This window comes from Parabacteroides sp. KHUB-01 (assembly GCF_056640935.1).
Genome location: NZ_CM153256.1, coordinates 807,402 through 922,744 on the forward strand (window position 1 = coordinate 807,402; position 115,343 = coordinate 922,744).

114 protein-coding genes, 2 tRNA genes and 2 pseudogenes (2 of these 118 cut by a window edge) are annotated in these 115,343 nt (G+C 46.3%); 47 read left to right on the forward strand and 71 right to left on the reverse strand.

Annotated elements, in window-relative coordinates:
- The 5 genes from ACYIAR_RS03685 to ACYIAR_RS03705 form a co-directional block, all read right to left on the reverse strand.
- Positions 1-523, reverse strand: the 5' portion of a protein-coding gene (locus ACYIAR_RS03685) for a permease (RefSeq protein WP_480332214.1). 446 nt of this gene lie to the left of the window's left edge; only the first 523 of its 969 coding nucleotides appear in the window; the start codon lies at positions 521-523; its stop codon lies beyond the left edge, outside the window.
- A gap of 11 nt (positions 524-534) precedes the next feature.
- On the reverse strand, positions 535-768 hold the full coding sequence (locus ACYIAR_RS03690; RefSeq protein WP_480332215.1) for a thioredoxin family protein: 234 nt from the start codon (positions 766-768) through the stop codon (positions 535-537).
- A 128-nt stretch (positions 769-896) separates the two neighbouring features.
- On the reverse strand, positions 897-1,604 hold the full coding sequence (locus ACYIAR_RS03695) for an aromatic aminobenezylarsenical efflux permease ArsG family transporter (RefSeq protein WP_480332216.1): 708 nt from the start codon (positions 1,602-1,604) through the stop codon (positions 897-899).
- Between the two features lie 10 nt (positions 1,605-1,614).
- Complete coding sequence (locus tag ACYIAR_RS03700) at positions 1,615-2,052, reverse strand: nitrophenyl compound nitroreductase subunit ArsF family protein (protein WP_480332217.1); 438 nt, start codon at positions 2,050-2,052, stop codon at positions 1,615-1,617.
- 130 nt (positions 2,053-2,182) lie between these two features.
- Entirely contained in the window at positions 2,183-2,503 is a 321-nt protein-coding gene (locus tag ACYIAR_RS03705) for an ArsR/SmtB family transcription factor (protein ID WP_480332218.1), read from the reverse strand.
- A gap of 116 nt (positions 2,504-2,619) precedes the next feature.
- On the opposite strand from ACYIAR_RS03705, the gene ACYIAR_RS03710 reads away from it, so the two are divergent.
- On the forward strand, positions 2,620-3,942 hold the full coding sequence (locus ACYIAR_RS03710; RefSeq protein ID WP_480332219.1) for an MATE family efflux transporter: 1,323 nt from the start codon (positions 2,620-2,622) through the stop codon (positions 3,940-3,942).
- Between the two features lie 14 nt (positions 3,943-3,956).
- On the opposite strand, the gene ACYIAR_RS03715 is transcribed toward ACYIAR_RS03710, so the two are convergent.
- From ACYIAR_RS03715 to ACYIAR_RS03820, 22 genes are all read right to left on the reverse strand, one after another.
- Positions 3,957-4,934 (reverse strand): M48 family metallopeptidase, encoded by a 978-nt coding sequence (locus ACYIAR_RS03715; RefSeq protein ID WP_480332220.1) that lies wholly within the window; start codon positions 4,932-4,934, stop codon positions 3,957-3,959.
- Positions 4,934-5,491, reverse strand: coding sequence for a LemA family protein (locus ACYIAR_RS03720; protein WP_480332221.1), 558 nt, complete (start codon positions 5,489-5,491; stop codon positions 4,934-4,936). Before ACYIAR_RS03720 ends, ACYIAR_RS03715 begins: the two co-directional genes overlap by 1 nt.
- A gap of 47 nt (positions 5,492-5,538) precedes the next feature.
- A complete protein-coding gene (locus ACYIAR_RS03725) occupies positions 5,539-6,165 on the reverse strand; it encodes a LysO family transporter (RefSeq protein WP_480332222.1) in 627 nt (208 codons plus the stop codon).
- Complete coding sequence (locus ACYIAR_RS03730; RefSeq protein WP_480332223.1) at positions 6,162-6,440, reverse strand: LysO family transporter; 279 nt, start codon at positions 6,438-6,440, stop codon at positions 6,162-6,164. Before ACYIAR_RS03730 ends, ACYIAR_RS03725 begins: the two co-directional genes overlap by 4 nt.
- A 392-nt stretch (positions 6,441-6,832) precedes the next feature.
- On the reverse strand, positions 6,833-7,507 hold the full coding sequence (locus ACYIAR_RS03735; RefSeq protein WP_480332224.1) for a DUF3810 family protein: 675 nt from the start codon (positions 7,505-7,507) through the stop codon (positions 6,833-6,835).
- Positions 7,508-7,612: 105 nt separating this feature from the next.
- A complete protein-coding gene (locus ACYIAR_RS03740; RefSeq protein WP_480332225.1) occupies positions 7,613-8,260 on the reverse strand; it encodes a thymidylate synthase in 648 nt (215 codons plus the stop codon).
- A gap of 91 nt (positions 8,261-8,351) precedes the next feature.
- Positions 8,352-9,191: a DNA adenine methylase gene (locus tag ACYIAR_RS03745; protein ID WP_480332226.1), complete on the reverse strand. Its 840-nt coding sequence runs from the start codon at positions 9,189-9,191 to the stop codon at positions 8,352-8,354.
- A 69-nt stretch (positions 9,192-9,260) separates the two neighbouring features.
- The gene (locus ACYIAR_RS03750) at positions 9,261-9,503 is read right to left on the reverse strand and encodes a hypothetical protein (protein WP_480332227.1); all 243 of its coding nucleotides are present in this window, start codon (positions 9,501-9,503) and stop codon (positions 9,261-9,263) included.
- Positions 9,504-9,715: 212 nt separating this feature from the next.
- Positions 9,716-11,005 (reverse strand): RNA-directed DNA polymerase, encoded by a 1,290-nt coding sequence (locus tag ACYIAR_RS03755; RefSeq protein ID WP_480332228.1) that lies wholly within the window; start codon positions 11,003-11,005, stop codon positions 9,716-9,718.
- Positions 11,006-11,432: 427 nt separating this feature from the next.
- Positions 11,433-13,532: a hypothetical protein gene (locus ACYIAR_RS03760; RefSeq protein ID WP_480332229.1), complete on the reverse strand. Its 2,100-nt coding sequence runs from the start codon at positions 13,530-13,532 to the stop codon at positions 11,433-11,435.
- Positions 13,529-14,308 (reverse strand): hypothetical protein, encoded by a 780-nt coding sequence (locus ACYIAR_RS03765; RefSeq protein ID WP_480332230.1) that lies wholly within the window; start codon positions 14,306-14,308, stop codon positions 13,529-13,531. Before ACYIAR_RS03765 ends, ACYIAR_RS03760 begins: the two co-directional genes overlap by 4 nt.
- Positions 14,305-14,760: a hypothetical protein gene (locus ACYIAR_RS03770; protein WP_196034364.1), complete on the reverse strand. Its 456-nt coding sequence runs from the start codon at positions 14,758-14,760 to the stop codon at positions 14,305-14,307. Before ACYIAR_RS03770 ends, ACYIAR_RS03765 begins: the two co-directional genes overlap by 4 nt.
- A 3-nt stretch (positions 14,761-14,763) precedes the next feature.
- On the reverse strand, positions 14,764-15,564 hold the full coding sequence (locus tag ACYIAR_RS03775) for a hypothetical protein (protein ID WP_480332231.1): 801 nt from the start codon (positions 15,562-15,564) through the stop codon (positions 14,764-14,766).
- Positions 15,540-15,842 (reverse strand): hypothetical protein, encoded by a 303-nt coding sequence (locus tag ACYIAR_RS03780; RefSeq protein WP_480332232.1) that lies wholly within the window; start codon positions 15,840-15,842, stop codon positions 15,540-15,542. The genes ACYIAR_RS03775 and ACYIAR_RS03780 overlap by 25 nt, the downstream gene beginning before the upstream one ends.
- Positions 15,829-16,125, reverse strand: a complete 297-nt coding sequence (locus ACYIAR_RS03785; RefSeq protein ID WP_480332233.1) for a hypothetical protein — start codon at positions 16,123-16,125, stop codon at positions 15,829-15,831. Before ACYIAR_RS03785 ends, ACYIAR_RS03780 begins: the two co-directional genes overlap by 14 nt.
- 5 nt (positions 16,126-16,130) lie before the next feature.
- A complete protein-coding gene (locus ACYIAR_RS03790) occupies positions 16,131-16,352 on the reverse strand; it encodes a hypothetical protein (protein ID WP_480332234.1) in 222 nt (73 codons plus the stop codon).
- A gap of 3 nt (positions 16,353-16,355) precedes the next feature.
- A complete protein-coding gene (locus tag ACYIAR_RS03795) occupies positions 16,356-17,003 on the reverse strand; it encodes a hypothetical protein (RefSeq protein WP_480332235.1) in 648 nt (215 codons plus the stop codon).
- Complete coding sequence (locus tag ACYIAR_RS03800; RefSeq protein WP_480332236.1) at positions 17,000-17,872, reverse strand: hypothetical protein; 873 nt, start codon at positions 17,870-17,872, stop codon at positions 17,000-17,002. Before ACYIAR_RS03800 ends, ACYIAR_RS03795 begins: the two co-directional genes overlap by 4 nt.
- A gap of 91 nt (positions 17,873-17,963) precedes the next feature.
- Entirely contained in the window at positions 17,964-18,608 is a 645-nt protein-coding gene (locus ACYIAR_RS03805) for a DUF6046 domain-containing protein (protein ID WP_480332237.1), read from the reverse strand.
- A 166-nt stretch (positions 18,609-18,774) separates the two neighbouring features.
- Positions 18,775-19,548 (reverse strand): IS21-like element helper ATPase IstB, encoded by a 774-nt coding sequence (istB, locus tag ACYIAR_RS03810; RefSeq protein WP_480331376.1) that lies wholly within the window; start codon positions 19,546-19,548, stop codon positions 18,775-18,777.
- Positions 19,538-20,980, reverse strand: coding sequence for an IS21 family transposase (gene istA, locus ACYIAR_RS03815; protein ID WP_480331766.1), 1,443 nt, complete (start codon positions 20,978-20,980; stop codon positions 19,538-19,540). Before istA (ACYIAR_RS03815) ends, istB (ACYIAR_RS03810) begins: the two co-directional genes overlap by 11 nt.
- Complete coding sequence (locus tag ACYIAR_RS03820; RefSeq protein ID WP_480331704.1) at positions 20,971-21,102, reverse strand: hypothetical protein; 132 nt, start codon at positions 21,100-21,102, stop codon at positions 20,971-20,973. The genes istA (ACYIAR_RS03815) and ACYIAR_RS03820 overlap by 10 nt, the downstream gene beginning before the upstream one ends.
- A gap of 365 nt (positions 21,103-21,467) precedes the next feature.
- On the opposite strand from ACYIAR_RS03820, the gene ACYIAR_RS03825 reads away from it, so the two are divergent.
- From ACYIAR_RS03825 to ACYIAR_RS03900, 16 genes are all read left to right on the forward strand, one after another.
- Positions 21,468-23,051: a DUF3945 domain-containing protein gene (locus ACYIAR_RS03825; RefSeq protein ID WP_480332238.1), complete on the forward strand. Its 1,584-nt coding sequence runs from the start codon at positions 21,468-21,470 to the stop codon at positions 23,049-23,051.
- Between the two features lie 83 nt (positions 23,052-23,134).
- Entirely contained in the window at positions 23,135-25,222 is a 2,088-nt protein-coding gene (locus tag ACYIAR_RS03830) for a type IA DNA topoisomerase (RefSeq protein ID WP_480332239.1), read from the forward strand.
- 161 nt (positions 25,223-25,383) lie between these two features.
- The gene (locus ACYIAR_RS03835) at positions 25,384-25,830 is read left to right on the forward strand and encodes a DUF1896 domain-containing protein (RefSeq protein WP_480332240.1); all 447 of its coding nucleotides are present in this window, start codon (positions 25,384-25,386) and stop codon (positions 25,828-25,830) included.
- Positions 25,820-31,552 (forward strand): helicase-related protein, encoded by a 5,733-nt coding sequence (locus ACYIAR_RS03840; RefSeq protein WP_480332241.1) that lies wholly within the window; start codon positions 25,820-25,822, stop codon positions 31,550-31,552. The genes ACYIAR_RS03835 and ACYIAR_RS03840 overlap by 11 nt, the downstream gene beginning before the upstream one ends.
- Before the next feature lie 84 nt (positions 31,553-31,636).
- A complete protein-coding gene (locus ACYIAR_RS03845) occupies positions 31,637-32,845 on the forward strand; it encodes a tyrosine-type recombinase/integrase (protein ID WP_413548852.1) in 1,209 nt (402 codons plus the stop codon).
- A 357-nt stretch (positions 32,846-33,202) separates the two neighbouring features.
- Entirely contained in the window at positions 33,203-34,468 is a 1,266-nt protein-coding gene (locus ACYIAR_RS03850; protein ID WP_480332242.1) for a DUF3575 domain-containing protein, read from the forward strand.
- Positions 34,465-35,511 (forward strand): DUF6562 domain-containing protein, encoded by a 1,047-nt coding sequence (locus tag ACYIAR_RS03855; RefSeq protein WP_480332243.1) that lies wholly within the window; start codon positions 34,465-34,467, stop codon positions 35,509-35,511. Before ACYIAR_RS03850 ends, ACYIAR_RS03855 begins: the two co-directional genes overlap by 4 nt.
- 12 nt (positions 35,512-35,523) lie before the next feature.
- Entirely contained in the window at positions 35,524-38,148 is a 2,625-nt protein-coding gene (locus ACYIAR_RS03860) for a hypothetical protein (protein ID WP_480332244.1), read from the forward strand.
- Positions 38,149-38,172: 24 nt separating this feature from the next.
- Positions 38,173-39,060 (forward strand): hypothetical protein, encoded by an 888-nt coding sequence (locus tag ACYIAR_RS03865; protein ID WP_480332245.1) that lies wholly within the window; start codon positions 38,173-38,175, stop codon positions 39,058-39,060.
- Positions 39,061-39,389: 329 nt separating this feature from the next.
- A complete protein-coding gene (locus ACYIAR_RS03870) occupies positions 39,390-41,060 on the forward strand; it encodes a right-handed parallel beta-helix repeat-containing protein (protein ID WP_480332246.1) in 1,671 nt (556 codons plus the stop codon).
- 211 nt (positions 41,061-41,271) lie between these two features.
- A complete protein-coding gene (locus ACYIAR_RS03875) occupies positions 41,272-41,457 on the forward strand; it encodes an MFS transporter (RefSeq protein ID WP_413548858.1) in 186 nt (61 codons plus the stop codon).
- Between the two features lie 158 nt (positions 41,458-41,615).
- On the forward strand, positions 41,616-44,030 hold the full coding sequence (locus tag ACYIAR_RS03880) for an ATP-binding response regulator (RefSeq protein ID WP_480332247.1): 2,415 nt from the start codon (positions 41,616-41,618) through the stop codon (positions 44,028-44,030).
- Positions 44,006-45,316, forward strand: coding sequence for a sigma-54-dependent transcriptional regulator (locus tag ACYIAR_RS03885; RefSeq protein WP_480332248.1), 1,311 nt, complete (start codon positions 44,006-44,008; stop codon positions 45,314-45,316). Before ACYIAR_RS03880 ends, ACYIAR_RS03885 begins: the two co-directional genes overlap by 25 nt.
- Before the next feature lie 226 nt (positions 45,317-45,542).
- The gene (locus ACYIAR_RS03890; RefSeq protein WP_480332249.1) at positions 45,543-46,172 is read left to right on the forward strand and encodes an RteC domain-containing protein; all 630 of its coding nucleotides are present in this window, start codon (positions 45,543-45,545) and stop codon (positions 46,170-46,172) included.
- A gap of 137 nt (positions 46,173-46,309) precedes the next feature.
- Complete coding sequence (locus ACYIAR_RS03895; protein ID WP_413548861.1) at positions 46,310-46,909, forward strand: DUF6088 family protein; 600 nt, start codon at positions 46,310-46,312, stop codon at positions 46,907-46,909.
- 2 nt (positions 46,910-46,911) lie between these two features.
- A complete protein-coding gene (locus tag ACYIAR_RS03900) occupies positions 46,912-47,913 on the forward strand; it encodes a nucleotidyl transferase AbiEii/AbiGii toxin family protein (protein WP_413548862.1) in 1,002 nt (333 codons plus the stop codon).
- Between the two features lie 65 nt (positions 47,914-47,978).
- On the opposite strand, the gene mobC is transcribed toward ACYIAR_RS03900, so the two are convergent.
- From mobC to mobA, 3 genes are read right to left on the reverse strand one after another with little or no spacing between them, the layout of a single operon-like run.
- On the reverse strand, positions 47,979-49,985 hold the full coding sequence (mobC, locus tag ACYIAR_RS03905) for a conjugal transfer protein MobC (RefSeq protein ID WP_480332250.1): 2,007 nt from the start codon (positions 49,983-49,985) through the stop codon (positions 47,979-47,981).
- Positions 49,986-50,021: 36 nt separating this feature from the next.
- Entirely contained in the window at positions 50,022-51,278 is a 1,257-nt protein-coding gene (gene mobB, locus ACYIAR_RS03910) for a conjugal transfer protein MobB (protein ID WP_413548864.1), read from the reverse strand.
- Positions 51,257-51,685, reverse strand: a complete 429-nt coding sequence (gene mobA, locus ACYIAR_RS03915) for a conjugal transfer protein MobA (protein WP_295391992.1) — start codon at positions 51,683-51,685, stop codon at positions 51,257-51,259. Before mobA ends, mobB begins: the two co-directional genes overlap by 22 nt.
- A gap of 670 nt (positions 51,686-52,355) precedes the next feature.
- Between mobA and ACYIAR_RS03920 the strand changes: the two genes are divergently transcribed.
- The 20 genes from ACYIAR_RS03920 (at position 52,356) to ACYIAR_RS04015 (ending at position 66,897) form a co-directional block, all read left to right on the forward strand.
- Positions 52,356-53,111 carry a ParA family protein gene (locus ACYIAR_RS03920; protein ID WP_122342803.1) on the forward strand — a complete coding sequence of 252 codons (756 nt, stop codon included), beginning with the start codon at positions 52,356-52,358 and terminating at the stop codon, positions 53,109-53,111.
- A 5-nt stretch (positions 53,112-53,116) separates the two neighbouring features.
- Positions 53,117-53,542, forward strand: a complete 426-nt coding sequence (locus ACYIAR_RS03925) for a DUF3408 domain-containing protein (RefSeq protein ID WP_122342804.1) — start codon at positions 53,117-53,119, stop codon at positions 53,540-53,542.
- 42 nt (positions 53,543-53,584) lie between these two features.
- Positions 53,585-54,046 (forward strand): DUF3408 domain-containing protein, encoded by a 462-nt coding sequence (locus ACYIAR_RS03930; RefSeq protein ID WP_480333546.1) that lies wholly within the window; start codon positions 53,585-53,587, stop codon positions 54,044-54,046.
- 46 nt (positions 54,047-54,092) lie between these two features.
- Positions 54,093-54,386: a DUF3408 domain-containing protein gene (locus ACYIAR_RS03935; protein WP_181215659.1), complete on the forward strand. Its 294-nt coding sequence runs from the start codon at positions 54,093-54,095 to the stop codon at positions 54,384-54,386.
- 2 nt (positions 54,387-54,388) lie between these two features.
- A complete protein-coding gene (locus tag ACYIAR_RS03940) occupies positions 54,389-55,126 on the forward strand; it encodes a conjugal transfer protein TraD (RefSeq protein ID WP_480332251.1) in 738 nt (245 codons plus the stop codon).
- A 202-nt stretch (positions 55,127-55,328) separates the two neighbouring features.
- Positions 55,329-55,640 (forward strand): DUF4134 domain-containing protein, encoded by a 312-nt coding sequence (locus ACYIAR_RS03945; protein ID WP_021825124.1) that lies wholly within the window; start codon positions 55,329-55,331, stop codon positions 55,638-55,640.
- An 11-nt stretch (positions 55,641-55,651) separates the two neighbouring features.
- Positions 55,652-55,984, forward strand: a complete 333-nt coding sequence (locus ACYIAR_RS03950; RefSeq protein WP_480332252.1) for a DUF4133 domain-containing protein — start codon at positions 55,652-55,654, stop codon at positions 55,982-55,984.
- Positions 55,981-58,488 carry a TraG family conjugative transposon ATPase gene (locus ACYIAR_RS03955; RefSeq protein ID WP_480332253.1) on the forward strand — a complete coding sequence of 836 codons (2,508 nt, stop codon included), beginning with the start codon at positions 55,981-55,983 and terminating at the stop codon, positions 58,486-58,488. The genes ACYIAR_RS03950 and ACYIAR_RS03955 overlap by 4 nt, the downstream gene beginning before the upstream one ends.
- Before the next feature lie 79 nt (positions 58,489-58,567).
- The gene (locus ACYIAR_RS03960; RefSeq protein ID WP_250884452.1) at positions 58,568-58,921 is read left to right on the forward strand and encodes a DUF3876 domain-containing protein; all 354 of its coding nucleotides are present in this window, start codon (positions 58,568-58,570) and stop codon (positions 58,919-58,921) included.
- 6 nt (positions 58,922-58,927) lie between these two features.
- Positions 58,928-59,557 carry a DUF4141 domain-containing protein gene (locus ACYIAR_RS03965; protein ID WP_021825033.1) on the forward strand — a complete coding sequence of 210 codons (630 nt, stop codon included), beginning with the start codon at positions 58,928-58,930 and terminating at the stop codon, positions 59,555-59,557.
- 3 nt (positions 59,558-59,560) lie between these two features.
- Positions 59,561-60,565 carry a conjugative transposon protein TraJ gene (traJ, locus tag ACYIAR_RS03970; protein WP_480332254.1) on the forward strand — a complete coding sequence of 335 codons (1,005 nt, stop codon included), beginning with the start codon at positions 59,561-59,563 and terminating at the stop codon, positions 60,563-60,565.
- 42 nt (positions 60,566-60,607) lie between these two features.
- The gene (traK, locus tag ACYIAR_RS03975) at positions 60,608-61,231 is read left to right on the forward strand and encodes a conjugative transposon protein TraK (protein WP_021824925.1); all 624 of its coding nucleotides are present in this window, start codon (positions 60,608-60,610) and stop codon (positions 61,229-61,231) included.
- Positions 61,232-61,236: 5 nt separating this feature from the next.
- Positions 61,237-61,554, forward strand: a complete 318-nt coding sequence (locus tag ACYIAR_RS03980) for a TraL conjugative transposon family protein (protein ID WP_480332255.1) — start codon at positions 61,237-61,239, stop codon at positions 61,552-61,554.
- Positions 61,535-62,881 (forward strand): conjugative transposon protein TraM, encoded by a 1,347-nt coding sequence (traM, locus tag ACYIAR_RS03985; RefSeq protein WP_480332256.1) that lies wholly within the window; start codon positions 61,535-61,537, stop codon positions 62,879-62,881. The genes ACYIAR_RS03980 and traM overlap by 20 nt, the downstream gene beginning before the upstream one ends.
- 56 nt (positions 62,882-62,937) lie before the next feature.
- The gene (traN, locus tag ACYIAR_RS03990) at positions 62,938-63,927 is read left to right on the forward strand and encodes a conjugative transposon protein TraN (protein WP_480332257.1); all 990 of its coding nucleotides are present in this window, start codon (positions 62,938-62,940) and stop codon (positions 63,925-63,927) included.
- A 2-nt stretch (positions 63,928-63,929) separates the two neighbouring features.
- Positions 63,930-64,505, forward strand: a complete 576-nt coding sequence (locus tag ACYIAR_RS03995) for a conjugal transfer protein TraO (RefSeq protein ID WP_413548621.1) — start codon at positions 63,930-63,932, stop codon at positions 64,503-64,505.
- An 82-nt stretch (positions 64,506-64,587) separates the two neighbouring features.
- A complete protein-coding gene (locus ACYIAR_RS04000; protein ID WP_413548632.1) occupies positions 64,588-65,460 on the forward strand; it encodes a toprim domain-containing protein in 873 nt (290 codons plus the stop codon).
- A 2-nt stretch (positions 65,461-65,462) separates the two neighbouring features.
- Complete coding sequence (locus ACYIAR_RS04005) at positions 65,463-65,963, forward strand: DUF3872 domain-containing protein (RefSeq protein WP_021909740.1); 501 nt, start codon at positions 65,463-65,465, stop codon at positions 65,961-65,963.
- Positions 65,963-66,478, forward strand: coding sequence for a glycoside hydrolase family protein (locus ACYIAR_RS04010; RefSeq protein WP_021909739.1), 516 nt, complete (start codon positions 65,963-65,965; stop codon positions 66,476-66,478). The genes ACYIAR_RS04005 and ACYIAR_RS04010 overlap by 1 nt, the downstream gene beginning before the upstream one ends.
- Positions 66,479-66,567: 89 nt before the next feature.
- A complete protein-coding gene (locus tag ACYIAR_RS04015) occupies positions 66,568-66,897 on the forward strand; it encodes a hypothetical protein (protein WP_480332258.1) in 330 nt (109 codons plus the stop codon).
- Between the two features lie 66 nt (positions 66,898-66,963).
- On the opposite strand, the gene ACYIAR_RS04020 is transcribed toward ACYIAR_RS04015, so the two are convergent.
- Positions 66,964-67,170 (reverse strand): DUF7688 family protein, encoded by a 207-nt coding sequence (locus tag ACYIAR_RS04020; RefSeq protein WP_480333548.1) that lies wholly within the window; start codon positions 67,168-67,170, stop codon positions 66,964-66,966.
- A 176-nt stretch (positions 67,171-67,346) separates the two neighbouring features.
- Between ACYIAR_RS04020 and ACYIAR_RS04025 the strand changes: the two genes are divergently transcribed.
- From ACYIAR_RS04025 to istB (ACYIAR_RS04035), 3 genes are read left to right on the forward strand one after another with little or no spacing between them, the layout of a single operon-like run.
- The gene (locus ACYIAR_RS04025) at positions 67,347-67,478 is read left to right on the forward strand and encodes a hypothetical protein (RefSeq protein WP_480331704.1); all 132 of its coding nucleotides are present in this window, start codon (positions 67,347-67,349) and stop codon (positions 67,476-67,478) included.
- Positions 67,469-68,911 (forward strand): IS21 family transposase, encoded by a 1,443-nt coding sequence (gene istA / locus ACYIAR_RS04030; protein WP_480331766.1) that lies wholly within the window; start codon positions 67,469-67,471, stop codon positions 68,909-68,911. The genes ACYIAR_RS04025 and istA (ACYIAR_RS04030) overlap by 10 nt, the downstream gene beginning before the upstream one ends.
- Complete coding sequence (istB, locus tag ACYIAR_RS04035; RefSeq protein ID WP_480331376.1) at positions 68,901-69,674, forward strand: IS21-like element helper ATPase IstB; 774 nt, start codon at positions 68,901-68,903, stop codon at positions 69,672-69,674. Before istA (ACYIAR_RS04030) ends, istB (ACYIAR_RS04035) begins: the two co-directional genes overlap by 11 nt.
- A 275-nt stretch (positions 69,675-69,949) precedes the next feature.
- Here istB (ACYIAR_RS04035) and ACYIAR_RS04040 read toward each other — a convergent pair whose 3' ends face one another.
- Genes ACYIAR_RS04040 through ACYIAR_RS04085 form a run of 10 tightly spaced genes read right to left on the reverse strand, consistent with a single transcriptional unit; the run spans position 69,950 to position 73,850 of the window.
- Complete coding sequence (locus ACYIAR_RS04040) at positions 69,950-70,264, reverse strand: hypothetical protein (RefSeq protein ID WP_021909736.1); 315 nt, start codon at positions 70,262-70,264, stop codon at positions 69,950-69,952.
- 57 nt (positions 70,265-70,321) lie between these two features.
- Positions 70,322-70,567 (reverse strand): DUF6956 domain-containing protein, encoded by a 246-nt coding sequence (locus tag ACYIAR_RS04045; RefSeq protein ID WP_021909735.1) that lies wholly within the window; start codon positions 70,565-70,567, stop codon positions 70,322-70,324.
- Positions 70,564-70,785 carry a DUF3873 domain-containing protein gene (locus ACYIAR_RS04050; RefSeq protein WP_021909734.1) on the reverse strand — a complete coding sequence of 74 codons (222 nt, stop codon included), beginning with the start codon at positions 70,783-70,785 and terminating at the stop codon, positions 70,564-70,566. Before ACYIAR_RS04050 ends, ACYIAR_RS04045 begins: the two co-directional genes overlap by 4 nt.
- 18 nt (positions 70,786-70,803) lie before the next feature.
- Positions 70,804-71,061 (reverse strand): hypothetical protein, encoded by a 258-nt coding sequence (locus ACYIAR_RS04055; protein WP_021909733.1) that lies wholly within the window; start codon positions 71,059-71,061, stop codon positions 70,804-70,806.
- 27 nt (positions 71,062-71,088) lie between these two features.
- Positions 71,089-72,354: a PcfJ domain-containing protein gene (locus ACYIAR_RS04060; protein ID WP_480332259.1), complete on the reverse strand. Its 1,266-nt coding sequence runs from the start codon at positions 72,352-72,354 to the stop codon at positions 71,089-71,091.
- The gene (locus tag ACYIAR_RS04065) at positions 72,351-72,773 is read right to left on the reverse strand and encodes a PcfK-like family protein (RefSeq protein WP_480332260.1); all 423 of its coding nucleotides are present in this window, start codon (positions 72,771-72,773) and stop codon (positions 72,351-72,353) included. Before ACYIAR_RS04065 ends, ACYIAR_RS04060 begins: the two co-directional genes overlap by 4 nt.
- Positions 72,774-72,786: 13 nt before the next feature.
- The gene (locus tag ACYIAR_RS04070) at positions 72,787-73,035 is read right to left on the reverse strand and encodes a DUF6926 domain-containing protein (protein WP_480332261.1); all 249 of its coding nucleotides are present in this window, start codon (positions 73,033-73,035) and stop codon (positions 72,787-72,789) included.
- A gap of 21 nt (positions 73,036-73,056) precedes the next feature.
- Positions 73,057-73,278, reverse strand: coding sequence for a hypothetical protein (locus tag ACYIAR_RS04075; protein ID WP_117795430.1), 222 nt, complete (start codon positions 73,276-73,278; stop codon positions 73,057-73,059).
- A gap of 12 nt (positions 73,279-73,290) precedes the next feature.
- Entirely contained in the window at positions 73,291-73,506 is a 216-nt protein-coding gene (locus tag ACYIAR_RS04080; protein ID WP_480332262.1) for a hypothetical protein, read from the reverse strand.
- On the reverse strand, positions 73,503-73,850 hold the full coding sequence (locus tag ACYIAR_RS04085; RefSeq protein WP_474057051.1) for a molybdenum ABC transporter ATP-binding protein: 348 nt from the start codon (positions 73,848-73,850) through the stop codon (positions 73,503-73,505). The genes ACYIAR_RS04080 and ACYIAR_RS04085 overlap by 4 nt, the downstream gene beginning before the upstream one ends.
- A gap of 233 nt (positions 73,851-74,083) precedes the next feature.
- Here ACYIAR_RS04085 and ACYIAR_RS04090 point away from each other — a divergent pair, with 233 nt between their 5' ends.
- On the forward strand, positions 74,084-74,227 hold the full coding sequence (locus tag ACYIAR_RS04090; RefSeq protein ID WP_480332263.1) for a hypothetical protein: 144 nt from the start codon (positions 74,084-74,086) through the stop codon (positions 74,225-74,227).
- Between the two features lie 81 nt (positions 74,228-74,308).
- Positions 74,309-74,470, forward strand: coding sequence for a hypothetical protein (locus ACYIAR_RS04095; protein WP_480332264.1), 162 nt, complete (start codon positions 74,309-74,311; stop codon positions 74,468-74,470).
- 422 nt (positions 74,471-74,892) lie between these two features.
- On the opposite strand, the gene istB (ACYIAR_RS04100) is transcribed toward ACYIAR_RS04095, so the two are convergent.
- The 5 genes from istB (ACYIAR_RS04100) to ACYIAR_RS04120 all read right to left on the reverse strand — a co-directional run bounded on the left by istB (ACYIAR_RS04100) (position 74,893) and on the right by ACYIAR_RS04120 (position 80,701).
- Positions 74,893-75,672, reverse strand: a complete 780-nt coding sequence (istB, locus tag ACYIAR_RS04100) for an IS21-like element helper ATPase IstB (protein WP_480332265.1) — start codon at positions 75,670-75,672, stop codon at positions 74,893-74,895.
- Entirely contained in the window at positions 75,669-77,267 is a 1,599-nt protein-coding gene (istA, locus tag ACYIAR_RS04105) for an IS21 family transposase (RefSeq protein ID WP_480332266.1), read from the reverse strand. Before istA (ACYIAR_RS04105) ends, istB (ACYIAR_RS04100) begins: the two co-directional genes overlap by 4 nt.
- A gap of 957 nt (positions 77,268-78,224) precedes the next feature.
- Positions 78,225-78,635 carry a DUF3810 family protein gene (locus tag ACYIAR_RS04110; protein WP_480332267.1) on the reverse strand — a complete coding sequence of 137 codons (411 nt, stop codon included), beginning with the start codon at positions 78,633-78,635 and terminating at the stop codon, positions 78,225-78,227.
- A 243-nt stretch (positions 78,636-78,878) separates the two neighbouring features.
- On the reverse strand, positions 78,879-79,583 hold the full coding sequence (gene tsaB / locus ACYIAR_RS04115; protein ID WP_480332268.1) for a tRNA (adenosine(37)-N6)-threonylcarbamoyltransferase complex dimerization subunit type 1 TsaB: 705 nt from the start codon (positions 79,581-79,583) through the stop codon (positions 78,879-78,881).
- Positions 79,584-79,834: 251 nt separating this feature from the next.
- Positions 79,835-80,701, reverse strand: coding sequence for a hypothetical protein (locus ACYIAR_RS04120; RefSeq protein ID WP_480332269.1), 867 nt, complete (start codon positions 80,699-80,701; stop codon positions 79,835-79,837).
- 153 nt (positions 80,702-80,854) lie between these two features.
- Here ACYIAR_RS04120 and ACYIAR_RS04125 point away from each other — a divergent pair, with 153 nt between their 5' ends.
- From ACYIAR_RS04125 to ACYIAR_RS04135, 3 genes are all read left to right on the forward strand, one after another.
- A complete protein-coding gene (locus ACYIAR_RS04125) occupies positions 80,855-81,751 on the forward strand; it encodes a LysR substrate-binding domain-containing protein (protein WP_480332270.1) in 897 nt (298 codons plus the stop codon).
- A 367-nt stretch (positions 81,752-82,118) separates the two neighbouring features.
- Complete coding sequence (gene nikR / locus ACYIAR_RS04130; RefSeq protein WP_480332271.1) at positions 82,119-82,520, forward strand: nickel-responsive transcriptional regulator NikR; 402 nt, start codon at positions 82,119-82,121, stop codon at positions 82,518-82,520.
- Between the two features lie 129 nt (positions 82,521-82,649).
- Entirely contained in the window at positions 82,650-84,509 is a 1,860-nt protein-coding gene (locus ACYIAR_RS04135; protein WP_480332272.1) for a TonB-dependent receptor plug domain-containing protein, read from the forward strand.
- Between the two features lie 95 nt (positions 84,510-84,604).
- Here ACYIAR_RS04135 and ACYIAR_RS04140 read toward each other — a convergent pair whose 3' ends face one another.
- Positions 84,605-84,979 carry a helix-turn-helix domain-containing protein gene (locus ACYIAR_RS04140; protein WP_480332273.1) on the reverse strand — a complete coding sequence of 125 codons (375 nt, stop codon included), beginning with the start codon at positions 84,977-84,979 and terminating at the stop codon, positions 84,605-84,607.
- A gap of 264 nt (positions 84,980-85,243) precedes the next feature.
- On the opposite strand from ACYIAR_RS04140, the gene ACYIAR_RS04145 reads away from it, so the two are divergent.
- Positions 85,244-86,110, forward strand: a complete 867-nt coding sequence (locus tag ACYIAR_RS04145) for an endonuclease/exonuclease/phosphatase family protein (RefSeq protein ID WP_480332274.1) — start codon at positions 85,244-85,246, stop codon at positions 86,108-86,110.
- A 112-nt stretch (positions 86,111-86,222) separates the two neighbouring features.
- Here the strand turns inward: ACYIAR_RS04145 and thrC are convergent, their stop codons facing one another.
- From thrC to ACYIAR_RS04235, 18 genes and pseudogenes are all read right to left on the reverse strand, one after another.
- Positions 86,223-87,527 carry a threonine synthase gene (gene thrC / locus ACYIAR_RS04150; RefSeq protein WP_480332275.1) on the reverse strand — a complete coding sequence of 435 codons (1,305 nt, stop codon included), beginning with the start codon at positions 87,525-87,527 and terminating at the stop codon, positions 86,223-86,225.
- Positions 87,524-88,729: a cofactor-independent phosphoglycerate mutase gene (locus tag ACYIAR_RS04155; RefSeq protein ID WP_480332276.1), complete on the reverse strand. Its 1,206-nt coding sequence runs from the start codon at positions 88,727-88,729 to the stop codon at positions 87,524-87,526. Before ACYIAR_RS04155 ends, thrC begins: the two co-directional genes overlap by 4 nt.
- A gap of 218 nt (positions 88,730-88,947) precedes the next feature.
- Positions 88,948-91,386, reverse strand: a complete 2,439-nt coding sequence (gene thrA, locus ACYIAR_RS04160; RefSeq protein WP_480332277.1) for a bifunctional aspartate kinase/homoserine dehydrogenase I — start codon at positions 91,384-91,386, stop codon at positions 88,948-88,950.
- Positions 91,387-91,917: 531 nt separating this feature from the next.
- Positions 91,918-93,903, reverse strand: coding sequence for a glucosamine-6-phosphate deaminase (locus tag ACYIAR_RS04165; protein ID WP_480332278.1), 1,986 nt, complete (start codon positions 93,901-93,903; stop codon positions 91,918-91,920).
- Positions 93,904-94,094: 191 nt separating this feature from the next.
- Positions 94,095-94,170 (reverse strand) — tRNA-His (locus ACYIAR_RS04170).
- A 34-nt stretch (positions 94,171-94,204) separates the two neighbouring features.
- Positions 94,205-94,280: transfer RNA gene (locus ACYIAR_RS04175), tRNA-His, on the reverse strand.
- Between the two features lie 85 nt (positions 94,281-94,365).
- Positions 94,366-95,520 carry a DUF3667 domain-containing protein gene (locus ACYIAR_RS04180; RefSeq protein ID WP_480332279.1) on the reverse strand — a complete coding sequence of 385 codons (1,155 nt, stop codon included), beginning with the start codon at positions 95,518-95,520 and terminating at the stop codon, positions 94,366-94,368.
- Positions 95,521-95,538: 18 nt separating this feature from the next.
- A complete protein-coding gene (locus ACYIAR_RS04185; protein WP_480332280.1) occupies positions 95,539-96,777 on the reverse strand; it encodes a DUF3667 domain-containing protein in 1,239 nt (412 codons plus the stop codon).
- Between the two features lie 169 nt (positions 96,778-96,946).
- Positions 96,947-97,837 (reverse strand): bifunctional methylenetetrahydrofolate dehydrogenase/methenyltetrahydrofolate cyclohydrolase FolD, encoded by an 891-nt coding sequence (gene folD / locus ACYIAR_RS04190; protein ID WP_480332281.1) that lies wholly within the window; start codon positions 97,835-97,837, stop codon positions 96,947-96,949.
- Positions 97,838-97,953: 116 nt separating this feature from the next.
- Entirely contained in the window at positions 97,954-99,285 is a 1,332-nt protein-coding gene (ffh, locus tag ACYIAR_RS04195; protein ID WP_480332282.1) for a signal recognition particle protein, read from the reverse strand.
- Between the two features lie 205 nt (positions 99,286-99,490).
- Positions 99,491-100,330 (reverse strand): annotated as a pseudogene (locus tag ACYIAR_RS04200) (virulence RhuM family protein).
- Positions 100,331-100,629: 299 nt separating this feature from the next.
- Positions 100,630-101,460: a virulence RhuM family protein gene (locus tag ACYIAR_RS04205; protein WP_480332283.1), complete on the reverse strand. Its 831-nt coding sequence runs from the start codon at positions 101,458-101,460 to the stop codon at positions 100,630-100,632.
- A 170-nt stretch (positions 101,461-101,630) separates the two neighbouring features.
- Positions 101,631-102,500, reverse strand: a complete 870-nt coding sequence (locus tag ACYIAR_RS04210) for a virulence RhuM family protein (RefSeq protein ID WP_480332284.1) — start codon at positions 102,498-102,500, stop codon at positions 101,631-101,633.
- A 170-nt stretch (positions 102,501-102,670) separates the two neighbouring features.
- Positions 102,671-103,498: a virulence RhuM family protein gene (locus tag ACYIAR_RS04215; RefSeq protein ID WP_480332285.1), complete on the reverse strand. Its 828-nt coding sequence runs from the start codon at positions 103,496-103,498 to the stop codon at positions 102,671-102,673.
- A 43-nt stretch (positions 103,499-103,541) separates the two neighbouring features.
- Positions 103,542-103,682 carry a hypothetical protein gene (locus tag ACYIAR_RS04220; protein ID WP_480332286.1) on the reverse strand — a complete coding sequence of 47 codons (141 nt, stop codon included), beginning with the start codon at positions 103,680-103,682 and terminating at the stop codon, positions 103,542-103,544.
- A 145-nt stretch (positions 103,683-103,827) separates the two neighbouring features.
- The gene (locus ACYIAR_RS04225) at positions 103,828-105,798 is read right to left on the reverse strand and encodes an Ig-like domain-containing protein (protein WP_480332287.1); all 1,971 of its coding nucleotides are present in this window, start codon (positions 105,796-105,798) and stop codon (positions 103,828-103,830) included.
- A gap of 482 nt (positions 105,799-106,280) precedes the next feature.
- On the reverse strand, positions 106,281-107,918 hold the full coding sequence (locus ACYIAR_RS04230) for a DUF3987 domain-containing protein (RefSeq protein ID WP_480333550.1): 1,638 nt from the start codon (positions 107,916-107,918) through the stop codon (positions 106,281-106,283).
- Between the two features lie 252 nt (positions 107,919-108,170).
- A pseudogene (locus tag ACYIAR_RS04235) lies at positions 108,171-108,455 on the reverse strand (BT4734/BF3469 family protein); the annotation flags it as partial.
- On the opposite strand from ACYIAR_RS04235, the gene ACYIAR_RS04240 reads away from it, so the two are divergent.
- Positions 108,360-108,662 carry a hypothetical protein gene (locus ACYIAR_RS04240; RefSeq protein WP_480333693.1) on the forward strand — a complete coding sequence of 101 codons (303 nt, stop codon included), beginning with the start codon at positions 108,360-108,362 and terminating at the stop codon, positions 108,660-108,662. The pseudogene ACYIAR_RS04235 and the gene ACYIAR_RS04240 overlap by 96 nt on opposite strands.
- 326 nt (positions 108,663-108,988) lie before the next feature.
- On the opposite strand, the gene ACYIAR_RS04245 is transcribed toward ACYIAR_RS04240, so the two are convergent.
- The 6 genes from ACYIAR_RS04245 to ACYIAR_RS04270 form a co-directional block, all read right to left on the reverse strand.
- Positions 108,989-109,207: a DUF4248 domain-containing protein gene (locus ACYIAR_RS04245; RefSeq protein ID WP_480332288.1), complete on the reverse strand. Its 219-nt coding sequence runs from the start codon at positions 109,205-109,207 to the stop codon at positions 108,989-108,991.
- Positions 109,208-109,534: 327 nt separating this feature from the next.
- Positions 109,535-110,086: a DUF4143 domain-containing protein gene (locus ACYIAR_RS04250; protein WP_480332289.1), complete on the reverse strand. Its 552-nt coding sequence runs from the start codon at positions 110,084-110,086 to the stop codon at positions 109,535-109,537.
- Positions 110,087-110,196: 110 nt separating this feature from the next.
- Positions 110,197-111,609 (reverse strand): TolB family protein, encoded by a 1,413-nt coding sequence (locus ACYIAR_RS04255; protein ID WP_480332290.1) that lies wholly within the window; start codon positions 111,607-111,609, stop codon positions 110,197-110,199.
- Entirely contained in the window at positions 111,606-113,357 is a 1,752-nt protein-coding gene (locus ACYIAR_RS04260) for a DUF6057 family protein (RefSeq protein WP_480332291.1), read from the reverse strand. The genes ACYIAR_RS04255 and ACYIAR_RS04260 overlap by 4 nt, the downstream gene beginning before the upstream one ends.
- Before the next feature lie 119 nt (positions 113,358-113,476).
- Positions 113,477-115,192, reverse strand: a complete 1,716-nt coding sequence (locus ACYIAR_RS04265; RefSeq protein ID WP_480332292.1) for a RagB/SusD family nutrient uptake outer membrane protein — start codon at positions 115,190-115,192, stop codon at positions 113,477-113,479.
- A 13-nt stretch (positions 115,193-115,205) separates the two neighbouring features.
- A protein-coding gene (locus tag ACYIAR_RS04270) for a SusC/RagA family TonB-linked outer membrane protein (protein WP_480332293.1) crosses the window boundary here: on the reverse strand, positions 115,206-115,343 show its 3' end. It continues 2,883 nt past the right edge of the window; only the last 138 of its 3,021 coding nucleotides appear in the window; its start codon lies beyond the right edge, outside the window — the gene reads right to left on this strand; its stop codon occupies positions 115,206-115,208.

A 115,343-nucleotide genomic window follows, 5' to 3' on the forward strand; every position in this document is an offset into this window, starting at 1 on the left:
GTGATGAAGAATCTGCCTGTATTTGCTTGACCCAGTCGCTAAGGTATGGTGCCAAACGCATACGGCCCAACGCAAATCCGCCTATAACTCCAAGCATAATTCCGCTGATAACATAAATCAGTGTTACCTTCAGTCCGAATGAACCAAGGAACATTGCCACAGCCACCTCATTTACCAAAGGGGAAGTGATTAAGAATGCAAAAGTCACTCCCAAAGGAATACCTCCTTTCACAAATCCGATAAATAAAGGTATGGAAGAACACGAACAAAACGGAGTGATTGCACCGAACACTGAAGCCAGAAGATATTGCAATCCATACATTTTGTGCGTAACCAAATATTGGCGCAAACGTTCTATCGGGAAATATGCATTGACAATTCCCATCAGCACACTGATAAAGAACAATAAAATAAGAATCTTTATAGTGTCATAAAAGAAGAAGTTTACGGCAACTCCAAGCGGAGTGTCGGCGCTAAGTCCAAACACTCCATAAACAAGCCAGTCTGCAAAATCCTGTATCATGTCTTTATATATCAGATTCCCAGGATACTTTTCACTTCGCTCTCTGAAGGAACACGGCCTTTGATTCTCACAACTCCGTCAACTACAACTGCCGGTGTTGTCATGATATTATATTTCATAATTTCCATAATATCATCAACTTTACTAAGTTGCACATCAAGGTTGTTTTCCTTTACTACTTTCTCAATTGCATTGTAGGTTGATTTACATTTGGCACAACCAGGACCTAATACTTTGATTTCCATTTTATTTATATTTATGTTGGTTATTAATTAACGAGTTGACTAGGGAACAAATTGATAAGGATTCAGGTAAAAAGCTGTTTCTCCCTGTAAACTTATCTCTGAAGCCTTGTCAACTTCAAATAAATCATTTACAAATACATAATCCCGCAATAATATATTCCCACCAAAAGGAATATAATCCCAACCACGATATTCATCCATTTCTGGAATATCTGCATTTTACCATAAAAAACTCCAATCTTCTGCATACTGAATGCCAGAATCCAGGCAACAACAAGTACTGGCAAGGCTGTTGCGGTAGCAAATACTACGGGCAATAAATAGCCGGCTGTTGCGGTAGCAGACATCGGTATCAGCATTCCGAAATAAAAAACTCCACTTGTCGGACAAAATGCCAATGCAAAAAGTACGCCTATCAGCAAAGCTCCAAATCCACCTCTTTTTGCAAGTCCTTCGGCATTTCCGTTGAAGCCAAATTTTGGAAGATACAATTTTTCTCCCCAAAGCATAAAAACTGAAATTGCAATAAGTAACGGACCTATTACCAGTTCGCCCCAAGTTCCGATTGTCTTCTGCACTCCGAACATACTTGAACCTTCCTTTAATATCATTATAAGCACAATACCCAACACTGAATATGAGATTATACGTCCAAGTGTATATAGCAAACCGTTTCGGAATATCTTTCTACGATCTTCAATATCCTTTCCGATAAAGCTGATTGCAGCTATATTAGTTGCCAGCGGACAAGGAGAAAGTGCCGTTAGTAAACCCAAAAGGAATGCGGTCAGCAACGGAGTAGAACTGTTATCCAACAATGTTTGTAACCAATCCATAGGAATAAGTCTATTTCAGCATTTCATTGACAACCCTCACCACTCCAGCCTTGAACACTTCAGGAGATTTGCGTGCATTTCCGAATGCAAATTCCGTCATATTCTCAGAAGTTTCCTTTCCTTCTTTATATTTCACAACAAAAAGAGAAGACCACGTAACTTCATATTTCTCAGCAATCTTCCCATTTTCGTCCTTGCTGATGTCTATCACTTTGAACTCGACATCACCATTCTTCGTCTGTTCACCGAAATTTTCCTCTAAAGCAGTTTTTGCATTGTTTTCTATGGCAATGCAAGTGGCACAACGCTGTTTCCCATGGAAATACAACACTTCAACATGGTCTTTGAATGTTTCTTTCTCAGCTGCTTTTGCAGAATCATCTTTAGCATTCATATTGCATGATATGAATGCAAGGCATAAGCCTAATAAAAACAAAATCCTTTTCATATATCTGAATTATTTAGAATTATCGTATTTATTTAATCATCCTTGTCAACTTGTCTCTGAAGCCTTGTCAACTTCCAACAACGTTAGTTATTCGCAAAACAACGAACATATATTCCAAAAAAAGAGCCGTTCAACAGCAGCTCTCTTTTTCAGATAAATTTTGTTTAAGGAAATCACCAAACATTCTACGAGCTATTTCCCAATTTTCCCTGTTTATACAGTATTTAACCTTAGGAGTTTCAATCTCTCCCTGGATAAGTCCGGCATCTTTCAGCTCCTTCAAATGCTGTGACACAGTTGCTTTAGCAATAGGCAATTCTTCGTGAATATCACCAAAAAAGCAACTTTCCTGCGAAGCCAGAAACTGAAGTATGGCTATACGCGCCGGATGTCCCATTGCCTTGGCAAAACGAGCCAGTCTTTCCTGTTCTTCTGTATATTTCTTTTCCATATATTCAATAACCGCCTTGTTTGTTGTTCGCAAAATTACGAATTATATTTTAATATGCAATACAGACTTGAAAAATTAGTAACTTTGCGCTCCTCATAACTTAAAAACAATCAAATATGCAATACAGCAACAAAGAGATTCTGAAAATAACATTTCCAGTTCTGATGAGTTTATTGATGGAACATGCAATAAGTCTCACCGACACAGCATATCTGGGAAGAGTCGGCGAAGTGGAACTTGGAGCTTCGGCACTTGCAGGGGTCTATTATCTTGTCATTTATATGCTCGGTTTCGGATTCAGCGTTGGTGCGCAAGTTCTGATGGCAAGACGAAATGGAGAAAAGGAATACGAACGTATCGGCGAGGTTTTCACTCAAGGTTCAGTTTTCCTGTTGTTTTTCGCAACTCTGCTGTTCTGCTTTTCACGATTCTACTCTCCTGTCCTGCTTCGAGGACTTATAGAATCTGATGCTGTGTATCAGGCAACACTTGATTACATCGACTGGCGTATATATGGATTTTTCTTCTCATTCATAGCCGTAATGTTCCGTGCGTTTTATGTTGGAACGACTAATACAAAAACACTTACGGCGAATTCGCTTGTGATGGTCGGAACGAATATTGTTCTGAATTATATTCTTATTTTTGGTAAATTCGGTTTTCCTCAACTGGGAATAAAGGGAGCTGCAATAGCCTCATCAATTTCTGAAGCCGTATCTGTTATATTCTTCATTATTTATACATACAAGTATGTAGATTACAGGAAATACGGAATGTTCCGCAAAAGCCGCATAGACTGGAAAATGCTGAAACAGATATTGAGCGTATCAATTTGGGTGATGATTCAGAACGGCTTTGCCTTTGTTGCCTGGTTTATTTTCTTTGTGGCAATGGAACATCACGGTGAGCGTCCGCTCGCAATCACCAACGTGGTGCGAAGCATTTCGTCATTCCTTTTCATGTTCGTAAACGCATTTGCATCGACAAACAGCTCATTGGTCAGCAATATTATCGGTGCCGGGAAAGCTGACGATGTGCTTCCTCTTTGCCGGAGAATGATAAAACTTTGCTATGCTTTTGTCCTTCCAATTTCGCTGCTGATAGCTTTGTTCCCAAAAGAAGTGTTGGGAATATATACGGACAATCACGAACTGATTGAAGCCTCGGTTAATTCTCTGTGGGTTATGCTTTCTTCATATATAATAGCTGTTCCGGCTTTTATATTTTTCTTCTGTGTTTCGGGAACAGGAAACACTCAGATTGCATTGCGACTGGAGATTCTGAGTGTAACGACATACGTATTATACACGCTTTTCGTTGTATATCACAAACATGCCGATGTTGCCGTTTGCTGGACAACAGAGCATGTCTATGATATAATGATTATGTTTTCGTTCTTTTATCTCTGGAAAGGAAACTGGAGAAAGAAAAGAATCTGAACAAATCCACACAATCAGAATTGTTCCAAAACACGGATTCTCTCTTCAATAGGCGGATGTGTTGCAAAAAGTCCGCCTAGTTTGCCTATAAAACCGGCAGCCTGTTTTCCCGGATGCTGGATGAAAAGCTGAGCTACATCCTCACGAGTTACAGCCTCAATGTCTGGGTCTGCAGAAATCTTACGCAAAGCAGAAGCCAACGCCAAAGGATTCTTGGTCATCTCTGCTGCGCCTGCATCTGCAAGGAACTCTCTATTTCGGGAAATGGCAAAGCGCATCAATGTTGCAAGGAAATAACCTATGGCAGCAACTACCATTGCAATGAGAATCATCAAAGCAGCTCCACCTTTATTGTTATTATTGTCTGATGAACGCTGACGCGGAGCATACAGAAACGTACGGAAAGCTATCTGGGCAATCATAGAGAATATTCCGACAAATACGATTGAAACAATAAGCAAACGTACATCGTGATTACGGATATGCGACAGCTCATGCGCAATTACAGCCTCCAGTTCTTCATCGTTCAGCTTATCAATTATTCCTTTTGACAGAGTGACTGTATAAGTTTTCTCATTTATTCCACTGGCGAAAGCATTGAGCGAGTCGTCATAGATAATGTTTATCTTAGGCATTTTCATACCCTGGCTCATACAAAGATTTTCCACCAGATTGTATACTCTCTTATTGTCTTTTCTCTCAAGCGAAGTTGCTCCGGTAGCAGCCTTTATCATCTGTGTATTGGCAAAATATGCGATTATAAACCAGACAATAACGCCCAATAGAGCATAAGGCGCCCAACGTACGAAATAATAGTTGGCATAAGGAAACATCTCCGAAAGAGGATAACCTTGTCCCGCAAGACTCACCCACACAAAAAGATAGCAGAACAGATAAACCAGTCCTACAACCAGACAAGGAAACATAAAAAGCAAAAGCAGAGAACGAAAATTGTTCCTGCTTTGCTGCGTCTGTATACCAACGTATTCCATTAGAATTTGATTTCAGGAGCCTGTTCAAGTGTTGAACGCTGCTCGCCAAGGTCAAACATCATTTCTTTCTTGAAACCGAACATTCCGGCAAAAATATTTGACGGGAATGTTTCAACTGCATTGTTAAGCTCTTTCGTAGCAGAGTTGAAATAACGGCGAACAGCCGCAAGCTTGTTCTCAACATCCGAAATTTCTTCCTGCAAATGATTGAAATTCTGGTTTGCTTTCAAATCCGGATAAGCCTCAAGAGTCACACGCAAACCTGCCAAAGCAGATGTAAGTACATTTTCGGCTGCGATTTTATCGTTTATTGAGCTGGCATTTACTGCTCCGTTACGTGCAGCAATAACACGGTCCAGAGTTTCCTTCTCGTGCGCAGCATATCCTTTTACTGTTGCCACCAGCTGCGGAATCAAGTCGTGACGCTGTTTCAATTGAACGTCTATGTCTGCAAAAGCATTTTCACGATTGTTTCTCAGTTTCACCAAACGGTTGTAGATAGACGCTACCCACAAACCCAGCACCACAACTACAGCGATGATAATCAAAATTGTCATATCTCTAAAAAATTTATATTTAACATGCTCCAAAGATATGACAATCTTTACATAGAGCAAAAAAATGACACAAAAAATGGGACAGTCAAGTCAACCAGTATGCCATGTATAACAGATATTGATATCAAATCTTTTCCGGAATATCGGGTAATTACCGGAAGAGAAACATCAATCGAAGTCACTCCCGCCGTACAGATAGGTGCCAGCCTTCCGAAATATTTGACAAGAAGTGGCGCGCCAAGCAAAGTAAACATTTCACGGAACACATTAGTCAGCAATGCTATAGTTCCCAACTCCGTAGCCAACTGAACACCAAGCGTTGCTTCCTTATATTGAGTGATAAGTATGGACGATAATGAGTAATAACCGAAACCACTCCCCACAGCCATGCAATCAAACACACTCCAGCGTGAAAGGAAAAGTCCAATCAGCGCAGAGAAACCTAACGTTCCGCCTATCGTTGCCAAAGGAATAAGCAACATGCGTGGCGAAACTGCTGCCAAAATACTTTTCAGTTTCTTGTCGCTTCCCAGATTCAGACCAACCTGAAACATCAGGAAATATAAAGCATACATTATATAATCTCCGTCGATTGCAGACTGAGACAAAACTCCACTCCAGCCAATCAATGCACCCAAAGCAAAGAATGACACAACTATCAGACTCTCTCTCATTTCCTTCCCTCCTTTCTGAACACTAAATTATAAACTGCCAAAGCCGCCAATGCACTGCCCAATGTTCCGCCTACAGCAAGAAGAAATGCCTGAAGCCCCAATGACGACAGATTTTCAAACACTGATTTGTTGGTTCCTATTGAAGTGCCCAATAAAAACAATAATACAAATATATTGTATGATATTGTCTTGCCGGTTTTCTGCAACCAGCTGAAATTACGCAAAGCATAGCCTATGCCTACGCCTGCGAAAAGAACTGCTATTATCTGAAACATAAATGTGTAAATGATTCTTTTGAAATAGTAATTTATAATAGTTGACAAGGCTTCAGAGACAAGAAAAACAAGGGTATGAAACATACTATTCCCGAAGAAAGAGAATATAGCTCCTTGTCAACTTGTAAACTCGTTAACTTGTAAACTCCAAAAATTATAAGAAAAGAATCTATTATAGGAAGCCACTAAACCAATGGACATGAGCAATTGCGTGGCAACACTGAGATGTGAGCCTCGGAATGAAAATATGATATGTAGTAGGTTGTATGTCCATAGCGCGGCAAAGGTAAGAAAAAATATCGGGACAAAAACAAAATAGTATAATATTTATTTATGTTTCGAATATTGCTTAACTTAAAAGTAGACGAGGCTTCATAGACTGGTTGAGAATATCAATTTCTCCGACTTGAAATAATCATCCTAACCACCTCAGAATAATTCTCCATTCCTCCGCCCACATTGTTTCCTTTCAGATAAATATCATATATATAATTCTGAATCTCACCCAAATAAGGATTATATTTCTCACGCCAATATGCATTGTTCGAATTATATAACTCCACAATTTCCGGCTTTATAGAAGATTTGAACTTGTCGAATTCTTCTTCCGACAGGCATAGCCAAGCGTTTGAAATCACATATCTGAGGATGGAAAACCAACCAGAAAATCTGAGCACTTCGTTTTGGGACGATACGCATACTTTCCAGGCATAAAAATTTGCCTCACCTTCGCCGGCTGTTCCAAGAAGATGGGACATTTCGTGGGCATAAGTGAAAGGATATTGAACCGGTCTTAAGTCGCCACTCACCGTAGCTTCGTTGAAAAAGGGTCCGATATATCCCATAACACCAACGCTGCTCATCATCGGCGTACTTATCATAGGTTTCACGGAATGGAAATTCTTAGGCTGTTTCAATCCGAATTCTGGAGCTATTGCTGCAAAACGGGCACGGACTTCCTTTTTCACTATATTGGTATCAATTTGATTTATCGGGATATACAAAGAATTAAGTGTGTCAATATATGATTTGAGGAAATCTAAATCCGGCAAAACGAAAAGCGACACTTGTCAAAAACGAAAAGTGATTTTCGGAGCAAAAACGAAATGCGATAAAAATACTAAAGGCGACACCCGAAACGGTATCGCCTTTATCATTATATTGCAGCCGGGTTACACGTTCAAATCAAACTTTACATTCTCTTCCCCTGCCAATAACCGTCGCGTCTTTTCTATATTGTTTTCATAGATATGCACGTTTCCGAAGTTCAGGGTTATGGACTTTAAAGGCAGGTCTATCTGGCGTGCTATCAAGTACAAATGATAAATATCGGCAGGAAGTCCCAGATTGGCATCAGAACTCCGCTGGTAGGCTGACACGACAAGCTCCCCGTCCTCTATCTGGAATTGGACCAGGCTAAGGCATGGGGCTTGGTTGCTTTCCGCATCGGTAGCACCAAGGAACAGCACATAATTCTTGCTGTTACGCTTCTCCCTGTTGATTCTATCGAGCAACGGCGGCAACTTTTCAAAATAGGTCGGGTAGCTGTTTATAAGGATGCTACCGCAATAGTCCCACCATGTTATTCCTGCCTCCCTGTATTTTTCGATGTCCCTTTCACCCTGCATGAACAGCCCCAGTTCGTTTTTTAGTTTCTTGCGGGCTATATTATGCCCCTCGAATATCTCCAGCAAATCCAAAGGGGTAAGATGCAACCGCTCGTTCAGCAGGTACGTGATACTGCCTTTCTTGTTCCGCTGCACCTTGCCGCATTCAAGAATCCGGCTTAAAATGCCGTGATATTTGTTCGTTTTCTCCATCTTTTAAATAGTATTAAAACAGTGTTCAAACACTGATAAAACAATCCGCCATATTTGGCTATCTATCCAAAAATCATTATATTTGTAATAGTTAGGCTGCTTTGTTGCATACTGTTTTATACAGCATAATATCTGTATAAGATGAACTATAATTCAGGGTGCGGTGCATACTTCTTTGCCCGGCTTCCGCGAACGGGTTTCCGACCCAATGGTTCTTTCCAAGCCATTGGCAGAGTTCCAATATATCAGATTTGTCCGAAGTGAAGTAAATATAAGAAGTGCCAACCAAAATACTCAAAATGTCCAGGTAATCGGATAACCTCCAACGCATCCGGTAAGTCCCTACTTCCGTTGACAAATAAGGCGGATCGACCAGGTACACGACATTCTGAATATTCCGGTATTTTGCCACCAGTTCCTTGTAATCGCAAGATACCACCTGCAATCCGTCCAAATATCCATCGCAGGCATAATCCGACTGGCGCACCGTGTTGTAAAAACTTTCCTTTTTCAACCCATCCAAATCAGTAGCGTATTTCATTGAAAACATCAAGGAAGTGGAAAGCGTTATGTAATCCACAAAGCCGTTCTTTTCTTCCTCTTCCAAACGATGCAGGATCTTTGCCCGAATCTCAGGTGAAAGTCTTTCTTTTCGTGGAAAATCCCCCACGATTCCTCTTATTTCAGCCAACAAAGCATTGGTACGCCCGATATTATTTAACCGTTGGCTGTAATTGTCGAAGTCATTATATATGACCGTCGCGTCCGGTTTCTCTCGTTTGGTTATGTGGGAAAGCAGCCCGGAACCGCCAAATAAATCAACATAAACAGCATCGTCCGGGAACTGTTTCAATACTTCTTTAAAGTCCTTTATGTACATCCGCTTTTGCCCCATAAAGGGAAGCGGGGCAGATAAATATTCTTTCTTCATATTCGCGCTCATTTGATTGTCTGACAAAATTCGCCCAAATATCGAAGAAGGAAGAATTTACCGGGCAAATCACACTGCACCGTTCTTGCAGTCTTTCGACATGTACCGGATTACATCATATACTTTCCGCTCGCTAATCCGATATTTATCAGACAAAACGGCCACCGCATAAGTCGTCTTGTTCCCTTCCCGAAGCATTCTCGTAAAATCACGAAAAAGGTCAACATATCTGTAATCGCCCATCTTGATTCCCGCATCGGAAAGACGGTGAAGTAGTTCTTTATTGAAAGAAAGTATCTCGTATATTGTCATAATCTCCAAAAATTAAAGTATATTTGCAATGCCAATCTCATTTTATACACAAGCGTATAATAAAAAAAACGCAAACCCGCGACAAGGGCATACGGCCCTCGGTCGTGCGGGTTTGCACAGGTATAAGTATGAGATTGGCGTCTATACTATATTTTTTGGCCGGGGGCCTTTTTTGTACCCTTTCCCCCGAAAAAGGTTGGATCATCTACACATCACGAGAATACATACTTCGTCTTATTGCCTCCGAATGTTTCCCGTTTGATTACCGTTTCAAAAGGCAGTTCGCCCATTTCCTTAATCTGGTCGAGAATATTTTTCATCTCTTCCGATGCTGTTATGAACTTGCCTTTCTGACCGTCCAGTTCATACTGGACCACATAGCGACCTTCACCCTGTTTCGTTTTGATGTCGGTCTCAAAATCCACAATTGTAACTTTACAGTTCTGCAAATTGCCCAAAGGCGTAAGGTTGCCTTCGAAGCGTTTCTTTCCGTCAGCCGGTTTGTAAGTGACGCCTAAATCTTTAAATGACTTCATATTTGTTAGTTTAAAAAATAAGTGTTTCCCGTTGCAGTGTTTCACCCATCCCCAAAACGACGCAAGCACAACGTATTTCCGTTTCTTGCTTTTCACTTTCTGTAGCCGCCGGGCAACTTTCTGCTTGATATGTTTCCGTACCAGGACATAATCATGCCGGGTAACGTACCCCAAGAAATCAATGCCGCGTGCTTCTACCGGGAATATCTGCCAGTTCTGTTTGATGGTAAGGTGAAGTTCTTCCTCCACCACTTTGCGCAACTTTGCAAAAATGCCATGCAGATACGCTTTATCAGGGCCGAGAACGACAACATCATCACAATACCGGAAATAATACTTCACGCCCAGTTCCGCTTTCATGTAGTGATCCAACAGGCAGAGGTAAAAGTTACCGAGCAATTGGCTGGAATGGTAGCCAATGGCCAGGCCGGGACCATAACTTCGGATAATACGAATAAGGGTCTGCATCAGCGTTTCATCCTTTATCTTGCGGCGGAGCCGTTTGATAAGGACTTCCTGGTCGACCGAATGGTAGAACTTCTTCAGGTCAAGTTTCAGGCAGTATTCAGTATTCGAACGATCCTTTAATGCCTTTCGAAGCCTGTTCAAACCGTCGTGGATACCACGTTTCGGCAGGCTGGCATACGTGTCGCGAATCATCATACCGCCTAAAACATCCCTGTATAGAACTGCCATTATCGCGTGAAGGGCGATGCGGTCTTTGAACGGCAGGGACTGGATTTCGCGCACCTTACCGTTTTCCTCCACTTCAAACTCCCGGAACCCTTCCGGCGCATACTTGCCCGACTTGATTTCGTCGGCAAGATCGGCCAGTATCTTATCCCGGTTCTTTTTGAAATAGCGCACGGTACGGCTGCGCTTCTTACCCCGCATCACCATAGAGAAAGCCTCCAGCAGGTTGCTTTCTTCCACGATCTTTTCTATCAAATAACCGTATCGCTTCATTTTATTGTCGCTTTCAGAAATCCATGTGCTTCGAGAATTAACCTACCACACAATATAACCCAATTTATTTTTTGCCAAGAGGCAAGGTGCATTCCTCTACGGATCGGATAAGGGAACACGTCCCGGCCAAGAGCCGTAATATAAATATTTTCTTTTCCTGAATATGAGACGCGAACCGTAGTTCGAATTCGTGTTCGACGCATCGTTATTCGCATTCGCATACGCCACGCCGCCATTCGTATTCGAGTCGTTATAGGAGCGCGCCAAAACAAGGGCCGGAGGAATTCTACCTGTATCTTAACATCGCATTTTTACATTTACATCGCAAATGTACTTCGATTTTCCGTGAATCATTAATATCCAAAAGGTTTTAATGGATAACGACTTTAAATTATTATAAATCGACCGGCTTACGCCGGTATTAGTATCAAAGCACTGCCAGTGCTTTGAACGCACTTACGCTTGCCGCTTCGCGGATAACGCCCCTGAAAGCGAGACGCGAACCGTAGTGCGAATACGTGTTCGACGCAGCGTGATGCGCATTCGCATACGCCACGCCGCCAAGCGTATTCGAGTCGGGATAGGAGCGCGCCAAAACAAGGGACCCGCCCGATGATTGATAATAGTAATCCGAGTAATGTGTCGTTTCGCTACCGCCAACATTTGTCGGCACCATATCGAAGAATGGACCATTCTCAGCTGCGATATTCGTTATCCAACCATCGGAAGTCCCGGCATTCACATTGCGGGTCGAACCGTCCGGATCAGTAATTTTCCACACGCGGTTATTGATTTCGACACCCTTCACCCATTCAAAGATACCACCAAAAACACCTTCTAAGCCTAAGCCGCAAACATACTTGCTCGTTTCATTCTTTGTATCCGCTATCCCTGTCGCATTGCTGGTTCCCGTCATCGTTGCTGACGAGCCACTAACAGCACCGCCCACGCCAAGAACAGCCTGTAAATTTCTGTTTCCATAACGCGCATAAAGCATAAAGGCAATCACACAGTGCTGCTGGAAGTCGATACGCTGATAACCTTTACCACGAGCTGTTGCGTACCCCTCAAAATCATTAGTGGATTTACTAACTGTAGGACGAACTCCGCTTCGGCTATACAACTTATTCGAAGTCATATAACCTTTATACGCACCGACTAAAGAGCGCGGCACATGTTTAAAACTTCCGTCCACGTTGTATTCGGCAAAGCGGTAACGGAATTTGTTGCTGTCCACCTGCTCCCATTTGTAATAAAACTCCGGAAAATCAACCATCACATCGCCCTCTGTGCCGTCCAACTTGGCTGCTGAGCCATCGGCGTAGAAATTGCTGTTGTCATCACGAAGATACGAGATTGTGACCTCACCGTCTTTCGTTTTCTTGCAGAGGCAACGGCGGAACTTCGACAGGATGGTTTTAAGAACCCCGCTGTTGATTTCACCGGTGATATTCTGCGGGTCACTTTTGGATTTGTCAAATACAATACCGGCATCCTTGATTTTTGCATATACAAAAGACACGTTACGGCTCGCGGAGTTTGCGGTAAATGATTGGTCTGCCGGTTTGGTGTATCCTGCAAAAGCATCGACGGATACCGTATATCCAGTTCCCGAAGGCACTTTTATAACTACACCGGCACCCTTGCCGCTTCCGATCACTTCCCCGCCTGACGTTTTCTTTATGGTCACAGTACGGCCGGAACAGTCCGCACTGTCGTCCGTGCTTACATTGACCGTCACCTTCTCCGCAGAGTAAACCAGGTTTATCTGTCTTTCGTTACCCCCGACAGCCACGTACTTTTGTTCTTCCGGAGAGGCATAACCGGAGGCGGCTTCCGGCGAAACGGTATATTCCACCTGCATGGGGATGGCAATCCCCAGCGCTTCGCCGTTCCAGACCAGTTCGGATTGCTGGCCGGAGTAGGAAACAGTCACCTTCTTGCCGTTCAGGGCGGCATCGTTCAAGCCCTGGTTGCTTGTGAGGGTTATGATGGCTTTTTCCTGGAAAGCGGATGTTCCACCGGAACCGGCAACACGCCAATCCGCTTTATTCTCTTCCGTGATGTTGTATAGCTGATAAAAGACATAGTCTTTCTCTTTTGTCTCATACACGCGGCACTGCTGGCCGATGGCAAATTTACGGGTTGCTTCCCCTGACTGGTAGGTCAGCGTATCTTCTCCGGGTGTGGACGGAAGATCCGGAGTTTCTGCAAATTTACCGTCGAGCGATGATACAAGGTTTGTCACCTGCTCCACTTTTTCATCAAGGGTGCCAAGCGACAAATAGAACTCCTCCTTTGTCCCTTTGTAGCCGCCAAGCTGCGCCGCATCCCATGCGCTCAGGCCGTATTCGTCCAGGTCGGCATAACAGTGCTTGCCGTCGGACAGTTTGGTTATAATCTTGCCGTCGCTCCTGCGTTCGAAAAGCCAGACGTTTTCAACGATGACGGTTTTATCGGCTGCCCACTGAGCCGTACTCTTCACGATTTGCTGGTACACGTATGCACCGGTTGTTGATTCACTCATTTTAAATAGCCCTCCTTAATTATAATTGTTGCTTTAGAAAAATCAGTCTGTCCGGTAAGGTAAACCGCTCCCCCGTAACTGCCACCGCCTCCGGAACCTTCACCGCTGCGTTTCCATACGGCTTTGCCTTCCGTGTTGTCGTGGCACTTCCAGAACGTCTTATTCCCGTATTCGTCCACCGTCCAAACCTCGACCCCCACAAAATAGCTGTCATCGTTTACTGTCGGGATATGGTCAAGGTAGGATGGCATCTTCTTTTCGAGCGTGACGATGCGTTCTGCGGCTTTCCTGTCTGCATCCTTCAACAGTTCAATGGCATCGGACAGGGATTTGTCCGCCTTCTTCAGGGACTCCAACCGGTTTAGTATATCCGTCAGCCAAACAGCTTCCATCTTATCAAAGAATGTGGATGATCCGTCGGCTGTAATCTCAATAAAGCCTGTATCGGACGGTTTTGCCTGGACCACCTTTGCAAAATACCGGACGGCAATGTCACGGACTTTGTCGTCTGCGTATTCACGTTGGACGTGTTCCTCGTCCTTGACCAAATAGACGGGGAATACTTCCACACTCGTAGCCGCTAATGGCAGCACCATGCCGTCAATGTTGACCAGCCCGGCATCGATGCCGGTTTCCGATACCGCGCAGCCGCAGATTACACAGTTGCCGTACTGTGAGAAGAAGCCGTCGGCTATGCGAAGGCCTTCGCTCTGCAACTCCAACAAATCATTTCCCGACCATTTCCTTACGCCGGGGTATTGTACATGCCGTTTCATTTCTTTGTTACTATTTTATAGGTTCTGTCTGCAATCTTGTATCTCTCTATTTCCGCCCGGACAAGGTTCAGGTCCACGCCCTCCGGCACATAGACGATAAAATCCACATCCTTGAAGCTTTGCCCGCCTTCACCTTCCAGGGCGATTTCCTGCATCGGCTCGAACAACACCCAGTGCGCCGGTTCCGAATTTAACCCGATGGCCAGGAACTGGTCCTCGTAGCTCTTGATCAGGATACCGCCGCCGAACGTCTTGTTCAGGTGGCCTTCCAGGGATTTATGCTGGCTTGTTACGTGTACCTTGTACCGGTAATAATCGCGCCAGGCGGCAAAGGCATCCCAGACGCTTTCCAAATCCACCAACGCCCAAAGCCACCGAAGGCGGTTCGGCTGTCTGCGGTGCGGGGCGACATATTGCCGGACGATTTCTTTGAAGTTCAGGATAATGTTCATACGCTAAATATCGTTTATAGATACCATTTCCAGCTTGCTGTCTTCCGTGTAGTTGAAATACCCGGCATGCAGGGTCGCCATCGTGTCAATGGGGATAAAATCCTCGTCCTCCGTGCCCTTGCGGGAAAGGGCGACCATTTTCGCCGTTACGACACCCGCGACGGCCGTTACCGCTTCCAGCATCTTGTGCGAATAAATCACACCCCCGAATTTCTGCGCCGTCTTGAACTCTTCCAGCGAAGCCAGTACCGCTTCCTGCACGCTGTCCACAGGATTGGCGGGGTTATAATAGACTTTAATATCATATCGCACCTCGTCGGCATCGGTCGAGATAACCTCGGATTTCGTACCGGCGAACTTGATGGCGTCGATGTAGTTCTTGAAATTCAGAAGCTGGTTACTCGTGAGCGGCACGATCTTTCCCGCTTCGTCTTCGGTGGCGACGCGGAACATGATCGTGTTGTCTTCCGCCACATTCACCGAAGCGATCTTGATCACGCGGGCGGATTCATCCACCACCGGGTATTCCAGCAGACCGGTTACGGTATCGAATACCAGTTCGTGGCCCATCTGGAACTCATAGCATTTGTCGTTATACCAGGTAACGGTTCCGGCCACTTCCTTTTCCGCGTCTTCGTCCATTTCCTTCTTGAACGTGTCCAGCACGATTTCAAAAAGGTAAATGCCATACGCCACGCAGTGTACCCAAAGCCGCCATTCCGAGGCCGCCGAGGTAGAAAGGGAAAAAGAAACCTTCAACCTTTCCGTGATGCTCTGTTCTATTTGTTCAATCGTTCTTGCCATTGCGCTTCCATATAAGTGGTGATACTTCGGTTTATTTTCTTGACTACCGTTTTTCTAATCAGGCGGCTTTCGTCGTCGATTTGTACCGTGGAACCCGAAACCAGTTTGATGTCCGGATAGAAGGCTCCCAGTTCCCGGCCGGATTCCACCACGGCCGAAGATTCGTTTTTCAGTTCCGGGTTGTTCCGGACGATCTCGCCGATGGCTTCCGCCGTGCCGTAGTGTTGCAGGGCGATGTCCAGCAGCAGCTGGCCGTTTTCCACTTCAATCGTTTTCATATCGTGCCTCCACATTTAAATCGTTTGAATAGGTGGCAAAGGCCACCTTTGTTACTTTCATGCCGTCGGCCGTAAACTCCTTGCGCGTGGCTCTGAGCAAGCCTTCCGGGTCGTTGTCCATCATATAATTTACAGCTCCGATACCGGCTTCCGCCTTCTGCCGTATATGGCCCTTGTCCGAATACAGCAGGTCGCGCTGGTGCTGGTAGGTACTTTCCGCTATCAGCAAATCTCCGGTCGTAAAATCCAGGTCGCCGTCAGGCTGTTGCTTATAATCTTTCATAGGCTTTATGATATAGTATTGCCAAAAGTACCGGTCACAGGCCCCATCGAAGTTGTCAGACCGGCTGTATAAGTAATTGTCGCGCTTTTGATGGCGTTCATGACAGCATCCGCCAGTTTGTCTGCCACCTTGTCGATAGCCCCATCCCGGTCCTCGTCCTGCTGGTTCATCACCTGGGTGAAGGCTTCCTTTATCTCTGACTTGATTGTCGCTTTTACTAATGCCATAATTTATCCCTCCATATAATTAGGCAAATCCGCCTTTATTTGTTGAAATGTCGCCATATTGATAGGTACGCCGGACGGACCTACAGCTGTCGGAACTGTCAGGGCACAAATCCCGTCCAGCATTTGTTCCAGCGTTTTCTTTAGTCCTGAGCCACCACGGGTAACAGTTACACCGCCGGTGGAGACCTTGACCGTCGTAGAATCGGCCGTGAGGGTGAGTGCTTCCGCTTCATGGAGGGTTTTCACCTTGTCATTCATTACTTCCAGCTTTTCCGCGTCCACATGGACGGTTATCTTTTCACCTTTCTTGATGTCGATATTTTCGGTGTCGATGATTACTTCCAAATCGGCATCGGTAAATATCATCTTGTCTATCTCGGTGAACTGACACACGAACAGTTCGTTGCTTTTCCCGATCCGGCAGACCAGCACCGTACTTTGCAGACGCGGGATAAAGGCGAAGCCCTGCAGGTTGGCGTTCACCAGACCGCGAAGGCGCACATCGAAATAATCCACCTGATCATCACGCTTCACTGTACAGGTAAACTCATCCCCGTTTACTTCGGTAACGGTTCCCTGGAATACCTGGTCGCCACTTTCGCCGAACCGCTGCTGGAACTTCCGGCGTAATTCTTCCATTTCCTTGCTCATGCCTTAATCCCGATTTCAACGGTACGCCGGCCGCCGCCTGTTCCGAAAGACGTTTCCACGCTTTCGATGAAGTAGTCGCCGCTCCGTTCGTTATACACTTTGTCCTCGATACTCGCTACCATGCCCGGAAGGGCGTAGGGAAGCAGGAAGGTTGTTATCTTGCCCCGGTAACCGTCGAACGAGTACCGTTTCAGTTCTTCCTGTGCCAGCGTTTTTAACTCGCCGGCGTCTTTTACGTCGTAATAGTAAAAGGTACGTGTTTCGCCGCCGTCCTCACCCAGTTCACCCTCTATCTTCGAGCCGTCCTTGTAATAGCAGACCGCCTTTACTTTCAGTTTGATGTCCTCGGCCAACTGGTATTTCAGTTCATCATCGCTGATCACGTTTTCCCGAAGGACGTATTTCACCGTTTCGCCCTTAACGTCGTTCGCCTTGCCGACATGGAGTTTCCCGTTTATGTCAAACCACGCCACAAGCCCGTATTCCTTTTTCAAGAGACCCAGAACCCAACTGCCGGGCTTGTTGTTGACGACAAAGTTCTTTAACGTCAGACCCACAATCTCGCCCAGTTGGATTCCCGTTAGAATGGTGTTCAAACAGTCTTTAAGCGTTGTTTCCTTCTTTGAGAAAACACAGTTCAAGAAACGCAGCTTGTAATATTCGTCCTCGCATTCGATTTCCAAGGGGACTTTGTAGTTCAGCCGCTTTACATAGCCGATAAACTCGGTGTTCAGGCTTCCGTCGTACCCCAACTTGATTTCCACCTTGTCGCCTACTTTGATGGTCTGAGCGGTTTCGATATGCGTCGGCGGTTCCCCGGCATGTTTCAGCACGGCCGTTACCGGAACTTTGATCGTGGCGGTTGCCATCAGGTCATACAGGCTCCGTTTCACCTTCACGTCGTGCACAGACCCAAAGGAGACCGAACCGATTTTTATTTCACAACATAAAGCAAACATATTATTCCAGTATTAATTCAAAACTCCGGTCCGTTACCAGTTCCATCGTGAACACCTGTGCCGTCTCGCAGCCTTTCATTTCGGCAAAGTCGATGCTTTTTATCACGACCTTATCCTCTTCGTCTAAAAAGATGTCCGTAAGGGCACATTTGAGCGTAACCGATTCGTTGATGTTGTACAATTCATTCAAGGCGTTAATCTGCTGGTCGGGAAAATCCACGTCCAGGCAGACACCGGCGATGCGTATCTCGTAATCATCGACCGAGATCAGTTCCTTGACCGTACCCTTGCGGCCGACCATCGCCGTTTCCACGATACTTTTCTTTCCACGGATGGAAATGACGGCGTTCGGTATCTCGTATTCCGTCCCTTTATGCTCCAGCACGATCGGCATGAAATACCAGCGTCCTTGCGCGTCCTTCTTCCGGAGCGTGGAGCCGAAGTCGGAACTGGTCTTTTCCGAAGCTTGTTCGCCGGGGTATTCGTACCCGTCCGCCTTGTACTTGCCCGGCGCGTCGGGAATGAAACCGCCCGGATAGAGCAATCCCTTGTAGCCGAGCACGCTGAGCAGCATGTCGCCCAGGTTGAACCGGCTTACCCGTTTGAACGTTTGGGCTACTTCTTTTACTGTGTATTTCGTTGCCATATTATCCTTCTCCCAATTCTTCAAATACTCTTATTACTGGAAAATATAAAGTCACTTGACCCACTATTATACTCTAAATTGACCCATCAAAAAAATATTAGAATTAAGTAGAGAAAAATGCATTTTAACCCGGGTCAGTTTCAATTATAATTCTTTATAGCAGATACTACTTCTTTTTAGCATTAATCTTTCTTACAGAATCTCCCGTTAGTTCAATTTTGTGTGCCGTATGTACAATTCTGTCCAGGATTGCATCAGCTAAAGTAGGATCTCCAATTGCATCATACCAGCTTTCAACTGGAAGTTGTGATGTTATTATGATTGATTTTATTCCGTGTCTGTCTTCTATTATTTCCATAAGTATTGACCTTTCCCTGGCATCCAGTCCTATAAGAAAGAGATCGTCTAAAATAAGCAGTGAACACTTTTCAATTTTTTTCATCTCAGATTCTATAGTTCCCTTGTTTTTGGCCATTTTAAGCTGTCCCATAAGCTTTGACGCATTGGAGTATAAAGTTCTGACTCCATTTTTGCATGCTTCATATCCTATTGCTGAAGCTATATAGCTTTTACCTGTTCCGGAGCTTCCTGTGATAAAAATATTCTGTCCGTCTCTTATAAAATCAAGAGAAGCAAGTCTCTCGAGCTGGTTCCGGTCAAGGTTCCGTTTTATTGTATAGTCTATTTTTTCCATATATGCCTTATATCTGAAGTTTGCAGATCTTATCAGTCGCTCAATGCTTACATTGCGTCTGTAATCATACTCGCTTTCAAGAAGCCATTTCAGGAACTCATCGTTTGTCATACCATCAGAGGATGTTGTCCTGCAGTCATTCCTGTATGTTTCAAGCATACCGTAAAAACGTAATTTGGAGAGTAACTCCATTATTCTGTCCATATTTTTTCCGACAGTTCTGTTTGTTTTATTATTACTTGTCATTTTTATCCATATTTTTAGAGTTAAAATAATCCTTACCTCTGAGATTTCTGTGTTTAGGGGTAAGTTCAGGAGCAAGCCCCTCCATTTGTATATGATACTTTTCATCTTCCCTGTTTACCAGAAGGCTTTCAAGTTCGTTGAACCCGAACATGCAGGATTCCATTGCTATCTGGCATGCAAGAACCACTCTGTCGTGTCCGAAACATTCCACAAGACATAATATACCATCAGCTGAACGTATAGCCTGAACAGGATATTTTTTGGCAACAGCCACCAACTTTATATACTCTTCCACTACCGGGTCTATTTCACGTGCCTTGCGGTATATATCATCCATTCTGATTCTGTATTCATGTAGTACTCCGGGAAGTTTATGGGAAGGTTTTTCTGAATAAGTGAAAGGTGTATCATCCCTGCGATGTGTCGTTATGTGTCTGAATTTATGATATATCTTCACTGTGTCCCCATCATACAGTAATTCTACAGCATCGCCTATATACTCTTTAGGAACACTGTAATAGTGATTGTTAAGCGATACATAACTGTTTTTCATGACAGTTGCCGTTTTCCGGTTTTTTGATATAAATCTTGTTGCCGGCAATATATGTAGCCTGTCTTTCTCGACCTCGAGGAAACGCTCCCTACGGCTGTAGCTGCGGTTGTACATCTTTCGGCTGTTCAATGCGTCAGTATGTTTCATTATTTCTATGTTCAAGGCTTCAATATCATTGAATTTCAATCCTGTCATCTTTGAATATACCTCCCTGTAAAGCAGTCTTACAGCATTTTCAACCAAAGCCTTGTCTTTGGGTTTGCGCACTCTTGCCGGAAAGACAACACAACCATAATGGTCTGCAAATGCCGCAAAGTCATCATTTATTACAGGCTCTATTCCACCGGGCCTTGTTACGGCAGATTTGAGGTTGTCGGGAACTATGGCATTTGGTACACCTCCAAAATAATGGAAAGCATTTTCACATGCCTGGATAAGATATTCTTTCTTTTGCGATGGTACAGCCTCGTAATAAGTAATCTGACTGCATGGAAGTATCGCAGCAAAGACTTCTACGGGAACCTTATCACCCGTATTCCTGTCTGAAATATAAAGTTTGTCACCGGCAAAATCCACATACATCTGATCACCAGCTATATGATCTATGCGTCCAACCGGTATTTTTACCTCCCTTTCACGTCTGAGATACAGGCAGAATGAACAATAACTGTAACCTTGGGGACGGTTTCTCAGATACTCCTCATACAAGGACCTTCTTGTTGTTCCACGGGATTTAAGTCGTTTAATGTACTCAGGTATATGTTCTTGAAGATACTTATACTCTGCAGATCCTGTTGATTCGTTGTCAGTCTCCGTACCGAAAAGTTCATGCAGATGATGCTCGTCCATTTTCAACAGGCGTTCCAGCTCTATACCCATATCCTCGTATATTCGGATATACCGTTTACTGTATTACGTGAAATCAGAAGAGAAGAACTGATACTACGGATACTCATTCCTGACTGGTAGCACCGCAGTATGTGCTTGATTCTTATTTTCATTCTTTAAAATTTTTATTCGGTTAATGATACCGGGTTAAAATGCTTTTTAAAGTACAAAAACAAGACTGAAATGTGGTAATTCTATAGGGTCAATTTTTATTATAATCTAAGTGGGTCAGTTTCGGTTATAAAGGTGGGTCAGGTGATTTTTATAATAGTGGGTCAAGTGACTTTATATTTTCCAACGTTACCGTACACTGGGCATCCTGCCCTACCTCATGCTCCGGCAGAAGACCTACTACAAAGAGTCGGACGTGGAGAAGTTCCTTGCGGAGCATATCGACTGCTTTCAGAAAGAGAAGATGGCGGACTACAAGGCCCGCATCCGATAACAATCAATGTTTCACAATTAAAAGTCAATCAAGATGGCAAAGAAAAAAGACGAAAAAGACGTGCTGATAGTCCGTGACGAGAAGACGGGCGAAATCAGCGTGGTGGCCGGATTACAGGCGGACGGCACTCCCAGACGCACACCGCCAAAGATGGAGAACGCACAGGACTTCCTCCAGTTCGACAAGAACGGCGACGTGCTCGACAACTTCTTCCGCAATTTCTTCCGGCAGTGCAAGGAACCCAGCCGCTTCGGCTTCTACCGCATCGCGGCAGACCAGGCGGAGAACCTGCTCGGCGTGATGAAGGAACTGCTGAAAGACCCTGCGGCCAATGCCGAACTGCTTGCGCCTCACAAGGTGGACACCTCTGCCTACGAAAAACAGGTGGCGCAGGAGCAGAAGACGCAGAAAGACCAGAAGCAGGAACAGAATCAGACAAACAATGTAGAACCCCAAAAACAAGAGAACATGGAACAAAAACAGGGAAACGTGCAGCAGAATGCACAGGAGAACAAACAGGAGAACAAGCAAAGGCAAGGTTACCAGCCCATCGACGAAAGCCGCATCGACTGGCAGGCACTGGAAAAGAACTGGGGCGTGAAGCGTGAGGAGTTGGAGCAGTCCGGCGACCTGCAAAAGATGCTCAACTACGGCAAGTCCGACCTCGTGCGTGTCACGCCCAACTTCGGCGGCGAGTCGTTCAGTCTCGATGCCCGCCTCTCCTTCCGCAAGGACGATGACGGCAACGTGCGCCTCGTTCCCCACTTCATCCGCAAGGAGCAGAAGCTCGACGAGTACAAGGGCCACAAGTTCACCCCGGAAGAGAAGAAAGCCCTGAATGAGACAGGCAACCTCGGCAGGATCGTGGATTTGGTGGACAAGGCCACGGGCGAGATAACCCCCTCCTTCATCAGCATCGACCGCAAGACCAACGAGATTACCGACATGCCCGCCGCCCGCATCCGCATTCCCGAACGGATCGGCAAGACGGAAATCACCCCGCAGGAGCGTGAGATGCTCCGTGCCGGACTCCCCGTCAAGGACAAGCTCATCGAGCGCAACGACGGCCGGAAGTTCGTCACCACCCTTCAGGTGAACGTGGAGCAGCGTGGAGTGGAGTTCGTACCCGGCACAGGCAAGTCGCCCCGTACCGTAGAAGAACAGAGCAACAAGGAATCCACGAAAGTGGCGCAGGCAGCACCGCAGCAGGAACCCGGCAAGCAACGCCGCAACACATGGACCAACGAGGACGGCAGCATCCGCCCCATCACCAAATGGAAGGGCGTGCCCTTCACCGAGGAGCAGAAAGCCGACTACGTGGCGGGCAAGACCGTCAAGCTGGAGAATGTGCCCGACGACAAGGGTGTACCCTCCACCATGTACCTCCGCTTCAATCCCGACAAGGGCCGTCCCTACCGTTACGACACCAATCCCGACAACGCCCAGAAGGTGGCTCCGGCAAACGAGAGCCGCACGCAGGTGGCCGTCAACAGTCAGGGTAAGACCAACGAAGCGACCAAGAATGTCAACGAGCCGCTGCAGAAGGGACAGACTGCCCCGAAGGACGACATCCAGCAGAAGCAGGAGAAACGCAAGAGCAAAGGCATGAAAGTATGAGCCGGAGTGCCACCACTAAATCCATCATTATCCCAAACATGAGAACAGAAACAATAGGTAAAAACAGAAAAAAGTAAATCAGTATGAAGACGATTATCGCAGAGAAGCCCTCCGTGGCACGTGAAATAGCCCGCATCGTGGGCGCGACCAAGAGAGAAGAAGGTTATTTTTCCGGCAACGGCTATGCCGTCACCTGGGCCTACGGGCACCTGGTTCAACTCACCATGCCAGAAGGCTACGGCATCCACGGTTTCGCCCGTGAGCACCTGCCCATCCTGCCCGAAACCTTCACCCTGCAGCCCCGTCACACCAAGACGGAGAAGGGCTACAAGCCCGAACCCAGCGTAGTTACGCAGATACGCATCGTGGGCAGGCTCTTCAGCGAGAGCGAACAGATTGTAGTGGCCACCGATGCCGGACGCGAGGGCGAGCTCATCTTCCGCTACCTCTACAGCTACCTGAACTGCCGCACGCCCTTCGTTCGCCTCTGGATTAGCTCCCTCACCGACAAGGCCATCCGCGAAGGGGTGCGCCACCTTGAAGAGGGCAACCGCTACGACCGCCTCTACCATGCCGCCAAGGCACGCAGTGAGGCCGACTGGCTGGTGGGCATCAACGCCACGCAGGCCATGACCATCGCCGCAGGCAGGGGCACCTACTCCCTCGGACGTGTGCAGACACCCACGCTGGCCATGGTGTGCGCCCGCTACTGGGAGCACAAACGCTTCACGCCCGAAGCCTTCTGGCAGGTACATCTGTCTGTGGAAGGCACAGGGGAACAGACAGTGAAGTTCTCTTCCTTAGAGAAATGGAAGGAGAAATCCCCTGCGGAGCACATATATAATAAGGTAAAGGCGCAGCCCTCCATGCTCGTCACCAAGGTGGAGTGCAAGGAGAAGGTGGAGGAAACGCCGCTGCTCTACGACCTCACCACCCTGCAGAAGGAAGCCAACGCCAAGCACGGCTTCACGGCGGAGAAGACACTGGAGATAGCGCAGAAGCTCTACGAGAAGAAGCTCATCACTTATCCGCGCACCGGCAGCCGCTACATCCCCGAAGATGTCTTTGCCGAAATTCCCAAGCTGCTCGCCTTCCTTGGTGGCTATCCCGAATGGATTGGCAAGGTACCCCACAGGGACAGGCTGACCCGCCGCAGCGTGGATGACAGCAAGGTGACCGACCACCACGCCCTGCTCATCACAGGCGAGAAACCGCTGTTCCTCTCTAAAGAGGACAACACCGTCTATCAGATGATAGCCGGGCGCATGGTGGAAGCCTTCTCCGACAAGTGCGTCAAGGAACTCACCACCGTCACCGCCCTCAGCGGTGAGGCGGAGTTTGCCGCCAAGGGCTGCGTCATCCGTCAGGCGGGATGGCGTGCCGTGCTGGGCGAAGAGAACGATGAACAAGTACTTCCGCCTTGGAAGAGCGGCGACCCCCTTGCCGTATGCGGCATCAGCCTCACCGAGGGCAAGACCAAGCCGAAGCCCCTGCATACCGAAGCCACTCTGCTCTCGGCGATGGAGACGGCAGGCAAGGACGTGGAGGACGAGGAAGTGCGTCAGGCCATGAAGGAATGTGGAATAGGCACTCCCGCCACCCGTGCCGCCATCATCGAGACCCTCTTTGCCCGTGGCTACGTGCAGCGTTGCAAGAAGTCGCTCGTGCCCACCGAGAAGGGGCTGGCTCTCTACTCCGTAGTGAAAGGGATGCGCATCGCCGATGCCGCCCTCACGGGAGAGTGGGAACGTGAGCTGGCACGTATCGAGCGTGGAGAGAAGGAAGCCTCCGCCTTCCATGAGGAGATAGAACGATACACCACGGAAATCACCGCCGAACTGCTCTCCTGCGACAAGATCTTCGGGCACAAGCCCTCCGGCTGCACCTGCCCCAAGTGCGGAAAGGGGCAGATGCAGTTCTACGGCAAGGTGGTGCGCTGCGACAATCCCGAATGCGGTCTGCCCGTGTTCCGCCAGAAAGCCAACCGCGACCTGAAGGACGAGGAAATCAAGGAACTGCTCACCACCGGGAAGACCGCCCTACTGAAGGGCTTCAAGAGCAAGCAGGGCAAGAGTTTCGATGCCATTATCGCCTTTGATGCCGACTACAACACGGTATTTGTCTTCCCCGAAGTGAAAAACAAGGGAAAACATTCCCCGAAGAGGAAATAAATGAGTACCTTCGCCACTGAATCAAAGTCGAATCGTTCTTGTTCTTCTAAGACCGGACTGATTTACTTTGGATTTAGTGGTGGCACTTCGGGAGGGATACCCGGAGTGCTTTTTTTCTTCTATCCCGACATTAGTATTTACCACTATAATCCAGAATATATATGAACAAGAACGAAAAGAAGCAGGAGGAGCTGTCGTACTACCACCTCTATCTGCAAAAGCACCTTCAAGAGAACCGTTTTGAGCAGGCCGGTGATGCCTCCTTCATCGAGACCCGTGCCGACCTTGCCGCAACCGCCTACGAGCAGGCACGCCGTGAGGGCTATCCCATAGAGGGAGCGCAGGAACTGGCGATGCAGACCCTGCTGAAAGGGCTGCACCACTCCAAATACGCCATCCTGCGTGAGGTCATCACGAACGAGTTTGCCTACGAAATCCCAGAAACGCAGCAGGAAGCCTTTACCGCGAAGCTGCTGCCCTTGGTGGACAACGTGTATTCCATCTACGACCTGTCCGACGACCATTTCGCCCAGTCGTTGGACTATGACCTGCTGTACAGCGAACTGACGGGAGCTGTCGTACTCTATCTGGCCGAGTATGGCGTTTAACCGCAAGCAGCGACTGAGGGACAACATCGAGGCGATACGGACGGCCTTCCTCCTTGACCGGGAAGGGCGCACCCCCACCGAGGCCGAGCGCGACATACTGCACAGCTACTGCGGCTTCGGCGGCTTGAAGTGCATCCTGAATCCCGCCAAGGAACTGACGGATGCCGTCCACTGGGCGAAATCCGACCTCGAACTCTTTGCCCCCACGGCGGAACTCCACCGCCTTATCCGTGAGAACAGCCGTGACGAGACGGAGTACAAGCGTTATGTCGATTCGCTGAAAGGCTCCGTGCTCACGGCCTTCTATACCCCGAAGGAAATCACCGACACCCTCGCAGGCGTGCTTGCGGGGCATGGTGTCGTGCCTGCACGGTTGCTGGAGCCGTCGGCAGGCATGGGCGCTTTCGTGGACTCCATGTTGCGCTATGCCCCCCAAGCCGATGTGATGGCTTTCGAGAAGGACCTGCTGACGGGCAGGATGCTCCGCCACCTTCATCCCGACCGGAAAGTGCGTGTAGAGGGATTCGAGAAGATAGAAAAGCCCTTCAACGGCCATTTCGACCTTGCCCTGTCTAACATACCCTTCGGCGACATCGCCGTGTTCGACGCAGAGTACGAGAAGCGTTCCCTCATGCACCGGACAGCGGCGAAGAAGATTCACAACTACTTCTTCCTGAAAGGACTCGATGCCGTACGTGACGGCGGCATCGTCGCCTTCCTCACCTCGCAGGGCGTGCTGGACAGCGAGAGCAACAACGGCACTCGCTTCCTGATGATGAGGAATGCCGACCTGCTGTCGGTGGTGCGTATGCCCAACAACCTCTTCACGGAGAATGCCAACACCGAGGTAGGCTGCGACCTGATCATCCTCCAGAAGAACAGCAGCAAGGAAGAACTGTCGGAAGATGACCAACTGTTGACGCAGACGGTGAAGGACAACCATACCCATGTGACGATCAACCGCTACCTGCTGGCGCATCCCGAGCTGGTCATACATACCAGTGCCAAACTGGACACCGACCCATATGGGAAGCCTGCTATGGTCTATCTGCACGAGGGCGGTGTAGCAGGAATCGCCGAGGACTTGCGTAAGCGAATAGATGCTGATTTGGCTGCACGATTGGATGTGGCATGCTATAAGGGTGTGACAGAAGAGATACCTGTCCAAGCCATTCCGTCTGCAACCAAGGAAATCAAAATAGCGGAAGAAGTCCCGCAGATCAAAGAAGAACCGAAAGAACAACCTTCGACAGATTTTTTTGCAGAAGGGAAGGCGGTACAACTTACCCTCTTTGACTTATGGGAGTACACCGTTCCGCAAGAGAAGCCTGCCCCGAAAAACAAGAAGAAGTCCGCTGTCGCCAAACAGGCACAAAAGGGAAACAATCCCACACCTGCCCGTGCGGAGAAGCCGAAGAAGCAGGACGGCGAATCATTGCAGTCTTCACAGAAAAAAGCAGACGATGCCCCAAAAGAAGAAAAGAAAACCCTGCCGGGCGACATCTATGCGGACATCAACTGGGAAGACAATCCGCCCATCAACGGATTCTATGAGGCCATGATGACGCTGACACCCGAACGGCGTGTGGCACTGCGGCAGGAAGCGGAGCGCCATCGTCAGGAGCAGTTGAAAAGATTGGGCGTGAAAGATACGCTCAATCCCGCCTTCATCCCTCCTATGGGAGAGATAAAGCCGCTGTCTGAAGCAGAGCCGACACATGTTGAGGCAGAGCAGACAGTGGATAAAACTGCGCAAACCGAAGGAAATGGATTGTTCCAAGGTACAGCCAATGCTCCTGCCAAACAGAAGCAGCCACCGCTTGACCTCACTCCGCATCCCTACGACCGCACGCTGGAACCCCATCACCGTGAAGGCTCCATTGTGCTCGATGCGGCAAGGAACGTGGGCTATTTGAAAGACCTCACGCCATACGGAGCGATGTTCCATCCCGCCGACCTCAACGGTTTCCAGAAAGAGAAACTGATGCTCTACATCTCCCTGCGCGATGCCTATGAGCGTCTGTACAGCTATGAGGCGGAGAACCACGAGGGGAACAAACCGCAGAGAGGCTACCTCAACACCTACTACGACGAGTTTGTCCTGCGCTACGGCAACCTCAACGCCAAGCAGAACGTGAAGCTGCTGCTGATGGATGCCGCAGGACGCGACATCCTCTCCTTGGAGCGTGAGGAGAACGGGCAGTTCGTCAAGGCCGACATCTTCGAGCGTCCCGTGTCCTTCTCTATAGACGAGGTTGTACAGGCAGACTCTCCTGAGGAAGCCCTGTCCGCCTCACTCAACAAGTACGGCACGGTCCATCTCGACTATATGCGCTCGCTCACCGACACCACCGCAGAGGAACTGCTCGCAGCCCTCCACGGCAGAGTCTATTTCAATCCCTTGGCTGACAATTACGAAATCAGCGACCGCTTCATAGCTGGAAACGTCATCGACAAGGCGGAGCGCATCGGGGCATGGATTGCCGACAATGGGGAGCATGAGCATCTGGCGGAGGCGAAAGAGGCGTTGCAGGCATTGCAGGATGCCGCCCCGCAGCGCATCACCTTCGAGGAGCTCGACTTCAACTTCGGCGAGCGGTGGATACCCACGGGCATCTACTCCGCCTACATGAGCCACCTCTACGAGACCGATGTCCGCATCGCCTACGCCCCCGCCATGGACGAGTTCTCCGCCGTATGCGACCGCAAGAACATCAAGATATGGGACGAGTTCTGTGTGAAGGGTTACTACCGTCACTACGACGGCATGAGCCTGCTGAAGCACGCCCTGCACAACACCTGCCCCGACATGATGAAGTGCATCGGCCAGGACGAGAACGGCAACGACATCAAGGTGCGCGATGCCGAGGGCATACAGCTTGCCAACGCCAAGATTGACGAGATACGAAACGGCTTCTCCGAATGGCTCGAAGAGCAGTCACCGGAGTTCAAGGAACGGCTCGTGACGATGTACAACCGCAAGTTCAACTGTTTCGTGCGCCCGAAGTACGACGGCTCTCACCAGACCTTCCCCGCCCTCGACCTCAAGGGGCTGGCCAGCCGAGGCGTGAAGGACATCTATCCCTCGCAGAAGGATTGCGTGTGGATGCTCAAACAGAACGGTGGCGGGATATGCGACCACGAGGTTGGAACTGGTAAAACGCTGATAATGTGCATGGCAGCGCATGAGATGAAACGGCTGGGCCTCGCCCACAAGCCGATGATTATCGGGCTGAAAGCCAATGTGGCGGAGATAGCCGCCACCTATCAGGCGGCCTATCCCAATGCCCGCATCCTCTATGCCTCCGAGAAGGACTTCTCCACCGCCAACCGCGTGCGTTTCTTCAACAACATCAAGAACAACGACTACGACTGCGTCATCATGTCGCACGACCAGTTCGGCAAGATACCCCAGTCGCCCGAGTTGCAGCAGCGCATCCTGCAGGCAGAGCTGGACTCCGTGGAGGAGAGCCTCGAAGTGCTCCGGGCACAGGGCAAGGACATCTCCCGCGCCATGCTCAAAGGGCTGGAGAAGCGCAAGTTCAACTTAGAGGCGAAGCTGCAGAAGGTGGAGCACGCCATCAGCTCGCGCACGGACGACGTGGTGGATTTCCGCCAGATGGGCATCGACCACCTGTTTGTCGATGAGAGCCACCAGTTCAAGAACCTCACCTTCAACACCCGTCACGACCGGGTGGCGGGCTTGGGCAACTCGGAGGGAAGCCAGAAGGCCCTGAACATGCTCTTCGCCATCCGCACCATACAGGAGCGCACGGGCAAGGACCTTGGGGCGACGTTCCTCTCCGGCACCACCATCAGCAACTCGCTGACGGAGCTGTACCTGCTCTTCAAGTACCTGCGCCCGAAGGAGCTGGAGCGGCAGGACATCCGCTGCTTCGATGCCTGGGCGGCTATCTTCGCCAAGAAGACCACCGACTTCGAGTTCAACGTGACGAACAACGTGGTGCAGAAGGAGCGTTTCCGCTACTTCATCAAGGTGCCGGAGCTTGCCGCCTTCTATAACGAGATTACCGACTACCGCACGGCGGAGGACGTAGGTGTGGATCGTCCGCACAAGAACGAGGTACTGCACCACATACCGCCCACGCCCGAACAGGAGGACTTCATTGAGAAGCTGATGCAGTTCGCCAAGACGGGCGACGCCACGCTGCTGGGCAGGGCGGCACTCTCAGAAACGGAGGAGAAGGCGAAGATGCTCATCGCTACCGACTATGCCCGCAAGATGGCTCTCGACATGCGCATGATAGACCCTGCCTATGAGGACCATCCCGACAACAAGGCGAGCCACTGCGCCAAGACAATAGCGGAGTATTATCGCAGGTACGATGCACAGAAAGGTACGCAGTTCGTCTTTTCTGACCTTGGCACCTATCAGCCGGGCGACGGCTGGAACGTCTATTCCGAAATCAAACGCAAGCTGATGGAAGACTACGGCATCCCCGGCCATGAGGTGCGCTTCATACAGGAGTGCAAGACGGACAAGGCACGCAAGGCGGTGATAGCCGCCATGAATGAAGGGACGGTGCGTGTGCTCTTCGGTTCTACCTCCATGTTGGGCACAGGTGTCAATGCGCAGAGGCGGTGTGTGGCCATCCATCATTTGGATACCCCTTGGCGACCGTCCGATCTGCAACAGCGGGACGGACGTGGTGTGCGTGCCGGTAACGAGATTGCCAAACATTTTGCAGGGAATAACGTGGATGTCATCATCTATGCCGTGGAGAAATCGTTGGACAGCTACAAGTTCAACCTCCTGCACTGCAAGCAGACCTTCATCAGTCAGCTGAAAAGCGGAGCAATGGGCGCACGTACCATTGACGAGGGAGCGATGGACGAGAAGTCGGGCATGAATTTCTCGGAATACATGGCCATCCTGTCCGGCAATACCGACCTGCTTGAAAAGGCGAAATTAGAGAAGCGCATCGCCTCGCTCGAAGGGGAACGCAAGTCGTTCAACAAGGGCAGGCGTGAATCGGAGTTCAAGCTGGAGTCCAAGACAAGCGAGCAGCGGAACAACCAGGCGGTCATCACTGCCATGACGGAGGACTGGGAGAAGTTCACCGCCACAGCCAAGACCGACAAGGAGGGCAACCGCCTGAACGCACTTCGCATAGAGGGTGTGGATGCCACCGACGAGAAAATCCTCGGCAAGCGTTTGCAGGAGATAGCCAAGAACGCCACCACTGGCGGACTTTACCAGCCTGTCGGCGAACTGTACGGCTTCCCCGTCAAGGTGGTCAGCGAGCGGGTGTTCAAGGAGGGACTGGAGTTTACCGATAACCGCTTTGTGGTGGAAGGGAACTACAAATATACCTACAACAACGGGCATCTGGCGATGGCCGACCCGATAGCGGCAGCACGCAACTTCCTGAACGCTTTGGAGAGAATCCCCTCCATGGTGGAGCAGTACAAGGAGAAGAACAAGGCACTGGAACGTGACATACCGCAGTTGCAGGAGATTGTGGGCAAGGTGTGGAAAAAAGAGGACGAGCTGAAGCAGTTGAAGTCCGAACTGGCCGCATTGGACCGAAAAATCCAGTTGGAGCTTGCGCCTCCTGTTCCTGAGGTGAAACTGCAAGAAGAAAAGCAAGAGGTTTCAGCCCGTCCTGTCCTTACAAGCCCTCATCAGACAGAAGAGGTACAGATAGTCTCCGTGCTGCCATCCGGCAACCGCATGGCTGGAAGGTTCAAGATAGGCTGACGTATCCTATTATATATTATAATAAAGGAGGGTGATTACTGAACGGTCGCCCTTCTTTTATCCGACATTACCAATCATTCATATATGGCAAAAACAAAAATCAAGTTTCGTGCCTCTTCTGTCGGGATGAAGGAGGGCACGCTCTATTATCAGGTGATACACAACCGTGTGGCAAGACAAATCCATACTGAGTACAGACTTTATCCCTCGGAGTGGGACGCGGCACGCTCGTCCATTGTCCTGCCGTCTTCCTCCACTCCGCAACGCTATTCGTATCTTCTTTCCCTGCAGGACACATTGGAGGCGGACAGGAAGAAACTGCTGCTGGTTATTGCACGGTTGGACAAGGAGGCGCAACCCTATACCTCAGACAAAGTGGTCGAATATTTCCGGGAAGGGAAGGTACTACATGGTATCATCGGCTACACGTTGGAACTGAATGACAAGTTGCGAAAAATCGGCAAGAGGCGCATGGCGGACAGGTTCACCACGACCATCAACAGTCTGCGGAATTACCTGAAAGGAAACGATGTGCCATTGGAGGATGTGGATGGAACGATGGTGCTGGGATATGAACAGTGGCTGAAAGAGCGCGGACTTTGTCGCAATACCACCTCTTTCTATCTACGCAACCTGCGTACCATCTACAACCATGCCGTGGAGGAAAAGCTGGTGGTTTCTTCCTCGCCGTTCAAACATGTATATACCGGCATTGACAAGACTGTCAAACGAGCCCTTCCTTTGGAAATCATCAAGCAACTGAAAGAGCTGGACCTGAGTCTGTACCCAAGAATGGAGTTTGCAAGGGATATGTTCCTGTTCAGTTTCTATACCCGTGGAATGTCCTTCGTTGACATGGCACAACTAACTCAAAGCAATTTGCAGGGCGGTATGCTCACTTACCGCCGTCAGAAGACATCGCAACAGCTACACATCAAATGGGTAGAACCCATGCAGAAGATTGTCACGAAATACCAGATAGACGGCTCTCCCTATCTTCTTCCCATTGCGACCGGAGAAGGAACCTCATTCTGGAAAAAATACAAGAACTCCTACAACCGCATCACCAAGCAATTGAAGAAAATCGGCGAGATGATGGGACTATCCATTCCGTTGACCACTTACGTTGCACGTCACTCCTGGGCAAGTGCAGCCAAAAGCAAAAACGTGGCACTTTCCACCATCAGCGAGGGATTGGGACACGATTCTGAGAAGACAACACGGATTTATCTTTCATCATTGGACACCTCTGTCGTTGACAGGGCAAACAATCTAATCATCAATTCCCTGTAAAATACAAATCATCATGCCGTCACATAAAAAGCCCGCAATTCCGTGACTGATGTAATTGTTACGGAGTTGCGGTTTTCTCTTGTATGTCTGTTGTCTTTGTCTTCGAATGTTGAGCAAAAAGAGGATTCTCTCTTTAAGAGAAACTCTTTCCGCTGCAAAATTATGAAAATTATTGCAAATCACCTAATTATTGAAGGATTTTTTGACTGAAAAACCGAAAATTGTTGATTTTAATCAACCTATTGTTGAGCAAAAAGGGCTTTACGCAAGAAATGACACCTATAAATCAAGGGGTTTGTAAAAAAGAGTTTCTCTTAAAGAGAGAAACACGTTTGATGTGACCAAATTAAAAGATTTATGCGCATAGATATATATTGTGTAATACTGATTCTTTTGCTATTGGGTGCAGGGGTTGTACATTCGCAAGAGAGCCGCACGGAAATCTATATTGATTTCCGTGTAAACAGCATGGTTGTAGATTCCACATACTCGGCCAATGCTACTCGCATTCAAGAAATAATAGATTTTCTCCGGAATATTCATGAAAACCAGACAATTAACATCGTGGAAGTCTCATTCCGTGGTGCTGCTTCACCTGAGGGCAGTGACCAACTTAATCGCAGGTTGGCAAAAGGGCGTCTCTCAGCTCTTGAAAAGTTTGTCCGCAAGGAAGTGGATATTCCCGACAGCCTGATTACCCGTAGCGACTGCTATATACCGTGGGAATATCTTAAATCACAGATTGAAGCTTCGGATTGGCTTCGTAAAGATGAGGTGCTCGCCATCTTGGAGGAAGAGTCCTCGTTAGTGGATCACCGACATCCCGATACATATATTGACAACCGTATCGTGAAATTGAAGGCTTTGGACGGTGGTAAGGTATGGTTACAGATGAACGAACTCTTCTTCGAGCGTATGCGAAATGCCTGTGTTGTATTCGTGACTTATAGGCAGGAACTTCCTGCAGAACAAAAGCCTTTCATCATTTGCGACACCACTGCTGTTGACTCGGCCATTAATCTCGTGGAGGTTTTACCGGATACGACAGCCGTGGATACCTTTGTTGCCAAAGTGGAAGGGTGGAGTCGTAAAGTACATATCAAGACCAATGCCATAGGTCTTGGAATGGCTATCGCCAATATTGCCGCAGAAATAGACTTGTCTAAACACTGGTCATTCTCCTTGCCTGTATATCACTGCGCCTGGAACTATTTCAAATCCACCATCAAGTTTCGTGTATTTTCTGTTTACCCTGAATTTCGCTATTGGCTGTCAGAAGACAACGACGGACTATTTGCAGGGATTCATTTTGGAGCGGTATTCTACAATTTTGCTTTTAACGGTGATTATCGCTACCAACGCCATCACCGTGATATACCAGCTTTTGGCGGAGGTGTGGGCATCGGATATCGTATGCCCATCAGTAAAGACAACCGTTGGCGTGTGGAGTTCTCACTCGGTACAGGTATATATCCATTACATTATGATAAGTTCCGCAACACCCCGAACACAAAGGACGGACTTTTGATTGAGAGCATTAGAAAGACCTATTGGGGAGTTGACCAAATAGCGGTATCATTCTCATATATGTTTGACCTCAAGAAGAAAGGAGGCAAGCGATGAGAAAGTTATTATGCTATATGATATGCATGTTGGTATTGTTCCTTAACTCTTGTGATGTTTACGAATGGCCAGAGACATCCAGATCTGTAAAACTGCACTTGCGGTTAAATTACGAAACGGACATGACCAAATGGGAACATCTTTACGATGGTGTGTCAGTTGAAGAACAGGAATTGAGCGATACATACGACAACCATCAGAAGTATGGAAAGATACGTTACATCATCCGAACCTATCCCATATCGGAGAAACAGCGCGCTTCCCAAAACTACTCACAGGAGTTCGTCTTCACAAAGGATATAACCGAAGGCTACAACCACGAGGTTACGCTTGATGTTCTGCCGGGGAACTACTATATTATGGTGTGGTCGGATTTGATAGAGACAAGTGGCGATAGTTATTTCTACGATGCAGATAATTTCGCTGAAATTAAGCTACAGGGTGAACATCAAGGAAATGCCGACCATCGGGACGCTTTCAGAGGAACAAGCAGTGTTTCCCTTGTAGCGGATATCGAAGAACACCAACCAGACACTCTCGATGTTGCAATGCAAAGACCGCTTGCCAAGTTTGAGTTCATCACCACGGACCTGCAAAAGTTCATAGACAAAGAAATGGAAATCCTCAAAAAAGAAACGGAAACAAGAGGACATGACAATCCGACCAGAGTTGACATAAATGATTATAAAGTTATAGTCCTTTATTCAGGTTTTATGCCCGACACATACAATATGAATACAGACAAACCCATTGATTCGTCTATGGGGGTATTCTTCGAATCAGAACTGAATGCCTTAAATGAAAATGAGGCATCATTAGGTTTCGACTATGTGTTCGTAAACGGTAAGGAAGCAGGCGTTTCTGTTCAAATTGGATTATACGACAGTGAAAACAGACAAGTGGCTTTTTCCGAGCCCATAAACGTTCCATTGCGCAGAAATCGCCACACCGTGGTGAAAGGTTCGTTCCTGATGCAACAGGCTTCGGGAGGTATCACCATAGACTCTGATTTTGACGGGAACCATAACATCGTAATTGAATAATATCTTAAATGAATGATGATGAAATCGTATATACATATTCAAGGTCTGATTTTGGCATTAGTTATATTGTCGCTCTCTGCCTGTTCTGGAGATGATTGGCTGCAAACAGACGGAGAAAAAGTTTCTGTTACGTTTCAACCTACCTTAAATGGTGTGTTGAACACCCGTGCCATCGGCGACGCTACCAGTATAGACCAACTTGTCGTAACGGTGTATGAAGGTGGTGAAACCAAATCAAAGGTATTCTCACAAACGTATGATTGGACTTCGGTGCAAAGCAGCGGGGTCTCACTCACATTGATTGAAGGGCGTACCTATCAGATTCTCTTTTGGGCAGAGCACAAAGGGAATGGGGCATATACCCTGACCGATGACGGGAATATCACAGTGAATTATAACGGCTATCTTCGTGGCGGCTTTGGGGATATGGAGAAGCTGGACGCTTTCTGCCAGACCACAACGGTCACTGTAGGAACACAGCAGGTGGAAAACAAGGGAGAAGTCAGGTTGTCCCGTCCATTGGCTCAAATCAACTTTGCGGACAAGACCACACAGCCTGTTGCCGGAAGCCATAAGGCATTGGTGACATTTCATGGAATTCCGTCATCATTCAATCCGTTCACAGGTGAGATTGTAATGTCCGAAGACGATGTATGTTTCACGTTTACAGACTTTCCTGAGGAGCATTTATCCGTGGATGGCTCAACCTATTATTATATATCAAGCAATTATGTGTTTGCACCGAAGACAGGAACGGCATCTCTCAAGGCAACCCTTGACCTGCAAGACGCGGAGGGCAACACTATAAAACAAGTGACGTTGGGCAACATAGGGATTGAACTAAACAACAGAACCAATATTCTGGGTGCTATTGTTCAGGAACCCGAAACATGGAGTGTCTGGGACGGAACAATTCCTTCTGCCTCCACAATGACAAAAGACGATCAGAACCGCTACATCATTGACGAAGCTGCCGACATTGCTTGGTTGGGAGCAAATGCCAATACTCTTGCCACAGGCGGAACCTTTGTGATGACCAAGGATATTGATATGGCCAATTTGCCAGGGCTTTCAGCCATTCAACTGCCACAGGGAAGCACATTGGATGGTGGTGGACACACTATCAAGGGATTGATACTGACTGATGGGCTGCTGGGTGATGCCACGCAGATAACAGTGAAGAATTTGAATGTGGAGGAGGTAACCGTTGCCAATAGTTCTTCAGATAAAACCCATGTAGGGGTACTGGCCAATAGCGTCAAAGGCACTAGTATGTTCAGTAATATCTACATTAATAAGGCTTCGGTAAGCACGCAAAACGGGGCAGCAGGCGGCATTGTTGGATATGTTTCGCGTAAAGAATCTGACAACCGTGATGAAACATTGACTGTCACCTTTGATGATTGCCATATAGAGGAAACGAAAATTTCAGGAACACTCAGCGAAGGCTACCTGGTGGGGTTGCTTCGTGGGTATGACAATGCAGAAACCTTGCAGTTCAACACCAATTGCACGGTTTCCACGGGGACAATTCTAATCAACAACTATGTTTCTCCCTATCGGGAAGGCAATGAAGGTGTCTGGCTGGCTGCAAACGACTATTCGAATTATAACGGATGGTTGGGTAACGAGGAGTGCTATCGGGGAAAAGTGATGTATGGAGCCAACCGGTTTATACCTTGTTGGGATGGCTCTACCAAGATTACTCCTTTGACTGATGGCTCCACCAAACTGATTTATTCGGCATTCGACCTGGCCGCTTTGCAGGGCACTGCTGCAGGCGACATCAAGTTGATGGAGAATGTGTGCATGGAGTACGACTTGGATGGCGCGTCAAAAGAAGGCGTGCGAAATCACAATTTCACCCCACTGAGCACTTTAAACTCTTTGGAGGGCAATGGCAATACAATCTACAATATCACTATCACAGGTAATTACTACAGTGGATTCGTCTATAGTGAGGGTTGTGCCACTGCCTTCAAAAACGTTAACTTCGATGGTGCCGACATCCGCGTGACCCACGGAAGCGAGGGAGATGCCTATGTTGGAACACTGAGGGGCTTTGCATACGCCAACACAACCATTGAAAATGTACATGTGCGCAATGGTTACCTTTACGGAGTGAACAAGATGGGTGGTCTGTGTGGTGGCATCTTCAGTACGGTCACTTGTTCAAACAGTTCCGTGCAGAATTATCATTTTGAGAATTATGATTCTGAGGTCGTAAGTGGAGGATTCAAGGCGAATGGCGAGATTGGAGGACTTATCGGATTCATTCAAGTTAATGATGCGTCAACGGTGAATACCATCTCCAATTGCTATGTGAAGGAAAATTCGTTCAACTGCGTTACTTATAGTGCTTCAGCTTGGGACAGAAGCGTTGCTCCTTTTATCGGGGATATCCGTACAAGCAAAGCCGGTCGGGTGAATATCACAAGTTGCAGTATTCAAGGAATCAATACTTATACGAATGCTTCTACAGGAGCAGCTGCCACTTTTGACCAACATAAGAAAAAAACAGGAGGGTCAATTTTCAATCCTGTTTACACATATTACCCTCTTGTAGGGCAATGCTATTCTGTGCCCATTCTGGATAAGAAAGGTTCTGTTTATATAGACGGGACGAACATACTTTGATAAAATCTAAAATCATCAAGCAATATGAAAAAGTTGTTTTACCTACTATTGGCAACACCGCTGTTATTAGCCTCGTGCAGCAATGACGAAGAGGTGGCAAGTGAAGAGACCGTTCAGGTAAGCTTCAGTACAGAATTGCCGGGACGTATCGGCACACGCGCAGCATCCACATTGAATGTCAACAAAGTGGTGTGCGCTGTGTTTGAGAACGACACTGAGATTAAGAATCTTCGTGAAGTGATTGACATTACAGAGGCCGGATCCATTGAGTTCTCACCTCGCCTGATCAAAGGGCGCACATATGATGTCGTCTTTTGGGCGATGAAAGATGGTTGTTACGATGTGAGCGATATGACCGCCATCACACGTGTCTCAGGAGGAACTTCTTCTGAAGCTGAATTTGAGTCATTTACAGAAAGTGTAGAAATTGAAGTAACAGGCTCAAAGTCGGAAACGGTCACACTGAAACGCCCGTATGCCCAGCTTAATCTTGGCGTGACGGCAGATGATTGGAATGCTGTGGCCAACGAGAACACATTCAATATGACCCCTAAAAAGATGGTCATCAAAACGAGTGGCAAGGATACTTTCAATGCTTTGAAAGGAACAGTCACAGGCGACGATGCAGACATCATACGAAATCTGGATGTTTCGGGTAGTGATCTTTCGGTTGGAGAAACCACTTACAAAAGCATTGCCATGTGCTATATATATCCGGAATCGAGTCAGGGCAACTTTGATGTTTCATACACCATCTCCACCGAAGACGATAGGGTCATTCGTAAAGACGTGACCATTCAGAATGTTCCATTGCAGGCAAACTATCGTACAAATATCGTTGGTGGACTGCTGACTGGAACGATAACATATACTATCACATTTGAGGAAAACTTTGCTTCAAATAATAATTAGTGAGAGATATAACAGTGTTTAACCCATTAATCCTAAGAATTAGAAAATGAAAGAATAAGAAATCAAACATGCATTAGGGAACGATTTCGTCAAGACAAAAGGACAAATAGGTCTTATCTATTTTGCCTTGTCGAGAAATTGCACTTCTAAGTCATTTTCTTAGAGACTCCCTCAAATTGATAGCAGACATCTGCTAAGGATTGGATCGGCCCGGAGAAGAAATTCTTCAGAATATTGAACGTGATTCCGTTTACTCTCAGAAGTGCGGAAAAGCATAAAAACAAAAAACGTAAAAATTCTTTTATGTAATAACTATTTGAGATTAAAAAATGAAAAAGAAAAATTTATTCATGAGTATGCTTGCGATGGCAAGTATGCTTTTTGCGACTTCTTGTTCGCAAGATGAAGTGCTTAACGAGTCTGCAACAGACGATTTCGTTAATGCAACGTTTACCGTCTCTACATCTGCTGGCATTGAAACACGTGCCGTAGTAGGTGATGGTACAACTGTAAACTATGTTGCCTGTGCTGTTTATAATGCAGCAAACGAAGAAATGACAGGATTGCGTCAGTATGTATCACTGTCAGACAAGAAGGCCACATATTCCGTTCGTTTGGTCAAGGGTCAGGCTTATCGTGTAGCATTCTTTGCTTACAATGGTCAAGCTGATGGTAGTTCCGACTATTATGACATGACTGATTTGAAAAACATTAAAATCAAGGATGCTGTTTCAAACATTGAGGCTCGCGACGCATTTACCAACTATGTGGATGTTTCAGCCTCAGAGACGACGGTAGCTGTCAATAAAGATGTAACACTGAAGCGTCCGTTCGCTCAGCTTAACCTGGGCGCCTATGCAGCAGATATAGAGGCTGCACGTCAAGCAGGTATTGTGGTAGAAAAGAGCAAAATCAAGGTAACAGGTGTTTATAAAGCCTTTAACGCATTTGAAAACAACGTTGCCGGAACTACAGGAGATATGACTTTTGACTTTAACGGACTCCTTTCAGAGAAGCTGAAAGCAGATGTTGATGGTAATGGCTCAGATGAAGAATTTGACTATCTTGCACTGAACTACCTGCTCGTAGGTGGTGCAGGTAGCCCGAAGGCAACAACAGACGTTACATTTGTATGGAAGACAGCAAATAGCAAGACCAACGACCCTGCGACAGAATTCAAGAATGTGCCTGTGCAAACCAACTACCGCACAAACATCGTGGGTTACTTGCTGACCAATCCTGCTGAATTCAACATCACTATTGATGAGAACTTTAAAACGCCTGATCATTTTGTGGTGGTTTCAGCTGAAGAACTGGTACAAGAGATGATCCCTGTCAGTGGCGTTATCACTTTGACCAGGGATTATGTCGTAACAGGTAATTGGACTCCTCTTGTATTTTCTGAAAACATTACCATCAACGGTAACGGTCATACTATCCAAGGTCTTGACAAAGCTTTGGTTCTTAGAGCAAATGGAGTTAATATAAGTATTAACGATTTGACTATTGCAAAATCCAATATTAGCTATTCTGCCTCAGATGCAAATGAAACAGCTTTGGGTGTAGGTGGATTTATCAGCTATATGGATTATGCCGGAACGGCAACATTCAACAACTGCCATCTTAAAAATTCTACAGTGAACGGTAATGAACGTGCAGCCGGTTTGATTGGTTATACTTCAGGCAATCAGTTAACAGTCACAAATTGCACGGTTGAGGGTTGTACCATCAAAGCTACTGGTAGCACTGGAGGTATCGTTGCCCACACACAGACCACTGTTTCTATTTCAGGTTCTAAAGTAGAAAAATCAACTATTGAGTCCACTGAAGATAGAAGTACAAAGGCAGCTATTGCTGGAGGTATAATTGGTACCATAATGGGAGCAACTACGTTTGACAATGTGACTGTAAGTGGTAACACTGTTATCAATAACGGTGCAACACCTCTCAATGAAAAGGTTGGCCGTGTCGTAAGTCCTGGTTCTTTGACAGATAATTAAAGAAGCCTCACCATCCTTTAATGGATATTCACAGAAAAACCATTGATTAGGGACCTGCCGTTCGTGAAATGGCAGGTCTCATTTTCCTGTATGCATCTGCGATACCCCTTAGTTATCGTTCCCACTGATTCGTTGTATGGCAAGATAATCAGTAATGTAAAACCCATAATGTTGACCAGCTAAGAACCTTTGAAAAATCAGTTACCGTAGAATGAAAAGAATTTTGTCTTTAGCTTTTACCATCCTCGTCGCCTTGTGCATAGAGGTCGGTATTTTTATGCTCATTGCCCACTGGTTGGGAATAAAGGTAGCCATTGCCGTAATAGCGGTTGAGTGTGTGTTAGTTTTATGGACGGTTTACGAAATCAGGCATGCCAGTGATGAAACAGAGAAATGACACGTCTGCCTGCCAAAAATATAAAGGAAACATCAAAAATGGAAGATAAATATTCAATCTTGACAATTTTTGGGAGGCATATACTGCAAACATGTATTTCAAAAGTATAAAAATTAGTAACTTTGCAGCCCCAAAAAAATGAAAGAGAAAAGACATAGATGAAGATAAAATATGACCACAAGCCCCCACAAAGGTTGTATATGAAGATCTTTGTGGGGTATTTTTTGTTGATAGGGCTGGTGCTGACTGCGGCAGCCCTTGTCTATATGGAATATCGCAACATAGAGTGTGCCGTACAGGAAGAAGAACAGACGGCGGAACGTTGGAAACAGGCGAACAGGACATTTGAAACCATGTACGACCTTGCCATGTCTGAACTGCATACCTTCACGGCAGATAAGGAAGACTATGAGGAATATGAACTGAAGAACCTTGCCGCACAACAGATGCTTGATTCCCTAAAACGGCTTTATCCGGAAGAGAAGCAACTGGAACGGATTGACTCAGCCAAATCCATATTGGCAGAAAAAAGCCTGCAGGTGCTCTGCATGATGAGGACTTTCAATGACCTTGCCCATACGGACAGCCTCATAGAATGCCAAATTCGGGAAATGACCCTTGTTGAGCAAAAAGCCATACGGGAGCTGAAAAAGAATTCGGAACAGAAGAAAGACTCGTGGATAGGACGCCTCTTCAAGAAAAAAAGCAAGAAGCAGGAGCCCGTTGAACAGGCAACGGAGTCGAGGACGCAAGCCGTAGGAAGACTGACAAAATTAAGGAAAGAAATTAGTGAAAGGAATGAGGACTTACGCCTCCGGATGGAAATGCAGACGGACAGCCTACGCCTCCGTAACGAGTACCTGAACAAGAATTTCGCCCGACTGATGCACGAGTTCCAGCAGGCATCCACCGAACAGCGAGCCGCAGAAATGGAAGAGATGCTTTCCATGCGCCGACATTCGTTCTTTTATATTGCAGGATTGACCTTGTTCGGTATGCTACTCAGTTTTGTGCTTTACAATATTATCCATAGGGACATCCGCAGACGTTATAGGGAAAGACTGAAACTGATAGCCTGGAACGAGGAAAAACAGGAAATGCTGGAGCAGAAGGAGCGTATGATGATGATACTGAGCCATGAATTACGCTCACCTCTTGCCGCAGTCATGGGGTATGCGGAACTGATGCAAGATACAAATGACACAACCATCTCAACTGCAAAACGGAACATCCTGCGGGCTGCAAGGATGATGCAGGGACTGCTCAACTCTTTACTCTATTATTATCGTCTCTCTTCAGGGAAGGACAGGGTCAATGAGACGTTGTTCCTGCCCAAGAGTATTGCCGACGAGTTGGAAAGCATGTTCCTGCTGGCAGCGGAGGAAAAAGGAATAGACCTGCACGCCGATTTCGAGGGAGAGAACGTACTCGTATCGGGCGACAAGGAACGGATATTGCAAATCGGCCAGAACCTGATGAGCAACGCCGTCAAGTTTACAGAAGAGGGCGGTGTCTCGCTTTTGGTAAGATATGCAGAAGGAACATTGCTGCTGGAAGTGTGCGATACGGGAACAGGCATCAGCAAGGAAGAGCAGAATGCCATCTATGAGCCGTTCAGCCGACTGGCCAATGCAGACGTAAAGGACGGCTTCGGACTTGGGCTGAGCATTACCCGTAAGCTGGTGGCATTGCTGAACGGTGACATCTCGTTGGAAAGCGAGGTCTGCCAAGGGACAACCTTCCGTGTCACCCTCCCCCTCTCCCTTGCAACGGAAACCGAGAATGAAAGCCACCAAGAATCATTCCACTTCTCCAAAGATATGAGGATGATTGCCGTGGACGATGATGCCGTGGTGCTGAAACTGACCCAGCGGCAACTGGAGCGTGTGGGGCTGGAGTGCGACACCTGCCAGAATGTGGAGGAACTGATGGAAAGACTGCGCAAAAGGGAGTACGACCTGCTGCTCACCGACATCAAGATGCCGGGCATGAACGGCTATGAGCTGCTCGACCTGCTGCGCTGCTCCAACATCGGCAACTCGAAGAACATTCCCGTATTGGCAGTGACCGCTCATATCTCACGTAAGGAAGAGGAACTGGTGAAGGCAGGCTTTGCCGGGTGCCTCTACAAGCCGTTCTCGTGCGATGAGCTCTATGCCGCCGTGCGCCATGCCCTGCGTGAAAAGAGGAAACAAGTGAAAAGCGACATGGACGACATGGAAGCCATAGACTTCACCCCGCTCCTTGCCAACGAGGAGAACGGGCGGGATATGCTGGCGTTATTGGCGGAGCAGACGAGGAAAGACATGGAGAGCCTGCGGCGTGTGCATGATAGTCATGACAGGGAGGCGTTGGCAGACCTCACCCATCATCTGCTGCCCGTGTGGACGATGCTCAGGATAGACACTTGTCTGCAAGCATTGAGAAACGCCTACCGCAAGGATTCTGCGGGCTGGGCAGATGTAGCCCGATATATAGACAAGGTGATAGCGACTGGCGAGCAACTGGTCGCACAGGCAGAGAAAGGAATCGAAACGTATGGAGAAGAATGGAGAAGAAAGGTAAGATACTAATCATTGAAGACAACGCCCCATACGCCCGCTATCTGGGTAACTGGCTGCGTCCCCACGGATATGAGGTAGAGACTGCCTGTCACAGTGTTTCTGCCAAGAAGATGCTGGGCAGCGAGAACCCGTATGTATGCGTGCTGGCCGACATACGTCTGCCGGACGGTGACGGCGTGGAGATTCTGGCATGGATGCGCAAGCATGGAATCGCCATTCCCTATATTGTAATGACACAGAATGAGGACGTGACATCGGCGGTGAAGGCAATGAAGCTGGGAGCGAAAGACTATCTGCCCAAGAAACTGATTGACGAGGAGAGTCTGCTCAAAACTATAGAAGATGCCATTGGCGAGATAAGACGGAAAAAGACGGTCATCTACAAGCGCAACAGCCATGCCTATACGGTCATGATGAAGAAGGTCAGAATGGTTTCGTCCATTTCTATCTCTGTTCTTATAACGGGTGAGAACGGTAGTGGCAAGGAACATGTGGCGCAGGCCATCCATGAGCACGGCAACCGCTCTTCCAAGCCGTTCATTGCGGTGGATTGTGGGACTCTCCCAAAGGAGTTGTCTGCATCCGCCCTGTTCGGACACAAGAAGGGAGCGTTTACGGGAGCCACGGAGGATAAGGTCGGCTTCTTCGGGCAGGCCAATGGCGGCACGCTCTTTCTGGACGAGATAGGCAACCTGTCCATGGAGGCGCAGGTGATGCTGCTCCGTGCCTTGCAGGAGCAGACTTACCGCCCTGTAGGCAGCGAGCGTGATGAGCATTGCAACGTGCGTGTCATAGCCGCCACCAATGAAGACTTGAAGAAGGCGATAGAGGAAGGTCGTTTTCGTCAGGACCTCTTTTATCGACTGAATGAGTTCGACATTCACCTGCCGCCCTTGCGAGATTGTCTTGATGACATTCTGCCCTTGGCGGAGTTCTTCAAGGAATCCTTCCACGAGGAGACGGAATGCGAGGCTGGCGGTTTTACCGAAGAGGCCAAAAGGATGTTGCTTTCTTACAGCTGGCCGGGCAATGTACGTGAGCTGCGCAACTGCATCAGGAAAGCCGTGCTGATGGCGGATGGTGGAGAAATCACGCCCGATTTGCTGGAGTTGGACGTGTCCTTGAAGAACCAGAACAATCCCTTGACGTTGAAGAACGGCTGGGAGGAGCGTCAGCGCATCTTGGCTGCATTGGAACGGGCAAGATGGAACAAGAGCAAGGCGGCGGAACTGCTGGGCATCAGTCGTCCGACACTCTATGAGAAGATAGAGAAATACGACCTGGGGAAAACCTGAAATGGAAAGAAATGTAATACGGGAGGTGTAAGGCCAACTTACGGAATGTAAGGAAACCTTACACCTCTTTTTGTTTACTCTGGAAATGATGATTCTTATTCCTTAATGATAATCAGCTTGTTACGCTCTTCGTTTCACCGTTTGGCATCCGTTGGCACTTGATTTGACACAATATAGAGTGTGATCACATAAACAATCAAGTGTCAAACTCATAACAACAAACAGAATGAAAGAATACTCCATACTGACAAGGACAGACTTCTTCGGGATTCTCAACGGTGACTCGGAACTGGCAAGCGAATGTATCCACAAGGCATACCATGATTTCGTGGAACACATCATCGAGTGCTGCATGGGCAGGCGTGCGGTGGAAAACGTGCATGTCGCTCTGGCATTCGCCGAGATAGAGCTTCGTTTCTTGATAGACATCGTAGAGGAAGAGTTGCGCATCCATGCCAAGAAGGCGATTGCCTTCATCCGCAAGATGATGCAGCTCGCCAGCCAACTTCACACCGAAGTGCCACCACTTACATCCAACATCCATCCCACAAATGTTCCCTCTGTCAAAAGCGAAACGCAGAAGTCCTTGCAATGGACGGGCAACACCCTCGACCTCGTAGAACTGATTTACGGGTTGAGTGAGATGGGCTGCATCGACAACGGCGAGACACCCCTGAAGGTACTCGCCCCTGCCCTCTACGAGTTCTTTGGGCTCGACACCAAGGAGTGCTACCGCTACTACTCCGCCATCAAACTGCGCAAGAATCCCAGCCGTACCTACTTCATCGACAAGATGCAGAAGAAACTCAACGAAAAGATTCGCAGGGATGAGGAATTGGAGCAGATGAGGAGGTAAAAGGACATAAAAAGCGGCTTTTTCTATGCTGAAAATTGTTTTAGGACAAGAAAAACGTATGTTCTTGAATGAAAACGGTCTATCTATTTTGCTATGTCACAAATTTGTTATACATTTGTGGCAAAATTAAAGAAGAAATGGCAGCGCAAAGTGTTTATAATGAGATAAAAAGAAGGGTGGAGAAATCCAAAAGGGGAAGACTCTTCTTTCCCGATGACTTTCACCCGGCATCTTCTGATGCGGTACGGTCGGCCTTGGTTCGTCTGTGCCGTGCGGGCGACCTTATGCGTGTGGCCCAGGGCATCTATTGCTATCCGAAAGTGGACAGGAAATGGGGCAGCGGCATCATACCGCCCTCCATTGAAGAGATTGCCGAAGCTATCGCCAAGCGCGACAAGGTGAGGATTGCCCCTACCGGAGCATACGTATTGAACAAGTTGGGACTATCCACCCAGATTCCGGCCAATGTCGTGTTTGTCACGGATGGTTCCGGACGTCGCGTGTCCATCGGGAAGGGCAAGGGCATCCTGTTCAAGCATACGTCGGAAATGCGAATTTTCGCTTTCCGCTCCACCCTGATGCAGCTTATCGTGACTGCTCTACGCGAGATTGGCGAACAGAATGTGACCGAAGAACAGATGGCCATCATCAGGCAACATCTTGAACATGTGACTGAGGAAGACTATCAGAAAGACATCCAACTTGCACCGATATGGGTGCGCAAAAAACTCTCATAGCTATGAAATTTGCAGATTTATCCGTAAAAGACCGACAGGAAATCATACGCCGTGTGCAAGCCGAGAACGGGTTGCACCTTCAGATAATCGAAAAAGACTGGTGGGTGACGGCAGTCTTGCGGGCATTGTTCGCTTTGCCCTATGCGGAGCACATCTCCTTCAAGGGCGGTACCAATCTGAGCAAGTGCTGGCATCTCATCAGCCGAATGTCCGAGGATGCCGACATTGCCATAGACCGTGAATATCTTGGTTTCAGCGGCAAGTTGTCAAAGACTCAGATAAGCGACAAACTGCGCCGTGCCTCCTGCTCGTTTGTCAGGGAAAGGCTGCAATATGACTTGGCGGAGCAACTCGTCCGGGACGGCATTTCCAAGGATGCGTTTACGGTGTCCGTGAACATCACCCCCGTGACAACGACCGACCCTGAAATCATCGAGGTGGCCTATCATCCCGCTTTTGACGACAATACCTATATCCGTCCCAAAGTTATCATTGAGGTCAGTGGTCGTTCCATGAGCGAGCCGGTCACTCCTGTCAAACTGCGGTCGTTCATCGACGAGGTCTTCACAAAGGCTCCATTCACGGAAAAAGAGTTTGAAGTCCGTGCCGTGCTGCCGCAACGTACTTTCCTTGAAAAGGTGTTCCTGCTGCACGAGGAATTTGCTAAGCCGAAAGAGAACATTCGTACCGAACGTATGTCGAGACACCTCTACGACATCGGCCAGATGATGGATACACCGATTGCAGAGGAAGCCTTGCAGGACAAAGCACTCTATCAGTCGGTCATCGACCATCGCCGCACCTTTATCGGTCTGCGAGGCTTCGACTATGACACTTTGCAGCCTGCCACTTTGCGGATAGTGCCGCCGGAAAGCATTGTGGAGGAATGGAAGAAGGACTACGAGGTGATGCAGGAAACCATGATTTACGGGGATTCATTGCCGTTCAGCCAACTGATAGAAAAGATTCGGAAGCTGAATGAACGAATCAACGGAATGGGATAAGGGAACCCTCTAAATATACAGATTAAGGGAGAGTCAACGCAGGATTGGCTCTCCCTTAATCGTTCTTACTTGTTCTGCAGCAGATGCTTCAGGCTTTCATCGCTGGCAATGCGCTCCAGCTCGTCCTTGACAATCTGCTTCACCTCGTCCTTGATGCGGTTGTAGTTTTCCTGCACCTTCTCCTTCATGCAGTCGTTGCCGTGCTCGTCCGTGAAGTCCGTGATGACGGGAATGGGCTTGTAGGCTTTCGTCTCGGCGGCGACCTTCGCATTGTCCACCACAATCTCCGCATGGAAAATCTTCTGCTCGATGCGCTCGTCGAAGTTGTCGGAGACCGCACCCACGAACATGCCCTGCGTGAGGCCGGAAATCTTGCTGGGCGGGATGAGCGAGTCCATCTGCGTGTTGATGGAAGTGGAAACGTCCTGACGGTTGATGGAGATGGACTGCCGCTTCTGCAACACCTTGCCGAAACGCTCCGAAAGCGTCTTGGCAGTCTCGCCCACCACCTGCCCGGAGAAGATGTTGCCTACGGTGTTCATCACCACCTTCGCCTCCTTGTCGCCATAGTCGCGCACCAGCTGCGAGAAGTCCTGAAAGCCCAGACACACCGCCACCTTGTTGCTTCGTGCCGTGGCGATGAGGTTGTCCAGTCCCTTGAAATAGATGGTGGGCAACTCGTCGATGATGACCGACGATTTCAGCATCCCCTTCTTGTTGATGAGTTTCACGATGCGGGAGTTGTAGAGGCCGAGGGCCGCCCCGTAGATGTTCTGGCGGTCGGGGTTGTTGCCCACGCAGAGAATCTTCGGCTCTTCGGGGTTGTTGATGTCGAGGGTAAACTCGCTGTCCGACATCACCCAGTAGAGCTGCGGCGAAATCATGCGAGAGAGCGGAATCTTCGCACTGGCAATCTGTCCCTGCAACTGTTCCATCGCTCCTCCTTGCCAAGCGTCCATGAAGGGCGAAAGGTAGTTCTCCAGTTCGGGATAGCTCGTCAGGATGGGAAACACATCCTCGTAGCGACGGTTGAGCAGTTCGATGGTATGGGGAAAGGTGCAATACCTGCCGCCTTCGTAGATGCGCAGGAACCAGATGATGGCAGCGAAGAGGATGATGGGCGATTCCACGAAGAAGTCGCCCTGCTTCTGCACCCACGTGCGGTTGAGGTTGAGCATGATGGTATAGGCACTCTCGTAGGCATCCGAAATGTCGGTCATGAAGTCCGGGTGGATGGGGTTGCAGCGGTGGCTGCGGCGAGGGTCATCGAAGTTGATGACATAGAACTGCGGTTTCACCTTGTAACCCTCCGGGTGGTTCAAAAGATGGTTGTAGGCAATCATGGAGAGGTCGGGAAACTTGAAGTCGTACACATACATCGAGTAACCCTTCTCTATCTGCTGCTTGATGAAGTTGTTCACCACGGCATACGACTTACCACTGCCCGGCGTGCCCAGCACGATGGAGGCACGGAAGGGATTGACCACGTTGATCCAGCCCCTGTTCCACCGCTTGCGGTAGTAGAAGCGTGTGGGCAGGTTCACGGAATAGTCGTTCTCCAGCAGCCTTGTCTCCTGCATGAAACTCTCGTTTTCCGTGTTGAACACATCCTCCATCAGATTGTGCTTCAGCAGACGGCTCATCCACAGCCCGCCCATCAGCAGGCAGACATAGCCTGCGCCGATGGTGGCGATGTACAGTCCTGCCACAGCCTCCGTGGGCAATGGCAGTGCCAATACCCACCAGTTGAGGAAGAACAGCACGCTGCCTGCGGCCAGTGCCGTCCAAATCCTGCTCCAAGTGATTTTCTCGCCCTTCACGCCCTTCGTGCCGAGGCAGGAAAGGGCAAGCAGGAGTACGGCGAACAGCTTTGTGTAGAGGATGGAATGGAACAGTCCCGCCGTGCGGTTGAAGTTCATCAGAATCCTGTCCACCACACCGATGTCCACGCCCCACAGCCGTATGGCACTATAGCAGTACCAATACACGTTCATCACTACCAGTATTATACTCACGGCACGCAGAAAATCCATGATTTTCGCCAGTGCCCTCAAATCGTCTTCTTGTGACATTGTTCCTTTGTTTTGAAGTGAATAAAAAATACGATGTTACATTCCCAGTCCCTTGCGCTTCTTCTTTTTCTTCTTCCGCTGCATGGCACGGATAAACGCCTCCTCTTCGGGGGCGATACCAAAGCCGTCAGGCGAAAAAAGCCCTGCACCTGAGATATGGAAGTCGTCAGCGGTGTATTCCTCCGCCTTTGGCGTGACAGCGTTTCTATCTTCAGAAGGTACAGTCATCGTTATCGGCTCCTCGTTGGCGTATGGCAGCGTGAAGTGTTCCTGCAAGGCATTGGCCGAAAGTTCCCAGCCCATGCGTGAGCCGTTGAGCACGCAACCCGTGCGGTGGTCAATAAAGGTTGCGCCGTAGATGCGCCCGTCCTCCGTATGGCGCAGCACCGTGTCGATGCCCTTCTCCCTGAGCAGGGCGATGAAGCGGTCTTGGTGGTGCGTTGCCTCCAAAGCCGCCAATACGGTGCGTTTCGTCATGTCAGCGAGTTTCCGGTCCGTTATCTCTTTCTTGGAGCGTGCAAACTTGTTTTGCAGCGCATCATATCCGGCTGACTTGCCGAAGAGCGAGGATTTGAACGGGTTGCCCGTCTTGTTGCCCGCATCATCCGTGGCGGAGAACACCAGCCCGTGGTATTCCCGTCCACGCACGATGCCCCGCGCTTCCTCCACCGTCACATTGTACAGCGACAGCAGCGCACGGTATTCGCCCAGCGACTGGATGCGGTACAGCCTGTTCACCGCCTTCACGATGTTACTCACCTGCTTCTTGATGTTGCCTGCCGAAGTGTCCACCTTGCGCAGCGGACGCTCTATGCGCTCGCCTCGCCGTTCTGCCGGATGTAGTCCATACTTCCGCTCCAAGTCCTTGCGTATGCGCTCGCTCCTGCGGAAAAGGAAGTCCTGGTTGAGCCGCCTGCCGCTTTCATCCACATTGATGGTGACGATGTGCAGGTGGTGGCGGTCGATGTCCTCGTGCTTATAGACCATATAAGGCTGGTTGCCGTAGCCCATACGGTCGAGGTATTCCCGTGCTATCTCCTGCAGTTCCGTGTCCGTCAGCACATCGTCGGGATGCGGATTGATGGAGATGTGCAGCACAGGCTTCTCCGTGCGCACCGTGGCGGGAATGAAGGCGAGAAAGCCCTCCATCGCCTTGGCAATATCCACCGTGCCGCTCCCATCGTTGAAGATGCGGTTGGTAGCCAACAGCCGTCCCTGCTCCTTGTTGATCTTCTCCCCGTTGTAGGCGAGCGCACCGTAGAGCGACTTTCCTAAACTGATTTTGGTGACCATTTTTCCTCCATACTTTTTGAGAGTTCTACAATTCGGCGGCTCAACGCCGCCAGTTCCTCCGTGCATTTCTCCAGTTTGTAGAGCAACGCCATCGCCTTTTTCTCGGAGAAATGCGACCGCAATTCCTTCACGACTTGGTTGTAGTTCGTGCCGATGGCACGGAACTGCGCATGGAAATCCGATAGCTTGGTGTAGTAATCCACCAAGCCCTTGTCCACCGTAACGACCCTGAACGTCCTGCCGAAGAACTGCTCCTTCAGGAACACCGCCTTGGCATAGACACCCGATTTCTCGTGCATGGCGAGGAACCTGTTCCACTCGCCGTCGTCGAAACGCACCATCACGCAGTGCGTCTTCGTGTCTAACTTGGGGCATCGCCCCGTCCTTCTTTTCTCTTTCTGCATCATTGATTGGATTTAGTGGTTATGCGCCAAGGCCCCCTTTCCCAACTCCAACCATCGGTTTTCATCAGGCTTCCCGACTTCGGAGGAAGAGCCCGTCCCCCGCCAGTGGGGCAAGAGCTTTTCGGGTAACTCAAATCCTTTTGAGTAACTGAAAAGACATCTTGCTATTGGCTAATGCCAATAAAAATCCGCCTTCGGACGGATTGGTGTGTTGCCTGATAACCCTGGTGGCAGTGTCCAAGGGCAAGCCCTGTCGCTTGGGTGCAAAATTACGGCTATTTCCGCCTCTGAATCAGCGTTTTTGCTGTGCCAACCGCTACCACCCTGTGCCACTCGCTGCCACTCATTCCGAAAGTGATACGGATATGAAAAAATGCCTATACTTTTGCATCGTGATTCAGATGAAGGACTGAAAACAGGTGCTTTTGAAAGACTGTAAACGGGACTGGTTTTACATAGGAATGAAGGACCATTCAAGGTTGCCCAGATACGTCTTCACAGTCATTGGCAGGCAGAGCTGGTTATCTGCTTGAACACTTGAAACTGCGGACGCACTTGAAGCCAGACCAACGGATGAAGTCACGAATGAGAATGAAAACGGATATACGTACGTGTGATTAACAATACGCTTCCGTAATCCGACTTATGTATAACAATAATAATTATCAAAAGTATGAATGAAACCAAGTATGTGGCTATCTCCACACAAAAGGGAGGAGCCGGGAAGACAACCCTCACGGTGCTGGTGGCAAGTTACCTGCATTACGTGAAAGGCTACAATGTAGCGGTGGTGGACTGCGACTTTCCGCAGTACAGCGTCCACGACATGCGCAAGCGTGACCTGAAAGCCATCATGGAGGATGAGTATTACAAGTCCATGGCCTACGAACAGCTGAAACGGTTGGAGAAGAATCCTTATCCCATCAAGTGCAGCCGTGCCGAGGATGCCATCAAGACGGCGGAGCAGCTCTGCGAGAGCCATCCGAACCTCGACTTCGTGTTCTTCGACCTGCCGGGAACCATCAACAATGTGGATGTGGTGACAACCATAGCCAAGATGGACTACATCTTCACTCCAATCATCGCAGACCGTGTAGTGATGGAAAGCTCCATCAAGTTTGCCACTGTCATCAACGAACAGATGATAAGCACGGGCAAGTCCTGCATCAAGGGACTGTACCTTGTGTGGAACATGGTGGACGGACGTGAGAAGTCGGAGTTGTACAAGGCTTACGACAAGGTATGTGCGGAGTTCGCCCTTCCTATACTCAACACGTTCCTCCCCGACAGCAAACGCTTCCGCAAGGAGACAGGCACAGAGCGAAAGACCGTATTCCGTTCTACGGCGTTTCCTGCAGACAAGACACTGGTGCGAGGCAGCAACCTCGACAAACTTGCGGACGAGATACTTGAAATAATCAAAAACTGAATGGTATGGCAAAAAAGACACGAATCGACGATATTGACAGTGCGGCAGTCATCAACTCATTCCGTCTGGACGATACCAGCCTTCCCTTGGAGGCGAGAAGCACGGAGAGCAGCCGCCAGCCGAAGACAAAAGAGCCTGGGCAGCAGACTGCCACGTCCGCCACCTCAACGAAGAAAGGTATGGACGGCAATGGCAAGCCTGACTATGAGAGTACCTTCGTATGCGAGTCCAATGTTACCGCCAGACTTGGCAAGCAGGTATATATCAAGAAGGAGTTTCACGACCGCATACAGAAGATACTCCATGTAGTCGGAGGCAACGAGGTGACCATAGCAAGCTATCTGAACAATGTCCTTACATATCATTTCGAGCAGTTTCAGGATGATATTGTGGAAGCGTTCAACCGTCATCTCAAATCATACAATCTTTAATATCATAACAATCACATTTTATCAACATTTCAAAAACAAGACATTATGAAGAAAAATCAGAAGAACAACGGTATGAGTAAGTTTCAGAAAGCAGTGAACAAACTCCGCAAGGAAGGTTTCCTGAACAAGCCGAAAGGCAGCGAAGGTCGCGGTATGCCCGTCCTCATTGACAAGGATTTCCACGATAGAATATCGGCACTCGTGGAACACGTGGGCAACGGCATGACAGTGCAGCAGTACATTGACAATGTGCTTGCCAACCACTGTGCCCTTTACGGCAAGGAGATAGACCGAAAGATTGAGGAGAGCGGTGTGAAACTGGTATATGTCAGTTCGGAAGCCTACGATATGCTTGCAGAACACGCTCCCCAGTCATCAAACGATGGGACGGTTTGTTTCTGCGTGGATGGCATCCTCCGCGAACATCTTGCTCAATACAAGGAGACTATCGGAAACGAGTTCAAGAGCCGAGGCATCGTTTGTCCAGAAATCGAGAAATTATAATTGAGACAGCAATCACATTTTATCAACATTTCAAAAACAAGAAATCATGAAGAAGAATCAGAAGAACAACGGCAATGCTGACAACCTGCAAGCAGGAAAACAAAGAACAATGCGCAAACCCTTGTCCGCCTTTATGGAGGCATCGGAAATTAAAGTGCGCCAATGTGTCTATATCGACAAGGAGACACACGACAAGTATGCCAACATTATCAGATACATGGGTAACGGAATCACCCTTGGACGTTACATCGACAACGTGCTGAATGAGCACCTGCGCCAATACCAGAATGAACTGCAGGAGGCTTACTACCAGAGTATCCAGAATGCCAAACTGTTTTGAAGATGGAACTGAAAGGAATCATTCTGACCGTGTCGCTTCTCTGCAACGTATGGTTCATACTCCTGTTGCTGCAAGAGCAGATCAAGGAAACCAAACTTGTCCGATTCTTGTGCGGTATCTCCGAGCTGTGGAAGTCGATGGCAGGCAATCCGCCTTCCCCACAAAAAGAAGAGACAGAAATCAGTAAGGAAATCCCCGATGTTATCGGCAAAAGCAAGTTCAAGATGAGTGTCGCGAAGTCAACCGCTGCCACCCCTGTGCCAAAGGATTCCACTTCTGAAAAAGGCGATGCCATATCAGAAAACGACACTACCTTTGATGTCGGAAATCAGGAAAAAGGCAATCAGTCCGCCCAAGTTCCGGCAGAAAAACTGGATGAAACGTTCAGCAGCCTGACACCGGATGAACTTGGATATTCTGAGGAAGAACTGAAGGAGGAATACAAGCCCCATGCTTCGGGATGCAGTTTCGACGAGATAGCCGATGCCGTACAGACCATCAAGAAAGACGAGCCGACCCAACAGGAACTGACAAAGGCCGGAGAGGTCATGACTGAACTGGACGGTACGGAGTTGTTCGAGAAGATTACGAGCATCATGACGGATGAGGTTTTAGCGGAACGGCTGGCAAGTGCCATCACGGCTTACGTGGATAGTATCGGCAATGCCGTGAAACAGGCAAGGAAACCGTTCGTCATCCCCGACAAACTGGAGGATTTCAACATCCGGGACTATGTATAACAATATAAATGAGAAAGAATGAGCAGATAGTAATATGATAGCAAAGCGGCACGGCAGTACAAGGTACAGCAAGCCCGCAAACGGACAGCCTAAGTCCGTAGAAACAAAAGGGCGACACCACTATATCCGAATAAAGTAAATCATTATCAACCCGCCCGACAAGGACTATCCACCCTTCGAGGGCACAAAACAGAACATCAATATGAACAAGAACAACAGTATCAGAACAATCCTCTCGGCAGCACTCCTCATCGCTGCAAGCGCAACCGCATTCGCACAGGGCAACGGACTGGCAGGCATCAACGAAGCCACCTCCATGGTCACCTCGTATTTCGACCCAGGCACGAAACTCATCTACGCCATCGGCGCAGTGGTCGGACTCATCGGCGGCGTGAAGGTCTATGGCAAGTTCTCGTCGGGCGACCCCGACACCTCCAAGACCGCCGCAAGCTGGTTCGGAGCATGTATCTTCCTCATCGTGGCAGCCACCATCCTGCGCTCGTTCTTCCTATAATATAATAATGTATGGCTGAATACCCCATCAACAAGGGCATCGGCCGTCCGGTTGAGTTCAAGGGTCTGAAGGCGCAATACCTCTTCATCTTCGCAGGTGGGCTGCTGGCTCTCTTCATCCTCTTCGTCATCCTCTACATGGTCGGTATCGGCCAGTGGATATGTATCGGCTTCGGTGCGGTGTCGTCGTCCATCCTCGTATGGCAGACCTTCGCACTGAACGCCCGGTACGGCGAGCACGGACTGATGAAGCTGGGAGCGGCACGCAACCATCCCCGATACCTTATCAACCGACGGCGGATAACCCGATTATTCAAGAACAAACAGAAAACGGAACAAGAATGAGGAACATATCCAAAATTACAACACTGGAAAACAAGTTTCCCCTGCTGGCGGTGGAGCACGGCTGCATCGTCTCGAAGGATGCCGACCTCACGGTCGCCTATGAGGTGGAGCTGCCGGAACTCTACACCGTAACGGGTGCGGAATACGAGGCGATACACGGCTGCTGGTGCAAGGCCATCAAGGTGCTGCCCGACTACTCCATCGTCCACAAGCAGGACTGGTTCATCAAGGAACAGTACAAGCCGGAGTTGCACAAGGACGACATGAGTTTCCTGAGCCGCTCGTTTGAGCGTCACTTCAATGAGCGTCCCTACCTGAAACACACCTGCTACCTCTTCCTGACGAAGACCACGAAGGAGCGCAACCGTATGCAGAGCAACTTCAGCACGTTGTGCCGTGGGCATATCATCCCGAAGGAGCTGGACAGGGAGACGGCGGAGAAATTCATGGAGGCTACGGAACAGTTCGCCCGCATCATGAACGACAGCGGCTTCATCAGGCTGCGCCGCCTCACCACCGATGAGATTGTCGGTACAGAGGACAAGGCCGGACTCATAGAGCGTTACTTCTCCCTCATGCCCGAAGGCGACCGCACTTTGCAGGACATCGACCTCTCGGCAAGGGAGATGCGCATCGGCGACAACCGCCTGTGCCTGCACACCCTTTCCGATGCGGAAGACCTGCCCGGAAAGGTGGCAACCGACATTCGCTACGAGAAACTCTCCACCGACCGCTCTGACTGCCGCCTCTCCTTCGCCAGTCCCGTGGGACTGCTGCTGCCCTGCAACCACATCTACAACCAGTATGTGATTCTGGACAACAGCGAGGAGAACCTGCAGAAGTTCGAGAAGTCCGCCCGTAACATGCAGTCGCTCTCCCGATACAGTAGAAGCAACAGCATCAACCGTGAGTGGATAGAGCAATACCTGAACGAGGCGCATTCCTACGGGCTGACCTCAGTGAGGGCGCACTTCAACGTCATGGCATGGAGCGACGATGCGGAGGAGCTGCGCCACATCAAGAACGACGTGGGCAGTCAGCTAGCAAGCATGGAGTGCATGCCGCGCCACAACACCATCGACTGCCCCACGCTCTACTGGGCGGCGATGCCCGGCAATGCGGCGGACTTCCCAGCGGAGGAGTCGTTCTACACCTTCACCGAACAAGCCGTGTGCCTCTTCACGGAGGAGACCAACTACCGCAGCTCGCTCTCTCCCTTCGGCATCAAGATGGTGGACAGGCTCACGGGAAAACCGTTGCACCTCGACATCAGCGACCTGCCGATGAAGCGGGGCATCACCACCAACCGCAACAAGTTCGTGCTGGGTCCGTCGGGCAGCGGAAAGTCGTTCTTCATGAACCACCTCGTGCGCCAGTACTACGAGCAGGGCACGCACGTGGTGCTGGTGGACACGGGAAACTCCTATCAGGGACTGTGCGAGATGATCCGGCGCAAGACGCACGGCGAGGACGGCGTGTATTTCACCTACACGGAGGAGAAGCCTATCTCGTTCAACCCGTTCTATACCGACGACTATGTGTTCGATGTGGAGAAGAAGGACAGCATCAAGACGCTGCTGCTGACGCTCTGGAAGTCGGAGGACGACAAGGTGACGAAGACGGAGAGCGGCGAGCTGGGCAGTGCGGTGAACGCCTACATCGAGCGCATCAGGGCAGACCGGAGCATCACGCCCTCGTTCAACACCTTCTACGAATACATGCGCGACGACTACCGCCGCGAACTGGCGGAACGGGAGATAAAGGTGGAGAAGTCCGACTTCAACATCGACAACATGCTCACCACCATGCGGCAGTATTACCGGGGCGGTCGCTACGACTTCCTGCTCAACTCCACGGAGAACATCGACCTGCTCGGCAAACGGTTCATTGTCTTCGAGATTGACAGCATCAAGGAGAACCGTGAGCTGTTCCCCGTGGTGACCATCATCATCATGGAGGCCTTCATCAACAAGATGCGCCGATTGAAAGGCGTGCGCAAGCAGCTGATTGTGGAGGAGGCATGGAAGGCATTGTCGTCGGCAAACATGGCGGAATACCTGAGGTACATGTACAAGACCGTGCGCAAGTATTACGGCGAGGCCATCGTGGTGACACAGGAGGTGGACGACATCATCTCCTCGCCCGTGGTCAAGGAGAGCATCATCAACAACTCCGACTGCAAGATACTCCTCGACCAACGGAAGTACATGAACAAGTTCGACCAGATACAGGCATTGCTCGGACTGACGGAGAAGGAGAAGTCACAGATTCTCTCCATCAACATGGCCAACCACCCGTCACGGCTCTACAAGGAGGTGTGGGTCGGGCTGGGCGGCACGCAGTCGGCGGTCTATGCCACCGAGGTGAGCGCGGAGGAATACCTTGCCTACACCACCGAGGAAACGGAGAAGGTGGAGGTCTATCGGCTGGCAGAGCAACTGGGCGGCGACATCGAAGCCGCTATCCGGCAGCTGGCAGAGAAAAGAAGGACAAGCGAGACATAATGTTTATCACAACCAGATTTTATCACATTCAACAATGATTCAGAACATGGGAAGAAGATTGAAGACTACAAGCAGGCAGATGCTGCTCCTGTGCGGCATCGTGCTGGGAATGGCGAGTATGGCCATGCAGTCATGCAGTGAGGCGGCGAGGGACGACCGTCCCGCCCTCTGCGGCAACTGGGAGAGCGTGGAGGGCAAGCCCGACGTGCTCATCTACAAGGAGGGTAAGGCATACAAGGTGACGGTGTTCAAGCGCAAGGGGCTGGGACGCGAGCTGAAACCGCAGACCTACCTCCTGCAGATGGAGAACGGCAACCTCTTCATGAATACGGGATTCCGCATCGACGTGGCCTACAACGAGGAGACGGACGTGCTGACCTTCTCGCCCAACGGGGACTATGTAAGAGTAAGACAGGAACCGACCAAACAATAGCGAGCAATGAAAGCAAGAATGACAATCCTTATCTGCCTGTGCCTGCTGACGGCGGGCAAGGCGAGCGCACAGTGGACGGTCATCGACCCGTCCAACATTGCGCAAAGCATCGTGAACACCTCCAAGAACGTGGCGCACACATCCACAACGGCGACCCACATGGTCAAAAATTTTCAGGAGACGGTGAAAATCTACGAGCAGGGCAAGAAGTATTACGATGCCCTGAAGTCGGTGAACAATCTCGTCAAGGATGCCCGCAAGGTGCAGCAGACCATCTTGATGGTGGGCGACATCACGGACATCTACGTGAACAGTTTCCAGAAGATGATGCGCGACGAGAACTTCACGGTGGAGGAGCTGTCAGCCATCGCCTTCGGCTACACCAAGCTGCTGGAGGAGACGGGCGACGTGCTGACGGAGCTGAAGAACGTGGTGAACATCACCACGCTCTCCATGACGGACAAGGACCGCATGGACGTGGTGGAGGGCTGCTACCAGAAGATGAAGCGGTACCGCAACCTCGTGAGCTACTACACCAACAAGAACATCAGCGTGAGCTACCTGCGGGCGAAGAAGAAGAACGACCTCGACCGTGTGATGGGGCTCTACGGCAGTGCCAACGAAAGATACTGGTAGCCTATGGACTTCGAGAATCTTCACCAGATACTGCGGTCGCTCTACGACGAGATGATGCCGCTGTGCGAGGACATGGCGGGCGTGGCGAAAGGAATCGCCGGACTGGGCGCACTCTTCTATGTGGCCTACCGGGTATGGCAGTCGCTGGCGCGTGCCGAACCGATAGACGTGTTCCCGATGCTCCGTCCGTTTGCCATAGGGCTGTGCATCATGTTCTTCCCCACGGTGGTACTGGGCACGCTCAGCGGAGTGCTCTCGCCGATTGTGCAGGGCACGGCCAAGATGCTGGAGGCGGAGACGCTGGACATGAACGAGTACCGGGAGCAGAAGGACAAGCTGGAGTACGAGGCGATGAAGCGCAATCCCGAAACGGCCTACCTTGTGAGCAACGAGGAGTTCGACAAGCAGCTGGAGGAACTGGGTTGGTCGCCCGACGACCTTGTCACCATGACGGGGATGTACATCGAGCGGAGCATGTACCAGATGAAGAAGGGCGTGCGCGACTTCTTCCGCGAGTTGCTGGAACTGCTGTTTCAGGCCGCTGCCCTCGTGATAGACACGCTGAGGACGTTCTTCCTCGTGGTGCTGTCAATACTGGGGCCTATAGCCTTCGCCATCTCGGTGTGGGACGGTTTCCAGAGCACGCTGACGCAGTGGATATGCCGCTATGTGCAGGTGTATCTGTGGCTGCCCGCGTCGGACATGTTCAGCACCATACTGGCCAAGATACAGGTACTGATGCTGCAGAGCGACATCGAGCGGATGCAGGCCGACCCCAACTTCTCGCTGGATTCGAGCGACGGGGTGTATATCGTGTTCATGATCATCGGCATCATCGGCTACTTCACTATCCCCACCGTGTCGGGCTGGATTATCCAGGCCGGAGGCATGGGCAACTATGGGCGCAACGTGAACCAGACGGCTGGCAAGGCTGGCGGCTTCGCCGGCAGTGTGGCGGGTGCAACCGCTGGCAATGTGGCCGGACGTGTCGGGAAACTGCTGAGATAAAGAAAAGTATGTGTAACATCAAAACAAGGAGAAAACAAGAAAATGGAATTCAAGTCATTAAAGAACATTGAGACATCGTTCAGGCAGATTCGCCTGTTCAGCATGGTGTTCCTCGCCTTGTGTGCCGTGGTGACGGTGTGGAGCGTGTGGAGTTCCTACCGTTTTGCGGAGAAGCAGCGGGAGAAAATCTATGTGCTGGACAACGGAAAGTCGCTGATGCTGGCACTCTCGCAGGACCTGTCGCAGAACCGTCCGGCGGAGGCGAGGGAACATGTGCGCCGCTTCCACGAATTATTCTTCACGCTCTCGCCAGAAAAGAGTGCGATTGAGCACAACGTGAAGCGGGCACTACTGCTGGCCGACCGTAGTGTGTACAACTACTACTCAGACTTTGCGGAGAAGGGTTACTACAACCGCATCATCGCAGGCAACATCAACCAGGTGCTGAAGGTGGACAGCGTGGTATGCGACTTCAACGGCTATCCCTACCGTGCCACCACCTACGCACGGCAGCAGATTATCCGTCAGAGTAACATTACGGAGCGCAGCCTCGTGACGACGTGCCGCCTGCTGAACGCCTCGCGCTCGGACGACAATCCCAACGGCTTCACCATCGAAGGGTTCACCATCATTGAGAATAAGGATTTACAAACGATTAAAAGATAAAAACAATGACAAGGTATCGTATCAGAAAAACGGCGTGGAGGCTCTTCTGGGGTCTCCGCGACAAAAGAAAGCAGATGACAAAGTCGGCGAAAGACCGGCTGGAGAGTCTGCCACATCGGACGAAGAGACGCATCGTATTGGGAATGCTCGCCGTCTTTGCGGTGCTTACCCTCTACACTTTCGGCAAAGCCGTCTATGACATCGGAAGGGACGAAAGCCGGAAGATGGAGATAGACCATGCTGGGCAGGTGGATCTGTCCATCAAGCCCACAGTTAGTAATCACACAACACCTTATTGTTTATATGGAACAGACGAAGATTGAAGTACAGGACAAGACTCCCGACAAGGAGAAAGGCAAGGAAAAGCCCAAGCAGGAGCGCACACCACTCACGGAGGCGGAACGGCTGAGACGGCAGAAGATGATTGTGCTGCCTGCCATGGTGCTGGTGTTCCTCGGTGCGATGTGGCTGATTTTAGCCCCATCGTCTGACGGAACGAAAGAGCCGGGCATGGACGGCTACAACATGGAGATGCCGGATGCCGACAAGGCGGACAGGCAGATTATCGGTGACAAGGCGAAAGCCTATGAGCAGGGAGCGATGGAGGAACGCAAGGAGAACCGCAACCGCTCGATGATGGAGCTGGGCGATATGTTCGACCGTGAAGTGGCTGGAAACGAATCATCAGCAGATTTCAGCTTGACAGCCAATGACAGTGTGGAAAAGAGCAAGCCCGTAACGCCGCAAAGCATCCGTTCGTCTGCCACCGCCTACCGTGACTTGAACACCACACTTGGCAGTTTTTATGAGCAGCCAAAGGAGGAAAATGCGGACATGGAGGAACTGCTGGAGCGCATTGCCTCGCTGGAATCAGAACTTGAAAGCGAGAAAGGCAAGGCTTCCAATATGGACGACCAAGTGGCACTCATGGAGAAATCATACGAACTGGCGGCAAAGTATATGGGCGGTCAGAATGGAGGACAGCCAAAACAGGAGGCAATGCATGCCACTGTGAGCAAGACCGGGAAGAACACCGTCACTCCTGTGAAACAGGTGACGAAGCAGGTGGTGACCGCTCTCGGACAGCCGATGAGCAACGAGGATTTCATCACCGCCCATACGCAGGAGCGAAACTATGGTTTCAACACCGCTGTGGGCAAGGTCGGGGTATCGGACAAGAACACCATATCGGCGTGTGTCTATGGAGCGCAGAGCGTGACGGACGGGCAGGCGGTGAAGCTGCGCCTGTTGGAGCCGATGGCCGTGGCCGAACGGATTATCCCCCGAAATTCCGTGGTGGTAGGTGCGGCACGTGTGCAGGGCGAACGCCTTGGCATCGAAATCACCTCGATAGAGCATGAGGGGACTATCTTGCCTGTGGAGCTTTCGGTCTATGACACGGACGGGCAGCAGGGTATCTTCATCCCCGGCTCGATGGAGATGGATGCGGTGCGGGAGGTTGCCGCCAACATGGGCGGCTCGCTCGGCAGCAGCATCAACATCTCCACCAATGCGGGGGCACAGTTGGCCTCCGACCTCGGCAAGGAGCTGATACAGGGCACAAGTCAGTATATCGCCAAGAAGATGCGTACCGTGAAGGTGCATCTGAAGGCGGGCTACAAGGTGATGCTGTATCAAGATAGATATTGAAAACAGAATAAATAACAACAATCCATTTTTTATTCACCACTAAAATCCAAAGTAAAATGAGAAAAGCAATCATGATTTTTGCCCTCCTGGTGGGCATCGTAACTGCCAATGCGCAGGAGAACAAGACCGTGAAGGAAAGTAACGGGAGTGACGGACAACCGACCCTGACCAAGGAGGTTTATCCGCAGAAGGAGACGGAGGGCGACCTGTATCACGGGCTGACGAAGAAGCTGACCTTCGACCGCATGATTCCGCCCCACGGGCTGGAGGTGACGTACGACAAGACCGTCCACATCATCTTCCCGGCAGAGGTGCGCTATGTGGATTTGGGTTCGCCCAACCTGATAGCGGGCAAGGCGGACGGTGCGGAGAACGTGATCCGTGTGAAGGCGACCGTGAAGAACTTCAAGAACGAGACGAACATGAGCGTCATCACGGAGGACGGCAGTTTCTATACTTTTAATGTGAAGTATGCCAAGGAGCCGCTGCTGCTCAACGTGGAGATGTGCGACTTCATCCACGACGGCGAGGCGGTGAACCGTCCGAACAATGCGCAGGAGATTTACCTGAAGGAACTGGGCAGCGAGAGTCCGATGCTGGTGCGACTTATCATGAAGTCCATCCACAAGCAGAACAAGCGTGAGGTGAAGCACATCGGCTGCAAGCGTTTCGGCATACAGTACCTACTGAAAGGAATCTATACGCACAACGGACTGCTGTATTTCCACACGGAAATCAAGAACCAGAGCAACGTGCCGTTTGATGTGGACTACGTGACATGGAAGATTGTGGACAAGAAGGTAGCGAAGCGCACCGCCGTGCAGGAGCAGGTTATCCTGCCGCTCCGTGCGCAGAACTACACCACTTGCGTGCCGGGCAAGAAGAGCGAGCGCACCGTGTTCACAATGGCGAAGTTCACCATACCTGATGACAAGTACCTCGTGGTGGAACTGAACGAGAAGAACGGTGGCCGTCACCAATCCTTCGTGATTGAGAACGAGGATTTGGTGCGTGCCAATACCATCAACGAACTTCAAGTGCGCTGACCATGAGAAAGTACATCGTAATAATCATCGCGTCGCTTGCCCTTTTCACGGGGCAGGCGCACGCCCAGCGATGCCTCCCGAAAATGCAGGGCATCGAGGTGAAGGCGAACATGGCGGACGGCTTCAAACTTGGTGGCAACGATGGCGGGTACAGTCTTGGTGCAATTCTCTCCACCTATACCAAGGGTGGCAACAAGTGGGTGTTCGGTGGCGAATACCTGCTGAAGAACCAGCCCTACAAGGAGAAGAAGATACCCGTGGCGCAGTTTACGGCGGAGGGTGGCTACTATCTGAAAGTGCTGTCGGACGCAAGGAAGGTGCTCTTTGTCTATGCTGGGACTTCGGCTCTCGCAGGCTATGAGACGGTGAACTGGGGCGACAAGGTGCTGTACGAGGGGGCGATGCTCCACGATAAAGATTCCTTCATCTATGGCGGTGCGCTGACACTCGATGTGGAGTTTTATGTGGCCGACCGTGTAGCCCTGCTCGCCAACCTTCGGGAACGGTGTCTCTGGGGCAACTCCACAGGACATTTCCATACGCAGTTCGGCGTGGGCGTGAAGTTCATCATTAACTGACGGAGCAGTGAGAGAAGAGACCGAATTTATTCGGGCTATTCCGAATCGTGACGGAAGAAGCCAAAGGCAACTGACGGAGCGCATGGAGATTGACGCATTGAGGCAGATACCGCTGGCGGACTTTCTTGCAAGGCTCGGACACGAGCCGCTGAGGATGCGAGGCAATGAATGGTGGTATGCTGCACCTTACCGCACGGAGCGCACTCCCTCGTTACGTGTGAACGTGGACAAGCAACTCTGGTATGACTTCGGTCTGGGCAAGGGCGGTGACATCTTCACGCTGGCAGGCGAGTTTGTGCGTAGCAGCGACTTCATGGAGCAGGCAAGATTTATCACGGAAGCGGGTATCGTTCCGCTTCCGCAGATAGAATCTCGTCCTCATAAGACCGTGGAAAAGAAGCCTGCCTTTGAGGAGGTGGAGATAAGGCCGTTAAATCATCGGGCATTGCTCTCGTATTTGGAAGAGCGTGGAATTGCTCTGGCGATTGCCAAACAACATTGCAAGGAAATCCATTTCTGGCTCTACGGCAAGCGGTATTTTGCCATCGGTTACGGAAATCGTTGCGGTGGATTTGAGCTGCGCAACCGCTTCTTCAAGGGCTGCATACCGCCAAAGGACTTTTCTTCATTCAGACAGGGAAGCAGTCGCTGCCACCTCTACGAGGGCTTTATGGATTGGCTTTCTGCGCTGACTTTGGGCATTGGAACTACGGAGGACAGCCTTGTGCTGAACTCCGTAGCCAATGTGGACAAGGCAATACCTGCCTTGGAGGATTACCAAGAGATAGTCTGCCACCTCGACCATGACGATGCCGGACGCAGGACGGTGGAAGTCTTGCGCAAGCGTTTTGGGGAGCGTGTGACAGACCATTCCGGACTCTATTCGGGCTACAAGGACTTGAACGAGTACCTTGTGGCCAAACAGAAAATCAGTAACCATCAAAACAAAGAATGACAATGAACATCAAGAATATCAAGAACCTGAGAGTGAAACTTATGAGTATGGCAACCGTCCTGTTCGTGGGGCTGATGGGGTGTTTCCTCGCCTCCTGCGACGACAATCTGGACATCCAGCAGTCCTATCCGTTCACGGTGGAGACGATGCCCGTGCCCAACAAGGTGACGAAGGGGCAGACAGTAGAAATCCGCTGCGAGATGAAGAAGGAGGGCAACTATGACAATGCGCTCTACACCATTCGCTATTTCCAGTTTGAGGGTGAGGGCACGCTGAAGATGGACAACGGCATTACGTTCCTGCCCAACGACCGCTACCTGCTCGAAAACGAAAAGTTCCGCCTATATTACACATCGGGATGCAGTGAGGCGCAAAACTTCATCGTGGTGGTGGAGGACAATTTCGGGAATGCCTACGAGCTGGAGTTTGACTTCAACAACCAGAATGTGAAGGACGAGACGCTGTCCGTAGTCCCCATCGGTAACTTCAAGCCCTTGTCGTGATGATGCGGATATTCATGGCAATCTGCTGTGCGCTCCTGACGGTCTGCCCTCTGCTTGCACAGGGCGACCGCACAGAGGCGGCAAGGATTTATCGCCTGCCACGGTTTGAGCGGGCGGTGCGCTGCATCAAGTTCTTCGAGGGCTGGCATACCGAAAGGCACCATCCGTATGTAGCATATGGCCATCAGTTGCAGCCAGGCGAAAGGTATTCTGCAAGGACTATGACACGCAAGCAGGGCGAGGCGTTGCTGCGGAAGGATTTGCAAAAGTTCTGTGCCATGTTCCGCAAGTTCGGGAAAGATTCTCTTTTGCTTGCCACACTGGCCTACAATGTCGGCCCATATCGGCTTTTGGGAAGCGACAAGATACCCAAAAGCACGCTGATAAGGAAGTTAGAGGCAGGCGACCGCAACATCTATCAGGAGTACATCGCTTTCTGCAACTACAAGGGGAAACGGCACAAGATGCTGCTCAAACGCAGGAAAGCAGAGTTTGCACTGCTGTATATTCCGTAATAGAACTGACAAACTGACAAAAGACGTGTCAAATTCCTATTGGCACGTTTTTTGCACTTCTTTTAAGAAAACCGTTAAAAACTCAACTTATGTCATATTCAAACGTAACAAAAGATTTTCAAGGCTTCGTTGATTCGATTGATATGAATTATCATGAGATATACGAATTTTATCAAGCGTCTGTTGGCAATACAGAATCAATCTTTTTTTTCAGAGTGGAGCCAGCAAATGGTAGCGAAGATACCATGATTGTACATGAGCCGATGAATTATGCTCTAAGATTAACACCAGACGCAGCAAAGATTTTGCCCAGGTGGATTAAAAGCAATCTAATGGAAGGAATGGATGCAGAGTCATTCAATGGAATGAAGTACGCACAAGAACGAGATGAAGAGCGAGAAGCGAAAGGGTTAGATTAGACACGCTCAGTCCATATCCCCAAAAGAAACTCCGATGAAGCCGCAACTTCATCGGAGTTTCCGCTTTCATACATTCGGGATTGTTCCCATGTCGATTACATCACCGTTCCTGCAATGCTCAATGATACCGGGCGAAAATCCCATGTCCCTGATTGCGATATACCGGATATACTCCAAATATTTCTGACCTTGAAAATTCTTTCCCGTGAGGTTTCTGAAAATCATCTTTATGCTTATTCCGTCATTGCTGTGCAAGATGATTTTTTGGAAAATATAAAGTCACTTGACCCACTATTATAAAAATCACCTGACCCACCTTTATAACCGAAACTGACCCACTTAGATTATAATAAAAATTGACCCTATAGAATTACCACATTTCAGTCTTGTTTTTGTACTTTAAAAAGCATTTTAACCCGGTATCATTAACCGAATAAAAATTTTAAAGAATGAAAATAAGAATCAAGCACATACTGCGGTGCTACCAGTCAGGAATGAGTATCCGTAGTATCAGTTCTTCTCTTCTGATTTCACGTAATACAGTAAACGGTATATCCGAATATACGAGGATATGGGTATAGAGCTGGAACGCCTGTTGAAAATGGACGAGCATCATCTGCATGAACTTTTCGGTACGGAGACTGACAACGAATCAACAGGATCTGCAGAGTATAAGTATCTTCAAGAACATATACCTGAGTACATTAAACGACTTAAATCCCGTGGAACAACAAGAAGGTCCTTGTATGAGGAGTATCTGAGAAACCGTCCCCAAGGTTACAGTTATTGTTCATTCTGCCTGTATCTCAGACGTGAAAGGGAGGTAAAAATACCGGTTGGACGCATAGATCATATAGCTGGTGATCAGATGTATGTGGATTTTGCCGGTGACAAACTTTATATTTCAGACAGGAATACGGGTGATAAGGTTCCCGTAGAAGTCTTTGCTGCGATACTTCCATGCAGTCAGATTACTTATTACGAGGCTGTACCATCGCAAAAGAAAGAATATCTTATCCAGGCATGTGAAAATGCTTTCCATTATTTTGGAGGTGTACCAAATGCCATAGTTCCCGACAACCTCAAATCTGCCGTAACAAGGCCCGGTGGAATAGAGCCTGTAATAAATGATGACTTTGCGGCATTTGCAGACCATTATGGTTGTGTTGTCTTTCCGGCAAGAGTGCGCAAACCCAAAGACAAGGCTTTGGTTGAAAATGCTGTAAGACTGCTTTACAGGGAGGTATATTCAAAGATGACAGGATTGAAATTCAATGATATTGAAGCCTTGAACATAGAAATAATGAAACATACTGACGCATTGAACAGCCGAAAGATGTACAACCGCAGCTACAGCCGTAGGGAGCGTTTCCTCGAGGTCGAGAAAGACAGGCTACATATATTGCCGGCAACAAGATTTATATCAAAAAACCGGAAAACGGCAACTGTCATGAAAAACAGTTATGTATCGCTTAACAATCACTATTACAGTGTTCCTAAAGAGTATATAGGCGATGCTGTAGAATTACTGTATGATGGGGACACAGTGAAGATATATCATAAATTCAGACACATAACGACACATCGCAGGGATGATACACCTTTCACTTATTCAGAAAAACCTTCCCATAAACTTCCCGGAGTACTACATGAATACAGAATCAGAATGGATGATATATACCGCAAGGCACGTGAAATAGACCCGGTAGTGGAAGAGTATATAAAGTTGGTGGCTGTTGCCAAAAAATATCCTGTTCAGGCTATACGTTCAGCTGATGGTATATTATGTCTTGTGGAATGTTTCGGACACGACAGAGTGGTTCTTGCATGCCAGATAGCAATGGAATCCTGCATGTTCGGGTTCAACGAACTTGAAAGCCTTCTGGTAAACAGGGAAGATGAAAAGTATCATATACAAATGGAGGGGCTTGCTCCTGAACTTACCCCTAAACACAGAAATCTCAGAGGTAAGGATTATTTTAACTCTAAAAATATGGATAAAAATGACAAGTAATAATAAAACAAACAGAACTGTCGGAAAAAATATGGACAGAATAATGGAGTTACTCTCCAAATTACGTTTTTACGGTATGCTTGAAACATACAGGAATGACTGCAGGACAACATCCTCTGATGGTATGACAAACGATGAGTTCCTGAAATGGCTTCTTGAAAGCGAGTATGATTACAGACGCAATGTAAGCATTGAGCGACTGATAAGATCTGCAAACTTCAGATATAAGGCATATATGGAAAAAATAGACTATACAATAAAACGGAACCTTGACCGGAACCAGCTCGAGAGACTTGCTTCTCTTGATTTTATAAGAGACGGACAGAATATTTTTATCACAGGAAGCTCCGGAACAGGTAAAAGCTATATAGCTTCAGCAATAGGATATGAAGCATGCAAAAATGGAGTCAGAACTTTATACTCCAATGCGTCAAAGCTTATGGGACAGCTTAAAATGGCCAAAAACAAGGGAACTATAGAATCTGAGATGAAAAAAATTGAAAAGTGTTCACTGCTTATTTTAGACGATCTCTTTCTTATAGGACTGGATGCCAGGGAAAGGTCAATACTTATGGAAATAATAGAAGACAGACACGGAATAAAATCAATCATAATAACATCACAACTTCCAGTTGAAAGCTGGTATGATGCAATTGGAGATCCTACTTTAGCTGATGCAATCCTGGACAGAATTGTACATACGGCACACAAAATTGAACTAACGGGAGATTCTGTAAGAAAGATTAATGCTAAAAAGAAGTAGTATCTGCTATAAAGAATTATAATTGAAACTGACCCGGGTTAAAATGCATTTTTCTCTACTTAATTCTAATATTTTTTTGATGGGTCAATTTAGAGTATAATAGTGGGTCAAGTGACTTTATATTTTCCAATTTTTTCGTTCTGTCTGATTGTTTCCATGATTAAAATTTGTTTTTGTGAATACTATCGTAGATTGGCACAAAGGTTTCTTTGCTACTTTCTTTTTCCGCTTGTTCTGCTCATGAAAGAAAGTAGGCGGCTTGCGCCGCCCACATATCAAAAGTGTGTATAGAGTCCCGTCACTTGCGTAAAGACCTCTTCCAACATATCGAAGAAGATGCCTTCGTGCATTTCGATGTCTTTCGCCTTGCTCTCGAAGGTCTTCTTACTGAACGTCTTTCGGTAGAAACGCATATTGTAGAGGTCAGTCCCTGCATCGTAGATGATGTCAAGGCGGTTGGCACTGGTCTTGTTCCTCGCAAGGCTCATGCGCAGTCCGTTCCCCATATCCACATAGTCCCTGCTGCCTGTCATGACGGTAAAACGCTTGCCGCCTATCTGCTCCAATATAGTCCGTGCTATCGTATTCATTGCCTTTTGGTTTTAGGTTTAGGCGGTGCGGACACCGCCTAAACGCAAGTAAATTTCTCAATACTCTAATCTCTCAGTGATGGGTGTGTACTTCTCCAACCACTCTTTCAGACACTCCATGTTGTACTCGCTCGTGATGACTGCCGTGTGGCTGTCAATAGCGGTGAAACGGCTGCTCTCGTAGTTGTCTATCCACCCTTTCAAGGTGGAAACTCCCCATGCTTCGGCATCGTCAAACATTCCGTCCAATGTTGTGATTGGCTCATTGAACTTGACAATCAGTGTTTGATAGGCTTCGCTCATAGTCTCTTCTCCTTCCTTTTCAGCCACTCGTCACGTTTCTGTCGGCACTCGTCCAACGTGGGCTTCACGCAGGAGAATAGTTCTCCGTCCGTGTGGCGGTAGTCGTATTGCACAAGGGTACGCTTGCGTCTGCCGATACCCGATTGAAATCTCTCGTACTTCTCAGTACCTGCGCAGCGGCAGGTACTGAGTCCGTTGATGGTCATTTGTGTCGTCATAATCGCATTGTTTATCTGTTAGAAATGTACTGAAAGCACTCTGTTCTGCATCACCATTTCGGGGTTACTCGTGTAGCGTTGATGCAGGTAGAAATGGTGTGAGCCATAGCCGTAAGCGAAGAACTTGTCAAGTTCGTGCTTCTCGGCAAACGTCTTTACGCTCTGTCTCAGTTCCTCCTCGTTCCTTGCCAACGTGAGAACGTTGACAAGGTTGAGGAGCATTTCGGGAATTTGTCCGTCCCAAAAGAATACCATACTTTCAAATCTTACTTCCATATTGCTTTGCTGTTATTGGATTGTCCGTTACGCTGCCTTCATCCGCTGACGGATAAGGTTGATGTTGTTGTTTACAAGATTGATGATGCGGTCGTGATACTCGGTGTTGGCATTGCACGCTCCTCGGCTCTGAACCACTTGTAGGGTCTTCAGCGACACCTCTATTGTCTCGATGCGCTTGCCGTCAATGGTGGCTGAAAGTATGAGGGAGTCGGCTCGCTTGTAGTAAGTGCCTACGCAGTGGTGCATCGCCTTGCCCTCCAATATCATTTCTTCTACGCTCTCTATTACCTTGACGGAGATGAGTTCATCGGCAAACACAAGTCCGAAGAACATGCCTTTCTCTTTAAGGAACTTCTTCTCGTCCTTGATAGCCTGCTCTCGTTCCTCCGCTGTCCGCTCTCGCTGCAACTGCTCCTGCCTCTTTGCAGCCAACTTGTCGTGGAGGGCTTTGAGGTCGGTCGGGCAGACGTACTTCGGCTGACGGATGTCCTTGCCGAAGTGGCGCAGGAGGTCTATCGTGTCGCACCATAGAGAGCCGTCGGGAATGGTGTAGCCGTTGCGGATGCAGATTTTCACGGATGCCCAATAGTTTTCGATGTTGCAGGAGGAGTTGAGATAGTGACGCAGCATGGGGTGTTGCCCTGCCTTTATCAGCGTTTCCGCACGGCTGTCGGACAAGAGTGCAGGAATAAGTTTCGTGGGTACTATGTCGTGGAAGTCGCCACGGAAGCCGTTCCTGCGCAGCTCGTCCACCGCCTTGTATTCGGGGCAGATGGGCATGTGGGCGATATGCTGGTAGGCAAGGTTGTCGCCACGGATTGCCATGGGGGAGGCAAAGGTGAAGGTGTCTATGTACCTGCCTAACGTGCGCTGTATGGCTACGATGGTGCGCTTGCCCTGCCTGTTCCACCAATAGCCGCCTATTTCAAGGGCGGTGGGAGTAGCCTTGCAGCCTTTCTCCATTTCCACGATGAGGAGGTACATGCGCAGCACTTGATACTCTCCGCAGGTGGTGAGTAGGGTGAAATACTGCTTCTGCTGCAACTTGCGCTCCAAGGTGTTCTTCATCTGCAGGCGTGCCTTGCAGTGGGGGCAGGTGCAGGTGCGTGCTGTGCCGTCTGTCTGCCATGTGTGTCCGCAGTCCATGCAGGTGGTTCGTCCCTTGGGTAGCCGGTAGGCATAGTGGTCCACACATTCACGGAATGCCCATTTCAGTTGTCGCTTGCTGATGGGGCGCAGGTACCTGCTCTCGGCAAGCACCGCTTTCTCAAACTTGTTTCTCGGTCTCATACTTCAAAATCGAATAAGGAGGGTTCAACTTGGGGTTTCTGTGGCTTGGCTGCCCTTGCTCTCTGTCGGTTCTGCATCTTGCGCAGTTCCTCGTCTTGGTATTGGCGGATTGCCTTTTGCCGTGCTTCCGCCTTCTCCTCTGCGGTGAGTTCCACCACATGGTTCACGGCTATCTGACATTGCAGGGGTTTGCCTACCTCTATCTCGTTCTCGTCATAGTAGTGTACGGCTTGTCCGTAAATCTCTCCGTCCGAAAAGCCGTTGCAGCCGCTCTTCTGCACGTAGTTCAGAATGTAGGTGATGCAGTCGTCGATGTTCTTGGCTGGGTTGTGGTAGTTCTTGGCGAAGAGTTCGTCCTCCGCTGCACGCTGCTCCAAGTACATCTGTATCGTTCTCTTGAAATGGTCTGTTCCTTTCATGTCGCTTGCTGTTTTATAGGTTATTGTTCTTGTAAAGTATCTCGCAGTCCTCCACCTCGGTGGGCAGTCCGAAGAGGGGGTAGTGGCTGAAATAGGGGTGCGTGCTGCCGTCCTCGTCCATGAGGGGCGAAACGATTTCCACCTGCCATTGGCTGACCCACTCGTCCACCATTCGGATTTCATCATCTGTCAGTGCCGTTGCATCGCCATTGATGAGGTAGCACAAACTCCATGTGGGTATCTTCTCTGTTGTCCTGTTCATATCGCTGTCAATTTGTTGGGGTTATAACATTTGCTTGATAATCTCTCTGTGGTACTGCGGATTGACCTCGTTGAAAAGGAACTCCACGAAGTCCTGCCGTGCCTCCTTGTTCAGTTCGTGGTATAATTCGCTGAACGTGCTGTGGTTGCCGTTGATGTAGGTTTCCACCATGTACTCGAAGATGTTGTCCACCTCGTAATACCTGCACTGCTGCGCTGCCGTCTTGCTTGTTCTCTTTGCCATTGCCGTAGGGTGTTAAAGGGTGAGTAACCAAAGGAGAAGTCCGAAGAAGGTGATGAGGGAGAGCATGAGCACTATCACGCTTACCACTACTCGGAACACTCCGTTCACAATCTCTCTGATGACGTTCCAAAGGATGCCGATGAGCCAAAGGAACGCCTGCACGATGAGGGTGCATATCGCCACCGCCATATAGTGTGCCGTCTGTCTGATGTCCATTGCTGCTGTCATTGTCTGTTGCCGTTTTGAAGTTCCACGATGTTGTCTATCCTGCCGTAAATCACGTTTCTCAGTGCCGTCTTGTCCGCTGCCTGATACTCGCTCCACTTTCCGTATTGGCACACAAGGTAGGGTCGGAGCACATCGGAGAAGTCGAATTTCCACCCCATAAGGGGTATTGCGGTCGTGAAGTAGGTGTTGAAGTTCACGTTTTGCGTGAGCCAATCCTTCTCCTCTCGGTTCATCTTGCCTCCGTTGTTGAGTTTGTGGCGGAGTCTGTAAACCTTGCTGTCTTGTAGGGTGTCCAGTTCTGGAACTTCCCATTCGACGAATTTTGTTGCCATTGTTGTTGTCATATCTGTTCTGTTTTTAATTTTTATATGCGGATCCAAGAGCTGAGGGAGTTGAGTTTCAAAACTTCTTATCTGCCTCTCGGTTATCCGACATTTTTTTTATGCGTCTTCCTGTCGCATCGGTCGTTTTCGTTTCGGTTGCCCCATCAAGGTAGGGATTCGGAAATGCAAGGTTTTTCGGGAAAAATACTACCCGTAGGGCTGGAGATTTTTCTCGCAAAACAGGAGGCTTGACCTTGCTTTTCCGGCAAATCCCGGAGTTACCTTTGCAGCCGAACGAGAATGACCACCTGATGCGTCATCTGGAAGTCGCAAAAATGGAGGTAAGCGTAACAAGAGGCAGATTGAATGGAACATCTCCAAAATGCGGAACTGCATGAGATAAGAAAACGCCCTCTAACTTGGAGACTCGCTTGAAAGCGTGAACAAGCCGAAGCCCTACAAAAGAAGTATGCCCGTATATGCCTATCCGACTTGTTCGGACAGACACATACGGACATTCTTCTCCGGCTTCGGCGGTGCAGACAATCTTTTGTGGCTTACCCGTGAGCGGCAAGTGGTTGGCTGTACCTATCCCTGTTCCGCTTTCAACAAAAAGAAAAGGCACGGAGGGAACAGCATGAAAGCGTGAAAAGCCGAAGCCCCACAAAAGAAGTGTGTCCGTATATGCCTATCCGACTTGCTCGGACAGACACATACGGACATTCTTCTCAGGCTTCGGCTGTACGGACAACCTTTTGTGGCTCACTCGTGAGTGGCAAGTGGTTGGCTGTACCTATCCCAGTTCCGCTTTCAACAAGAAACAAAAGGCGCAAGTGGTAAAGGCGGTTGTGCCGTAAGAAAGAGAATCCGCACATCCATCGTCAAACCCTCGGTTTGATGCGGATATGCGGACTTTCTTTCTGCCATGCCGCCAGTGCCGATGGCCGACCCTTACCATGTAAGGGTGTATATACTCACTGAAAAGTGGGCCGGTCTCTCATTCAAAAATGGGCCACCCGAGAGAGCGTACAAAGTTAATAAAATAATGAGAAGATGTCATTGCTCAGATTTGGTTTTTAATCATTTGCTGAGTCTGTTTGAGCCGGTATGAGGTACCGGTCATGTTGATGATTCTGGCTTTGTGTGTGAGTCTGTCCACAAGGGCGTTGACCAGGACCTTGTCAGGTATGATCTCGTTCCATCTGCTGAAAGCGAGATTGGTTGTGATGATTGTAGAACGGGTTTCGGCTCTGAGCGACAGGTGGTTGAAGAGCAGTTCGGCACCTTCCTTGTCGCATGAGACATACCCGAACTCGTCGCAGATGACAAGGTCGTATTTCTCAAAGCGGTTCTGCAGCTGGGTGAGTTTGTGCTGGCTTCTGGCTTCTCTGACCATGGTGAGCAGCCTCGGTACGGAGGTGAACAGCACGGAGTTCCCGCGCTGGCATGCGGCGATGCCCAGTGCGGTGGCCAGGTGTGTCTTGCCTGTGCCTGGATTGCCATATAGCACGAGGTTACGGCCGTTTTTGACGAAGTCGAGTGTCTCAAGTTCGGGCAGCGCGGCCCTGGCCTCGGTCGGGAGTTCTTCGCGGACGAGGTCGTGGAGATATTTCAGCTGTGGGAATGTGGCGGCGCGTATTCGCCGTCGCTGCGCCGCCACAGTGCGGCTTTCGAGCTCGGCATCAAGCAGCCGGGCCAGTACGGCGGCGTGGGAGAGGTTGTCGGCAGCTGCGTCCCTGAGGGTGTCGGCAAGAGATTCGCACATGGCGAACATCGAGAGTTTCCGGCAGGTGGCGGTGATGCGCTCGATGTCGGACAGCGGATGATTGTCAGTCATTGTCATATTGCTGTGATTGTGTGGGTTGGAGTTATGTTAAGAAGTGTATCGGTGGTGAACACGGCCTCGGATGCGCGTTGCTCTATTTGCCGGCATTGTCCGGGGATGAGATCCTGCGCCATTGTCGTGGCTGCGGCGTTGTCGGCGGAGTGGGCGTTGTCGGCGGAGTGCAGCTCGGCTTTGATCTGGTCGGCGCTCAGGACGTTGAGTCCGCGGTGTGCAAGCCGGCCCGAGGCATCGGTTATATCGCGGAAGCAGTATCCGTGCTCCCGGGCATATAGCAGCAGTTCAAGGAACTCCCTGGGACAGTGCGTGAAATGGCGCTCGAAAAGCTGCCGGATAAGGTGAGGCACCTGCTGCAGGGCGACAGAGCCTGCAAGCGCCCCGGGCTTGCGTAGCAGTGTCGTGAGGTAGTGCTCGAGTTTGAGCGACCAGTTGCCCTGCCCGTTAAGCCGCTCATGGACGGCAAGCTTCTCCCGGTTGAGTACCATAGCAAGCCTGTCGGAATAGAGCTTTACGGTGACCTTGCATCCCACCAGGCGGTCGGGAACGGAGTAGCGGTTGCCTTTGACGCATACCGTCGACCATTTGTCGACGGCATATTCCATGGCCTCGAAGCATCCGATGTCTCCGGGCCAGGGGCGCATCGCGCCAAGGTCGGCGCTGATCTTCAGCTGTTTCTCGGAGGCGCTGCCGAAAGAGACCTCGGCGTCCATCTGCCGGCATACCGCATCGAGATGGGCCTGAGCCTCGGCCAGAGACGCATAATGACATGACAGCGAAAAGGCCTTGCGGCGAACGTATTCCACAGACCGCTCCACATGTCCCTTCTCCCACCCGGCACGTGCGTTGCAGAAGCGGAAGTTGAACACATAGTGGGCCGACAGACGGCTCAGAGCCTCGGTCGGAGTCTTCTCGTTGGCACCCACGAACTCCTTGACAGCCACACGCATATTGTCATAGACCATAGTGCGTGGAACACCCTGTATCTGACGGAAGAAATTGCGGTGCGACTCCATGAAGGCCAGCGTGTCCTGGCGCGAGAACAGCCATGCCCGGCGCAGATTGCCATGACAGGTGGTGAACACGGCCAGGTACAGTTTACGGAACACGCCTCCTATGGTAATCTTGACCTCGCCCCAATCGAACTCACACTCCTCTCCCGGAGCATAGGCCTGCCGCACATAGGCCTTTGTGTCACCCGGCCGTCCCGCTTTTTCTTTGTTTGTGACATAACGGCAGACGGTCTGGTAGCTTATCTGAACTCCCTGACCCGACAGAATCTGCCAGATGTCGATCTTTTTAAGCTGTTGCTTGCGCATCCCCTGACGACGCCGTTGGGCGTTAAGCTCCAGATACCTGTCTATCTCAGCCGCGATGGACCGGGACAGCTTGCGGGGCTTGCGGCCCCGGCTGTTGTAGGCCGGCTGAAGCGTCAGCAGGTTGTCCAGAGCCTCGTTGTCCGATGTCTCCTGCGTGGCCTCGTACTGGGCCAGCACCTTGTCGACGGTTGTGCGGGATATGCCGAGCTTGCGGGCAATCCCTCGGCGGCTGTAGTCGCCGCTCCGATAAAGATGTACGATTGTTTGTATGTCTACCACGGTTAACATTTTTGTGTCGGTATATTTTTCTCATAATATAAGAAAAACACCGGCGGTTAAGCTCCCCGTGGTGGCCCATTTTTGAATGAGAGCCCTGGCCCACTTTTCAGTGAGTATTTACACCATGTAAGGGTGAATCATCAGCACGGTTTCACTTGCGACAAGAGGAACTACAAAAAAGAATAAGCGGCAAGACCCCGTAAAAGTACCTCTCTCGCATAGCCATGAAAGGGTTGTCCGCTTGCCGATTGTCTAAACGAGAGTTTAGGCTTCAAAAGCGGACATTCCTTTCGGATATGCCATAGTAGGAAAGAGGTTGTCTGAACTCGTTTCAGCCAACGCCTTTCCTACATGAAAACTCACTTTTACGGAAGAACAGTAACGAACAGGTCAAGAAATCACGCTCAAAACACAGAAAAATGAGCAATTCCTTGGAGTACCCGAATAAAAAGTGTACCTTTGCATACAGAGTTGTGAGGCGAAGTAAATCACAGAATATCAGTGCACTTGCACTTTCGCTAAATCGTTACCATAAATCCGCAACTCCTTCATTCTAATCTGATACTCAATCAGATATAAGTTTTTTGATTATCCTCTGCAAATATACTAAATAATAATTATATGGAATAATTGGAGAAATATTTTTCATAATCACAGCCGGAATAGGACAAAAGAAAAGAGGCCGTTTTAAAGCCTCTTCCCATATCTGGCGAACAATCCCGCCCACCGCATAATAAAAACGCCTGTGTGCGCCCCATTTGTACCTCATTTAGCCCGATATTAAACCTATGTAAACCTTGTGTAAAGTCAGGTATTAAAACATCGTTCAAAACAGCCCGCCGATGTAAGCCCAGTGTAAAGCCTGTGTTACTTCTCGTTTTTCACATCCATTCTTGCCTTTACTCCGTAACTCGTTGATATTCTTATTATATCCTTGTTTTTCTTCTTTCCCTTGCTTTACACATTTCGTTTATCCCCCCTTAAATCCTTGAATATTGCCTCGTCATATTTTGCCGGAGTGATTTCCGAACGGGTATAGAAATCATCTCTGTAATAGTTCATTCCCCAGGCAAGATAAAACCATACGTAGGCAAAGAGCAGATAGCGGAAAATGAAACCAAAAGTCTTTGATGCCGAACGGCGAACATTTAAAATGAGATATATCAGCAGGAATATAATACTTCCATATATAAAAACATCACTCAACGAAAACGGGAAGACTGACGACAGAAACGAGAGAATATCAGAAAATCCGGGATATAAATTAAGCGCATACCACTCTCCTGCTCCGGGAATCAGCATCAATGCCCAAACAAAGAGCAATAGTAGAATCTCTAAAATCAGGAATTTTCTGGTGTAAGGTTTCATCTACTTAGTTTGATTTATATACAGAAAAATGCGGAAAGTAATATATTTTCTTCAAAACTAAGTCTTAGTTTTTACAAATTAAGGTTCAGTTTTTACAAACTAAGACTGAGTTTATAAAAACTAAAGCTTAGTTTTGAGAATAAATGCTTTATTTGTAAAGTATTTATAGAACATTGACAAGAAAACAAGTTAACCAGAGTTTCTCCCCTTGTCAACTTGTTCCCTTGTCAACTCGTATCTTATTTACGAATTTGTATTTCCCAAAACCTTATTCTTGGCGATAGTTGCCTGGAATTCTTTCAAATAGAACGGTTCGAAATATGCAACATCTTCAAATTTCTTTTCTGAATAAGCCTTTTCAGCAAGAGTTGCCATTTCTGAAGCCAAAGGATGAATTTCATCAAGGAAAAAGGCGTTTGAATCTGTAATTACCGACTTACACTTTGAAGCTCCGTTACCGAAGAAACAAACTTTTCCAGCTGACAAGAAAGATGAATATGTATCTCCGTCAACAATATCCGCCTGAACTTTACGGACTTCCTTGCCTGTATTGTCATACAAAGAAGAATATACTTCCATTCTGCGGGCATCAATCATTGCGCAATACAAGCAATCTTCATTATTATTTCGGTTAATCGCTGTATGAGCCATAATATCAAGTGAATGAATGGCAATCAACGGAATGCCGTATCCGAAGCAAAGACCTTTTGCCACTGAAACTCCGATTCTCAATCCGGTGTATGAACCCGGACCACTGCTGACTGCAACAGCATCGAGTTTCAATCCTTTTTCTTTCATCACTTTTATGCAGTCCTCAACATATACTCCTGTTAGCGAAGCGTGTGACGGTCCGTCGTATGATACTTTTTCACAAACAACTTTTCCATCCAGAATCAAAGCTGCAGAGCAAACATTTGTAGATGTTTCTATAGTTAATATACAAGCCATTACAATAAGTATTAAGTTTTTGAGTTCGTAAGTTATTGAGTTAATTTTCGCTGGTTGCTCAGCTTAAGGAAGTTGACAAGGTCACAGAGACAAGTTGACAAGGAGGGAAAAACTCTTGTCAACTCGTTTTCTTATCAACTCGTTAACCCCAAAATTGAGTCCGGCGAATATTCCTCCAACACTGGAGCGACGCAAAGATACTTATTCTTTACTTGATTCACTAAGCAGCTATTTTAATTTTCCTCAAAATATTATTCCTCATCAACAATCACAACTCTGCTGTTTGGCAAATCCGGAATATAGATTTTACCGTTTGCTACTGTTATATCAGCTGGGCCAATCAAAGGTTCCTGCAAGTTGATTTTCAATGGAACAAGAGATTTGTCAGAAAGATTCAGACGGCTAATCTGAGCCGGAGTCCAGTTTGTCAGATAAATGCTTTTTCTGTCTTTCGACAATGCGATGCCGTCGTATTGACCGGAAACTTCAATGAATTTTTCCGGACTCGGATTGCTCAGATTTTTTATTCTATAAACTACGTTTACATCTTTTGTAACGCCATCTGCCGGATAAGAAGCTACATACATTTCGCCATCAATCATCAGCAAACCGTTAGGACCTGCCACAGTTGCCCATTCCTGAGGTTTTCCGGGAGCAGCAGGATTGCTTATGTCGATACGGAAAATCTTGTCAGTATTAGTAACTGATGCATAAAGGTAATTCTTATCGGCAACAAGGTCGTTAACGAAAAGGTTTCCTTCAGGGAATTGGATTGTCACCGGCTGGGCGCCTTTTTTGCCAATATTATAGACAACAACCTTATTTACATCACATATATAAAGATAGCCATCTCGCAAAAACATTCCTTTTGGAGCAGAAAGATTTCCATCTGCCGGAACAACAACTTCACTCTTTCCGTCTTTCACAAACAATATGTATCCTTTACCTTCAGTGTTCAAAGGATTAAGAGCTTCCGTTCCGAAGTTTGCTACAAGAATTCCATTATTATATGGATATGTGCTCTCACAAAAACGGATTCCTTCTTTTTCTATTTCTACTGACTGAGAGAAAGCTGTTGCTGATAATAATGCCAGGGATAGAGTTAAAATCTTTTTCATATTCTATATTATTTACCGTTATATCAAGTTTATCTTACTACTAATCGGAATCATCCGATTTCTTTTACAAAAATAAATTGAATTAAAAATTTGCTCTATATTTGCAATAAGCATATTTCCGATGACATCTATCGATAAAATCAATTACAGAGAATGGAGTTAAGACAGTTAAGATACTTTCAGAAGGCTTGCGAACTGAAGAATTTTTCGGAAGCAGCACGTGCTTTATATATTTCGCAAAGCACATTATCCCAACAAATCAAACAATTGGAGGATGAGCTAGGAATACTTCTGTTCGACAGAATCGGCAAACGTATAGTTCCTACTGAAGCCGGAAATGCTTTTCTGCCTTATGTAAACAAAGCTATTGCTGATGCGGAAAGCGGAAAGCAAATTATTCGTGACATTAAAGGACTGGAATCCGGAGAGTTGAATATTGGCTCAACTTTCAGCCTTAATGCTTTGCTGCTTTATGCTTTGGATATTTTCACAGAGAAGTATCCTAAAATAAAGGTAAACATTACGTTTGCTACTTCGGAGGAATTGCTAGACAAGCTGGAGGACAACAAACTGGATTTTGTTCTGTCGTTCAAACCTCAAGGAATTAGCGATGAATCTTTTGAAACCGTACATTTGTTTACATCCAGACTGTGTGCAGTTGTACATAAATCGCATCCTTTAGCCGGAGTGTCTTCAATCAGCCTGAAAAGACTTTCGGAAATTCCTCTGATTTTACCGGAAAAAGGGTTTGCTACAAGAAAAAGAATTGACCAGCTCTGCCACAACAATGGTAATATATGCCTGAAAGCTAATATTGAGATCAATGATGTACACACTATTCTTCATGCTCTGAGAAAAGGGAAATGGGCAACAATACTGACTAAAGCTGCAACCAGAGGAGAAGCGGATTTAGTTCAGATTCCTATTTTATGCGCTGAGAATCTGTCATCAAAAGGTTTCCTTTTCTGGCCAAAAGATAGATATAGAAAGAAATCTGCAATTTCATTTTCTGAAATACTTATAAAAGCGACTGATAACAAGCAACTGTAACATATACAGATACGGGAGGAAGGAAACGTACGGGCATAAAAAAACGGCCTAATCCTCTCGGATCTGTCCGTTCAAAAACTATTAAAACATAACCTTAAAAACTATTGTTTCATAATATTTGCCCCTAAGGGCTTAGAAACATAAATAACCTAAAAACAAATACAGTAAATTAAACACCTAACAATCTTTTCACCAAAAAACATATCCTTCGGTTATGTTTTACAACACAAAAGTAGTAATTAATTATGAAACTGCAATAGGAAATAATCTTTTTCTTTATCTTTAACTCAATTTTTACAGCTGTTAAAACTAACAATTCCGTTTTAACTCTACTTAGACAACTGAATAACAAAAACTTATAAGTAATATGTCACTAAAGCGTTTTGGTGTATCATTAGAAGAAGATTTATTGGAAGCTCTTGACAAATATGTTCAGGAGAATGCTTTTGCGAATCGCTCTCAGGCTATTCGTTTTTTGATAGAAAAAAATACGGCTGAAACAAAATGGCAGTGCAATCATGTGGTTGCGGGAACCATAATTATAATGTATGACCAGGTAAAGAAAGACATTACATCACGCATATCAGCAATACAGCAGGAATATCAGCAAGTTATTCTATCGTCTTCACAATATTATATAAATAAGAATTTCTGTCTGCACATTACAACAGTTATGGGAGAAGCATTCCGTCTGACGGAACTTGCTGACCATCTGATAGGAATAAAAGGTATAAAGCACGGAAAACTGGTGATGAGCAGGGCTGATTAATTAATAAAATCCCATAAATTCGTGCTACCTTTTTAAATCTTCGTGTTACTTTTTCAGCAATTAGTGCTACTAATTATAAAAAAGGTGTTACTTTTGCCTCGAAATTACAGCTAATCAATAAAAAAGTATATGAAGAAATTTTTCCTACTTGCTTCAACTGCACTGCTTACTGCAAGCGGATATGCAGAAAATAATGTTATTGAAGCAGATAGTTTGATTAATTTGAAGGGTGTTGTTATCTCGGCAAATAAAATTGAGGTAAACAGGAACAGTGTTCCTCTGTCAATATCAGTAATAACAAGGGATGAAATAGAGAAGACAAGCGAATCGGCTCTGCTTCCGGTTCTGTCGCATCGCGTTCCGGGCTTGTTTGTTACTCAGAAAGGTATCACCGGTTTTGGTGTGTCCGAAGGTTCGGCAGGAACGATAAATATTCGTGGTGTCGGTAGCGGAAATAAGGTGTTGGTTCTTTTTGACGGTCAGCCTCAATGGGCAGGTTTGTTCGGACATTCATTACCGGATACATATGTTGCGTCTGATGTTGACAAAGTTGAAGTAATCCGTGGTCCTGGTTCACTTCTTTACGGTTCAAACGCTATGGGTGGAGTTGTGAATATTATTACACGCCGCCATCAGCAGGAAGGACGAAGAACTCAGGCAAGAATAATGTATGGATCATATAACACACAGAAGTATATGATCAACAACGGATATAATATTGGCAACTTCAGCAGTTTTGTTTCCATTAATCACGACAGAACTGACGGACACAGACCGGACTCAAAATTCCATATCACCAACGGATTCCTGAACCTTGGTTATCGCTTCAACGAACATTACAAGGCGACAGGTAATTTAAGTCTTGCAAAATCATGGAACCAAAATCCTGGTATGATTGACAAGCCAATCTATGACAATATAATGGATATATTGCGTGGAACAAGCTCGCTTGCCTTTGAAAACAATTTCGAGAAAACTAGTGGTGCGGTGAGACTTTTCTACAACTGGGGACATCATGACATCAACGACGGATATTATGCCGGCGAAGAGCCTCAGCAATATCAGTTCATATCAGATGACCACAATGTAGGGTTGATGGTTTACCAATCATTCCGTCTGTTCCCTGGAAATAATTTCACTCTTGGTCTGGACTATAAGAACTGGGGTGGAAAAGCATGGAAAGGCGAACCAATGGTTGACAAGAACGTAAACGAAACTGCCGGATATGTTGTAATGCAACAGGACTTCCTGGATATGATAAGCCTTAATGCAGGTATCAGATACGAAAACAACAGCGTGTTCGGTGGCGAATGGGTTCCGCAAGGTGGTGTAACAGTCCGTCCATTTGAAGGAAACGTAATCAAAGCTTCTGTCGGTAAAGGTTTCAGAAGCCCTAATATCCGAGAAATGTATATGTTCCCTCCTCAGAATCCTGATTTGAAACCGGAAAGCATGATAAACTATGAGCTTTCAATCGGACAGACATTTCTGGATGGAAAATTGTTCGCTGAATTGACAGGATTCTATATTGACGGTAAGAATATGATTAAGACCGTTCCTCAGGAAGGACGACCTCCATTGAACATGAATACCGGTGAATTCATAAATAAAGGTCTGGAATTTGAAGCAAGATATCAGATTCTGCAGAATTTGGATTTTGATATGAACTATAGTTATCTGCATCAGAGCAATCCTATCAATGGAGCTCCGGCACATAAACTATATACAGGTGTAACTTATTCACCGGGACGTTTTACTTTCGATGTGTATATGCAGTCAATTTGGGATTTATATACAGATGCAGCATGCACAAAGAAAGAAGACTACGCGCTTCTGAATGCTAAAGTAGCCTACCGATTCGGTTCGAAAGAAAAAGGCTTGACTCTATTTGTCAAAGGAGAAAACCTGACAGCTACAAGATATAGCATCAACGACGGCTTCCCAATGCCGAAAGCAGTTGTTATGGGCGGTATAGATTTTTCGTTCTAAAATAATATCCGTTATCTTAAAAGAAAACTGCCGATGTTTCTGGAAAAACATCGGCAGTTTTTTCTGTAAAATATACCATAAACTCTGAAAAATTATTACTTCCTTTTCCCCTCAAAATAATTATATCTGAAATCTGTTGGAGAAAAGCCATATTCACGTATAAAGACACGAAAATACGAAACTCTTGACGTAAAACCAGATTCTATAGCCACATCTTCTATTTTCATCAACGGATTAGATATTAGCAAATCCATAGAATGTTTAAGGCGATATTGGTTTATAAAAGCTGAAACAGTCACACCAATGACTATCTGAATAGCATCAGCCAAATAACGTTCATTGGTATTTAGTTTTGCAGCTAACGCTTTCCGATTTAATTTTGGTTGTAAGTATAGTTTTTCCGATTCCATCAGGTTTTGCAAACTACTAATAAGCTTGTTTATCCTTATTTCATTATCCAGGTTTGTCATAGTATTTAGCACTGTATATTACACAGAGACAAATATAATTCCATACAACATAATAACTGTTTCAAAATTGGAACTTTATGTTACAATTCAGGAAAAATGTGTATCAAATTAGTATTCTCATTCTCATTTGCATACATTTACATACAGAACTGATAAAAAAACTGAAACAATAATGTAACAACAATGATATATCATATAAACATATTATCTGTGTTTTTTATGTTCCTTTGCCCCGCAAATAACAATAAAAAAATATTTTCAGTCATGAAAAAAATGTACATTTTCCTTATCTCAGCCTTGATGCTTATAGGAAACTTTAAAGCTATGGCAGAGAATAACAGTGAAAACAAAACACAAATGAATGTAGCAACATTTAACCTAAGACAAGACAATCCGAATGACGGAGATGATGCATGGCCTCACAGAATTCAAAAAGTTCAAGGCTTAATCATGTATCACGATTTCGATATATTCGGAACTCAGGAAGGTTTCAAACATCAGCTGGACAACATTCTCGAACTTAAAGGTTATGCTTATATCGGTCACGGACGTGATGACGGAGAAGAAGCCGGCGAACATTCTGCCATTTTCTATAAGAAAGACAGATTTGAAGTGCTCGACAAAGGAGATTTCTGGTTTTCAGAAACGCCGAATACTCCGGGAAAAGGTTGGGATGCAACATGCTGCAATCGTATCTGCTCTTGGGGAAAGTTCAAAGATAAAGAAAATGGCAAAGTTTTCTATTTCTTTAATGTGCATTACGACCACCAAGGCAAAGTGGCACGACGTGAATCTTCTCACCTTTTGCTGAAAAAGATAAAAGAAATTGCAACAAGTGGAAATACAATTTTCGTAACTGGCGATTTCAATGCCGTTCCAACTGACGAGCCTATCAAAATAATTGCAGCAAACGGACTTCTATCTGACTCTCATGAAATATGTAAAACTCCAAGATACGGAACAGAAGGTACAACTAACGGTTTCAAACTAGAAGCTTCAATGAAAAACAGAATTGATTATATCTGGGTAACAAAAGATGTAACAGTTGAGAAATATGCTGTTTTGAATGATATGCAATATGGTCATTTCCCTTCAGACCACTTCCCTGTTGTTGTTAAAGTAGAATTCTAAAAACACAAAATGTCAAAACTGCTTTCCCTTATTTATAGGAATGAGCAGTTTTGACATTTTATATATAATGAAAGTTTCACAAGCTCAACTTTCAGTCAACAAGTTGAAGAGATTACTCTCCCAACAGAAATGCCTTGAAATTATCAAAATCTTTCGGTAGTTCTATGCTTTTCTTTTCTCCTCGCATAAAAGCACGCAACTTTTCAGGTATTTCAGTATCTATACCAAGTATTCCATCAACAGTGTCCTTGAATTTTGCAGGATGAGCTGTTTCGAGGAAAACGCCTGTTTCTCCTGATTCTATTGATTGCTCCAATGCAGCAAATCCACAAGCGCCATGAGGATCGAGAATATATCCAGTTTCTTTATATACTCTTCGCATTGTGTCAGCAATTTGCTCGTCAGTATAACGGAAACCGCTAATTTGTTTTCTTATATTTTCCCAAGCATTGTCACCAAACAAATCCAATATTCTGGCAAAATTACTTGGTGCGCCAACGTCCATGGCATTTGCAATAGTAGCTACAGAAGGTCTTGGATTATACTTTCCGGTATTAAGATATTCCAGAAAAACATCATTGCGGTTATTGGCTGCAATAAACCTCTTGACCGGCAATCCCATTCTTTGCGCAAATAATCCGGCTGTGATATTACCAAAGTTTCCACTTGGAACACAGAACACCAAATTATCAGCCTTACCCAGTTTGTCCAACTGCGCATAAGCATAAAAATAATAAAACGATTGAGGAAGCAATCTTGCCACATTTATGGAATTAGCAGAAGTAAGTGTCATCGCAGAATTCAATTCCTCATCAAGGAAAGCACTTTTAACCAAAGCCTGGCAGTCATCGAATGTTCCGTCAATTTCCAAGGCAGTGATATTTTTGCCCAATGTAGTGAACTGACATTCCTGAATAGGGCTGACTTTTCCTTTTGGATAAAGGACATACACATGAACACCCGGAACATCAAGAAAACCATTTGCCACCGCGCTTCCTGTATCGCCTGAAGTAGCTGCAAGAACATTCACTCTGTCCATTCCCTCTTTTCTTGTAAAATATCCGGAAAGACGAGCCATAAAACGTGCTCCTACATCCTTAAATGCCAAAGTCGGGCCGTGGAACAACTCAAGGCTATATATATCGTCCTTTACAGAAACAGCCGGAACATCAAAAGACAGCGTATCACAAACGATTTTGTCCAAAACATCTTTCTCAATATCTTCGTCAAACAAATTTTCTGCAACCAGGCAAGCTATTTCGCTGAACGAAAGATTCTTCATATTGGCAATTACATCCGGAGATATCATATTTATTTTTTCGGGCATAAACAAGCCTTTATCAGGAGCAAGTCCTTTGACTACGGCATATTCCAAAGATGCCATGTCTGCACTGTGATTTGTACTATAGTATTTCATTTCAAGAATTCTTTAATAAATTGATCTTTTTCCAATATTCCGTATTTACCTTCTGCAACAGAAAATTCATCATAAACTTCAACTGCGTCAGGTGTTTCACCTGGTTTGTAAAAGACAAATGGGACAGGCTTTGATGTGTGTGTTCGCACTGCACAAGGTGTAGGATGATCCGGCAATACAGCCACTGCTACGTCTTCACCAAAAGAAGACAAAGCCTTCATAACAGGTCCGACAACACGGCTGTCAAGGTTCTCAATTGTTTTGATTTTCAGGTTGACATCACCTTCATGTCCAGCCTCATCGCTTGCTTCAATATGAAGATAAACAAAGTCATCTGTTTTCAAAGCATCAAGCGCTGCTGTAACTTTACCTTCGTAATTTGTGTCATAAAGCCCCGTAGCACCTTCGACCATAATTACTTTCATTCCGGCATAAACTCCTATTCCACGAATAAGGTCAACTGCTGAAATTACGGATGATTTACCGATGCCATAAAGCTGATTCAAAGTCTTCATCGCAGGTCTTTCACCCGGCGACCATGGCCAGATACAATTAGCCTTGTCCTTTCCCTGAGCTGCTCTCTTAAGATTTATCGGATGATTTTCCAACACTTCCATTGATCTAAAAATCAACTCATTCAGCATATCGGCAGTCTTTTCCGCAGAGTGATTACGAGGCTTTATCATCAAAGGACGATAAGGCTGCAAAGGCACATCATGAGGCGGAGTGCAATCAAGCTCTTTACTTCCGGACTTTATCACCAACAAATGACGATAGGAAACTCCGGTATAGAAATGCACCATATCAGAACCCAGCTCTTCATTCAATGTTTTTATAAGTTCGTCAGCTTCTTCAGTTGAGATATGGCCTGCAGAGTGATTTTTCAATATATCACCTTCGATACAAACCAAATTACATCTCATAGCTATTTCTCCGGGATGAAGGTCAACGCCTATACTCGCTGCCTCCAAAACGCCACGTCCTTCATAAACTGAAGGCAAATCATATCCAAGCACAGACATATTAGCCACTTCACTTCCGGGATGGAAACCATCTTCAACGGTTTTCAAATAGCCGCTTACACCCATTTTTGCCAATTGGTCTAAATTAGGAGTAGAGGCATACTGCAACGGAGTCTTTCCATCCAATACATCAAGTGGCTCATCAGCCATGCCGTCTCCAAGAATTATAAGATGTTTCACAATATTCCTCCTTTTAAATTGGTTTAAAGTTCCTGATTTTAGTTTCACAAGAGCCAGAAAAAAAGTAGATATATAACTATATTTTCTTAAAACTAAGACTTAGTTTTTATAAACTGAGCTTTAGTTTTTATAATCTAAGACTAAGTTTTTACAAACTGAGGCTTAGTTTTAAGAAAATGTCAGACATTATTAACTTTATATAGTTGCCACTTAGAGCGTTATCGGATATTTGCAATAGATATTATATCAGCAAAAACACCGGCAGCTGTAACATCTGCACCAGCGCCATATCCTTTTATTATCATAGGGAATTCATGATAACGCTCTGTGGAAATCATGATAATGTTATTGCTGCCTTCGAGTTCATAGAACGGATGACGGCTGTCAACTTCCTGCAATCCAATCTCACAAGCTCCATTATCCATCTTAGCAACAAACCTCAGACGCTTGTTTTCTGCTTCAAGCTGTTTTCTCTTTTTCTCGAAGCTTTCGTCAAGTTCCGGAATATTCTTCCAGAATTCATCCAATGTTCCTGTGAAAAGATTTTCCGGTATAAACAGATTGATATTCACATCCTGTTGCTCAACCTTGTATCCGGCTTCGCGTGCAAGAATAACCAGCTTTCTCAAGACATCCTTTCCACTCAAATCTATACGTGGGTCAGGCTCAGCATATCCTGCTTCCTTAGCCATCTGTACAGCCTTGCTGAATGGAATATCGGCACTGATTGTATTGAATATATAATTCAATGTTCCTGAAAGAACAGCTTCGAGCTTAAGAATATGGTCTCCACTATTCATCAAATCATTCATTGTGTTGATAATAGGCAGACCTGCACCGACATTTGTTTCGAACAGGAATTTTATGCCACGATGACGAGCTGTTTCTTTCAGTGAAATATAATTCTCATACTCTGAAGATGCTGCTTCCTTATTTGCTGCAACAACAGAGACGTTGCGGCTCAACAATTTCTTATACAATCGTGCAACATCAGGACTAGCAGTACAGTCAACAAACACAGAGTTGTAAATATTCATTTTAAGAATTTCCTCACAAAGAATCTCCGGATTGCAGTCAATACCATTCTCCTTAAGGTTCTCCTTATATGAATTCAAATCAATTCCACTTCTATTGAAAATTCCTTTCTTTGAATTAGCTATACCGACAATTTTCAATTTCAGACCATTCTGCTCCATCAGCTTAGGTTGCTGCTGACGAATCTGTTCAAGCAAATTTCCTCCTACAGTACCAATTCCGGCAATAAACAAGTTCAACACCTTGTATTCAGAAAGGAAAAAGGAGTCATGTATTGAGTTCAGAGCCTTACGCAAATATTCACGTCTGATTACAAATGATATATTTGTTTCAGAAGCTCCCTGAGCACAAGCTATCACACTGATACCTGCCCTACCCAATGTGCCGAACAATTTTCCTGCGATACCAGGAGTACGTTTCATGTTCTCACCGACAATCGCTACTGTGGCAAGGTCCTTCTCAGCTACTGTATCATTCATGTCACCCTGAGCACGTTCCAGAGCAAACTCCTCATCCAGAACTTTCACAGCCAAGTCTGCGTCAGCATTTCTAACGGCAAAAGTCGTGTTGTTCTCCGAACTTGCCTGAGAAACCATAAACACGCTAATTCCATTTTCTGCAAGAGTCTTGAATATTCGGTAATTGACACCAATAACACCGACCATACCCAGACCTTGAACAGTAATTAGACAAGTATCATTGATAGAAGAGATACCTTTAATCATAGCTCTTCCATCTTCAACTTTCTCTCTTGAGATGTATGTTCCTTTAGCTTCAGGATTGAAAGTATTCAATATTCTTATCGGAATATTCTTATGATAAACCGGATATATTGTTGGCGGATATATAACCTTAGCACCGAAGTTACACAACTCCATAGCCTCAGTAAAGCTCAGATGGTCAATAACGTATGCTGTACTGATAACACGAGGGTCGGCAGTCATAAATCCATCCACATCAGTCCATATCTCCAGGATTGAAGCATCAAGTGCAGTAGCAAGGATTGAAGCAGTATAATCCGAACCACCTCTTCCAAGGTTAGTAACTTCACCGTTTTCAACATTAGATGAAATAAATCCCGGAACCAGAGAAACCTTTGGCAGCGGACTGAATGTTTCCTTTATCAATCTGTTGGTAACATCAAAATCTACTATATGCTTATTGAACTGCTTTCTGGTTTTAATAAATTTACGGGAGTCGAAAAGACATACATCCTTTATCACATAAGAGATAATCAATGATGACAATCTTTCGCCGTAACTTACAATCGTATCCGAAGTTTTTGCAGAAAGGTCGTTAATCAGATAAACTCCTTTGAAGATATTTCCAAGTTCATCCAATAATGCCATGACTTTTTTCTGAGCGTCAAAACGCTGCTCCTGTTCAGGAATCACTCCTTCGATGACATTAAGGTGACGGGTAACTATTTCCAAAAGTTCCTTTTCATAACCCAAATCACCCTTAGCAGCCAGTGCAGATGTATTCAACAACTTATCTGTGATTCCACCTAAAGCCGATACAACAACAATTACAGGTTCTTCTATGGATTCAACTATCTTTTTTACTGTCAAAATACTCTCAACAGAACCAACAGATGTTCCGCCAAATTTCAATACTTTCATAATTTGTTTTGTTGATTTTTCTAAGATGCTGTTATAAAAAACAGCCAACATTGATTATACAATATGCTTAAGCCCAACAATTATCCATGCATGTTTACTTAAACAGCAAACAGCATAAAGCTCAAACAAAAAAAATTAATATGAATAAAAAAAGACTTTCATGCAGAGCACACAGCCCAACACATGAAACACACGCGAAGTATTTATTATCTAACCCCCCAAGGGGTCATCATCAATGCCCAAGTATAATATGATAAACCTATTATTGTCATTGCTTTTGCATTATTCTTTTTATAGACGACAGCAATATTATATATTATTTTTCAAAAAAACAACAAAAGATAAGGGAATATATCAAAAACTGTAAATTTTGTCAGAATTATTAATAAATAAACCGGGAAACAGATTGCAATACACATTCAGTTTTTTCAAACCAAATTAGCAAATCTGTTTCCCGGCTATATTTATAAGATATTTAAAATTTCATGCCAACTTATCTCAAATTGGCGACTAATGAAACTCAAATATATATTATAGCGGAATATACTGAACAAATGCTTCCATCGCCTCATATGAAGCCAAACCAAGCTGACGATATAATTCAGCAGTTGCACGGTTACGGTCTTCAGCACGCTGCCAGAACAATCTTTCATCATCGCCAAGGAACGGAGCGCTTTCAGCCTGAGACTGATGTTTCAGAATAGCATTTCTCTTATGGCGCAATTCTTCTGGTGAAATAGGAACAGCCATTTCAACGTGGTCCATTTCCCATTCAGCCCATGCTCCACGATACATCCATACGCGGCAATTCTTCATCCATTCCTCGTTCTTAACCTCGTCGATAGCAGCAAGCACAGCATCCAGACAAACCTTGTGAGTTCCATGAGGGTCAGCCAAGTCACCAGCAACAAACATCTGGTCCGGCTTGATTTCCTGAATCAATGCTTTCACAATATCCTTGTCAGCCTCTCCAAGAGGATTCTTCTGAACCATACCTGTTTCATAGAAAGGCAAATCTAGGAAATGAACATGGTCATCTTTCACACCTGAATATCTGCAACCATGGCGAGCTTCTTCCCTGCGGATAGTACCTTTCATGAAAAGAACATCTTTTCTTTCAGGTTCGCCATTCTCAACCTTTTCATAACGCAAATATTTGATAATCTCTTCTGCCTTGTCCTTAACTGTTGTGTCGTTAGGTGAATATTTTTCACATACGTCACGCAAATACTCACAATAGCGGATTACTTCTTCATCGCCAACTGCAATATTTCCTGATGTTTCATAAGCGACATGCACGTCATGATTCTGGTCACACAAGCGACGGAGAGTTCCACCCATTGAAATAACATCATCATCCGGATGCGGACTGAACACAATGACTTTCTTAGGATATGGAGTCGCTCTTTCCGGACGGCTTGAATCATCAGCATTAGGCTTACCTCCAGGCCAGCCTGTAATTGTATGCTGAATATCATTGAATATCTTGATATTTACATTATAAGCAGAGCCATACAATGCCAACAACTCGCCCAATCCATTTTCACTATAATCCTTGTTTGTCAACTTAAGGATAGGTTTTCCAGTCTTCAAGCACAACCATACTATTGCACGGCGGATAAGCTTGTTGTCCCATTCGCAGCTTGTAACAAGCCAAGGATGACTGATACGAGTCAGGCTATAAGCAGCAGACAAATCCACAACGATTTTAGCATTGATATGTGTCTGCAAATAAGAAGAAGGAACATTATCTGTGATTCTCTCCTCAACAGTCTTGGCAATTACATCAGCCTTGTCGTCGCCCCAAGCAAGAAGAACAACGCTCTTAGCCTTCATCATGTTTGATACACCCATTGTAATAACACTTGAAGGAATAGCTTCTGAAGAAGAGAAACGGCGTGAAGCCTCTTTACGGGCAGCACCTTCCAAAAGCACAAGACGGATGCGTGAACTTGGAGTAGTTCCTGCTCCATTAAACATAATATTACTATACTGACCTATTCCCAGCAACATACAGTCGATACCACCCAACTGCTGAATATGTTCTTCATACTGGTTGCAGAAATCAAATATTGCGTCTTTTGGCATCATGCCATCCGGTGCATAAATATTTTCAGGACAAATATCTACATGATTAAGGAAGTCTTCTTTCACCTTACCCAAAACTCCTGCATCAGAAGCAGACAGAGGATAGAATTCATATTCAAGAAAAACAACAACATTCTTAAAGCTTAGCTGTTCTTCTTTATGCATACGAATCAACTCGTTATAGACATTCAATGGAGAGAGTCCACCAGGCAATGCCAAAACATATTTTTCTCCTGCACTTTGTTTTTTACGAATCTGTGAAGCTATTTCCTTTGCTACAGCAAAAGAACCTTCTTCCAAAGATTCATAAATTGTTGTAGGAACTTTTTCCAAACGAGTCAACACTGAATGCTCATAAGCATTCTCCGGACGATAGTATTTCTGGGGAATACGCGTAAGCGTGATTTGTGAGCTTAAGTTTGTTTTCATATATATTATTATTTAGTAGGAACTGATTCGTGTTTTTCCTTTCAAGAAAAATCACTGACAGTCTTTTTTCTATTATATAAAAACAAAGATATAAAATTAATTGTTTTGAGAAAATATGATTAATTAAAGTTGACAGGTATTTTAAACAAAAAAGGCTTTGTGCCTAAACACAAAGCCTTTTCAACAAAGAGGGGTGAAAGATGGGGCTCGAACCCACGACCTTCGGAACCACAATCCGACGCTCTAACCAACTGAGCTACATTCACCATATAATCTCAAAATCAACGCTTCTCAACGAAGAGGGTGAAAGATGGGGCTCGAACCCACGACCTTCGGAACCACAATCCGACGCTCTAACCAACTGAGCTACATTCACCATGTTTCGTCTTTCAGCAGGCGCTGTTTCTTTAAGACGGTGCAAAGGTAAGGATAATTTTTAATTCTGCAAATATTTTGGCACTTTTATTCTAATATATTTTCTGAAATCCATAATAAAGATAGAACAAAAACCGCTATCCATATAATCAAATAACATCCGTAAAGCAACACAGTTTTCACTATTGCCTTAAGCCAACTATTTCTGGAATAGACTCTTCTGACAGCAACAACACTGTAAATAAAGAAATATACCAGCGACAGACTATACAACAAAGAAATATTTACCCCATTCCACAAAAGAATAAGCATAACTGCCAAAATTATCAGTAAAACGGAGTGCATATGCAATGCAAAAACCAAATGCATCATATATCCAAGTTTCTCTTTACGGAAAAGAAACTTAAGCAATACAGCAAAAATCGGAATCAAAAGCAATGCTATCAATGGCCAGTTCGACGAATACCACGACACAAGCTTGTTATATTCCACCTCCGAACGAAGATCCTTCAGTTCTCTATTCTTAATTTGCGTCTCGTCCACAACAGCCTTATGCAAGGAATCTTCTGTCAGCACATAAATTGAATCAGATTTCTCCCAGCGCGAAAAAATATCTTCAAATACTATTTTCGTCACCTTTACGCGAAAAGTATCCGAATATGGCGACTCCAGTATTCTCAGAGTAGGTTTATATTCCGATAGCATTGATGTGTCCGTAACACTCCATACAACAGTATCTTCCAACCCGTGAATGTCTGCCACCTCATGATATTCCTCTTCATCAGATGTACTTACAATTTCAATGTTATCCATCATTTCCGTACGTGACTTCAAATCATTAAAATCCGAAATCAGAGAAAATGCGAAAATAAAGAACAAGCACGACAGGAACATGAACAATCTCAAAGGATGAACATACGAATTTATCTTACCCGCATTGAATTCCCTGGTCAGAAATCCCGGACGGCGGAAAAGATAATACAACGTAAGCCACACCTTGCCGTCAAACTGATATACATTCTCAATATATTGCAGCAAATATTTCCAGAACGGCTGCTCTATATCCAAAGCATACTGCCCGCATTGCGAACAATACATTCCTTTCAGCTTCTTTCCGCAATTCTTGCAATACGAATATGCAGGAGTGTGCTTACGACGAACACGCTTCAAACGGCGATATTCTATATGTCGTGATATTTTATTCTTTTGCTTCAACAGTTTTTCCTTATATCCTTCTAACATATCGTTTCCTCCCGGCAATTACATATACTTTGAAAAATCTACACCAAACAAATGCACTGCACACCAGACAAAAGTCCCTATAATGGTAGCAAACAGGATTATCATATAAATAACATAAAGCAAACCAGTCTTGATAAACGATTTTATCCATCCCGTCCGCTCATAAACCCGGTGTATGGCTAGCCACATATAAACCAAGAACAGATTTATAAGCACAAGCGTAACCTCCTTGTTGTATGGAGTTTTGGTGTAATACACCCACAGCAGATTAATTGCCACAAGAAGCAAAAGAACAGAATGAAGATGCAGCGCAAAAGCATAATGCTTCATATATGCCATCTTTTCCTTCCTGAAGAAAAGCATCATAAGGAAGGCAAATACCGGTATCAGCAACAATAATATAATAGGAAAATATGAAGAATACCACGAAATCAAAGCTCCGAAATTAAGCTCATTTTCTATTTTCCTTATTTCTTTATCCACTCCCTTCGGTCCGGTCTCGAAATAATTATTGTCGTCCGACAATGCATATGCATTGCTATCCCCCGGCAAAGGTTTCAGATATCCTTCTTCCAGCAATATTTTGGGAACAGTAAACTGCACCATAGTATCTCCTTCTGCCGACGGACTTTGTTTACCGATATATCCAAGTTCCTTGCGTGCAACAGAATCTCCACAAAAAGTTATCAACGTATCTATGGCTGCAGCAGCTTTACGCTCTTCTTCACTTAAATCATCATACCAGTAGTCCAGCATATCCTCCGATAATTGCACATTCACCATAACATCACCGACTGTCACTTTTGCTGAATCTGCCTTGTCGTCAGTCATTGACAAACCAATTTCACTAGGATTGGAAGGTATCAATGAAAAGAAAAACAGGAAAAACAGACACGACAGGAACATGAACAACCTCAAAGGATGAACATACGAATTTATCTTACCAGCATTAAACTCACAGGTAAGAAATCCCGGACGGCGGAAAAGATAATACAAGGTGAGCCACACCTTGCCGTCAAACTGATATACATTCTCGAAATACTGTAATATATATTTCCAAAACGGCTGCTCTATGTCCAAAGCATACTGTCCGCATTGGTAACAGTACATTCCATCGAGCTTTGTGCCGCAATTCTTGCAATAAGTATATTGAGGAGTCCGCTTACGACGCACACGTCTTAATCTGCGGTATTCAATCTGCCTTAGCAGACGCTTCTTTCTTTTTTCTATCTGCAGAAGCAATGCCTTTGTTTCCATGTTATTAGAATTGATTAAAGTTTAGACAAGGGGACAAGACTTCAGGGGACAAGGTCAAAATTTCTATCAGAACCTTCTTAACTACTTAACTACTTGACTTCTTAACTACTTGACTCCTAAAAAAACGAGTTGGCAAAAGGACCTTCCCTTTACCAACTCGCCAACCTTATCACTTATAAATCTCTTTCTTTCCTGCCAGCAACGTATTGCGCATCAACGAAATAATCGTCATTGGACCAACCCCGCCAGGAACAGGAGTTATATAAGAACATTTCGGAGCCACCTCGTCGAACTTCACATCTCCCGAAAGACGGAAACCACTCTTACGTGTAGCGTCCGGAACTCTTGTTGTTCCAACATCAACAATCACTGCACCTTCTTTAACCATATCTGCTGTTACAAATCCCGGAACACCAAGAGCAGCAATTATTATATCAGCCTGAAGGCACATTTCCTTAAGATTCTTTGAACGGCTGTGACATACAGTCACTGTGCAGTCACCAGGATAAGCCTTCTGCATCATAAGCGTAGCCATAGGCTTACCCACGATATTGCTTCTACCAAGAACAACACAATGTTTTCCCTGTGTTTCAATATTGTTGCGTTTCAGCAACTCAAGTATTCCAGCAGGAGTTGCAGACACAAAACATGGCAAACCAATAGACATTCTTCCAACATTTATAGGATGGAAACCGTCAACATCCTTGCGATAATCTATAGCCTCAATAACTTTCTGCTCCGAAATATGCTTTGGCAAAGGCAGCTGAACGATGAAACCGTCAACATCCGGATCATTATTCAACTCATCAACCTTGGCAAGAAGCTCCTCTTCCGTAACATCTGCCTCATATCTGATCAGCGTTGATTTAAAACCTATCTCCTCACAAGTCTTAACCTTGCTTGCCACATAGGTTTCGCTGCCACCATCGTGACCCACCAATATCGCTGCCAAATGTGGAATCTTTCCACCTTCTGCCTTTATACGGGCAACTTCTTCGGCCATTTCCGCCTTCATCTGTGCGGATGTTGCCTTTCCGTCTAATAATTTATATGGTTCCATGATCTTAGGTTTTTAAGTTCTTGATAAAATTAAAGTTGACGAGGAAACGAGTTGACAAGTTGACGAGGAAGGGAATCCACCTTGTCAACTTGTATTAGAAGCCTTGTTCCCTATTATTACTTTCTGAACATCGGCAACTTAGGCAATCCCTTACCCGACTTCATTGAAGTAAGCATCTTCATCATCTTACGGGTTTCGTCGAACTGCTTGATAAGTTTGTTCACCTCCTGGATTGAAGTACCACTACCTTTCGCAATACGCTGACGGCGAGAACCGTTCAGAATTGCTGGATTAGTTCTTTCCTCCGGAGTCATTGAATATATGATAGCCTCAATGCTCTTGAAGGCATTGTCGTCGATATCAACATTTTTCAAAGCTTTGCCAACACCAGGAATCATAGATGCAAGCTCTTTCAAGTTACCCATCTTCTTTATCTGCTGAATCTGAGTAATAAAGTCATTGAAGTCAAACTGGTTTTTGGCAATCTTCTTCTGCAGGCGTTTTGCTTCTTCTTCGTCATACTGCTCCTGGGCACGTTCAACCAACGAAACGATATCACCCATACCCAAAATACGGTCTGCCATACGTTCAGGATGGAAAACATCCAATGCATCCATCTTCTCGCCAGTACCCACAAACTTGATAGGTTTGTTTACGACTGTGCGGATTGACAAGGCAGCACCACCACGAGTATCACCGTCCAACTTAGTAAGAACAACACCGTCAAAATCCAATCTGTCGTTGAATTCCTTTGCCGTATTCACTGCATCCTGACCTGTCATCGCATCCACCACGAACAGAGTTTCGTTCGGATTAATAGCAGCCTTTATTGCAGTTATTTCGTTCATCATCTGCTCGTCGATAGCAAGACGTCCGGCAGTATCGACAATTACCAGGTCATTACCCTTAGCCTTCGCTTCCTTTATCGCATTAAGAGCAATTTCAACCGGATTCTTGTTGCCCTCTTCCAAATATACAGGAACACCTATCTGCTCAGCAAGAATACGCAACTGCTCGATAGCAGCAGGACGATAAACGTCGCAGGCAACAAGCAGCGGCTTCTTGTTCTTCTTTGTCTTCAGCATATTGGCAAGCTTTCCTGTAAATGTAGTCTTACCGGAACCCTGCAAACCAGACATCAAAACAACCGCAGGTTTTCCCTCAAGATTAAGTTCAGTTGCTGTGCCACCCATCAGCTGTGCCAACTCATCGTGCACAATCTTCACCATCAACTGGCTAGGCTTAACAGAAGTAAGCACATTCTGTCCAAGCGCCTTTTCCTTCACCGTGTCGGTAAAGCTCTTGGCAACTTTATAGTTAACATCGGCATCCAACAATGCACGACGCACATCTTTCAATGTTTCCGCTACATTAATCTCGGTGATTTTACCCTCACCTTTCAACAATTTGAACGAGCGTTCTAAGCGTTCGCTAAGATTATCAAACATAATTCTATATATATTTTATTATTTCCTTTTTTCTTGAAAGGTGCAAATATAATTCATTTACTCAACTTTCGCAAGCTCAATTTCGAGATAACAAGTTGACAAGAAGATAAGTTAACAAGAGTTGTTGGCTGGTTGACGGGGAATTACCTCAATAAACACAGAGAGCATGGAGTTAACAGCTTTGAAGGAGCGACACTGATAACTCCTACAGTTTGTCAGTTATAAGACCGGGATCCATCTGCAGCTTAGAGAAAGCAAACATTTTCTTACCCAAATCTTTCAGCGAAGCTCCGATATGGTACACTTCCTTATCATCAACTATAAGGAAACGGTCATGGCTGTTCCTGTAGGTTCTGATATTGATTGGAGGATACTGGTCATTATGCTTCTCAAGGTCAAGCTGTAGCTACGATGTAATCTTCTGCGTATATATAGTGGCAGATACACCGGGATTTCGCTTGCTCAGCATAAGTAACACAGATTCATCAACATAGTTATCTATCAGAAGAAGGGATTTTCTGGCAGACCTGATAAGATCTGTCGCAAACTTGTAGGCATCGAATATTTGTCCGTCAAAGAAGATTCCTTCAACCGGAGGCAGTGAGGTACGGACAAAGAAGTCTATCTTTTTCGAATGCTCATAGAGAGTTTCCTTTATTTCAGCAAGCTCTTTTCCCATGTCATTAAGCCGTTGATTGACGGAATAGCCTTTTAAAAGATAATCTTTTAATACACTGTTCGCCCATTGCCTGAACTGTGTACCTCTGATGCTCTTTACTCTATATCCTACAGAAATAATTACATCTAAACTGAAATACTTTACAGGCTTATCGGAATTTGCAATGTGCAAAAATTGCACATTGCTTTTTTCTTCCAGTTCTTTTTCTTTAAATACATTGTTTATATGTTTTGTTATAACAGTTCTATCACGTTCAAATAGTTCTGCAATCTGAGCTTGCGTAAGCCATACTGTTTCATTTTCCATAAGTACCTCCAGCTTGACCGTTTCATCTGGCTGATACAATACTATTTCTCCTTTTTCCATTTTATTGAAGATTTATTCTAAATATTCCATACACTGGGGTAGTTATCTCGAAATTACATCCGTAACCAATCTTGTCTTGACCGGCAAGGGCACGGCTAATACAGTAAAGTCCACGCTCATAAATAAGGATGGTTGCAAAAGCACTAAGTCCACAAACGGACTGTTAAATACACCTTGTTTCATAGAAAGATTTTTTTAATGGTTACTTAGCAAGTTTAGGAAAATAATTTGATAATAACAAGTCATTTAAATACAAAGGGCATAGAGTCACAGAGTTTTTTATTATCTACTGATAACTCCTACAGTTTGTCAATTATAAGACCGGGATCTATCTGCAGCTTAGAGAAAGCGAACATTTTCTTACCCAAATCTTTCAGCGAAGCTCCAATATGATACACTTCCTTATCGTCAACTATAAGGAAACGGTCATGGCTGTTCCTGTAGGTTCTGATATTGATTGGCGGATACTGGTCATTATGCTTCTCAAGGTCAAGCTGTAGCTGCGATGTAATCTTCTGCGTATATATAGTGGCAAATACACCGGGATTTCGCTTGCTCAGCATAAGTAACACAGATTCATCAACATAGTTATCTATCAGAAGAAGGGATTTTCTGGCAGACCTGATAAGATCTGTCGCAAACTTGTAGGCATCGAATATTTGTCCGTCAAAGAAGATTCCTTCAACCGGAGGCAGTGAGGTACGGACAAAGAAGTCTATCTTTTCTGAATGTAAGGCTACTGTTTTCTCCAACTCTGAAAGACGTTGGTTTATGGAATATCCTTTTAATAGATATTCTTTCAACACACTAGTCGCCCACCTCCTGAAAAGCGTTGCGTTTCTACTGTTTACGCGATATCCTACAGACAGAATAGCATCAAGATTGTAATACTTTGTAGTGTATTTTTGTTTTCCATCATTACCCATATGTTCCAAAATGGAACATGTGCTATCTACATCAAGTTCACCACTGTTGTAGATGTTATTAAGATGCTTGGTAATGGCAGGTCGTTTTGTTCCGAATAGGCTAGCTATCTGTTCTTGTGTTAACCAAACTGTTTCATTCTCCATGCGCACTTCAAGTCTGATCGCTTCATCAGGTTGGTATAATATTATTTCTCCTTGTTCCATTTTGTTGAGAATTTATTCTGAATATCCATACACTGGGGTAGTTATCTCGAAATTACATCCGTAGCCAATCTTATCTAGACTGGCTATAGCACGGCAAATATCGTAAAGTCCACACTCTTAAATACAAAGGGCATGGAGTCACTGAGTTTTTTATTATCTACTGATAACTCCTACAGTTTGTCAATTATAAGACCGGGATCTATCTGCAGCTTAGAGAAAGCAAACATTTTCTTACCCAAATCTTTCAGCGAAGCTCCGATATGATACACTTCCTTATCATCAACTATAAGGAAACGGTCATGGCTGTTCCTGTAGGTTCTGATATTGATTGGCGGATACTGGTCATTATGCTTCTCAAGGTCAAGCTGCAGCTGTGGTGTAATCTTCTGCATATATATAGTGGCAGATACACCGGGATTTCGCTTGCTCAGCATAAGTAACACAGATTCATCAACATAGTTGTCTATCAGAAGAAGGGATTTTCTGGCAGACCTAATAAGATCCATTGCAAACTTGTAGGCATCGAATATTTGTCCATCAAAGAAGATACCTTCAACCGGAGGCAGTGAGGTACGGACAAAGAAGTCTATCTTTTCAGAATGTCCGGCAAGAGTTTTCTCTATTTGGGAAAACCTGTTATCTATTCTCTGCTCGATGTCATGTAATCGCTGATTGACGGAATAACCTTTTAAAAGATAATCTTTCAATACAGTATTTGACCACCTCCGAAACAGAACTCCTCTGTAACTTTTTACCCTATATCCTACAGACAAAATTAAATCAAGATTATAATATTCAACTTGTCGAGTAACATATCTATCACCCTCTTTTTGAACTGTCGCAAATTTTGCGACACTTGCCATATCTTTCAATTCTTCTTTTAAGGCATTATTAATAATATGTTTACCGATTGTTTTTATATCACGGTCAAACAACTCGGATAATTGTTGACGATTTAGCCAAACGGTTTCATTTTCCATTCGCACCTCCAACCTAGTTGTTTCATCCGGCTGGTATAGTATTATTTCTCCTTGTTCCATTTTGTTGAAAATTTATTCTGAATATCCATACACTGGGGTAGTTATCTCGAAATTACAACCGTAGCCAATCTTATCTAGACTGGCTATAGCACGGCAAATATCGTAAAGTCCACACTCTTAAATACAAAGGGCATAGAGTCACAGAGTTTTTTATTATCTACTGATAACTCCTACAGTTTGTCAGTTATAAGACCGGGATCCATCTGTAGCTTAGAGAAAGCAAACATTTTCTTACCCAAATCTTTCAGCGAAGCTCCGATATGATACACTTCCTTATCGTCAACTATAAGGAAACGGTCATGGCTGTTCCTATAGGTTCTGACATTGATTGGCGGATACTGGTCATTATGCTTCTCAAGGTCAAGCTGCAGCTGTGGTGTAATCTTCTGCGTATATATAGTGGCATACACTCCAGGATTTCGCTTGCTCAACATAAGCAACACAGATTCATCAACATAGTTGTCTATCAGAAGAAGGGAGTTTCTGGCAGACCTGATAAGATCTGTCGCAAACTTGTAGGCATCGAATATTTGTCCGTCAAAGAAGATTCCTTCAACCGGAGGCAGTGAGGTACGGACAAAGAAGTCTATCTTTTCTGAATGTAAGGCTACTGTTTTCTCCAACTCTGAAAGACGTTGGTTTATGGAATATCCTTTTAATAGATATTCCTTCAGTACGCTGTTCGCCCATATTCTAAATTGTGTACCCCTGAAACTCTTAACTCTATATCCCACTGAGATAATAACATCTAGATTGTAAAAGTTAGTACGGTATTTTTTGCCATCTGAAGCAGTTGTCAAGGAATTCTTGACAACTGAATCTTTAACTAACTCTTTCTCTTTGAATATGTTATTAATATGCAAACTTATATTCTGTTTTGTAGAACAGAACAATTCAACCATTTGTGCCTGCGTAAGCCATACTGTTTCATCTTCCATCCTAACCTCCAGCTTGACGGTCTCATCCGGCTGATACAATACTATTTCTCCTTGTTCCATTTTGTTGAAGATTTGTTCTGAATATTCCATACACGTAGAGTAGTTATCTCGAAATTCCATCCGTAGCCAATATTGTCCTGACCGGCTCCGGCACGGCTATTATAGTAAAGTCCACGCTCATAAATAAGGCTGGTTGTAAAAACACTAGGTCAACAAACGGACTGATAAATATACTTTGTTTCATAGAAAGGCTCTTTTAATGGTTACTTTGCAAGTTTAAGGAATTAATTTGATAACAACAAATTATTTAAACACAGAGACACTGAGACACAGAGTTTTTACTTCTCTGTGACTCAGTGTCTCCCTGTTTCACCTCGTCAACTGACGTATTACAATCTTACTTTTACAATATCCTCGCCTACCCTCACCACGTAGATTCCTTCTGCAAGATTACGGAATTCACGCTGTCCGGCAACCTTATCTGCAGCAACCACAGAGCCGGTCATAGAGATAATCTGAACATCCATCAATGATGGAGTTGAGACTATTATCGCACCATTCTGAGTATATACTTTCACTTCCTGAGCCTCTACTTTTTCATTGCTTACAGGCCAGATACCGTCGCCAGATACCTTAACATAGATATCTGTATATACGCTGCGAATCTGATAATAACCGCTTACTTCATCCAATTTCAATTCTTTCCATTCTCCGAAGCGTCCACGTCTGTAATATACTGTAGGTTCGCAATCTTCATAACCTTCTTCTTTTTCCAAAGACAAGGTGAATGAGCCGCCGTCCGGTGTGCGCTTCTTGTCGTAGCGGGACACAAGTTTAGCACCAGTGCTTTCCGTGATATGAAGGTCGTGATAGGTGATTATCACAGGGGGATTCCTGACTTTCACTTTGCAGGTAGCTTTCATATCTCCTGCCGTGGCAGTAATAATGGCATCGCCCACACTCATGGCGGTGACTTTGCCGTTATCTACCGTAGCGACATTGGGATTGCTGCTTTCCCAAGTCACATTTTTGTTGGTGGCATTATCGGGCTCTACCGTAGCGTTCAGGGTTGCACTTTCGCCGGTATAAAGTGACAGTTCGGTCTTGTCCAACTTCACGTCGGTGACAGAAACGGACTTGATGGTCAGTTTATATTCCTTGCTGTCGCTACCGGCGGTGTTTTCAGCCTTTACGGTAAGGATCGAAGTGCCCGCCGCAGTCGGGGTACCGGAGATCGTGCCATTTTCCAGCGTTAACCCTTTGGGCAGGGCACCGTTGGTGACGCTCCAACTTGTAGGATTATTGTCCGCCGCAAGGGTCTGGTTGTATGCTGCGTTCACCGTGCCTTCGTTCAGGCTTTCTGTGGTGATCTTGGGCGGCGCATTAGTAATGTTTCCCGTCAGGGTGCCGCCTTCTTCGGTGGTCACGGTGCCGTTGTTGATCAAAGTTGTTTCCTCCGGCACGGTCAGGCTGGCGTCCTTTCCGATAGTCAGGCTCTCGCCCTCACAAATGGTGATGTTCTCCTGTAAGGTCACATCGCCGTACACGGTGCCTTTCGTGCCGTCAAAGACGATGCCGCCGGTACTATCGCTACCTGTTCCGTACTGAACCCCAGTAGAAGAATCACTTGTAATTCCACCGGCACTGCCGTTGGCCCGCACGATGGCGTTGTTGCTGACGGTGACTGTGGGCGAGCTGCCGCCGGTTTCGCCGGTGCCACGGAGGCGAATTCCCGAAACATTGTTTGACTGTGCTGTAGCGATCAGACCGCCACCATTCACGGTGAGTGTTGAGTTTTCACTACTATTGCTCTCTACGGTAACGACATTGCTATAGGAACTTGTGGCTGTGACCTTTGCGTTCTCGATGCTCAGGGCAGCATTACCGCCTATGCTGATAACCTGGATTGTTGGATAATTTGAGTTGACAACCAAGGTGCCGTTGCCCGTGATGTTCAAGGCGGTATTGCCCCCTGAGAAACGAACACGAATCCCTGTGCTGACTCCTTCGATCTTATTGTTGCCCTCTAGCTGGACGGTCAACCCTGCATCCCCGCTTTGATTGATCACGCCAATGGCCGCTCCGGCAATATTACTAAGGGGGAGGTCGCTAGCATACAATTCTTTTTTGATGGTTGCTTTGCACAGAGTCAGCGTACTGCCGTCCCACTTGATGTTGTAGTTGTCGGTAGTTGCACCTTCCGTTATCACTTCGCCGTTTCCGTTTGTTGTGGCGTAAACGATACCGTCAGAACTTCCGGTAAGCGCCACGCCTCCCACATAAACGGTATTCGTCTCCGCCGCCAGCACCGTAACAGGCAGCATCATCATCAGGATTAATAAAGTAAAGATTTTCTTCATATACTATTCAATTTTTATTATTTGTCCAAGAAAAAATTTCATACATTAAAAAGGGAAAGATTTTCAAAAATATCATTCACACGAATCTCGTAAGCACAAGGTCTTCTTACAATTAAGTTATCAGATGGTAAGAAAAAACGGTCGTTTGTTTTTACCAAGGTTATCCTCTTCATTTACCACAAATCTAAAAAACTTTTTAATAGTTAAAGTGCTAATTCTGAAATTTTTTCAAAAAAACATTTTTTGTCGATTTCCCCCTCTTTAGGGTGGTAAAAAAAACGACCGTTTTTTCTTACCACCCAAGGGAGTAAAATCAGATATTTCCATAATAGTTTTTCAAGAAAAACACTGCGATGTTCCGAAAAAAACACTACCATGTTCCGCCGGAAACATTGCGACGTTTTTTACAATAAGTACCGACGTTTTTCAGCTAAAAAAGGCATATTCCGAAGCGGCAAAACCGCCGAAACCGCCAAAACCGCCTATACCGCCGATTTAGGTACGACCAGCTCTTTGCCCATATCTGTTTTCTGATAACAACCATGTGACACTCTGTCGATTAGGCGATGTTTCTGACAACGCCGGAGCATTTTTTCGATACGTGAGGCGGAGATACCTTCGGCGGCTGCCTTGTCCAGGGCTTCCTTGCATGTGAAAGATACAGGAAGTTTTACAAAAACCCCAAGCAAATCATCAGGCAATGTGTAGCGCAGCGACTCGTCGGTACGGGGCAGTGATGTGGCAACGAAATATGAATGGCGCAGGCATACTTTTGTGATGCTCAGTGCCGTTTCAAAATCACGGTCGTCCACACAAAGCTCGTTCATCTCCCATCCTGCCTCATACTTGCGTATGGCGGTCAGAATCATACACATTCGGAAGAGCGACACCTGGGCGCGGAGCATCGTGCTGTTGCGTCCGGAGTGGTCGAATGCGATATTTTTGGTATATTCCTTGCTGCCAAAAGCATTGAGTATCGCACGCTGGCGTGGCGTGAAACGCACCCGGGTGCGTGATTTGGCAAGGAATTCGGCAATGCTGAGAACAAGGTCGGCACGGCTGTCCATCGATTCCACAATGTCGTGACGGTCGTCATCGTCGGTCAATGGGATATAATGGTCCGCCTGCCTCAGGCGATACACCAACAGACGTGGGTATGTGCCGTTTTCAACATCAGGAACAAATTTGCGGAGCATTCCCGGGGTGCCGGTAACAACGAAACTCATTTTCGGCTCTTTCACTATCTGGTTCCCGCGGGTGATGGTGTGGTTGCTGAGTGTTTCGTGATGGAATGTCTTGTTGATTGTGTCGTTATACATTCCATATTCCGAAGAGTTCAGCTTTATCACCGTTTCCAGCTCGGTTTCGAAAAACAGCGTGGTGAAAGGAGCATTCACCGAAAGCATCTCCTCCATCTTTGCCGAAGTGACATAGCCGGAAAGATTCAATTCTTTCTGGAAAACCTCACGAGGGGGCTGCATTGTGAACTTTGCCGTACCGGATGTATTCTGGATAAGCTGCTTGCGGTGTTGCTGGCGAAGGCATTCATAATCCTCAAGGCGGGAATTATAATCATCCACCTCCCTCTTCGATCCGTCATAAATCTTTGCCTGGTATTTCTCCACTATCTTATGGAGCGACGCTATCGAACCCTTGCCGCTGGCTGACTCGCCGATGATGGAAACATAGAGGGTAGGATAATAAACCGAATCGCGCATCACGCCGTAAACATCAGGCATAACGGAGCCTAATAGTGTAAAAACCGTAAGCAGGGATATGTCATCCAATGCCGGAGAGGCACGCTGCGGAAGGAGTTTTTTAACACTCCCCGGAAGCTCCTCATAGACGGACTTCGGGAAAGTCTCCAAAAATAGCTCACTTTCCTCAATATCAACCTCTTTCGCTTCATCATCCCCGGTGTTGTTTCCATTGCGGGACGTATTGGCGGTTTTGGCGGTTTCGGCGGTTTTGTTATATTCCTTTCTTGCCAAATCCTTCCTGTTTTTCCCGAAATCCGCCCTACCCTTATTGTATATTCCGCGGATTGCATTTTCGATTTCTTTCTCCCCGAAATCCGGTTCGGCATAGCGGCGGACGCACTCGCTAATCGCATCGTCCATATCGAAGCCGGCATTCACCAGGCAGCCGACAAGGGATGTCAGCTGCGTGTGGCGGCTGCCGCTAGTCATGGTGATTGAGGCGGCGTCGAGATAGCGGGAGATGTCGGTTGTCAAGGTGCGGTTGTCTGAACTGTTGTTTTTCTGATCTTTGGTTAAAGTGTGGGGTAAGTGTAGGATGCTGGCGTTGGGATTGTAATAAGCCTCCGCGTCGTGACTGAGAAACATCACGCGCGAGAGGTCCTTGCATGCGGGGTCGATTTCCTCGCCTAGGGCGGCGGTGATTATCTTTGCCACATGCTTATACACTTCCGTGTGATTGGCAAGGCATACGTCTGCCCTGACAATTACATGAACACCCTCGCCACGGACGCTGACCGTGGCAAGCAATACGTAAGGAAGTTGCGACGCGCGGCGAACCACCTCACGGGCGGGTGTTTTGCAATGGTCGATGTCGAACATCAGGCAGCCCGTGTGCGATTCGGCATTCTGACCTACACGACCGCCGCTGAATACGGCATGGGGCAATATTCCACCCAACCGCCGCTTTGCGGCATCTACTTCTTCCTTTTTGTTCTCCCCGGCTTGCAGCTGCCGGATATACTCCGTCTGCTGCCGGAGACTTCCTCCGGTTATAAGGTTGTACACTTCGCCGGACGTCATGCTCCGGCAACCGGTTTTTTCATAAATGTTTTTAACATAAATGAATCTGTTTTCCACTGGTTTGACTTGATTTTTCATTACTGATAATTTATATTAAAGTGAGTTCGACGAATTCTGAACTATCTATCAAGGCTGAAAGCCTTGTCAAATCAGGCAAATGCCTGATTTGTATAGCCCAGGGCGTGAGCCCTGGGTAAAAGCGACACTCTCCGTTCCATTGGATTACAAATACACCCCAAATAACCAACGGATTGCAAATCCGTTGGAACAGAACATTGTGTCGCCCCTTCAGGGCTTTTGTTTATTATGTGTCTGTGACCCAGGGCTCACGCCCTGGGCTATAAAAAAGGCTTTCAGCCTTAATTACGTCCTCCTCTTCTTTAAACCCCTTGTCAAATTATCCCCTCCTCTCACGGCTCCCCAAAATGGTCTATAAGAATCTTAACCTGTTTCGGCGTATAATACTTGTTGAACTGCCTGTATCCGGCTTCGGCAAGGCGTTCTTTCAGTCCGGGTGCAAGGTTTATCCATCTCCGCATTGTTTTGTATGCCGCAGTAGGGGGTTGATGTGGGAAATAGAGCATGGCGAATTCGCTCACTCCATAACTTTTGATTAATTTATTTTCCATGATATTATTGTTTTTTGTTTTCTTAAAAATAAGGATAATTTATTAAATATCAAAATTTTAAGTAAATAAAATCAGGTTTTTATTTCAATATTTAGACATGAAGTGTATGGGGTAGTAATTGCTATTTTCTGTTCCAACGGATTTGCAATCCGTTGGTTGGTTTTGGTGGATTTGTAATCCACATTAATTGGAACGGGATTGCAAATCCCGAATTTAATCAACATTGGATTACAAATCCAATGGAAAGAGCAAAAGATGTTCGTGGTGGTCTGAGGTTGTAAATGGTTGGGACGAAGGAAGCCCTGAATGGGCATAACTGATGGAAGTTCACCCATTCAGAGCCTTCCTCTCCGACACAAACCTCTTCAATAAAAAAGTCAAGAAATAAGGGAAAGTATAGAACTTACCGTTGAAACCTATATTCTTATATCCTAACTTGATGCCATATTTAACATCAGGATATTTATCATCACTTAGCAGCTTGTTCAATGATGCTGTGGCGCCATCATTAGCTTTTACTTCCACAGGAATAAGGGAATCAGCATCGCGCACAAAGAAATCCATTTCAAGAGAGGGCTTGTCGCTACTATAATAGTAGAGATTATATCCTTGCTTTACCAACATATCCCCAACTATATTCTCATATATAGCTCCTTTATATGTACCCAGATTTTTATTGACTCTCAAATCTTCTTGCGCTTCTTCATCGAGTGACGCAATCAAAAGTCCTGTATCTTTGTAATAAATCTTATATAGTTTAGGATCATAATTGCCCTTAATGGGAAGTTCCAGTTGATTCAAACAATAACAAATATTGATTTTCACATAACCAATACCACAAAATATAAACAATTTCACATTTTCCAGATGAATTACCATTTATTTTTCACATTTTCCCTTTGTATTTGGCTGTAAAAATCACATTTCCCCCGAATATAATCCATGCTTTTGCACATAAGGCTTTCACGATACCTTCTCAACTTCTCCTCTCAAAATCCTTTGAAAGGTTCGGACTCAGAAAAGGACAATTCCGGAATATTAAAAGAGAACATTGAACGGTCATAATAATATGCTGACTCCTGAGGCAATAAGAATGGTTTGGAAATCATTCCATTCTCATCAACATGGGCAATAAATGGGCGGGTGAACTGTCCATCGAGGCGGCGGGAAGAGAATACAATCCACCGGGAGTTACTGCTCCAGGAATGATAGCTCTCAACATCATTGCTATTAGCCATTTTTATATCAAGAAATTCTTTTGATTCCATATCCATCATCTTCAAGTCCGCATCCTTATGCCAAATGGAGAAATTACCATAGGCGGAAGTGGTGAAAAGAAGGTATTTTCCGTTTGGAGAAACTCTTGGGAACTTAACGCTGCAACCGTTTGCGGCAGCATTGTATAATGTGTCGATTTTATTTCCAAGAGCCCCTGTTTCAGGATTGAAATCTATTTCCAGAAGATTATATTTTACGTCTTTGTATCTTTCCGGCATAGCGACTGAATCGGCACTGCAGAAAATCAGTTTTCTGCCATCCGGACTGAATGCGGGGAATGTTTCAAACTTATCCGCAGCTGATATAATATCCGGGGAAATAACTTTTTTAGTTTTCATATTATATAGCACGACATCCGACTTCACATCATACACCTCAATACGGTTTGCATCCGAGAAATGAAAGTCCTGGTGAGTCTCATTGGTCGAAAAGGCTATCCATTCTCCTGAAGGGTGCCAGTAAGGATAGACCAAAGTTATCTCTTCGCCATTTTTATTATAGCTTATTTTCTCCAGTTTTTCACCGTTGCTGACATAGGTCCCTGCATAATACATTCTCTGATGGAAAAGCACTTTCTTTCCGTCGTTTGCACAGAAGGAATGGCAATTCACACAATTGTTATTGGTGAGTTTGTTTGTAAGCAATGTTTTTTCCTCAAAATTTTCAAGACATCTCTGATAGATTCCCATTTCGTTCCACATACGGTATCCGGGGAATATGCGTCGGTATGTGAGATATGAATCTATGGAATCCGGAGAAACATGTATTTCAAATGTCTTTTTCTTCCATGATTGATTGGGAGCTTTGAAATATACAACAGCAGAAATGCTACTTCCTGCAGCAGATGCCGCAAGCTTGTGCCAACGAGACAAAGACATAGAGAAGCATCCACCATCTGCTGTCACCGTCTCCTCTAAAGATACGGACTTAAAAACAGCTACTCCTTCTTCCAGCTCTGATTTTAGACGGAAATTCAACGGTGAGATATTTACAGGAACAGTCACATCCTGATAGTCCGGAAACATTTCCACATCAGTTTCCTGAGCATCAGAAGGAACATTAGGCTTGCATGAGGCGAAAAGCAGGCAGAATGCTGCGAAAAGTATATAATATATTTTCATCATTTCCCTTTGTTCTTGAATATTTTGAAATAATAATAAAACCAGTATGTGTCTCCAAATTCATTATAAATTGCTGACACGTCTCCGTTATTTTTCGAAAAATGAGCCATGACCTTGCGGAAAGACTCGAATCTTTGCCTTGTTTTATCAGATACCAGATTGTTGGAAACAGAATCACTGCCTTCAATCAAAAGAGCTTCCTGGAAATGACGAGGCAAATGTTCTACTCCGGATTCTTCAATATAACTGTTGAATTTACTCAGGTTCTTATCCAACAGATAATAACATCCGAGATATTCCCACCCTATTCTGTTTTCAGCGGTGTGGACATTCCAAAGTTTCTCTGTAGTCATCAACGACATCAGATTATCCAATGAATCGGGCGGTATGATTTTTCCTTTCAATTCAGGATTATCAGCTATTCGCTCCGGTTCAGACAAATATCCGGAATATTCGTCTGCCCATTCTTTATAAAACGGCATTTGTTCCAATAAAGCAATATATTTACCAGCGAGGGCATACTCTCCACGAAGCAGATTTATTTGCACCAGGCGGCGCAAGGCTCTTGTGTTACCTCCTCTTTTGGACTGAGTCATAGCATCGAGGGCATAGCTTTCGGACATTGCCAAATCGCCGGTCATAAAATGTATGTCGCAAAGAAGATTGTCCATATACAAAGTCCTGTTCCATGGAGCAACCAGGCTTTTGGGACCTTTCTGGTCAAAGGCAAACATATTCTCTGCCAACATACCTTTCTCAGCCAAAGCCATATTCAAATAATTGAGGCTTATATAATCATTTATGTTCCTATTCTTATATTTGTTTATTATGGCATCCCACTGTTCTTCGTCAGAGAGGAACGACAGCTCATTGAGCATTCTGTTCTGCTTGTCCGTATTGTCCGGCATATTGCATGAAAGTGTGAAAAACAATGCTCCGAAACAAAGGACTGAAGCTATATCTTTTTTGGTTTTGGAATTGAGAAAACTTAATGCGAAGGAAATAAAAACAACCACTAGCAAAATAACGCAGAAAATCATCCATGCGTAATTGATATAATAATCGGGCAAGAGCTGTATCTCAAGATATTCTTCCGGTTTGAATGCTTCGGTGAAAGGCACATATAATCCTAATTCTACGGGAAACAATAAAACTATCAAAGCAGGGAAAAGACTTGCCAACGGATAAAAGCGAAGATTACTTTTTGCGTGAAGCGTAATAGAATAAACTGACAGGAATATAGAATAATATATGGCTATGTTTCCACCCAGAACAAATAACAATACTGTAGAAAACAAAGAATACAGTGTTATCATTATTCTGTCTTTCATATACAGCAAAGGGATAACTGATAGCAGCATAAACAACAAGGCTACATTCCCATCAATCAGATAATTATTTCTTATACCTACGTTCATCAGCCAACATACGGGGATAAGCGACAGAGGGAAATTGTAGCAATAGTTATTGTATTCCTGCAGCAGACGGTTTATTACAGCGCTGACAGATATTAGCAGAGCCGTATTGACTAATACTGAAAACATCGGTAAATGATAACATTGTATCAGAAACTGACCAACAAAGGCAATGAAGCCTCCGGGCACCAGATATTGTTCACTGATATTCCACAATGCAGGAATAAACAGCTGGCTTTCCTCCTGATAACGGAAAACAAACACTCCAAAAACCAGGAAATAATAAAACACCAGCAACGAGGCAATAAGCCAGACAGATTTTTGTTTCCAGTTCATTTACTTAAAATAATGAAGTTTCGCAAGCTCAATTTCCAGTTAACAAGAGACTTGCGAAACTTAAATTATAAATATTTCGCAAGCCCTTACAAGAAGAGCTTGCGAAACTAAAAATTCAATTATTTTCCACCATAACCTGGGTTCTGTTCCAAAAGGTTGTTTGCACCAATTACACTATAGTGAATTGGAAAACGATTCAAGTTAGCATCGTTTGTAGCCTTGTGATCCCACCAGTCTTCAGTTACATATGCATTCCAGCGAACCAAGTCTGTGCGACGGCGAGCTTCGCCAATGAACTCAAGTTTCCATTCCTTAAGCATTCTGTATTTATCCAGATTTGTTGCTGTTACAGGGTCTGGGTCAACACCACCTTCGAAATAACGTTTACGCACTTCGTTGATTAATTTAGCCGCACCTTCCTTGTCTCCAGCTCTCATCTTACATTCTGCAAGAGTATAATATATTTCAGCCAATCGGATAACAGGAATATCAGGGTTGAACATTTCCTTATATTCATCCTGGTTAGGACGAGGACTGCGTTTTACAAGACGTACACCAGAGTTTTCTTCTGCATTTGCAATAGTTGATTTCAAATCTTTAACGCTCTCAAACTCTGTTCCGACCTTTGCGAAATATGCAATCTGATCTCTAATAACCAATGGTTCACCAATATATTCACGAGCACCAGTACAAACGAAATTCTCATTATCCGGATTTACAAGCTCACCAACCAAGAACATACCTCTGTATTTAGCACCACTTTCATATACATATTGCTGTTTACGTACATCCTTGTCATTGAATCCTTCATAATTATTTCCAAGATTATAATCATAAAGATTTCCTTCAGGGTCACGTCCAGGCAACAAACAACAACCATTGTTTGCTCCAGAATCCTTCAATCCACCCAAGAAATCCTTAAAGTTATAAGGCATAGAGAATGCCCAATAAGCTCCGTCAGTTTCAAGTTTAGCATTTTCGCTAGGTAAAGTCCATAATATTTCAGTACATGTCTCGTTTCTAAATCCGAAAATATCAGTCCAATCCTTAGCCAATGCATACTGTCCGTATTTACCATCAATAATATCCTGACAGATTTCAGCAGCCTCAGCATACATAGGCTTTTTGATATAGGCTTCTGCATTAAAATATAATTTAGCTTTTAAAGCAGCACCTACAGCCTGATGTATTACGTTAGTTTCCATACCTCCTAACTCTGTTTTTACAGGAAGAAGAGGAATTGAAGCTGTAAGCAAAGAATCAATAAAATTGAAAGTTTCCACATCTGTTGAACGAGGCAAAACATCACTTTTTGTTGTTTTGTACAAAGGAACGCCTCCGAAAAAGTCAAGACCATCTAAATAGAAACTTGCCACCAATGTATTCAACTGATTCATCATAGATTCGCGAGTTCCCTCTTCGAATCCCAATTTATCAAAATCAACACTTTCCAAATCTTCTTTTGCATCCCATGCCAAAGCTATACCCATTGAAAAGTTTGTCCAACCTCTTTCGATAGAAGTCATATCTTCAGTGTACTGATGGTGATGGAATTTCTGATAAACAGCACCATTATACCAGTCACTACCACGTGTAGGAACACAAAACTCATCTGTACCTAACTCCTGAAGCTCCCATCTTGGAGCATCCTGTCCAATCCACCAACGCCAGTGAGTGAAAGGACGGTTGAAGCGTTCCCAAACTGCATCCTGCGATGTATAAAAAGTTTCAGGTACAACTTGAGAATAAAAATCAGGCTCAACAGAGCAAGAAGTAGCTACTGCCACTAAAGATATACCTGCTAATAATAATTCTTTTATTTTGTTTGTTTTCATTTCAGTTTAAGATTTAAAATGTTACTTGAAGACCTAATGTGTAAGTACGTACCTGAGGATATATACTCCAGAACTTTTCAGTTCCTCTATCCCATCCAGCAATATCTACTTCCGGATTAACACCACTATAACCTGTCAATGTACAAACATT

Coding starts and splice junctions, on each gene's coding strand:
- ACYIAR_RS03820 (WP_480331704.1), bottom strand. CDS start 21,102: ATGAAAATAAGAATCAAGCACATACTGCGGTGCTACCAGTCAGGAATG.
- ACYIAR_RS04245 (WP_480332288.1), bottom strand. CDS start 109,207: ATGGAAAATAAATTAATCAAAAGTTATGGAGTGAGCGAATTCGCCATG.
- ACYIAR_RS04230 (WP_480333550.1), bottom strand. CDS start 107,918: ATGGACGATGCGATTAGCGAGTGCGTCCGCCGCTATGCCGAACCGGAT.
- ACYIAR_RS03835 (WP_480332240.1), top strand. CDS start 25,384: ATGAACAAGAACGAAAAGAAGCAGGAGGAGCTGTCGTACTACCACCTC.
- ACYIAR_RS03750 (WP_480332227.1), bottom strand. CDS start 9,503: ATGACAATATACGAGATACTTTCTTTCAATAAAGAACTACTTCACCGT.
- ACYIAR_RS04205 (WP_480332283.1), bottom strand. CDS start 101,460: ATGGAACAAGGAGAAATAATATTATACCAACCTGATGAAGCGATCAGA.
- ACYIAR_RS03785 (WP_480332233.1), bottom strand. CDS start 16,125: ATGAAAGATTATAAGCAACAGCCTGACGGCGACCTGGATTTTACGACC.
- ACYIAR_RS03790 (WP_480332234.1), bottom strand. CDS start 16,352: ATGGCATTAGTAAAAGCGACAATCAAGTCAGAGATAAAGGAAGCCTTC.
- ACYIAR_RS04075 (WP_117795430.1), bottom strand. CDS start 73,278: ATGGCAAAGAGAACAAGCAAGACGGCAGCGCAGCAGTGCAGGTATTAC.
- ACYIAR_RS04260 (WP_480332291.1), bottom strand. CDS start 113,357: ATGAACTGGAAACAAAAATCTGTCTGGCTTATTGCCTCGTTGCTGGTG.
- ACYIAR_RS04050 (WP_021909734.1), bottom strand. CDS start 70,785: ATGACGACACAAATGACCATCAACGGACTCAGTACCTGCCGCTGCGCA.
- ACYIAR_RS04210 (WP_480332284.1), bottom strand. CDS start 102,500: ATGGAACAAGGAGAAATAATACTATACCAGCCGGATGAAACAACTAGG.
- traN (WP_480332257.1), top strand. CDS start 62,938: ATGAGAAAAGCAATCATGATTTTTGCCCTCCTGGTGGGCATCGTAACT.
- ACYIAR_RS04145 (WP_480332274.1), top strand. CDS start 85,244: ATGAAAAAAATGTACATTTTCCTTATCTCAGCCTTGATGCTTATAGGA.
- mobA (WP_295391992.1), bottom strand. CDS start 51,685: ATGATGCAGAAAGAGAAAAGAAGGACGGGGCGATGCCCCAAGTTAGAC.
- ACYIAR_RS04265 (WP_480332292.1), bottom strand. CDS start 115,192: ATGAAAACAAACAAAATAAAAGAATTATTATTAGCAGGTATATCTTTA.
- istB (WP_480331376.1), top strand. CDS start 68,901: ATGACAAGTAATAATAAAACAAACAGAACTGTCGGAAAAAATATGGAC.
- ffh (WP_480332282.1), bottom strand. CDS start 99,285: ATGTTTGATAATCTTAGCGAACGCTTAGAACGCTCGTTCAAATTGTTG.
- istA (WP_480331766.1), bottom strand. CDS start 20,980: ATGGGTATAGAGCTGGAACGCCTGTTGAAAATGGACGAGCATCATCTG.
- ACYIAR_RS04220 (WP_480332286.1), bottom strand. CDS start 103,682: ATGAAACAAAGTATATTTATCAGTCCGTTTGTTGACCTAGTGTTTTTA.
- thrA (WP_480332277.1), bottom strand. CDS start 91,386: ATGAAAGTATTGAAATTTGGCGGAACATCTGTTGGTTCTGTTGAGAGT.
- ACYIAR_RS04045 (WP_021909735.1), bottom strand. CDS start 70,567: ATGAGCGAAGCCTATCAAACACTGATTGTCAAGTTCAATGAGCCAATC.
- ACYIAR_RS03850 (WP_480332242.1), top strand. CDS start 33,203: ATGCGCATAGATATATATTGTGTAATACTGATTCTTTTGCTATTGGGT.
- ACYIAR_RS04040 (WP_021909736.1), bottom strand. CDS start 70,264: ATGAATACGATAGCACGGACTATATTGGAGCAGATAGGCGGCAAGCGT.
- ACYIAR_RS03980 (WP_480332255.1), top strand. CDS start 61,237: ATGACAAGGTATCGTATCAGAAAAACGGCGTGGAGGCTCTTCTGGGGT.
- mobC (WP_480332250.1), bottom strand. CDS start 49,985: ATGTCACAAGAAGACGATTTGAGGGCACTGGCGAAAATCATGGATTTT.
- ACYIAR_RS04125 (WP_480332270.1), top strand. CDS start 80,855: ATGGAGTTAAGACAGTTAAGATACTTTCAGAAGGCTTGCGAACTGAAG.
- ACYIAR_RS04005 (WP_021909740.1), top strand. CDS start 65,463: ATGAACATCAAGAATATCAAGAACCTGAGAGTGAAACTTATGAGTATG.
- ACYIAR_RS04095 (WP_480332264.1), top strand. CDS start 74,309: ATGCCTATCCGACTTGTTCGGACAGACACATACGGACATTCTTCTCCG.
- ACYIAR_RS03865 (WP_480332245.1), top strand. CDS start 38,173: ATGAAAAAGTTGTTTTACCTACTATTGGCAACACCGCTGTTATTAGCC.
- ACYIAR_RS03690 (WP_480332215.1), bottom strand. CDS start 768: ATGGAAATCAAAGTATTAGGTCCTGGTTGTGCCAAATGTAAATCAACC.
- ACYIAR_RS04025 (WP_480331704.1), top strand. CDS start 67,347: ATGAAAATAAGAATCAAGCACATACTGCGGTGCTACCAGTCAGGAATG.
- ACYIAR_RS03945 (WP_021825124.1), top strand. CDS start 55,329: ATGAACAAGAACAACAGTATCAGAACAATCCTCTCGGCAGCACTCCTC.
- ACYIAR_RS03800 (WP_480332236.1), bottom strand. CDS start 17,872: ATGGCAACCGCCACGATCAAAGTTCCGGTAACGGCCGTGCTGAAACAT.
- ACYIAR_RS03740 (WP_480332225.1), bottom strand. CDS start 8,260: ATGGAGAAAACGAACAAATATCACGGCATTTTAAGCCGGATTCTTGAA.
- ACYIAR_RS03860 (WP_480332244.1), top strand. CDS start 35,524: ATGATGATGAAATCGTATATACATATTCAAGGTCTGATTTTGGCATTA.
- ACYIAR_RS03955 (WP_480332253.1), top strand. CDS start 55,981: ATGAGGAACATATCCAAAATTACAACACTGGAAAACAAGTTTCCCCTG.
- ACYIAR_RS04225 (WP_480332287.1), bottom strand. CDS start 105,798: ATGAAGAAAATCTTTACTTTATTAATCCTGATGATGATGCTGCCTGTT.
- ACYIAR_RS03725 (WP_480332222.1), bottom strand. CDS start 6,165: ATGAGAGAGAGTCTGATAGTTGTGTCATTCTTTGCTTTGGGTGCATTG.
- istB (WP_480332265.1), bottom strand. CDS start 75,672: ATGACAATGACTGACAATCATCCGCTGTCCGACATCGAGCGCATCACC.
- ACYIAR_RS03920 (WP_122342803.1), top strand. CDS start 52,356: ATGAATGAAACCAAGTATGTGGCTATCTCCACACAAAAGGGAGGAGCC.
- ACYIAR_RS03825 (WP_480332238.1), top strand. CDS start 21,468: ATGGCAAAGAAAAAAGACGAAAAAGACGTGCTGATAGTCCGTGACGAG.
- traM (WP_480332256.1), top strand. CDS start 61,535: ATGGAACAGACGAAGATTGAAGTACAGGACAAGACTCCCGACAAGGAG.
- ACYIAR_RS03845 (WP_413548852.1), top strand. CDS start 31,637: ATGGCAAAAACAAAAATCAAGTTTCGTGCCTCTTCTGTCGGGATGAAG.
- ACYIAR_RS04000 (WP_413548632.1), top strand. CDS start 64,588: ATGGAGATTGACGCATTGAGGCAGATACCGCTGGCGGACTTTCTTGCA.
- ACYIAR_RS04065 (WP_480332260.1), bottom strand. CDS start 72,773: ATGAAAGGAACAGACCATTTCAAGAGAACGATACAGATGTACTTGGAG.
- ACYIAR_RS04250 (WP_480332289.1), bottom strand. CDS start 110,086: ATGGTAATTCATCTGGAAAATGTGAAATTGTTTATATTTTGTGGTATT.
- ACYIAR_RS04255 (WP_480332290.1), bottom strand. CDS start 111,609: ATGATGAAAATATATTATATACTTTTCGCAGCATTCTGCCTGCTTTTC.
- ACYIAR_RS03935 (WP_181215659.1), top strand. CDS start 54,093: ATGAAGAAGAATCAGAAGAACAACGGCAATGCTGACAACCTGCAAGCA.
- ACYIAR_RS03795 (WP_480332235.1), bottom strand. CDS start 17,003: ATGAGCAAGGAAATGGAAGAATTACGCCGGAAGTTCCAGCAGCGGTTC.
- ACYIAR_RS03995 (WP_413548621.1), top strand. CDS start 63,930: ATGAGAAAGTACATCGTAATAATCATCGCGTCGCTTGCCCTTTTCACG.
- ACYIAR_RS03925 (WP_122342804.1), top strand. CDS start 53,117: ATGGCAAAAAAGACACGAATCGACGATATTGACAGTGCGGCAGTCATC.
- ACYIAR_RS04180 (WP_480332279.1), bottom strand. CDS start 95,520: ATGTTAGAAGGATATAAGGAAAAACTGTTGAAGCAAAAGAATAAAATA.
- ACYIAR_RS03890 (WP_480332249.1), top strand. CDS start 45,543: ATGAAAGAATACTCCATACTGACAAGGACAGACTTCTTCGGGATTCTC.
- ACYIAR_RS03780 (WP_480332232.1), bottom strand. CDS start 15,842: ATGAAAACGATTGAAGTGGAAAACGGCCAGCTGCTGCTGGACATCGCC.
- ACYIAR_RS03870 (WP_480332246.1), top strand. CDS start 39,390: ATGAAAAAGAAAAATTTATTCATGAGTATGCTTGCGATGGCAAGTATG.
- ACYIAR_RS04080 (WP_480332262.1), bottom strand. CDS start 73,506: ATGACAGCAGCAATGGACATCAGACAGACGGCACACTATATGGCGGTG.
- ACYIAR_RS03895 (WP_413548861.1), top strand. CDS start 46,310: ATGGCAGCGCAAAGTGTTTATAATGAGATAAAAAGAAGGGTGGAGAAA.
- ACYIAR_RS03805 (WP_480332237.1), bottom strand. CDS start 18,608: ATGGCAACGAAATACACAGTAAAAGAAGTAGCCCAAACGTTCAAACGG.
- ACYIAR_RS04070 (WP_480332261.1), bottom strand. CDS start 73,035: ATGAACAGGACAACAGAGAAGATACCCACATGGAGTTTGTGCTACCTC.
- ACYIAR_RS03885 (WP_480332248.1), top strand. CDS start 44,006: ATGGAGAAGAAAGGTAAGATACTAATCATTGAAGACAACGCCCCATAC.
- ACYIAR_RS04120 (WP_480332269.1), bottom strand. CDS start 80,701: ATGAAAAAGATTTTAACTCTATCCCTGGCATTATTATCAGCAACAGCT.
- ACYIAR_RS03710 (WP_480332219.1), top strand. CDS start 2,620: ATGCAATACAGCAACAAAGAGATTCTGAAAATAACATTTCCAGTTCTG.
- ACYIAR_RS04015 (WP_480332258.1), top strand. CDS start 66,568: ATGTCATATTCAAACGTAACAAAAGATTTTCAAGGCTTCGTTGATTCG.
- ACYIAR_RS03715 (WP_480332220.1), bottom strand. CDS start 4,934: ATGGAATACGTTGGTATACAGACGCAGCAAAGCAGGAACAATTTTCGT.
- ACYIAR_RS03695 (WP_480332216.1), bottom strand. CDS start 1,604: ATGGATTGGTTACAAACATTGTTGGATAACAGTTCTACTCCGTTGCTG.
- ACYIAR_RS03705 (WP_480332218.1), bottom strand. CDS start 2,503: ATGGAAAAGAAATATACAGAAGAACAGGAAAGACTGGCTCGTTTTGCC.
- ACYIAR_RS03840 (WP_480332241.1), top strand. CDS start 25,820: ATGGCGTTTAACCGCAAGCAGCGACTGAGGGACAACATCGAGGCGATA.
- istA (WP_480331766.1), top strand. CDS start 67,469: ATGGGTATAGAGCTGGAACGCCTGTTGAAAATGGACGAGCATCATCTG.
- traJ (WP_480332254.1), top strand. CDS start 59,561: ATGGACTTCGAGAATCTTCACCAGATACTGCGGTCGCTCTACGACGAG.
- folD (WP_480332281.1), bottom strand. CDS start 97,837: ATGGAACCATATAAATTATTAGACGGAAAGGCAACATCCGCACAGATG.
- ACYIAR_RS04085 (WP_474057051.1), bottom strand. CDS start 73,850: ATGACAACAACAATGGCAACAAAATTCGTCGAATGGGAAGTTCCAGAA.
- ACYIAR_RS03775 (WP_480332231.1), bottom strand. CDS start 15,564: ATGGCAAGAACGATTGAACAAATAGAACAGAGCATCACGGAAAGGTTG.
- istB (WP_480331376.1), bottom strand. CDS start 19,548: ATGACAAGTAATAATAAAACAAACAGAACTGTCGGAAAAAATATGGAC.
- thrC (WP_480332275.1), bottom strand. CDS start 87,527: ATGAAATACTATAGTACAAATCACAGTGCAGACATGGCATCTTTGGAA.
- ACYIAR_RS04185 (WP_480332280.1), bottom strand. CDS start 96,777: ATGGAAACAAAGGCATTGCTTCTGCAGATAGAAAAAAGAAAGAAGCGT.
- ACYIAR_RS04215 (WP_480332285.1), bottom strand. CDS start 103,498: ATGGAACAAGGAGAAATAGTATTGTATCAGCCGGATGAGACCGTCAAG.
- ACYIAR_RS03900 (WP_413548862.1), top strand. CDS start 46,912: ATGAAATTTGCAGATTTATCCGTAAAAGACCGACAGGAAATCATACGC.
- tsaB (WP_480332268.1), bottom strand. CDS start 79,583: ATGGCTTGTATATTAACTATAGAAACATCTACAAATGTTTGCTCTGCA.
- ACYIAR_RS03760 (WP_480332229.1), bottom strand. CDS start 13,532: ATGAGTGAATCAACAACCGGTGCATACGTGTACCAGCAAATCGTGAAG.
- ACYIAR_RS04140 (WP_480332273.1), bottom strand. CDS start 84,979: ATGACAAACCTGGATAATGAAATAAGGATAAACAAGCTTATTAGTAGT.
- ACYIAR_RS04135 (WP_480332272.1), top strand. CDS start 82,650: ATGAAGAAATTTTTCCTACTTGCTTCAACTGCACTGCTTACTGCAAGC.
- ACYIAR_RS03765 (WP_480332230.1), bottom strand. CDS start 14,308: ATGAAACGGCATGTACAATACCCCGGCGTAAGGAAATGGTCGGGAAAT.
- ACYIAR_RS04010 (WP_021909739.1), top strand. CDS start 65,963: ATGATGCGGATATTCATGGCAATCTGCTGTGCGCTCCTGACGGTCTGC.
- mobB (WP_413548864.1), bottom strand. CDS start 51,278: ATGGTCACCAAAATCAGTTTAGGAAAGTCGCTCTACGGTGCGCTCGCC.
- nikR (WP_480332271.1), top strand. CDS start 82,119: ATGTCACTAAAGCGTTTTGGTGTATCATTAGAAGAAGATTTATTGGAA.
- ACYIAR_RS03875 (WP_413548858.1), top strand. CDS start 41,272: ATGAAAAGAATTTTGTCTTTAGCTTTTACCATCCTCGTCGCCTTGTGC.
- ACYIAR_RS03720 (WP_480332221.1), bottom strand. CDS start 5,491: ATGACAATTTTGATTATCATCGCTGTAGTTGTGGTGCTGGGTTTGTGG.
- ACYIAR_RS03830 (WP_480332239.1), top strand. CDS start 23,135: ATGAAGACGATTATCGCAGAGAAGCCCTCCGTGGCACGTGAAATAGCC.
- traK (WP_021824925.1), top strand. CDS start 60,608: ATGGAATTCAAGTCATTAAAGAACATTGAGACATCGTTCAGGCAGATT.
- ACYIAR_RS04060 (WP_480332259.1), bottom strand. CDS start 72,354: ATGAGACCGAGAAACAAGTTTGAGAAAGCGGTGCTTGCCGAGAGCAGG.
- ACYIAR_RS03960 (WP_250884452.1), top strand. CDS start 58,568: ATGCTGCTCCTGTGCGGCATCGTGCTGGGAATGGCGAGTATGGCCATG.
- ACYIAR_RS03880 (WP_480332247.1), top strand. CDS start 41,616: ATGAAGATAAAATATGACCACAAGCCCCCACAAAGGTTGTATATGAAG.
- ACYIAR_RS03700 (WP_480332217.1), bottom strand. CDS start 2,052: ATGAAAAGGATTTTGTTTTTATTAGGCTTATGCCTTGCATTCATATCA.
- ACYIAR_RS04240 (WP_480333693.1), top strand. CDS start 108,360: ATGGTCGATGTCGAACATCAGGCAGCCCGTGTGCGATTCGGCATTCTG.
- ACYIAR_RS03755 (WP_480332228.1), bottom strand. CDS start 11,005: ATGAAGCGATACGGTTATTTGATAGAAAAGATCGTGGAAGAAAGCAAC.
- ACYIAR_RS03855 (WP_480332243.1), top strand. CDS start 34,465: ATGAGAAAGTTATTATGCTATATGATATGCATGTTGGTATTGTTCCTT.
- ACYIAR_RS03770 (WP_196034364.1), bottom strand. CDS start 14,760: ATGAACATTATCCTGAACTTCAAAGAAATCGTCCGGCAATATGTCGCC.
- ACYIAR_RS03745 (WP_480332226.1), bottom strand. CDS start 9,191: ATGAAGAAAGAATATTTATCTGCCCCGCTTCCCTTTATGGGGCAAAAG.
- ACYIAR_RS04110 (WP_480332267.1), bottom strand. CDS start 78,635: ATGAAACCTTACACCAGAAAATTCCTGATTTTAGAGATTCTACTATTG.
- ACYIAR_RS03940 (WP_480332251.1), top strand. CDS start 54,389: ATGGAACTGAAAGGAATCATTCTGACCGTGTCGCTTCTCTGCAACGTA.
- ACYIAR_RS03950 (WP_480332252.1), top strand. CDS start 55,652: ATGGCTGAATACCCCATCAACAAGGGCATCGGCCGTCCGGTTGAGTTC.
- ACYIAR_RS03730 (WP_480332223.1), bottom strand. CDS start 6,440: ATGTTTCAGATAATAGCAGTTCTTTTCGCAGGCGTAGGCATAGGCTAT.
- ACYIAR_RS04055 (WP_021909733.1), bottom strand. CDS start 71,061: ATGGAAGTAAGATTTGAAAGTATGGTATTCTTTTGGGACGGACAAATT.
- ACYIAR_RS04165 (WP_480332278.1), bottom strand. CDS start 93,903: ATGAAAACAAACTTAAGCTCACAAATCACGCTTACGCGTATTCCCCAG.
- ACYIAR_RS03965 (WP_021825033.1), top strand. CDS start 58,928: ATGAAAGCAAGAATGACAATCCTTATCTGCCTGTGCCTGCTGACGGCG.